We start from the raw sequence: 98,718 nt of genomic DNA, 5'->3' as shown, positions 1-98,718 counted from the left end.
GGCAAGGTTGGACAAGTCGAGCACGCAAACACTTGAAAAGAAGGCAGAAAAATGAACGTCTGGCGATCCCGGCAGGATTCGAACCTGCAACCTGCCCCTTAGGAGGGGGCTGCTCTATCCAGTTGAGCCACGGGACCGACGGCCTTCCAATAGCGCGCGTTCACCCGGTTGTCACCCGGCAAGCGGAAAATTCGCCGCGCCGCGGCTTTGGCTTGTATGGCGGGGCAGAAAGGCTAACATTCAGGTATTTAGTGCTTCGAAGGAGCCGCCCGTGGCCGACACCGATCCCCGCCCCCTCACCCTCAGAGACGTCTCCGAGGCCTCCGGCGTGTCCGAGATGACCGTGAGCCGGGTGTTGCGCAACCGGGGCGACGTGTCCGAGGCCACGCGGGCAAAGGTGCTCGAAGCGGCCAAGACGCTTGGCTACGTGCCCAACAAGATCGCCGGGGCGCTGGCGAGCCAGCGGGTGAACCTTGTCGCGGTGATCATTCCGTCGATGCGCAACATGGTCTTCCCCGAGGTCATGGCGGGCATTGCATCGGTGCTCGAGGAGACAGAGCTGCAGCCGGTGGTCGGCATCACCGACTACATGCCGGAAAAAGAAGAGCGGGTGCTCTACGAGATGCTCTCGTGGCGCCCCTCGGGTGTGATCATCGCCGGGCTCGAGCACACCGAAGCCGCAAAGGCGATGATGAAGGCCAGCGGCATTCCCGTGGTCGAAATCATGGACATCGACGGCACGCCGGTCGATTGCGCCGTCGGAATCTCGCACCGCCGCGCCGGACGCGAGATGGCCAAGGCGATCCTGCGCGCGGGCTACCAGAAGATCGGCTTCCTCGGCACCAAGATGCCGCTGGACCACCGCGCCCGGAAACGCTTCGAGGGCTTCACCGAGGCGCTGGCGAAAAGCGGTGTCGAGGTGGTGGATCAGGAGTTCTACTCCGGCGGTTCGGCCCTGAAGAAGGGCCGCGAGATGACGCAGGCCATCCTCGAGCGCGAGCCGGAGATCGACTTCCTCTATTACTCCAACGACATGATCGGCGCGGGCGGGCTGCTCTACCTGATGGAACAGGGCCGCGACATCCCCGGCGAGATCGGCCTTGCCGGCTTTAACGGAGTCGAATTGCTGCAAGGGCTGCCGCGGCAGCTGGCGACCATGGATGCGCACCGGGCCGAAATCGGTCGCAAGGCGGCCCAGATCATCGCGGCGCGGGTCGAGAATCCCGACGCGGATTACGAGCGCATCGTCGAACTGACCCCAAAGATCGCCTACGGCGACACGCTGCGCCGCTGATCCGGCGCGCCGCGCTCAGAGAAGCGGACGTACCGAGGGCTCGTCGGCGTCGGCCATGGCCAGTTCGGCCATGCCGTCAACATCGCTGACATGCAGTTCACCGTCCGCCCATTCCGCCAGGCCCCGCGCCCGCAACCGCGCCAACGTCTTGTTGGTGTGGACCAGCGACAGGCCGAGCGCATCCGCAAGGTCCTGCTGGCGGTAGGGCAACGGCACACGCGGTCCCTGCCCGATCCCCATCTCGGAGAGCCGCCGGAAGATCTTCAGCAGCGCCCAGGCCACGCGCTCCGCCGCGTCGCGCTGGCCGACGGTGGCCAGTGTCTCGCCGAGGAAATGCTCCTCCGAGGCGGCAATCCACGTCACATCATAGGCCAATGACGGCTGCTTGCGGTAGAGCGACCAGAGGTCCGAGCGGTTGAACACGCAAAGGCGCATGGCGCTGGTCGCCTGCACAGAGTGCTTCATCTCGCCCAGAAGCCCTGCCTGAAGCCCGGTCAGATCGCCGGGCAGCAGGAAGTTGATCACCTGCCGCCGCCCGTTCTCGAGTGTCTTGTAACGCAGGCCCATACCCTCCAGGACGGTGAAGATCTGCGGTGAATTCGCCCCCTCGATCAGCAGGTGCGTGCCGGGATCGACGCTCAGTTCTCCGACCTTGAAGCGATCCATGAAGGCCAATTCGTCCTCCTCGAATGGCCGGAACAGAGCCTTGCGGCGCAAAGGGCAGCTCTGGCAGGATATCTGACGCATCTCGACCTCCTATGTCACAGATTAATGCGTCCCTGCCGGTTTGGTTCCAGTCTGCGCGCAACGAGAGGAGACCGCGCATGATTCCCGATGACATGCCCGACGCTGGGCCGGGGTTTCTGGTGCTGTTGAATGATCCCTTCGTGGCCGAAGATGTTGCACGAAGCATTTCCGAGCACGACCCCACGGCGCGCGTTGTCTGCGCGCGCACCCCCGAGGCGGCGTTGCTGCTTGTCCAGTCCGAAGGACATGTGGGCGTGGCACTGCTGCAGATGGCCCCTGAAGAGGTCCCCAAGAGCGCGCTCGGCCAGTTGCTGAGCGCCGCCGGGACCCGCATCGCGCTTGCCGGGGATGCCGCCGAGCAGCAGGGACCCGCCTGCGCCTACGAGGTGCTTCAACGCCCGTTCAGCAGCGCCGAGCTCCTGTTGACTCTGAGCCGCGCACGGGCGGGCTGAATGGTACGGCTGCCGGGGCCGCGCCCCCTGCTGTCATCGCCGCGTTACCTGCGCGGTCTAAGACTCGGGGCGTTCTTTGCGAGTGCCGTGGTACCCCTGCGGATTACCCCGCGCCCCGGTCAAAATAGCAGTGATTTAATGAAGAAGGGGGTGGCGCTTGCGCCACCCCCGTTTTCCTTTGCAGGGCCGAGAGCGCTTACTTCAGCGCTTCGTCGGTGATCGCATGGGTCCAGGCGGCCTCGCCCGGGTCCTTTGTGATCACCGGGTCGGCGCCGGCGCTCAGCAGCACCTCGACGGTGCGGGTGAAATCGGCCGGGTCCAGCGCGCCATTCGATCCGGCGGTCAGCTTGGCGATCTCGCCCATCATGCGCTTCTGATGCTTTTCGGTCTGGGCGCCGGTCTCGTCGTTCTCGAGCACGATCTCGGCGGCCTCATCCGGGTTCTCCTCGGCATATTTCCAGCCCTTCATCGAGGCGCGCACGAAGCGCACCAACTTTTCGGTCATCTCGGGGTCGGCGAGGTTTTCCTCGGTGGTGTAAAGACCGTCCTCGAGCGTCGAGATGCCCTCGTCCTGGTACTTGAAGACCACCAGGTCCTCGGGGGTGAGTCCCGCGTCGATCACCTGCCAGTACTCGTTGTAGGTCATGGTGGTGGCGCATTCGACCTGCTTCTGCAGCAGCGGGTCGACGTTGAAGTTGATCTTCTGGATGGTCACCCCGCCCTCGGAGCCGTCGGTCGCGTAGCCGAGCTTGGACATCCACGAATAGAGCGGCAGCTCGTTGCCAAAGAACCAGGTGCCGAGCGTGTGGCCCGGGAAATCCTCGGGGCTCTCGATGCCGTGCTCCTTGAGGCAGGTCAGCATGAGACCCGAGGATTTGAAGGGCTGGGCGATGTTGACGATCGGCGCGCCGTTCTCTCGCGCGGCCAGCGCCGAGGGCAGCCAGTCGACCATCACGTCCGCGCCGCCGCCCAGCAGCACCTGCACCGGCGCGATGTCCGGCCCGCCCGGCTTGATCGTCACGTCGAGGTCCTCTTCCTCGTAAAAGCCCTTCTCGGCGGCCACGTAATAGCCGGCGAACTGGGCCTGGGTCACCCATTTGAGCTGCAGCGTCAGCTCGTCCGCGGCCTGTGCCCCGCCCGCAGCGAGCAGCATAGCCGACGCGATCCCCCATCCGGTAAACTTGGTCATCTGTCTCTCCTGTTGCATTGCGCGTTTCTTTGTCTTTTGCCGCAGTTTGCTTTTTCACCGACCCCGCTGCGACGGGTGCCAGAAGGTCGCGGCGCGTTCGATCAGCGCCACGCCGCCGTAGAAGGCCGAGCCCGCAAGCGCGGCCACCACGATCTCTGCCCACACGAGGTCGAGCTGCAAGAGCCCGACGCTGGTGGAAATACGAAAGCCCATTCCGGTGATCGGCGAGCCGAAGAACTCGGCAACGATGGCGCCAATCAGCGCGAGGGTGGAGGCGATCTTCAGCCCGTTGAAGATGAAGGGCAGCGCCGCCGGCAGGCGCAGCTTCCAAAGGCTGGTCCAATAGCCGGCGGCATAGGTGCGCATGAGATCGCGCTGCATGGCACTGGTGTCGGAAAGCCCCTGCACCGCGTTGACCAGCACCGGAAAGAACACCATGACCACCACGACCGCCGCCTTGGACTGCCAGTCGAAACCGAACCACATGACCAGAACGGGCGCGATGCCGATGATCGGCAGCGCCGCGACGAAGTTGCCCACCGGCAGAAGCCCGCGCCGCAGAAAGTCGAAGCGATCGACCACGACGGCCGTCAGCAGTGCCGCGCCGCAGCCCAGCACGTAGCCGGTGAGCGCCCCTTTAAGCACCGTCTGCACGAAGTCCTGCCAGAGCACGCTCGACGACTGCCCGAAGCGCGCCGCGATCACCGAGGGCGCGGGCAGCAGCACCGGCGAGATACCGAAGCCGCGCACCACTGCCTCCCAGACGAAGACCAGCACCAGCCCGAAGATCACCGGCACGGCCAGCGCCGCCACCCGGCCCCTCCGTTTCGAGAGCCGGACGTTGGCCCAGAGACCCAGCGCCCAGATGATCAGCCCTGCAACAATCCAGCTCATGCCATTCCCATCCGCTTGAGGGTGACACGCTGAATGAGCCCGATCAGCCCCACCAGCGCCGCTGCCAGAGCAGCCGCCATCAACAGCGCCGACCAGATCTGGATGGTCTGCCCGTAATAGCTTCCGGCCAGCAGCCGCGCGCCGAGCCCCGCCACCGCGCCGGTCGGCAGCTCGCCGACGATGGCCCCAACGAGGCTTGCCGCCATGGCGATCTTCATCGAGGCAAAGAGATAGGGCATCGAGGCCGGCAGCCGCAGCCGCCAGAACTCCTGAGCCCGGGTCGCGCTCCATGTGCGCATCTGGTCAAGCTGCATGGAGTCCGGGCTGCGCAGCCCCTTCACCATGCCCACCACCACCGGGAAGAACGACAGGTACATCGAGATCATCGCCTTGGGCAGCAACCCCGAGATGCCGATGGCGTTCAGCACCACGATGATCATCGGTGCGATGGCGAGGATGGGGATGGTTTGGCTGGCGATCACCCAAGGCATGACCGATTTGTCCATCACCCGGTTGTAGACGATGCCCACCGCCAGCGCGAAACCAAGCTGCGTGCCGAGCCCGAAGCCCAGCACCGTGGCGCTCATGGTCACCCAGGCGTGGTAGACGAGGCTGCGCTTCGAGGTGGGCTTCTTCATCGCCACCGTGTCCCAGAGCTCGGCCGCCACTTGGTGCGGCGCGGGCAGCTTGGGTTTCTCTTGTGCCCAGGTCTCGGCGATCAGCTCGGGCGTGGTCAGCACACGGTCCTGTCGCGCCGCCTGGTCGAGAACCCATTGCTTGTTGAGCATAACGGCGGCGCCGTACCAGATCACCAGGATTGCCAGAACGACGGTGAGGACCGGGATCACGTTTCTCATCGCACCCACTCCATCCGCAGCTCGGGCAGCTCGTGCGGCGGCTCCGGATCGACCGCCCCCGCGCCGACGAAGCCCTCGCGCCGGTAAAAGCGCTGCGCCGCCTCGTTGGCAACGTGGGTGTGCAGGAAGAGCCGATCGCGCCCCTCCTTCGCCTTGTCCATCAGCGCCTTGCCAAGCCCCGCGCCGCTGCGCGCACAGTAGAGAGCGCCGATTTTGCCCGCTTCGGGATCGACCGAGAGATAGCCCTCGACCGGATTGCCGATCACCCAGACCTCGCGCGCTGGGAAGGCGTCCCGCAGGAAGCCCTCGACCTCTTCGGCCGAATGCACGCGCGGGAACCACGGGGTGGCGTCGATCCAGCCGTTCAACACCGCCGCGCAGGTGCCAATGTCGGTGTCCACGGCGCGCCTGACAGACAGATCAGTCATAGGCATGCCCCGCCCGCAGCCCCTCGCGTACGCGGTGGGCGATCTCGAGGAATTCCGGCGTGTCGCGGATCTCGAGCGGGCGATCCTTCGGCAGCGGGCTCTCGATGATATCGGTGATCCGCCCCGGGCGCGGCGACATGACGACGATCCTGGTCGACAGGTACACCGCTTCGGGGATCGAGTGGGTGACGAAGCAGATGGTCTTTTCGGTGCGCGCCCAGAGCGCCAAAAGCTGCTCGTTGAGGTGATCGCGAACGATCTCGTCGAGCGCCCCGAAGGGCTCATCCATCAGCAGAATGTCGGCATCGAAAGCCAGCGCCCGGGCGATGGAGGCCCGCTGCTGCATGCCGCCCGAAAGCTGCCAGGGGTACTTCTTCTCGAAGCCCGCCAGCTCCACCAGGTCGAGCACGCGCTGCACCCGCTCGGCCTGCTCGGCTTTCGAATAGCCCATGATCTCCAGTGGTAGGCGGATGTTGCCACCGATGGTGCGCCACGGGTAGAGCCCCGCCGCCTGAAAGACATAACCATAGGCGCGCGCCTTGCGGGCGGCCTCGGGGGTCACGCCATTGACCAGCACCGTGCCCGAGGTCGGCGTCTCGAGGTCCGCCATCACCCGCAGGAAGGTGGTCTTGCCACAACCCGAGGGACCGATGAAGGAGACGAAGTCGCCCTTGCCGATTTTCAAGTCCACGTCTTTCAGCGCCTGAACCGGGCCGTCGTTCGTCTCGTAGACGAGGTTCAGCCCCTCGGCCGAGATCACCGTCGGAGCATGCAGGACCCTGGCCGCTGAAGCGACCGCTTGTTCTGTCATCATCTTCATTCCCTGTTTGGGGCGGGGGCGTCTTCTGGCCCCCTGCCCCGGTCGTCTTCAGTCTTCGTCAGTCCATGTTTTCGGCATCACACCCCGGATGCCGGGATGCCCGTACGCTCCACCTTGCGCGGGGCGGTCAGCTCCTTCCACGAGCTCAGCGCCTTGTTCACCGGCCCGGCGGGCGGGCGGGCGACGAACTGGCCGTGGCCCTCTTCGGAGCTCATCGCGCCTTCGGTGACCGAGACCTTGCCGCGGCTCAGCACGAATCGCGGCAGACCCTTGACCGTCATCCCCTCGAAGACGTTGTAGTCGATCGCCGATTGCTGGGTCTTGGCCGAGATCACCTTCTCGCGGTTGGGGTCGAGCACGACGATGTCGGCATCGGCCCCCACGAGGATCGCCCCCTTGCGCGGATAGATGTTGAGGATCTTGGCGATGTTGGTCGAGGTCACCGCCACGAACTCCTGCGGCGTCAGCCGGCCAGTGCCCACGCCCTGAGTCCAGAGCATCGGCAGCCGGTCCTCGAGCCCGCCGGTGCCATTCGGAATCTTGGTGAAATCACCGACCCCGTAGCGCTTCTGGTCGGTTGTGAAGGCGCAATGGTCCGTCGCCACGCAGGAGAGCGAGCCCGCGGCCAGCCCGGCCCAGAGGCTGTCTTGATGCGCCTTGTTGCGGAACGGCGGCGACATCACGCGGCGCGCGGCATGGTCCCAATCGGGGCTCGCATATTCGCTCTCGTCGAGCGTCAGGTGCTGGATCAGCGGCTCGCCCCAGACCCGCTTGCCCGCCTGCCGCGCGCGGCGGATCGCCTCGTGGCTTTCCTCGCAGCTGACATGCACCACGTAGAGCGGCACACCGGCCATGTCGGCGATCATGATGGCGCGGTTGGTGGCCTCGCCCTCGACCTGCGGCGGGCGCGAGTAGGCGTGCGCCTCGGGGCCGTTGTTGCCGGCGGCGAGCAGCTTGGCGGAGAGCTCGGCCACCACGTCGCCGTTCTCGGCATGCACCAGCGGGATCGCCCCCAGCTCGGCGCAGCGCTGGAACGAGGCGAAGAGCTCGTCGTCGTTCACCATCAGCGCGCCCTTATAGGCCATGAAGTGCTTGAAGGTGGTGATGCCGCGATCTACCACCTCCTTCATCTCGTTGAAGACTTGCTCGCTCCACCATGTGACCGCCATGTGGAACGAATAGTCGCAATGCGCGCGGGTCGATTTGTTGTCCCACATCTGCAGCGCGTCGAGCAGCCCCTGCCCCGGCGAGGGCAGCGCGAAGTCGACCACCATGGTGGTGCCACCGGCCAGCGCCGCGCGGGTGCCGCTGTCGAAGTCGTCGGCCGAATAGGTCCCCATGAAGGGCATCTCGAGGTGGGTGTGCGGGTCGATCCCGCCGGGCATCACGTAGCAGCCCGAGGCGTCCAGCACCTCGTCGCCCTTGAGGTTCTGGCCGATCTCGACAATGCGGCCGCCTTCGACCAGCACGTCTGCGTCATAGCTCAGGTCGGCGGTGACGATGGTGCCGCCCTTGATCACTGTGGACATGTTTCCCTCCCTTGGAAGTCCGTGTCCGGGATGTCTTCTAGGCAAGAATATCCCGGGAGGCCCGCGGCCCGCGGGCCGCGGACGGGGCTGAGCCCCCTATCTTTCACCGGCCTCAGGCGACGATCTCCGCGGTCTCGAGCACCGCGTGAAACAGCACGTCTGTGCCCGCCGCCGCCCAGTCCTTCGAGATCTCCTCGGCCTCGTTGTGCGAGATGCCGTCGACGCAGGGGCACATGACCATGGTCGCGGGCGCCACCTTGGCGGCCCAGCAGGCATCGTGGCCCGCGCCCGAGATGAGGTTCATATGCGAGTAGCCCAGCCGCTCGGCGGCATTGCGGACGTTCTCGACCAGCTCGGGGGCGAAGGTCACCGGGTCGAAGTGGCCGACCGGGTCGACCGCGCAGCCGACGCCCAGCTCCGTGCAGATTTCCGCGGCGCGTTGCTCGATCTCGGCGCGCATGCCGTCGAGCTTGGCCTGGTCGGGCGAGCGAATGTCGACGGTGAAGACCACGCTGCCGGGCAGCACGTTCCGCGAATTGGGCGAGAAGGTCACCTGCCCCACCCCGCCGACGGCGCCGGGCTGCGCGGCCATTGCCACCTCCTGCACCATCTCGAAGATACGGCCCATGGCCAGACCCGCGTTCACCCGCATGTCCATCGGAGTCGAGCCGGTGTGCGCGGCCTTGCCGGTCAAAGTAAACTCGAGCCACCAGAGCCCTTGGCAATGGGTGACCACGCCGATGTCCTTGCCCTCGGCCTCGAGAATCGGCCCTTGCTCGATGTGCAGTTCGTAATAGGCGTGCATCTTGCGCGCGCCGACCTCTTCCTCGCCCAGCCAGCCGATGCGCTTAAGCTCGTCGCCGTAGGTCTTGCCCTCGAGATCCTTACGTCCGTAGGCGTAATCGAGGTCAAGCACCCCGGCGAAGACCCCCGAAGCCAGCATGGCGGGGGCAAAGCGCGCGCCTTCCTCGTTGGCCCAGTTGGTGACCACGATCGGGTGCTTGGTCTTGATGCCGAGATCGTTCATCGTGCGCACCGCCTCGAGCGCGCCGAGCACCCCAAGCACCCCGTCGTACTTGCCGCCGGTTGGCTGGGTATCGAGGTGCGAGCCGACGTAGACGGGCAGCGCGTCCGGGTCCTCACCGGGGCGGGTGGCGAACATGCTACCCATGGCGTCAACACCCATGGTCATGCCCGCGGCCTCGCACCAGTTCTGGAACAGCGCGCGCCCCTCGGCATCCTCGTCGGTGAGCGTCTGGCGGTTGTTGCCCCCCGCGATGCCGGGGCCGATCTTGGCCATCTCCATCAGGCTGTCCCAGAGTCGGTCGCCATCGATCCGGAGGTTCTCGCCCGGTGCCGCCATCTTTTTGTCCTCGCTGCCTTGCTTTGCATCTTGCATTGCGCGGTCGCGCTTGCGCGGGCCGCGCGTGTTTTTTACCATTTGGTAAAGCCACGATTGCAATGCGCCCCGAACCTGTCAAGAAATCCCTGCCTTGGCTCCCGGAACGGATGCGCATAGAGCGGGCAGCGCCGCCCGGAAAAGCAGCAGCCAAGGAATGCCATGCCCGCTCCCTCCGAAATCCGCCCCGAAAAGAAGCCTAGCCGAATCCAGATCCGCAACCGCCGCAAGATCATGGACGCAGCACTTGATATCTTCTCGCAGCACGGCTTCCGCGGCGCGACGCTCGACCAGATCGCCGAGGCGGCAGGCATGTCCAAGCCCAACCTCATCTATTATTTCGACGGCAAGGAGGCGATCCACGTCGCCCTGCTGAACGCGCTGATGACCGAATGGCTCGACCCGCTGCGCGAGCTTGATGCGCAAGGCGACCCGCTCGAGGAGATCCTCGGCTACGTGCGCCGCAAGATGGAGATGAGCCGCCAGTTCCCGCGCGAGAGCCGGCTCTTCGCGATCGAGATCATCCAGGGCGCGCCGCGCATGCTGCCGCACCTCGAAAGCGATCTGAAGCCGCTCTTCGACGAGAAATGCGCGCTGATCGCGGGATGGATGGCGGCGGGCAAGCTGGCGCCGCAGGATCCGCAGCAGCTCATCATGTCGATCTGGGCGCTGACCCAGCATTTCGCCGACTTCGACACGCAGGTGCGGGTGCTGGTGCCCGACGAGGTGGCGGGCTGGACGGCCGCCAATGCCCATGTGGAAACGATCTTCCGGGCGATCCTGACGCCTGAGGGGTAAGGCAGGGCCAATAGGCCCCGCCCCTTTGATCACTCCGCCGCGCGGGCCATCGGGTTGTTGGGATGGGTGGTCCAATCGTCGAACTCGGCGGGCACCACCTTGCCGGTGCGCGGGTCCGTCGCGCCCACGTCCATCCGCTCCATGCTGATGCAGCCCTCGACCGGGCAGACGTTGACGCAGAGGTTGCAAGCCACGCATTCATCGTCCTTGACCGTGAACACCCGATCTTCGGACATGGCGATGGCCTGATGCGAGGTGTCCTCGCAGGCCGCATAGCAGCGCCCGCAGGAGATGCAGAGGTCCTGGTCGATCTTCGCCTTGGAGATGGCGTTGAGGTTCAGGTTCTGCCAGTCCGACACGTTCGGCACCGCGCGGCCTACCAGATCGGACAGCTCGACGCCCTTTTCGTCGAGATACTGCGACAGCCCCGAGATCATCTCCTGCACGACCTTGAAGCCATAGGTCATCGCCGCCGTGCAGACCTGCACGTTGCCCGCCCCCAGCGCCATGAACTCCGCCGCGTCGCGCCACGTCGTCACCCCGCCAATGCCCGAGATCGGCATCCCGCGCGTTTCCGGCGAGCGGGCGATCTCGGCCACCATGTTGAGCGCGATGGGCTTCACCGCCGGGCCGCAATAACCGCCGTGCGCGCCCTTGCCGTCGATGGTCGGCTCGGGAGCGAAGAGGTCGAGATCGACCGAGGTGATCGAGTTGATCGTGTTGATCAGGCTGACCGCATCCGCGCCCCCGCGCTTGGCCGCCTCGGCGGGCTTGCGGACGTCGGTGATGTTGGGCGTCAATTTGACGATGCAGGGCATGCGCGAGTTCTGCTTCACCCAGCGGGTCACCATCTCGATGTACTCGGGCACCTGCCCCACCGCCGAGCCCATGCCGCGCTCGCTCATGCCGTGCGGGCAGCCGAAGTTCAACTCGACGCCATCCGCGCCGGTCTCCTCGACCAGCGGCAGGATCGCCTTCCACGCCGCCTCTTCGCAAGGAACCATGAGCGAGACCACGAGCGCGCGGTCGGGATAGTCGCGCTTGACCGCCTTGATCTCGCGCAGGTTCACCTCGAGCGGGCGGTCGGTGATCAGCTCGATGTTGTTGAGCCCCAGAAGCCGCCGGTCCGCCCCCCAGATCGCGCCGTAGCGCGGGCCGTTGACGTTGACCACCGGCGGGCCTTCCTCGCCGAGGGTCTTCCAGACCACCCCGCCCCAGCCCGCCTCGTAGGCGCGGCGGACGTTGTACTCCTTGTCGGTCGGCGGCGCGGAGGCCAGCCAGAACGGGTTGGGCGATTTGATGCCCACGAAGTCACTCGTCAGATTTGCCATGTCGGTCCCTCCTCAGCGCATCAACGTGGCGTGGATGTCTTCGGCCGCGTCGCGGCCCTCGGCGACGGCGGTGACGGTCAGGTCATCCCCCCCGGCGGCGCAGTCGCCCCCGGCCCAGACCCCGGGCACGGAGGTGCGCCCCGGTCCCTCGACCGCGATCTTGCGGCCATCGAGCTCTGGCAAGCCCTCGGCAACCAGGCTCTGGCCGATGGCCCGGAAGACCTGATCGGCGGGCAGGCGGAAGCTCTCGCCCGTGGGCGTCAGATCATCGTCGGTGAACTCGAACTCGATCTCGCGCACCGCGCCGTTGCCGTGTACCGCCTTCGGCGTGGCATTGCAGATGATCCGCACGCCCTTGGCCTGCGCCAGTTCCTGCTCGAATGCGCTCGCCGCCATGCGCTCCTGCGAGCGGCGGTAGACGATGGTCACGTTGAGCGCGCCCAGCAACTTCGACTGCACGGCGGCATCGACTGCGGTCATGCCACCGCCAATCACCACCACGTCGCGGCCCACCGGCAGCGCGGCGAGATCACCCGCCTGCCGCAGATCGGCAATGAAATCGACCGCGTTCGTGACGCCCTCGCGATCGTCGCCGCCGATCCCCAGCGCATTGACCCCGCCAAGGCCCAGTCCGAGGAACACCGCGTCATAATCCGAGCTCAGCTCTGCCAACGTAATGTCACGCCCGAGCATCCGGCCCGTCTCGATGGCGATGCCACCGATTCCCAGCAGCCAGTCCACCTCGCGCGCGGCGAAATCGTCTGTGCTCTTGTAGGCGGCGATGCCGAACTCGTTGAGCCCGCCGGGCTTGGCGCGCGCATCGAGGATCACGACGTCATGACCCTTCATCGCCAGACGGTGCGCGCAGGACAGGCCCGCAGGCCCCGCCCCAACCACCGCAACGCGCTTTCCCGTCGGCGCGGCGCGCTCGAATGGGTGGGTGTTGCGCGCCATGATGCGGTCTGTGGCGTAGCGCTGCAGCCGACCGATCTCGACCGGCTTGCCCTCGGCCACCTCGCGCACGCAGACCTCCTCGCAGAGCGTCTCGGTGGGGCAGACCCGGGCGCACATGCCGCCGAGGATGTTCTGCGACAGGATCGTCTTGGCCGCCGCCTCGGGCGTGCCGGTGGCGATCTGCCGGATGAAGAGCGGAATGTCGATCGAGGTCGGGCATGCCGTCGCGCAGGGCGCGTCGTGGCAGAAATAGCAGCGATCCGCCGCCACCAGGGCCTCGTGATCATCGTAAGGTGGGTGCAGGTCCGAGAACCCCTCTTCCAGCGCCTGCGGCTCAAGCCGTCCCGCGCGGATCCCTCCTGCCAGTTGTCTTGCGTCCATCGGTCGCCTCCCCGCTGCCTTGCGCAATGGAGAAACGCTCTCACAGGTCAAATTTTTTATCAATCGGTAAAATAATTGCATCGCCCGACGCGGGGGAAATTGCTCAAAACCCGGGCAGAAACGCAGAAAGGCCGCGCATCGCTGCGCGGCCTTCCAAGGATCGTACGAACAGAAGGATCAGTTCTGCGCGTAGTATTCGATGACGAGGTTCGGTTCCATCTGAACCGCGTAGGGCACGTCGGCGAGGCCGGGGGTGCGCACGAAGGTCGCGGTCATCTTGGAGTGGTCGGCCTCGATGTAGTCGGGAACGTCACGCTCTGCGAGCTGGACGGCCTCGAGCAGAACAACCATCTGCTTCGACTTCTCGCGGACCTCGATCACGTCGCCTTCCTTCACGCGGTAGGAGGGGATGTTCACGCGCTTGCCGTTCACCATCACGTGGCCGTGGTTCACGAACTGACGGGCCGCGAAGACGGTCGGCACGAACTTGGCGCGGTAGACGACGGCGTCCAGGCGGCGCTCGAGCAGGCCGATGAGCAGCTCACCGGTGTCACCCTTGAGGCGTTCCGCGTCGCCGAAGATGCGACGGAACTGCTTCTCGGTCAGGTCACCGTAGTAGCCCTTGAGTTTCTGCTTGGCGCGGAGCTGCAGACCGAAGTCCGACATCTTGCCCTTGCGGCGCTGGCCGTGCTGGCCGGGGCCGTATTCGCGCTTGTTCACCGGGGACTTGGCACGGCCCCAGATGTTCTCGCCCATGCGGCGGTCAATTTTGTACTTGGCAGACGTGCGTTTGGTCACGGCTGATCTCCTTCATAAGTTGTGAAGGGCGTTGTCCTTCTGCCCGGAGGCCGACAGGCATCCCCTTGCGGGGGCCACCAACACCAATGAGCGGGCGCTTATATGGGGATCGCGGTGGGAGTCAACTGCTGTTTGCAGGCGCACCCTGTCTTCCCTGGCCCTGCGGCGCTTGATCCAATGCCAAACCTCGTGCCTGCAACCTGACGGGGCGCTCGGCCCGCGCGACACCGACACCACGAAGCGTGCGCGTCGCGGTCCATCACCAGCAGGTGTTGCCGGTCTTCCAGCCGGCCTGCAGGCGGGCGGGGGAAGCGCCGTGCGCGCCACCTTGCGATGCACGATTTCGGCGGGCGATGACCGCGCTTCGGCCGTATACGCGCTTCAGCTTCGACATCCTCGAGATCGGCAGACAGGTGATCCGCGGCATCGACCGGGCCCCGGACGAAGCGGTGCTGCTGCGCGTCACCGCGGCCGAATCGATTGAGACGCGGACCAAGTCAGAGCTCGCCACGACCGCCGAGGACACCTGCCTGGATCGGTACGACCAAGCCGCGCCGATCGTGCTCAAAGGGACGCTGGGCTAGGCGCCAAACGTCTCCTCTCCCTAAATTCTTGCAAAATCGGCGCAACTCCCCCTGCGGACGATTTTCTCCCGCCTGACTTCACAGCCTGCGACGAATTGCGCAAACAGGTGAGAATCGACGCCGCCGCCTCTGTGCAGTTGCGGATCCCCGCGTTATCAAAAGAACCAAGGCCAGATGCGGAGCCACTGCCCCCGCCAAGAGGGCGAGGGGACGCGGTCCGATCGCATGTTTGCTTGGAGGGAGAATTTCATGACCAATGTCGTAATCGCGTCCGCGGCACGTACCGCCGTGGGCAGCTTCAGCGGCGCCTTCGCCAATACCCCCGCCCATGACCTCGGCGCGGCCATGCTCGACGCGCTGGTCGCCCGCGCCGGCATCGACAAGGGCGAGGTGTCCGAGACCATCCTCGGCCAGGTGCTCACCGCGGCCCAGGGTCAGAACCCGGCGCGCCAGGCGCATATCAATGCCGGTCTGCCCAAGGAAAGCTCGGCCTGGTCGATCAACCAAGTCTGCGGCTCGGGCCTGCGCACCGTGATGCTGGGCGCACAGCACATCCTGCTTGGCGACGCCGACATCGTCTGCGCCGGCGGTCAGGAGAACATGACCCTTGCGCCCCATGCCGCGCATCTGCGCGCCGGCCACAAGATGGGCGATGTGAGCTACATCGACACGATGATCCGCGACGGCCTCTGGGATGCCTTCAACGGGTACCACATGGGCCAGACCGCCGAAAACGTCGCGCAGCAGTGGCAGATCAGCCGCGAGCAGCAGGACGAATTCGCGCTGGCCTCGCAGAACAAAGCCGAGGCGGCACAGAAGGCCGGCAAGTTCGACGACGAGGTGATCCCCTTCACCGTCAAGACCCGCAAGGGCGAGATCATCGTCGACAAGGACGAGTACATCCGCCACGGCGCCACCATAGAGGCGATGCAGAAGCTGCGCCCGGCCTTCGCCAAGGACGGCTCGGTCACCGCGGCCAACGCCTCGGGCATCAACGACGGCGCCGCAGGTGTGCTGCTGATGAGCGCCGACAATGCCGAAAAGCGCGGCATCGAGCCGCTCGCCCGCATCGTCTCTTACGCCACCGCGGGTCTCGACCCGTCGATCATGGGCGTCGGACCGATCCACGCCTCGCGAAAGGCGCTGGAGAAAGCCGGCTGGAAGCCCGAGGACCTCGATCTCGTCGAGGCCAACGAGGCCTTCGCCGCGCAGGCCTGCGCGGTGAACAAGGACATGGGCTGGGATCCGGCGATCGTGAACGTGAACGGCGGCGCCATCGCCATCGGCCACCCGATCGGTGCCTCGGGCGCCCGCATTCTGAACACGCTGCTCTTCGAGATGAAGCGGCGCGACGCCAAGAAGGGCCTCGCGACGCTCTGCATCGGGGGCGGTATGGGCGTCGCCCTGTGTGTCGAACGAGACTGACGACGTGAAGAGGGGCGCCCCGGCGCCCCTTTTTCTTAGCGCGGATTGCCGCACGTGGAAAACCTCTGCGCAATAATATTGCTGTAAAGTTTTAAACAGAGTAAGAACATTACCGGACTACGAAGGTTCCGAATTGGAGGGAAGAATGACGAAAGTTGCATTGGTCACCGGCGGCAGCCGCGGGATCGGGGAGGCGATCTCGAAGGCACTCAAGGCCGAAGGTTACGAAGTCGCAGCGACATACGCCGGCAACGACGAGAAGGCCCAGGCCTTCACCGCGGAAACGGGCATCAAGACCTACAAGTGGAACGTCGCGGATTACGAGGCATCCAAGGCTGGCATCGCGCAGGTCGAGGCGGATCTCGGCCCGATCGACGTGGTGGTGGCCAATGCCGGCATCACCCGCGACGCGCCCTTCCACAAGATGACCCCCGAGCAATGGAAAGAGGTCATCGACACCAACCTCACCGGCGTGTTCAACACCGTGCACCCGCTCTGGCCGGGCATGCGCGAGCGCAAGTTCGGGCGGGTCATCGTCATCTCGTCGATCAATGGCCAGAAGGGCCAGTTCGCGCAAGTGAACTACGCCGCAACCAAGGCGGGTGATCTAGGCATCATCAAGTCTCTGGCGCAGGAAGGCGCACGCTATGGCATCACCGCCAATGCCATCTGCCCCGGGTACATCGCCACCGAGATGGTCATGGCCGTGCCCGAGAAGGTGCGCGAGCAGATCATCGCGCAGATCCCCGCCGGCCGCCTTGGCGAGCCCGAGGAGATCGCCCGCTGCGTGGTCTTCCTCGCCGACGAGAAGGCTGGCTTCGTGAACGGCTCGACAATCTCGGCCAACGGCGGTCAGTTCTTCGTCTGACGCCCGCGCAGACATGATCAATGACAGGCCCCGGGCGCCCGCTCCGGGGCCTTTTGGTATAACAGGTCGGCACCTTTCCGTCGGCTGTGCACTGATGCAGCCCTTTCGCGCGGCCATATTCGTTTTCAGAAAACCCGCTAGCGCCTATATGGGGATCAATTCTTCATCAGGAGAGAGACCATGCTTACACAGATCAAGGGCCTGCATCACGTGACCGCGCTGGCCAGCAGTGCGTCTCGGAACAACACCTTCTTCACCCACACGCTTGGCCTGCGGCGGGTCAAAAAGACCGTCAACTTCGACGCCCCCGACGTCTATCACCTTTACTACGGTGACGAACTGGGCACTCCCGGCAGCGTCATGACCTACTTCCCCTTCCCCCATGCCACCCGCGGCCGCCGGGGCACCGGCGAGGTCGCGACCACCGCCTTCGCCGTCCCCGAGGGGTCGCTCGACGCCTGGGAGGCGCGACTGACCGAGGCCGGCGTCACCGGGATCGACCGGCTCAACCGCTACGGCGAGCACCGCCTCGCCTTCGAGGGACCGGACGGCGAAGGGCTGGCACTGGTCGAGGCCGAAGACAGCCGTCTTCCCTGGACCGGTGGCAGTGTCGGTGAGGACATTGCGATCCGCGGCTTCCACTCGGTGCAGATGCGCCTGCGCGACGCGGGGCCGACCGCCGAGCTGATGGGCGCCATGGGCTACAAGGAAGAGTGCCGCCAGGCCAACGTGATGCGCCTGGTGTTGCCGGAGCATAATGGTGCGGGCACCATCGACATTGAAACCGTCGACGCCCCCCAAGGAACCCAGAGCGCCGGCAGCGTCCATCACATCGCCTTCGCGGTGGAGGATCGCGCGGCACAGCTCGAAGTGCGCAAGGCGCTCACCGAGCAGGGCTACCAGATCACGCCGCAGATCGACCGGGATTACTTCTATGCGATCTACTTCCGAAGCCCCGGCGGCGTTCTCTTCGAAGTGGCGACCAACGAACCCGGCTTCGACCGTGACGAGGATCGCGCGCACCTCGGCGAGGCGCTGAAGCTGCCGAGTCAGCACGCGCATCTGCGCGAGCAGCTCGAGAAGACCCTCGAGCCCATCGACTGATGTCTTCCGGGACCAATTTATCGCAGATTGGAATCCCTCCTCTCAAGGCAGCGCCCCCGGAGTTTGGGTCTCCGGGGGCGCTTTCTTTGACAGGGCGCGGCACGCACGACCTTCCGAATGCGCGGACCAATCGGGCCGCGGCCATCCTTGCAAGGGTGAAAAGGGATGCGTGTTGAAAGGCGTGCTCTGAAATGCCGCATCGTCGCGCGCCGGTTGGCGCCTTGCCCTGCTGCCCGGGCCCGGAGATTCGGGCCCGGAACCTCTGCGATCCTGAGGCGCGGCGGCCACTTGGATCGGTGTCTCACGTCCACTCTCGAGGCAGGTAGGTGGCTGTCCCTCGCGGGTGCTGCCTGCCCGTGCCTAGTTAGGTGGCCTCTGCCGAGAGCCGGCTAATCTCTTCCTTGATCCGGAGTTTCTGCTTCTTCAGGGCTGCAACATGCAGGTCGTCCACGCCCGGACTACGCTGCATTTCTTCCACCGTGGTGGCGAGGTTCTGGTGCTTCTTCTTCAGTTCCTGCAGGTGAGAAGTTAAGCTCATTATATCCTCCTTCTTGCTTTGGGCACATACAGTGCAGCATAACTTTTACATTCTGTCACGCCGCACCCGCAGCATTGCTTAGCGCAGGCTCAAGGCGATGCTCGGACTTTCGCTCACCCACCAAAGATGATCGATTTTCCGTCACGCAAGGCTGCTTTAACGACATTTGTATAATCTTCGCCGTCTTCAAGGTGGCACGCGCCAGCGTGAAGCACGAGCGGCGGGCAAAGGCGGAAAGCTGCCCGCCCTCCTTTGCGTCCGCGCGCGAGAATCAGCCGGGGCGCGCGGCCCTCGCGCGGGGCAAGCGGCAGCACCTCGACAGAGCCCAGATGCGCATTCAGCGCGGCCAGCAGTTCCGGCAACCGCTCCACCCGTTGCACGAAGGTCGCGGTACCGCGTGGCTTGAGACGCTTCGCGGCCAGCGCCACCCAATCCCCCAGCGGAAGCGCGCCGGCCTGCGCCAGCTCGATCCCCGCATCCGGCGAGACGCTGCGCTTGCCCGGCTCGAAATACGGCGGGTTGGCGAAAACGTGATCGAAGCAGCGCGCCTTCAGCGCGGCGGGCGGCCGCGCGAGGTCCGCTTCGAGGATCTCCCCCTCGAGACCGTTCTCGGCAATGTTACGCCGCGCGAGCGCGGCATAGCCGGGCTGAAGCTCCACGCCGGCCACCCGCAGCCCGCCAACACGCACGCCAAGACAGACCAGCGCCGGGGCTGCGCCGCAGCCGAGCTCCAGCACCTCCTGCCCGGGCCGCGCCTCGACACTCGCCGCCAGCAGTACGGGATCCACCCCGGCGCGATATCCAAGACCTTGTTTCGGCTGCCATATCTTTGCACGCCCGCCGAGGAAGTCGTCGCAGCGCAGCGCCTCCTCGGCAAAGATGTCGCGTCTCACGCGCCGGACTCGAACGAAATGCCGAAGTCGCGCAGCACCCGCCGTGCCGCCTCGAGCTCGCCGCTGCGGACCATCAGCCTGCGCGGAAGTATACCCAAGGAGCCCTCGAGGACGCTCATATTTACGTCCAACTCAAAGCTGTCTATACCCTGCCCATCAAGGAGGGTCTTCGCCAGCGGTATCAGGGTGATGTCGGTTGTGCGCAGAAGTTCTTCCATACTGGGGATGTAAGGACAGGGCCCCGGCCTTGTCGAGCCTGTGACGGGGGTCTGATGGGCTTGGATACGGCAAAAGCGAAACCGCACGATCGCCTGGCGTCGATGCTGTCCGACGAGATGGGTGCGGTGAACACCCTGATCCGCGAGCGGATGGCCTCGAAACATGCGCCGCGCATCCCGGAGGTGACCGCGCATCTGGTCGAGGCGGGCGGCAAGCGCCTGCGTCCGATGCTGACGCTGGCCGCGGCGAATATCTGTGGCTACGACGGCCCCTACCACGTGCATCTCGCCGCGACGGTGGAGTTCATCCATACCGCGACCCTGCTGCATGACGACGTGGTCGACGAAAGCGCGCAGCGGCGCGGCCGGCCCACCGCCAACCTGCTGTGGGACAACAAGTCCTCGGTGCTGGTCGGCGACTATCTCTTTGCCCGCAGCTTCCAGCTGATGACCGAGACCGGCAACTTGCGCGTGCTGGAAATCCTGTCGAACGCCTCTGCAACCATCGCCGAGGGCGAGGTGCTGCAACTCACCGCTGCGCAGGATCTCGGCACCACCGAGGACATCTACCTGCAGGTCGTGCGCGGCAAGACCGCCGCGCTCTTCTCGGCCGCGACCGAGGTGGGCGGAGTCATTTCCGGGGCCGACCCGGCGCAGGTGCAGGCGCTCTTCGATTATGGCGACGCGCTTGGCATCGCCTTCCAGATCGCCGATGACCTGCTCGATTACATGGGTGAAAGCGCGGCCACCGGCAAGAACGTCGGCGACGACTTCCGCGAACGAAAGTTGACCCTGCCCGTAATCAAGGCCGTGGCCGCCGCCGACTCCGAGGAGCGCGCCTTCTGGCAGCGCACCATCGAGAAGGGCAAGCAGGAAGAGGGCGATCTCGACTACGCGCTCGAGCTGCTGCACAAGCACGGGGCGCTGGACGCCACGCGCGAGGATGCGCTCGGCTGGTCGGAAAAGGCCAAGGCCGCGATGGCGCAGCTGCCGCAGTCCGAACTCCGCGACGTGATGATCGAGTTGGCAGATTTCGTGGTGGCGCGGCTCTACTGAGCCCGCGCCCGTCGCGGTAAGGCCAAGATCAGCCCCGGCGCGGCATCGCCCGCGCCTGCTGATCCCCCAAGAGCCCCTCGGCGATCCACCACTCCGGGCGGGCCGCGCGCAGGGCCTCTGCCCCCGCCCCTGCCTCTGCCATCGTGGCGAAGAGCCCGAAGCAGGTGGCCCCCGATCCCGACATGCGCGCCAGCCGGCAGCCCGGCAGAGCGGCCAGTTCCGCCAGCAGGGTGCCGATCACCGGCTCCAGCGCGATGGCCGCGGGCTCCATGTCGTTGCGCATGCCCGCCAGCCAGTTGATCAGCGGCTCGGGTTCGGTGAACTCCGGCAGATGCTCGGGCATCGGGGGATTGTCGCGCGCGGTGAGGCTACGGAAAATCTGCGGTGTCGAGACCGGCACCCGCGGGTTGACGAGCACAGCGGGCAGCGGGGGCAGGCTGACGTGCGTCAGACCTTCGCCGATCCCGCGAACCCGTACCGGGCGCGAAGCAAGACACATGGGCACGTCCGCCCCGAGCGCCAGAAGCGCCGCTTCCGCCCGCGCCAGACCATCGGCATCCAACGCCCCGGCCTCGGCCAGCACGGCGCGGGCCGCCGCCGCAGCGTCCGCCGAGCCGCCGCCGATGCCCGAGGCCACCGGCAGGACCTTTTCCAGCACGATCGCGGCGCCCTGACCCTCCCCCACCATGGCGGCGGCGCGCAGGGCGAGATTGTCGCCATTGGCGGGCAGCCCCTCGGCCTCCGGCCCTTCGAGGCGAAGGGTCAGCTCCTCGGCTGGCGCGACGCGAAGCGTGTCGCCCACCGGCGCGAAGGCGACCAGCGAGTCGAGCAGGTGATAGCCGTCGTCGCGCTGGCCGGTAATGTGCAGGGTCAGATTGACCTTCGCCGGGGCGAAGACGTCACTCCACGTCATGCGCCACCTTCAGCGGCGGCCGGCCCTCTTCGGCAAGCACGGTATCGAGCCCAACTGCCAGCTTCCGGCGGATACGCTCTGGCTCGACATCGTCCGAGGCGTCTTCCCAGCCGACGAAGGAGAGCGCGCGCTGCCACTGGAAGCGCGCCTCGGTCTTGCGGCCGACGGCCCAGTAGACGTCGCCGAGGTGGTCGTTGACCACCGGGTCGACCGCCATCAGCTCGGCAGCGCGCTCCATGTGGCCCACCGCCTCGTCGTAGCGCCCCAGCCGGTAGAGCGCCCAGCCGAGGCTGTCGACGATATAGCCGCTCTGCGGCTCTGCCTCGACGGCGCGCTCGATCATCTCCAGCGCCTCGTCGAGGTTCACGTGGTGCTCGACCATGGAATACCCGAGGTAGTTCAGCACCTGCGGCTGGTTCGGCACGAACTCCAGCGCGGCGCGGAAGTCCTTTTCGGCGGCCTCCCAGTTCCCGTCCCGCTCCTTGCAGATCCCGCGGGCGTAATAGAGGAACCATTGCGCCGGATCGGGCTCGGCGAAGGTGGCCAGCGCCCGGTCATAGGCGGTGATCGCCTCCCCGTAGCGCTCGAGCTGCCGCATCAGATCCCCAAGCGCCGATTGCACCGCCGGCAGGTTGCCATGCGTGTCGGCCAGCTGTTCCAGCACCTCGACCGCGGCATCGAGCTTGCCCTCGGCGCGCAGCGCGTCGGACCGGCCCAGCTCTGCCACGTGGTATGCGGCATCTTCGCGTGGCACGCGGCGATAGGTAGCGGCGGCGAGCTCGTACTGGCCCATCTTCTCCAGCAGTTCACCCGCCATCAGCAGCGCGCCGACGTGATCGGGGCGCAGGTACTCGGCCACGCGCACGTGCAGCAGCGTGTAATCCTCGGCGGATTCATTGGCCAGCGCACCGGCAATGGTGAAGAAGACCTCGGCAATGCCGTCGCGGGCCGAGGTGACGATGTCGAATGGCAGCGTCTCGCCCGCCTCGAGCTTGGCACGCAGATCCTCCATGCCGGGGTCGAGCTGCTGCCCGAAGGCCTCGTCGATCAGCGACACGGCATCGGACTGGCGGTTGATCTGCGACAAGATCTGGATCCGCGCCAGCACCGCGCTGCGGGTCATCTGCATGCCGCCGCCCGCAGGATCGGCAAAAATCGCCTCGGCCCCCTCGAAGTCGCCGACGGATGCCAGCGCCATGGCCTTGTGATAGGCGGCGAAACCGGCGAGTCCACGCTCTTCGGCCACGGCATCGAAGGAGGCCAGTGCCGCGCTCACGTCGCCGCGGCCCAGCTCGGCCCAGGCCTTCAGCAGCCCGTCGACCAGCGCCCCCGCCGAGCGGCCTTCTTCGATCCGCTTCAGCAGCTCGGCGTAGTTCTCTTCGTGGGCCAGCACGGCAATCTCGGCAAGCTGGCCGATCTGACTGCTGTGGCCCAGTGCCGTGAGACGTTCGGCCAGCGCCTCGGCCCGGACGAAATCGCCGAGGCCGATGTTCGCCAGCGCGGCGCGCTCGAGCAGGTCTGCGTTCTCGGGGTCGTGCTTGACCGCCTCGCCGTAGTAGCGGGCCGCCGCCTTGAAGTCCCCGGCGAAGCTGGCCTGCCGTGCGGCAAGGTAGTCGCCCGACAGGCTGTCGGCGGAAACCGCCCCGGCCCCTGCCACCATCAGTGCAAGCGCGAGAACCGTGCCGCGAAGTGTCCCGAATGCCTTGCCCGACATGCCGCCTCCTGTTGATTGGTTGGCGCGAAGACTAGACCGCGCCGCTCCCCGGCGCAATCCGCGCCCCGTTCACGGGGCGGCGAGCGCGAGGCCCCGCCGGCACACACGCCGAGCGTTGCAACCATTTGCCGCTCTCCCGGCATCAGTGTTTGATTTGTATTCCAAATCATTTTGACATACATGCTTTTCATGACACAGACTCCCTCCCCCCGCGACCGCTTCGGCTTTGCCTTCATCACCCTTGCCCGGCAATGGCACCGGGTGGTCGACACGCGCCTTGCAGAAGCCGGCCTCAGCGACGCCACTTGGCGTCCGCTCGTCCACCTCGCCGAAGGCGGAGACGGCATAAGCCAGCGCGATCTCGCGGCGCGGATCAGCCTCGACACCTCGACGTTGGTGCGGCTCCTCGACATGTTGGAGACCCGCGGCCTCGTCGAGCGGCGGGTCGATTCCTCGGACCGCCGCGCGCGCCGCATCCATCTGACCGCGGAGGGGCGGACCGAGCTCGCGCGCATCCGCGCCATGCTGTTGCAGGCCGAACGTGAACTCCTCGCCGAGATCACCGAAGACGAGACAGGCGCCATGCTGGACGCCTTCACCCGCATCGCCGCCCGCGCCGAGGCCATGCTGACCGAGGAGGCGGAGGCGTGAGCGCCGCGCTGGAAAGCCTTGGCTTCAACAAGGCCCGGCTGACCTTTGCCCTGCGCACCGCCTTTGCCGCCTGCCTGGCGCTGGTGGCGGCCTGGCTGCTCGGTCTGGAGCACCCTCAATGGGCGGGGATGACCGTCTGGGCGGCCTCGCAGCCAGTCCGGGGGCAATTGCTGGAAAAGGGCCTTTTCCGCTTCGCCGGCACGGTGATCGGCACGGTCGCCGGCGTCGGGCTGATCCTGGCCATGCAGGTCCACCCGGCCCTGCTGGTCATCGGGCTGGCACTCTGGGTCGGGCTCTGCACCGGGCTCGCCAACCTCCTGCGCGGCTTTTTCGCCTATGGCACGGTGCTGGCGGGCTATACCGCCGCGATGGTCGCCCTGCTCGACGTCGGCCACCCCGAGACCGTCTGGGCGCTCGGCGCAGACCGGATGGCGACGGTGCTGGTGGGCGTGCTCGCCGCGCTGGTGGTGGGTTGGCTTTTTGCGCCCGCCGCCGACGGCGACGCGTTGCGCTCGCGCGTCCGTGGCATACTGGCCGACCTCTGCGACCAGCTTTCGAGGCATGGCTCCGACCCCGAAGCGGCGCGGCGCCTGATCTCGGACATGGCAGACATTGAGGAGGCGCTCGACCCGCATGCCGCTGGCTCGCTTCGCTCGCGCCGCGAGACTCGCGCCAGCCGCGCGCTGCTGTCGACCGCGCTGTCGGTGCTGCTCTGGCACCGCGGGCAAAAGGCAAACACCCTGCCCGACGCCGCGTGCTTGGCCCTGAATGAGGCCGCCGAGGCCCTGCGCGGGGGCGACAGCGCTGCAGCGCACGCCGCGCTCGGGCGCGCCGCGGCCGATCCCGACGCTGCGGAGACACTGCAACCCCTGGTCCAGGCCCTCGCCCGCTGGCGCGCGCCCGAAAACCGCTCGGCCCCGGGGGCCGAGCACCTTTTGCCCGTGGTGCTGCACCGCGATTGGATCGGCGCCCGCGAGGCGGCGATCCGCGCCACCGGCGCACTGCTGCTCTTCGGCCTGATCTGGCAGATCACCGGCTTCGCGGCCGGCGCCTTCCTGCTGCTCGGGATGTCGATCATGATCTCTATCTTCACCACCTTCGAGAACCCGATCGCCCTGCTGCCCTACGTGTTCCTTGGCCAGCTCATGGGCGCGGGCATGGCACTGGCGATCCGCTGGCTGATCTGGCCGCAGGCGGGGGCGGATTGGCAGCTTGTGGCGATGGTGCTGCCGTTCATCTTGCTTGGCGGCCTGCTCGGCGGGCACGACCGGGGCATGAGGGTCAGCTTCGATGTCAACATGGTGATGCTGCTCCTGCTGCACCCGGCGCTGCCGCTCACCGGCGATTTTGGCACTTCTGTGCTTATGGCTCTTGCCGTTGTAGCCGCGCCGCTCACCGCACTGGTGGCCTATCGCACGGTCTATCCGCCGACCCTGCGCCGCAAGCAGGTCACGCTGGCGAAGATGATGCTGCACGATGTGGCGGCGTTGGCCGGTGATGGCGAAGCGCTGCGCCACCGCGCGGCCTGGCGCGCCCGGTTCTATCACCGAATGCTGCGGCTCTTCCGGCTGACCGGGCGCTCGGCAAGGGCGCAGCGCAGCGCACTAGACAGCGGGCTGGCGCTGCTTGATCTTGGCCATGCGACCCTGCGGGCGCATGAGATCCTCGCAAACCCCGCCACGCCTCCCGCCAAACGCCGCGCACTCAAGGCGGCGCTGGCCCGGCTCGAACGCATCCGCGAAACTCCGGCTCGCGCCGAAGGCGCCCTCAGCCGTCTTGCGCGGCGTGAAATCGGGGCGGATGCCGAGATCTTCCGCCATGCGGCGCGCAGCGCGGCATTGCTGGCGCGCTAAAAGGGCGCCTTAGAGACGCCGCAGCCAGCGGTGCGCCAGCGCCATCTTCTCGCGCACCGGCTGGGTCAGCACGAAGGGATAGAGATCGGGCAGGTCGAGCGCCCGGTTCACGTGGTTCACCGCGATCGACAGGTTTACGGCGCGGGTGATCAGCGCCTCGGTGTCGGTTTCTAGGTAGGGATCGTAGCCCTCCGCCGGGAAATCCGGCAGCCGCAAACCGCTGGCCAGACCGCTGTCGAGCATCGAGACAAGATGCTGCAGATGCGCGAGGGTTTCGGCCCAGTCCTCGTGCGGGTGGGCGGTGGCATAGGTCGTGATGTACTCCGAGCCGGGCTCTTTCGGAGCCTTGTAATGCTGATCCAGGGCCTCCGCGTAATCCGCGCGCTCGTCCCCGAAGCGCGCCCGGAAATCTTCGAGAAAGGCCGGATCCTCGGCCAGCCGCAGGAAGAGGAAATGCGCCATCTCGTGCCGCATGTGCCCGAGCATCGTGCGGTAGAGTTCTTCGAACTGCTCCTGCCGGCGCGCGAGGACTGCCTCGCTCGCCTCGGTGACGTTAATGGTGATGACCCCGTTCGCATGTCCCATGACCACGTCCGCCTCGCCATGAAGCGTCTCCTCCGAGAGCATGCGAAAGACCGGGCGCGGGCCGATGTCGGCGGGCGTGAACCAGCCCCAGCGCGCCAGCTCGGCGAGCATCTGGCGCTTGACCAGCTCGCTGTCGGCCCAGAGCGGAAGGTTCTGCTCGGCGCGCAGGTCGGGCACCGTCTCGGTCATTGCGCAGGACCGGCAGAGATCGCCCTCTTCTGCCACCCAGTTGCAGGCGATGTCATCGCGATTGGCGCAATGCCGGGCGCCCGCGAGCATGGCCTGCGCGTCGGGATCGAAGCTGACCTCCTGCCCGCAGCTGCAGGCGAGGTTGTGGAAGTAGACCCTGCTCGAGCAGGCGGGGCAGCGGAAGATTTGCATCTGGGATTCTCATGTGCGGGGTACGAGTCGGTAACTTCTCGGGGCGACCATGCGTTCCCATGCATCAATCAAGCCCATCAGAGGGCGCATGGAAAGGGGATTGCGTGAGGGGTGGAGACGGTGGCGCGCGTTCTCGGCGGCAAAGCGCGCGCAGCCACAGCCGCCCTTGGGTGAATCACCCTTGCGAAATCCGCAGCAGACACGTATATGCCCCTTCAACAGCGGCGCGTCGGTCCTGGCACCGAAGCTCCACCGGGAAACACCGACGGGCCGCGCGCCCGTATTTTTGTTTCCGAAGGAGTCGGAGAAACATGACCGACCTCATCGCCAAATCATCGCTCGACAAGCGCCTCGCCGAGATCGTCGGCCCCGTCATCGAAGACATGGGGTTCGAACTTGTGCGCATCCGTCTCATGGGGGGCAAGACCGCCACCCTGCAGATCATGGCCGAACGCCCCGAGGGCGGCATCGAAGTCGATGAATGCGCCGACATCTCCACCGCGGTCTCCGCCGTGCTCGACGTCGAGGACCCGATCATCGACGCGTATACGCTCGAGGTTTCCTCGCCCGGGATCGACCGCCCCCTCACCCGCCTCAAGGACTTCGAGACCTTCGAGGGCTACGAGGTGAAGATCGAAACCGCCGAGATGATCGACGGCCGCAAGCGCTGGCGCGGCGTGGTCGCCGGGGTCGAGGGCGGCGAAGTGCTGCTCAACATCGAGGAGGGCGGCGAAGACCAAACCATTGGCCTGCAATTCGACTGGCTGTCGGACGCCAAGCTGGTGCTCACCGACGATCTGATCCGAGACATGCTTCGTGCCCGCAAGGCGCAGGAAGTGGACGAAACCAAATTCGACGACATCGAGGCCGACGACGCGGCCGCTCAGGAGGACTAAGACCATGGCCATCACCTCTGCCAACCAGCTCGAGCTTCTGCAGACCGCAGAAGCCGTCGCTCGCGAGAAGATGATCGACCCCTCGCTGGTGATCGAAGCGATGGAAGAGAGCCTCGCCCGCGCCGCCAAGAGCCGCTACGGCTCGGAGATGGACATCCGCGTGAAGATCGACCGCAAGACCGGTCGCGCCAGCTTCACCCGCGTGCGCACCGTGGTCGAGGATGACCTTCTCGAGAACTACCAGGCCGAGATGACCGTCCAGCAGGCCAAGCAGTACATGGCCGAGCCCAAGGTCGGCGACACCTATGTCGAGGAAGTCCCGCCGGTCGACCTCGGCCGTATCGCCGCGCAGAGCGCCAAGCAGGTGATCCTGCAGAAGGTGCGCGAAGCCGAGCGTGACCGCCAGTACGAGGAATTCAAGGACCGTCAGGGCACGATCATCAACGGCCAGGTCAAGCGCGAGGAATACGGCAACGTCATCGTCGACGTGGGCCGTGGCGAAGCCATCCTGCGCCGCAACGAGAAGATCGGCCGCGAGAGTTACCGCCCCGGCGACCGCATCCGCTGCTACGTCAAGGACGTGCGCCGCGAAGCGCGCGGCCCGCAGATCTTCCTGTCGCGCACCGCGCCGGAATTCATGGCCGAGCTGTTCAAGATGGAAGTGCCGGAAATCTACGACGGCATCATCGAGATCAAGGCCGTGGCCCGTGACCCGGGCTCGCGCGCCAAGATCGGCGTCGTGTCCTACGATGGCTCGATCGACCCGGTCGGCGCTTGCGTGGGTATGCGCGGCAGCCGCGTGCAGGCCGTTGTGAACGAACTGCAGGGCGAGAAGATCGACATCATCCCGTGGAACGAGGACATGCCGACCTTCCTCGTGAACGCGCTGCAGCCGGCCGAAGTGTCGAAGGTGGTTCTCGACGAGGACGCCGAGCGCATCGAAGTCGTCGTGCCCGATGAACAGCTGTCGCTGGCCATCGGCCGCCGCGGCCAGAACGTGCGCCTCGCCTCGCAGCTGACCGGCCTCGACATCGATATCATGACCGAGGAAGAAGAATCGAAGCGCCGCCAGGCCGAGTTCGAAGAGCGCACCAAGCTCTTCATGGACACGCTGGACGTCGACGAGTTCTTCGCGCAGCTGCTGGTGGCCGAGGGCTTCACCAACCTCGAGGAAGTGGCCTACGTCGAGCTCGACGAGCTGCTGGTGATTGACGGCGTCGACGAAGGCACCGCCGAAGAGCTGCAGACCCGTGCCCGCGAGTTCATCGAAGAGCAGGCCCGCAAGGCGCTCGAGAAGGCGCGCGAGCTGGGCGTTGAGGAGAGCCTCATTGAATTCGAGGGCCTCACTCCCCAGATGGTAGAGGCACTGGCGCAGGACGACATCAAGTCGCTCGAAGACTTCGCCACCTGCGCAGACTGGGAACTTGCCGGTGGCTGGACCACGGTCGACGGCCAGCGCCAGAAGGACGACGGTCTGCTCGAGAAATTCGGCGTGGACCTCGAAGAGGCGCAGAATATGATCATGACCGCCCGCGTGATGCTGGGCTGGGTCGACCCCGAGGAACTCGTGTCCGGCGCGGCAGAGAGCGATGAGCTCGACGGCGAGCCCGACGAGGCGGAGGCCTGAGTCCCAGATGAGCCGCGGAGGTCAGGATAAGGACGGGGCAGACGGGCCCGAACGGCGCTGCATCGCCACTGGCGACGTGGAGCCCAAGGGCGGTCTGATCCGTTTCGTGGTCGGGCCCGAGGGTCAGGTCGTTCCTGACCTCGCGGGCAAGCTGCCCGGTCGGGGCATCTGGGTCTCGGCCGATCGCAAGGCATTGGAAAAGGCGGCGGGCAAGGGTCTCTTTGCCCGCGCGGCCAAGGGGCCGGTAACGGTTCCCGAAGGGCTGCCAGACCTCATCGAGGGCATGCTTGCCCGACGGGTGGTCGAGCTGATCAGTCTCGCCCGCAAGGGCGGCGGCGCGGTCTCGGGTTATGAAAAGGTGAAGGACTGGCTTTCGAAAGAGGAAGCCCGCGTCCTGATCCAGGCCGAGGACGGATCGGCCCGCGGGAAGACGAAATTGAGTACTCCCTACGGGGGGAACTACATCGGCTGGCTCACTGCGGACGAGCTGGGGCTGGCCTTCGGACGCGAAAAGGTGATACATGCAGCGCTTGGCGCTGGTGGACTCACCAAACGTGTTGTAGAGGAGGCCCAACGTTTGAAGGGCCTGCGCGTCGCATCGGCAGACGCGAAAACGGCAGCAGGGGCTGCCGCGGGCGGCAAGGGCCGCCGGAAAGGATAAGAGAATCTTAATGAGCGATAACGACGGCAAGAAGACTTTGGGTTTGCGCGGCGGCTCCCACTCGGGGAACGTGAAGCAGAGCTTCAGCCACGGCCGCACAAAGAACGTCGTGGTAGAAACCAAGCGCAAACGCGTCGTGGTCCCGAAAGCGGGCGCCGCAGGCGGTGCAAAGGGTTCGGGCGGCGGATCGCATGGCGGATCGGGCAAGCGCCCGGCGGGCATCACCGACTCGGAGATGGAACGCCGGCTGCGCGCGCTGCAGGCCGCTAAGGCGCGCGAAGCCGAAGAGACTGCTCAGCGCGAGGCCGTGGAAAAGGCCCGCGCCGAGGAGCGTGAGCGCATGCGCGCCGAAAAGGAACAGAAAGAGCGCGAGCAGCGCGAGGCCGAAGAGCGTGCCAAGGCGAAAGCCGAGGAAGAACAGCGCAAGGCCCGCGAAGCTGCCGAGGCCGCGGAAGCGGCCAAGAAGGCAGAAGCCGCGCCCAAGAAAGCCGCTGCTGCGGCCAAGGACGACAGCGCTGCAGGGGCTCCGGCCCGCGCAGGCGGTGCGCCCGGGGCCAAGCCGGCGGCTCAGCCGCAGCGCAAGGCCGAACGCGAGCGCGAAGAGCGTGGCCGCTCGGCGCGTGCCCGCGACGATGGCAACCGCCGCTCCGGCAAACTGACGCTGAACCAGGCTCTGGGCGGCGAAGGTGGCCGGCAGAAATCCATGGCCGCGATGAAGCGCAAGCAGGAGCGCGCGCGTCAGAAGGCCATGGGCGGTGCGCAGTCGCGCGAGAAGGTCGTGCGCGACGTTCAGCTGCCCGAGGCGATCACGGTGGCGGAACTCGCCAACCGTATGGCCGAGCGCGTGGCTGACGTGGTGAAGTCGCTCATGCAGAGCGGCATCATGGCGACGCAAAACCAGAGCATTGACGCCGACACGGCGGAACTGATCATCGAGGAGTTCGGCCACCGCGTGACCCGCGTGTCCGATGCTGACGTCGAGGACGTGATCAAAACCGTGGACGACAAGCCGGAAGACCTCCTGCCGCGTCCGCCGGTCATCACGATCATGGGCCACGTCGACCACGGCAAGACCTCGCTGCTCGACGCGATCCGCAACACCAGTGTGACCTCCGGCGAAGCCGGCGGCATCACCCAGCACATCGGCGCCTACCAGGTGACGACGAAGAACGGCGACGTGCTGTCCTTCCTCGACACCCCGGGTCACGCCGCCTTCACCTCGATGCGCTCGCGTGGCGCGCAGGTGACGGACATCGTCGTGCTGGTGGTTGCCGCGGATGACGCCGTGATGCCGCAGACGGTCGAGGCGATCAGCCACGCGAAAGCGGCCAAGGTGCCGATGATCGTGGCGATCAACAAGGTCGACAAGCCGTCCGCGAACACGACCAAGGTGCGCACCGACCTGTTGCAGCACGAAGTCGTCGTCGAGGAAATGTCGGGTGACGTGCAGGACGTCGAGGTTTCGGCCAAGACCGGCCAGGGTCTCGACACGCTGCTCGAAGCCATCGCGCTGCAGGCGGAAATCCTTGAGCTCAAGGCCAACCCGAACCGCGCCGCACAGGGGGCTGTCATCGAAGCGCAGCTCGACGTGGGCCGTGGTCCGGTGGCGACGGTGCTCGTGCAGAACGGCACGCTCAAGCAGGGCGACATCTTCGTCGTGGGCGAGCAGTACGGCAAAGTCCGTGCGCTGATCAACGACAAGGGTGAGCGCGTTCAGGAAGCGGGACCGTCGGTGCCTGTCGAGGTGCTGGGTCTCAACGGCACGCCCGAGGCCGGCGACGTTCTCAACGTCACCGAGACCGAGGCGCAGGCACGCGAGATCGCCGAGTACCGCGCACATGTGACCAAGGACAAGCGCGCCGCAGCCGGTGCCGCGACGACCTTGGAACAGCTGATGCAGAAGGCCAAGGACGACGAGAACGTCTCGGAACTGCCCGTCATCGTGAAAGCGGACGTGCAGGGCTCGACCGAAGCGATCGTCCAGGCGCTCGAGAAGGTCGGCAACGACGAGGTCCGCGTGCGCGTCATCCACTCCGGTGTGGGCGCGATCACCGAGACCGACATCGGCCTCGCCGAAGCCTCGGGCTGCCCGGTCATCGGCTTCAACGTCCGTGCCAACGCTCCGGCCCGCAACGCGGCCAACCAGAAGGGCGTGGAGATCCGCTACTACTCGGTGATCTACGACCTCGTGGACGATGTGAGAGCGGCGGCCTCGGGCCTGCTGTCGAACGAAATCCGCGAGAACTTCATCGGCTACGCGGCGATCAAGGAAGTCTTCAAGGTGTCCAACGTCGGCAAAGTCGCCGGCTGCCTGGTCACCGAGGGCATCGCCCGCCGCTCCGCAGGTGTTCGCCTGCTGCGCGACAACGTGGTGATCCACGAAGGCACGCTGAAGACCCTCAAGCGCTTCAAGGACGAGGTTGCCGAGGTGCAATCCGGCCAGGAATGCGGCATGGCCTTCGAGAACTACGATGATATCCGCCCCGGCGATGTCATCGAGATCTTCGAGCGCGAGGAAGTCGAGCGGTCGCTCTGATCGCCCTGCCCTCCTGCGGCAGCTGAATTTGAAAAGGCCGGCGATCACCTCGCCGGCCTTTTTGCTTGAGCCTTTGGCTTGCCCTTGGAGCGTTCATCTTCCCTGCACCGTGGACCGTGCGATCTTTGCCGACGTCAGCTTGGGGCAAAAAAATACGAGCCGCCTTTTCAGGCGACTCGCATGTCGTTGACTTCTACGGGGCGTACAATCAGACCGGGCGCCCGGTGAAAACCTGCTGGCCGACGCGGACGACGAGACGCCCATCGGGAAGGGTCTTCTCAAGAAAGCCCTGGACCGAGATGCAGCTCCCCATGATGATGGTGCGCAACATGTTGTGTCCTAAACTAAAACTCTGTGCGAACCATTATTACCCCAGTGGGCGATCCGAAACTACACAATTCTTGCACAAAACTGTTTCAATAATGAGCAAAACTGCCTGTTTTTGCGCTGATTTTCTGATCATACGCCCCAAAGCATCAAGAAATCCTTGATCAGAGCAAATCCCTGAGAATCGGTATCAGTGGCACGTCGGCAGGCGGCATCGGGTAGTCGGTGAGTTCGCGCGCCCGCGCCCATTTCAGCACCTGCCCCTCGCGCGCCTGGGGCACGCCCTGCCATTTGCGACAGGCAAAAAGCGGCATCAGCAGGTGGAAATCGTCATAGGCATGCGAGGCAAAGGTCAGCGGCGCAAGGCAGCTGTCCCAGGTCTCGATCCCAAGCTCCTCGTGCAGTTCCCGGATGAGCGCCGCCTCCGGGGTCTCGCCCGGCTCGACCTTGCCCCCCGGAAATTCCCAGAGCCCGGCCATGGACTTGCCCTCGGGCCGCTGCGCTAAGAGCACGCGCCCCTCGACGTCGATGAGGGCAACGGCAGAGACGAGAACGATGTTTTTCATGGCGAGGGGCTTTCCGTAGATGCAGAAACGCGAGGGGCGGAGCCCCTCGCGCTCTCCGGGATATGTGCCCCCACAAAGAGGGGCAAGGCTGTTACGACCGGTAATCGGCGTTGATCGAGATGTAGCCGTGGGTCAGATCACAGGTCCAGACGGTGGCCATGCCCTGCCCCAGACCAAGATCGACCGAGACGGTGATCTCGGGCGCCTTCATCAGCCGGGCACCGTCTTCTTCGCGGTAGTCCGGCGAGCGCCAGCCCTTTTCCGCCACCAGCACGTCGCCAAAGCGGATCGTCAGAAGGTCACGATCCGCCGCCGCGCCGGACTTGCCGATCGCCATGACGATGCGGCCCCAGTTCGGGTCCTCGCCGGCGATGGCGGTCTTGACCAGCGGTGAGTTGGCGATGGCCATGGCGTGGGTGCGCGCGTCGGCGTCACTGGCGGCGCCGGTCACTTCGACGGTGACGAACTTGGTCGCCCCCTCGCCGTCCTTGACCACCTGGTGCGCGAGATCGAGGAAGACGGTCTCGAGCGCCTCGGCGAAGGCCGTGTCCGCTTCGGTCACCTCGATGCCCGAGGCGCCGGTGGCGCCCATGAGCAGCGTGTCGGAAGTGGAGGTGTCGCTGTCGACGGTGATGCAGTTGAAGCTGCGGTCGTTGATCTGGCTGACCAGTTTCTGCAGCAGGGTCTGCGGCACCTTCGCGTCGGTGAAGATGTAGACAAGCATGGTCGCCATGTCGGGCGCGATCATGCCCGAGCCCTTGGCGATGCCGGCGATCTTCACCGGCCCGCCCGGCAAGTCGACCGTGACGGTCGAGCCCTTGGGGAAGGTGTCGGTGGTCATGATCGCCTTGGCCGCGCCGGCGATGCCGGTGGCATCAAGCGCATTCACCAGCTCGTCCACTTTGGCGGTGATGCGCTCATGCGGCAGCGGCTCGCCGATCACCCCGGTCGAGGAGGAGAAGACGCGCGCCTCGGGCAGGCCCGTCGCCGCCGCCACCGCCGAGGTCACCGCGCGGGTGGACTCGATGCCATTGCGGCCGGTGAAGGCATTGGAGTTGCCCGAGTTCACGATGATCGCCGCGCCCTCGTCAGAGGTGGCGCCGATCTTGGCCTGGCAGTCGAGCACGGGGGCCGAGCGCGTGGCCGAGCGGGTGAAGACCCCCGCCATGGTGCTGCCTGCGTCGAGCAGGGCCAGCATGACGTCGGTGCGCCCCGCGTAGCGCACCCCCGCCGCGACAGAGGCAAAACGCACCCCGTCGATCACCGGCAGGTCGGGAAAGGCCGCAGGGGCCAGCGGGGAAACGGCGAGGGTCTTGGCCACTCAGTCCTCCAGCAGCTGCAGGTTGGACAGGATGGAGGGATCGATATCCCCCGAGGACTTGCGGGTGATCTCGGCGCCAGCCTCGGCGTCGTCCATATAGGCTGCGACGGCTTGCTGCTGCACCTGCTGGGCGAGCTGATCCCGCACCTCGTCGAGCTTCGGCGCTTCCTTGGCGCGAGTCTCGTTGAGCTTGATCACATGCCAGCCGAACTGGGTCTGCACCGGCGCTTCGGAGATCGCGCCCGGCTCCATGTCCGCGACCGCGGTCTCGAAGGGCTCGACCATCATGCCCTTGCTGAACCAGCCGAGTTCTCCGCCATTGGGGCCGGACGGGCCGGTGGATTTCTTCTTGGCCACGGTGGCGAAATCGGCGCCGCCGTTCAGCTCCTCGATGATCGCCTTGGCTTCGTCCTCGCTCTCCACGAGGATGTGCGAGGCGTTGTATTCCTGGCCCTGGTCGGCATCGGCGAACTGCGCGTCATAGGCGGCCTGCAGCGCCTCGTCGGTCACCGCGGCGTCGGCCACGGCCGACACGGTCTCGGCGGCGAGCAGCGTGCGGCGCTCGGTCTTCAGCGACAGGTCCACGCGCTTGGTCTCGACCGCCTTCTCGTCCTGTGCGAGCACTTCCTGCTGAACCAGCTGGTCGAGGATGCCGTCCCAGAGCACGTCATCGCCAAGCTGCTGGTACTGCTCGGGCAGGCTGGCGCGCACGACCAGCATCTCGCCGAGGGTGATGTCCGTGCCATTCACCGTCGCCACGACGGTGTCGGCGCTCAGCGCCTCGGTCTGCTCCGCAGCCTGATCCTGGGCGTGAAGGGGCAGCGCGAGGGTCAGGGCGAGCGCGGCCGCCCCCAGTGTGGTGAGGGTTTTGGGCATCTAGGCGTCCTTCCAGTTGGCCGCCCGCCACCGGGCGGCGTTGACACTTACCAACCTGCCGCTTACATCGCCACAAGGCTCTGCAAGGCCGGTCGTTCCCCTGTGTCATATGGGTTGAGTGCGAGGCGGGCAAGCGGATGCCTCACGCGGAACACGACTTTGTCAGACAGGACAGGCAGGCCACATGCTCGGAATGGGAAAACTCGCGCGGAAGGTGTTCGGCACCCCGAACGACCGCAAGATCAAGGCCACCCGACCTCTGATCTCTCAAATCAACGCGCTGGAACCCGAGTACGAGGCGCTGGACGATGCCGCGCTGATCGCCAAGACCGAGGAGTTCCGCAAGCGCTTTGCCGAGGGCGAAAGCCTCGACGCGCTGCTGCCCGAGGCCTTTGCCAACTGCCGCGAGGCGGCCAAGCGCGCGCTCGGCCTGCGCGCCTTTGATGTGCAGCTGATGGGCGGGATCTTCCTTCACCAGGGTAACATCTCCGAGATGAAGACCGGCGAGGGCAAAACGCTGGTCGCCACCTTCCCGTCGTACCTCAACGCCCTTTCGGGAAAGAGCGTGCACGTGGTGACGGTGAACGACTACCTGGCCCGCCGTGACGCCGAGTGGATGTCCAAGGTGTTCGCCGCGCTCGGCATGACCACCGGCGTGGTCTACCCGCAGCAGCCCGAGGACGAGAAGAAGCAGGCCTATGCCTGCGACATCACCTATGCCACCAACAACGAGCTGGGCTTCGACTACCTGCGCGACAACATGAAGTCCGAACTGGACCAGATGATGCAGCGCGGCCATGGCTTCGCCGTGGTTGACGAGGTGGACTCGATCCTCATCGACGAGGCCCGCACCCCGCTGATCATCTCCGGCCCCAGCCAGGACCGCTCGGACCTCTATGTCGCCATCGACCGGCTGATCCCCGAACTGCCCGAGGACGGCTACACGCTCGATGAAAAGAGCCGCAACGTCACCTTCACCGACGAGGGCAACGAGGCGCTCGAGGACATGCTCCACCGCCGCGGCATCCTCCCCGAAGGCCAGACGCTCTACGACCCGGAGAGCACCACCGTGGTGCACCACGTCAACCAGGGCCTGCGCGCACATAAGCTCTACACCCGTGACAAGGACTACATCGTCCGAGACGGGCAGGTCGTGCTGATCGACGAATTCACCGGCCGGATGATGGCCGGCCGCCGTCTGTCGGATGGCCTGCACCAGGCGATCGAGGCGAAGGAAGGCTGCCAGATCCAGCCCGAGAACGTCACCCTCGCCAGCGTGACCTTCCAGAACTACTTCCGCCTTTACGACAAGCTGTCGGGCATGACCGGCACCGCGCTGACCGAGGCCGAGGAATTTGCCGAGATCTACAAGCTGGGCGTGGTCGAAGTGCCGACCAACCGGCCGATCGCGCGGATCGACGACGACGACAAGGTCTACCGCACCACCGCCGAGAAGTACGCGGCGATCACCGAAGAGATCAAGAACGCGCATGCGAAGGGACAACCGGTTCTCGTCGGCACCACCTCGATCGAGAAATCCGAACTGCTCTCGCAGCTGCTGAGCAAGGCCGGGCTGACGCACAACGTGCTCAACGCCCGCCAGCACGAGCAGGAAGCGCAGATCGTCGCTGACGCCGGCAAGCTGGGCGCGGTCACCATCGCGACGAACATGGCTGGCCGCGGCACCGACATCAAGCTGGGCGGCAACTTCGAATTCCTCGTGATGGAGGCCATCGCCGCCGATCCCGAGGCCGACCCTGAAGAAATCCGCGCCCGCATCGAGACCGAGCACGCCAAGGCCGAGGCCGAGGTGAAGGAGGCCGGCGGTCTCTTCGTGCTGGCCACCGAGCGCCACGAGAGCCGCCGCATCGACAACCAGTTGCGCGGCCGTTCGGGCCGCCAGGGTGACCCGGGCCGCAGCTCCTTCTACCTGTCGCTCGAAGATGACCTGATGCGCATCTTCGGCTCTGAGCGGCTCGACAAGGTGTTGACCAAGCTCGGCATGAAGGAAGGCGAGGCAATCATCCACCCTTGGGTGAACAAGTCGCTGGAGCGCGCGCAGGCCAAGGTCGAAGGCCGCAACTTCGACATCCGCAAGCAGCTGCTGAAATTCGACGACGTGATGAACGACCAGCGCAAGGTGATCTTCGCGCAGCGTCTGGAGATCATGGAAGCCAAGGATCTCTCGGAGATCGCAGAGGACATGCGCCACGAGGTGATCGACGAGCTGGTGGAAACCTATGTGCCCGCGAAGGCTTATGCCGACCAGTGGGACATGCAGGGTCTCTACGCCGCCTGCATCGAGAAGCTGGGCATCGACCTGCCGGTCATCGCCTGGGGCGACGAAGAGGGCGTCGACGCGGAAACCATCCGCGAGCGCATCGAAGAGGCCACCGACAAGCAGATGGCCGAGAAGGCCGAGGCCTTCGGTCCCGAGACCATGCGCCAGATCGAGAAGCAGGTGCTGCTGCAGACCATCGACACCAAGTGGCGCGAGCACCTTCTGACGCTCGAGCACCTGCGGTCGGTCGTGGGCTTCCGTGGCTATGCGCAGCGTGACCCGCTCAACGAGTATAAAAACGAAGCCTTCCAGCTCTTCGAGTCGATGCTGGAATCCCTGCGCGAGCGCGTGACCGAGCAGCTTGGCCGGGTGCGCCCGATGACCCAGGAAGAGCAGCAGAAGATGCTGCAGCAGATGGCCGAACAACAGGCGCAGCAGCAGAAGCTCGCCGAACAGGCGCATGCGGTCGGCCCGAGCGAGAACGCGGCTGTGCCGGAATCGCACGAGCCGCTGGTCGACGGCTTCGACGAGAACGAGCCGGCAACCTGGGGCAATCCGAGCCGCAACGATCCCTGCCCCTGCGGCTCGGGCAAGAAGTTCAAGCATTGCCATGGTAGCCTCGCCTGATCAGGCGCCGCTGACATCGCAGACCGACATTCCGGGGCGGGCCCGGGGCGCAAATGCCCCGGGCCCGCCCCGATGACTCCTCCGCACTGCCGCAACCATGCCTCTTTTCCGGCTTAGATTGTTTCCGGTACGAGTTCAGTTGTCGGGGACGATCATGGGACGGATCAAGAGCTACAGACTTGCAATTATGACCCTCAGCGCGGCCGTCATCATCGGCTTCGCGATGCAGCAGCTCGACGCCCGCGGCCAACGCGCCGGGGCCATGCAGATCGCCCAGATCGAGGACACCTCCTCGGTCCGGCTTCCGGAGCTTCCCGCTGATCGTGCCGCCGAGGCCAGCCTGCCTGCGCCACAGAAAATCCGCACCGCCGCCCTCTCCGAGGCAGGGACACGCCCGGCGGTCCTTCCCGAGGAGACCGAGATCACGGCCGCAGATTGTTCGGTCACCATGTCCGCGCGCTCCGGAGCCGGGGCGATGGTCGCGCTCGACATCGTGGCCCCCTGCTTCGCTTCCGAGCGCGTGACGATCCACCACAACGGACTGATGTTCACCGAGGTCACTCAGCCCGACGGCACACTCCGTGTCGAGGTGCCCGCGCTGGCGGAGAAGGCGCTCTTCATCGCCTCCTTCGCCACTGGCGCGGGGGCGACCGCCATGGCCGACGTCCCGGCCCTGCCCTTCTACGACAGGGTCGTGCTGCAATGGCGTGGCGAGAGCGGGCTTGCACTTCACGCAAATGAATTCGGCGCGACCGGAGACGAGGCGGGCCACGTCTGGGCCGCCGCCGCCGGAGATTTGACCCGGACCGCGCGCGGCGAGGGCGGGTTCATGACCCGCCTTGGCGATGCCACCAGCTCCGAGGCGCGCATGGCCGAGGTCTACACCTTCCCCGCCGCCGCGGCAAAGACCGCCGGCGCGGTCGCGCTCACCATCGAGGCAGAGATCACCAAGGCCAATTGCGGCCGGGGGATCGAGGCGCAGACGCTGGAGTTCCGCCTGGGCGGCAGCCTGCGTGCCCGCGACCTCACGCTTTCCATGCCAGATTGCAGCGCCACCGGCGACTTTCTGGTGTTGAAAAACCTGCTCGAAGACCTGAAGATCGCCGCCAACTAGAACGAGCGGTCAAGAGGCCCCGATGCGACAGGTCCGTGCGGCGATCATCGCCGCACTTTTCATTCCGGGCGCCCTTTCAGGCCTCCTCTTGCCGACACGCGCCGAAGCTCAGGATGTGACTCTGCGCTCGCGCGACGGCGGTATCGAGCTGAGCGGGACCATGCTTGGCTTCGACGGCGAGTTCTACCGTATCGACAGCCGCTACGGCGAGTTGACCGTCGACAGCTCGGGCGTGCTCTGCGAGGGCGTCGGTTGCCCCTCGCTGACCGATTTCGTCGCCGAGCTGCGCATTTCCGGAGCCACCTCCCTGGGCGCGCTGCTGATGCCTGCGCTGATCGAGAGCTTCGCGCAGCGCAATGGCTACGGCGCCGAGCCGGGCACGCTGGCCGGGGGCGGCACACGCTACGCGCTGACCGACGGCGAGCGCGAGATCGGCCATTTTGACATCACCCCGTCCAGCACCGACGAGGGCTTTGCCGACCTGCTCGCCGACGAGGCCGATATCGTCGTCGCCCTGCGCGAGGTCCGTCCCGCCGAGCAGGAGCTTGCGCGGCAGGCGGGGCTTGGCGATCTGACGCAGCCCAACCGCAGCCGGGTGCTGGCGCTCGACGCGCTGGTACCGGTGGTGGCCCCCGCCAATCCGGTCACCAAGGTCTCGCTGCCCAACCTGGCGGCGGTGCTCTCTGGCGAGATCGACAACTGGCAGGACCTGGGTGGCCCGGATGCGCCAATCGTGCTGCACCTCCCGCGCGAGGGGTCGGGGCTGGTGCAGGCGCTCGAGGACCATCTCCTTCAGCCCCCCACCCTGACCCTGCGCACCTCAGAAACCGTCCGCCATGACAGCGCCTCGGCGCTCGCCGCGGCGGTCTCCGAAGATGCCCTGGGGCTCGGCTTTGTCAGCGCGGCAGAGGTTGGCAACAGCCGCCCCGTCGTGCTCACCGGCAGCTGCGGCTTCCACCTGCGTGGCACGCGGCAGGCGATCAAGACCGAGGACTACCCGCTCACCATGCCGGTCTTCGTCTACATGCCCGCCCGCCGCCTGCCCAAGCTGGCGCGCGAGTTCCTCGAGTTCACCCGCTCCGCCCCCGCGCAGATCGTCATCCGACGCGCCGGCTTCGTCGACCAGAGCCCCGAAGAGCTACCGCTCGACGCGCAAGGAGACCGGCTGGCCAACGCCATTGCCATTGCCGAGGGCGACGCGGGCCTGAGCGAACTGAAACGGCTCGTGGCCGCGCTCGCGCCGATGCGTCGCCTGACCACCTCCTTCCGCTTCGAAGCGGGCTCGGCAGGGCTCGACACGCAGTCCCGCTCGAACGTTCAGCAGCTCGCCCGGGCGCTGGAGCTGGGCGAGTACGATGGGCGCACGCTGGTCTTCGTCGGCTTCTCGGACGGAGAGGGGCCGAGCGAGGGCAACCTGCAAATCGCCGCCGAGCGCGCCGCCTCGGTCCGCGACGCGGTGATCGCGGCTGCCGAGGCCAATGACCTTGCAGGCATTACCCTGCAAACCGACGCCTTCGGCGAGGCCATGCCCATGGCCTGCGACGACACGGTCTGGGGTCGGCAGGTAAACCGCCGCGTCGAGGTCTGGCTGCGCTAGGGCTCAGAGCAGCCCCTCGGCCCGGAAGCTCAATTCGCGCGAGCGGCCGATCACCAGATGGTCGTGCAAGGTGATGCCCAGAGCCTCTGCCGCCAGCCGGATCTGCTCGGTCATCTCGATGTCGGCATCGCTGGGCGTGGGATCGCCCGACGGATGGTTGTGCACTAGAATGAGCGCGCTGGCGTTCAGCTCCAGCGCCCGTTTGACCACCTCGCGCGGGTAGACCGGGACATGGTCCACCGTGCCACGCGCCTGCGGCTCGTCGGCAATGAGCACGTTCTTGCGGTCGAGGAAGAGCACGCGGAACTGCTCTGTGTCGCGGTGCGCCATGGCGGTCTGGCAATAGTCCAGCAACGCCTCCCAAGAGCTGACCACCTGCCGCTGCAGCACCCGGCTGCGTGCCAAACGATGCGCCGCCGCCTCGACGATCTTCAGCTCGGTCACCACGGCCTCCCCCACCCCGTCAACGTCGCGCAGCCGGGCGGGCGGGGCCGAGACAACGGCGTTGAAATCGCCGAAATGCTCGAGCAGGCGGCGGGCGAGCGGCTTCATGTCCTGCCGGGGGATGGCACGAAACAGCAGCAGCTCCAGCAGCTCGTAGTCGGGCACGGCATCGGCCCCCCCGGTGAGAAAGCGATCGCGCAGCCGCCTCCGGTGATCGCGGATGTAGGACGGGAGCGGCCGCCCGCCGGGCGCAGGGCGAACCGGTGCCTCGTCGCCGGCAAAGAGCGAGGGCTGAATGTCGGAGAAATGGCGGGGGGGGCTCATCGCGTCAGGGTGACGGAATCACGGTTAGAAAAGCGTTAAGCCAAGCGCGAGACATAGCGCAGGCCGAAACGCACCCGTGGCCGCAGTGCCGCAAAAGAAAACGGCGCGGACCATCCCGCGCCGTGTCCGATCCTTGTGAAAGGGCCGATCAGCCCTTCATCGAATCCCAGAACCCCTTCACCGAAGAGAAGAAGCTCTTCGATTCCGGGTTGTTATCCTCGGACTGATCCTCGAACTCGCGCAGAAGTTCTTTCTGGCGCGAGGTGAGGTTTACCGGGGTCTCGACCGCCAGCTCGATGAACATATCCCCGGCCGGGCCGCCGCGCAGGGCGGGCATGCCCTTGCCACGCAGGCGCATCTGGCGACCGGACTGGCTGCCAGAGGGGATTTTCACCCGGCTGCGGCCGCCGTCGATGGTCGGCACCTCGATGTCGCCGCCAAGTGCGGCGGTGGTCATCGACACCGGCACGCGGCAATGCAGCTCGGTGCCATCGCGCTCGAAGATGCCGTGCTTCTTCACCTCGATGAAGATGTAGAGATCGCCCGGAGGACCGCCGCGCATCCCCGCCTCGCCTTCACCGGCCAGACGGATGCGGGTACCGGTCTCGACCCCCGCAGGAATGTTGACCGACAGCGAACGCTCTTTCTGCACACGCCCTTGGCCGCCACAGGAGGAACAGGGGTTCTTGATGATCTGGCCGAGACCCGAACAGGTCGGACAGGTGCGCTCGACCGTGAAGAAGCCCTGCGTTGCGCGGACCTTGCCCATGCCCGAACAGGTCGGGCAGGTCACCGGCTCGGCGCCGCCCTCGGCACCCGAGCCATGGCACTCGCCGCATTGCACCGAGGTCGGCACGTTGATGGTCTTCTGCAGGCCGCCGTAGGCGTCCTCCAGCGTCACGCGCAGATTGTAGCGCAGGTCCGCGCCGCGCGCCGCGCGCTGGCGTCCGCCGCCACCGCGGCCGCCGCCCATGAAGTCGCCGAAGAGATCGTCGAAGACGTCGGAGAAAGCCGAGGCGAAATCACCCTGCTGGCCGAAGCCGCCGCCGGGACGTCCCCCGCCGCCCATGCCGCCTTCGAAGGCCGCGTGGCCGTAGCGGTCATAGGCCGCCTTCTTGTCGGCGTCCTTGAGAACCTCGTAGGCCTCATTGATTTCCTTGAACTGGGCTTCCGCCTCAGGGTTGTCCGCGTTCCGGTCGGGGTGAAGTTCCTTCGCTTTCTTGCGATAGCCCTTCTTGATCTCGTCCGCGGAGGCCCCTTTGGCGACGCCGAGCAGCTCGTAATAGTCACGCTTGGACATACATGCCCTCCTTGGCCCGGAACAGAAAAGGGCCGGTCCGGCATCCGGACCGGCCCCCGTCTGGTTCCGCTATGGCTTAGCTGCGCTTGCGGTCGTCGAGGTCTTCGAAGTCCGCGTCCACGATGTTGTCGTCATCCGACGGGCCCGACTTGTCGCCGGAGTCGCCGGCGTCGGCTTCGGGAGCGCTGTCGCCCGCCTCGGCCTGCGCCTTGTAGATCGCCTCGCCCAGACGCATGGCCACTTCGGTCACGTTCTGGATGCCGGACTTCAGCTTCTCGCCGGTGACATCGTCCTTCTCGAGGTCATCCTTGAGCGCGGCAATCGCCAGCTCGATGGCTTCGATGGTCGAGGGATCGACCTTGTCGCCATGCTCCTCGATCGACTTTTCGGTCGAGTGGATGAGGCTCTCGGCCTGGTTGCGGGCCTCGACGAGCTCCTTGCGCTTGCCGTCCGCCTCGGCGTTCTCCTCGGCGTCCTTGACCATGCGCTCGATGTCCGCGTCGGTGAGGCCACCCGATGCCTGGATGGTGATCTTCTGTTCCTTGCCGGTGCCCTTGTCCTTGGCCGACACGGAAACGATGCCGTTGGCGTCGATGTCGAAGGTCACCTCGATCTGCGGCATGCCGCGCGGCGCCGGCGGGATGTTCTCGAGGTTGAACTGGCCGAGCAGCTTGTTGTCGGCCGCCATCTCGCGCTCACCCTGGAAGACACGGATCGTCACGGCGCCTTGGTTGTCCTCGGCGGTCGAGAAGATCTGCGACTTCTTGGTCGGGATCGTGGTGTTGCGGTCGATCAGGCGGGTGAACACGCCACCCAGCGTCTCGATGCCCAGCGACAGCGGGGTCACGTCGAGCAGGACCACGTCCTTCACGTCACCCTGCAGAACACCGGCCTGGATCGCGGCGCCCATGGCAACCACTTCGTCCGGGTTCACGCCCTTGTGCGGCTCCTTGCCGAAGAACTTGGTCACCTCTTCGATGACCTTCGGCATACGGGTCTGACCGCCGACCAGAACGACCTCGTCGATCTCTTCCTTCGAAATGCCGGCATCCTTCAGCGCGGCGGCGCAGGGCTTCAGCGAGGCCTTGATCAGGTCGCCCACGAGGCTTTCCAGCTTGGCACGGGTCAGCTTCATGACCATGTGCAGCGGCTGGCCGTTCGAGCCCATCGAGATGAACGGCTGGTTGATCTCGGTCTGGCTCGAGCTGGACAGCTCGATCTTGGCCTTCTCGGCAGCTTCCTTGAGACGCTGCAGGGCCATCTTGTCCTTGGTCAGGTCGACCGAATGCTCTTTCTTGAACTCGTCCGCCAGGTAGTTGACGATCCGCATGTCGAAGTCTTCACCGCCGAGGAACGTGTCGCCGTTGGTGGACTTCACCTCGAAGAGGCCATCGTCGATCTCGAGGATGGTCACGTCGAAGGTGCCGCCGCCGAGGTCATAGACCGCGATGGTCTTCGATTCTTTCTTGTCGAGGCCGTAGGCGAGCGCAGCCGCGGTCGGCTCGTTGATGATCCGCAGCACTTCGAGGCCAGCGATCTTGCCGGCGTCCTTGGTGGCCTGACGCTGGGCGTCGTTGAAGTAGGCCGGGACCGTGATGACGGCCTGGGTCACTTCCTCGCCGAGGTAGCTCTCGGCGGTTTCCTTCATCTTGCCGAGGATGAAGGCAGAGATTTGCGACGGGGAGTATTTCTCACCCTTGGCTTCAACCCAGGCATCGCCATTGCCGCCGTCCACGATCTTGTAGGGGACGATGTTCTGGTCCTTGGTCACTTCCGCATCGGTGGTGCGGCGACCGATCAGACGCTTAACGGCGAAGATGGTGGCTTCCGGGTTGGTCACGGCCTGCCGCTTGGCGGGCTGGCCGACGAGGCGTTCGTCGTCGGTGAAGGCGACGATCGACGGGGTGGTACGTGCGCCTTCGGCGTTTTCGATCACGCGAGCCTGGCTGCCGTCCATAATGGCGACGCAGGAGTTCGTGGTGCCGAGGTCGATACCGATCACTTTGCCCATGATTCGATCCCTTTTCCAATTCAAGGCGATGACGCGAGGCATACGGACCCGTTACGGCATCCAGCCCCGCTTGTTGAAGAAGCCGTCCGGCGGGGGCCTCGCGGCGTTCGGAGGGTATATAAGGAGGGGGTTTGAGCCCTGCAAGCGGCCTTGGCGGGGCTTTGCCTGCATTTCCGGCGATTTTCTTTGCGCGTCGCCACGGAATGCCCGACAAGAAGGCCATGACGGCCCCTCTCGACATCCGTGGCTTCCAGCTCTTCCAGGGTTTCCTCGACCGCCCGGCGCAGGAGTCGCTTGTCGACGCGCTGCGCAATCTGCTGCGCGTTGCGCCGCTCTATCAGCCGGTCACCCCGCGCGGTCAGAAGATGTCGGTACGGATGAGCGCGGCCGGCCGCTTCGGCTGGGTCACCGACCGCCGTGGCTACCGCTACGAGCCGCGCCACCCCGGCGGCATGGACTGGCCGCCGATCCCGGAAGAAGTGCTGTCGATCTGGCGCGCGCTCTCGGGCGTGGCGCGCGATCCCGAATGCTGCCTGATCAACTGGTACGGCGAAGGCGCCCGCATGGGGCTGCACCAGGACAAGGACGAGGCGGATTTCTCCTGCCCGGTGCTTTCGGTCTCGCTGGGCGACGAGGGTCTGTTTCGCATGGGCAACGAGGCGCGGGGCGGCAAGACCGAGTCGGTCTGGCTGAAGTCCGGGGATGTGGTGGTGATGGGCGGCGCGGCGCGTCTGAAACACCACGGCGTTGACCGCATCCGCTTCGGCTCGTCGACGCTGCTGCCGCAGGGCGGGCGGATCAACCTCACCCTGCGCGTGGTCACCTGAGGCTCAGCGCATCAACTCGCAGCACCCCGACAGCGTGCGGTTGACCCGGCCGGTCAGCACCAGCACCGCCGAGAGCCCGTAGAGTTGGTCGGACATGCCGTCGCTGCACTGTGCGTCCGGGCTGGTGACCAGCACCGCCTGCAGTTGGTCCGCTCCAGCCACCGAGCTGAACGGCCAGCGCTGACCGCTGGCAGCCTCGAAAGTGCCGGCCAGCAGAACCTCCTCGGGGTCCTCGGGCGTTGTCCAGGTCGCCGTCTCGCCCTGCCGGACCTCGTAGCTCCAGAAGGGCTCGGTGCCGAAGCAGCGCAGCCCCTCGACCTGTGGCAGGCTGCCGTTTTCCTCTGGAGCGAGGAACTCCATCGAGACCCAGCCCACGCCCTCTCCCGATGTGATCCGCCCCCAGGTGCCCGCTTCGTTCAGCGCGCCGACCTGCACCGCCACCGCGGTGGGTGCGAGGGTTCCGAGCACCGCCGCCGTGGGATCGGGCGCCGCGCGGATGTTCAGCACGTCATCCAGCGCAACACCGGTGACCGCGTAGAAGGCGGGCAACTCCTGGGCCGCGGCAGATGTCGTGAGCAAAAGGGCGGTCAGCGTGATGACATGGCGCATGAAAGGCTCCTTCCCGGGGTCCGTCACCCCACATCATGCGCAGACGGTCGCGCTGCGTCCAGCACCGCCTGGGAACGCCGCCTATCGCCGCGCCGACCAGGAGGCCGAGGCGTGCTTGCGGGTGTAGAATTCGCCCATCAAGCCGATCATCAACAGCACGATCGACACCCAAAGCGCATATTCCCAGCTCGAGTTGCGCGGGAAATAGTTGGCGAAGGCATAGCCGCGCGACTGGTCGATGGTGTGGAAGAGCGGGTTCCAGTCGAAGATCGCGAGCATCCCCGGCGTCAGCGAATTGGCCACGAACATCTTGCCCGAAGCGATCATGTTTGCACGCTGATAGACCGTGGTGACGATCGACACCGGCGTCGGGAACCAGGGCTTTGCCGCAAGCAGGACCATGCCGATCGCCGCGCCGGAGAACCAGGACAGTAGCAGCATCCCCAACGCGCCGATGGGATCGTGAATCTCGCTCATGACGAAGGGATTGAACGCCACGTCGTAGACGAAGAGGATCGCGAAAAGCGACAGCACCTGGATGTAGAGCGTCGAGAGCATGGCCGAGGCGATGGCGATCGCCGTGTTCATCGGCGCGTGCTGCATCATCGGGCTCGCCGGTCCCTCGGAGCCCGCGACTGCCCCCAAGGTCTTGGAATGGGTCATGTAGAGAAAGACGCCGGTCATGATGTAAATCATGAAGTCGCCGCGGATCGCCGAGCCGCGCATCCCCAGAACATGGAACATGAAGTAGAAGGCGAGCACGAAGATGACCGTCTGAAGCATGTTCATGAAAATCGCGATGAACGCATTTCCATGGCTCTTGCGCACGGCGCGCACCGAATTGTGGTAGATCAGCTCGCAAATGTAGATGGCGGACCCGAGCCGGGAGCGCGGCTTTGTGGACTGAAACATGGCAACTCGGCTCCGGTACGGGCTCAAACAGACGGGTCTGCTTGCCCATCTTCACGCTGCGCAGCATAAGAGTCGCAGGCCTTCAAATCAATAAATCCGCGCTGCGGAAAGGAGTAGCTCTTTGAATTATGAAAATCTTGTTGCCGTGATCCGTCGTCTCGCGCTCGAAGCGGGGGACAAGATCATGGAAATTTACAACTCCGACGATTTTGAAGTGAAGTCCAAGTCCGACTCCAGCCCGGTGACCGAAGCCGATGAAGCCGCCGACGCGCTGATCTCGGCCGGCCTGCGTGAGGCGTTCCCCGACATGCCTCTGGTCACCGAGGAACAGGCCGACAGCCACGACGTGCAGGCGATGACCTTCCTCATTGTCGATCCGCTCGACGGCACCAAGGAATTTGTCAACCGCCGCGGCGATTTCACCGTGAACATCGCGCTGGTTCAGGACGGCGTGCCGACCTTCGGCGTGGTCTACGCCCCGGCCAAGGAGCGCATGTTCTACACCGACAGCGTCGGCAATTCGGTCGAGGAACTGGGCCCCTTCGACAAGGAGACCCCCGGCGAGACCAAGCCGATCAGGGTCTCGACCCCCGACAATTCGGCGCTGCTGGTCGTCGCCTCGAAATCCCACCGCGATCAGGCGACCGACGATTACATCAACAAGTACAGCACCGCCGACATGAAGAGCGCCGGCTCGTCGCTGAAATTCTGCCTCGTGGCCACCGGCGAGGCGGACATCTACCCGCGTCTCGGGCGGACAATGGAATGGGACACCGCCGCCGGCCAGGCCGTGCTGCAAGGCGCGGGCGGGCGCGTGGTGCGTTTCGACGATCACACCCCGCTGGCCTACGGCAAGCCCGGCTTCGCCAACCCGTTCTTCATCGCCTACTCGCCCGACGTCGCACTGAAAGAGGGCTGAGGCGGGCATGACCGCCCTGCCGGTCAGCGTGGTTGTCGTGAGCCGCGGACGCCCCGCGGCGCTCGATCTCTGCCTGACCGGCGTCTCGCAGCTCGACCACCCCGCCTTCGAGGTGGTGGTGGTCGCATGCCCCGCCGGGGCCGCTGTCGTCGCGGCCCGGGCCGACCGGCCGCACATCAAGCTCGTGCAGTTCGACGAGGGCAACATCTCAGCGGCCCGCAATCTCGGCATCACGCAGGCGGCGGGCGAGATCGTCGCCTTCCTCGATGACGACGCGGTGCCCGAGCCGCTCTGGCTGCATCACCTCTGCGCCCCCTTCACCGATCCGCGGGTCGCCGCCTGTGGCGGCTTCGTGCGCGGGCGCAACGGCATCTCTTTCCAGTGGCGCGCCCGTTCGGTGACGCGCGATCTGCGCGAGCGCGACCTTGGGCTGGACGCCCCCGGCCCGCACCTGCTCGAACTTCCGCCCGGCGAGACGGTGAAGCTGCAGGGCACCAACATGGCGCACCGGCGCGCGCCGCTCGCCGCGTTGGGGGGCTTCGATTCGGCCTTCCGCTTCTACCTCGATGAAACCGACCTCGACCTGCGCCACGCCGCGGCGGGCCATCTTGTCGCCGTCGCTCCGCTGGCCGAAGTGCATCACGGCTACGCCGCAAGCCCGCGCCGGGGCGCGGACCGCACGCCGCGCGACCTGACCGAGATCGGCGCCTCGATTCGCTGCTTTCTCGAGCGGCATTGCCCGCAAGCCGAACGCAGGGCCGCCTGGGCGCGACTCCGCGAAGCGCAGCGCGCGCGTCTGCTGCGGTGCATGCAGCGCGGCCCGCTCGGCGCGGACGACGTGGCGCGGCTGCTGCGGGGACTGGACCGTGGTTGGCAGGACGGCGCCCAGCGTCCCGCAGGCAGCGGAATGACGCCACTCTCTGCCCCGGTTGCGCCATTTCTGCCCTACCCCGGGCGTCACGCTGCAAAGCGCATTGCCCTCGCGGGCCGCGCAGCGCAGCGCCGGGCGCTGCGAATGCAGGCGAAACAATACGCCGAAGAGCAGCACATTGTCACAGTCTACCGTTTCTCGCGGACGGCGATTTTCCACCAACTGCGCTTCCATCCCGGCGGATTCTGGGAACAGGCCGGCGGGCTGTTCGGGCGCAGCGAAAGGACAGGAAAAATTCTTCGTTTCCAGAGTTTCGAATCCCGCACGAGCAAAGAAATCTCTCGCACCGAGAAAGTCCGTGGCTCAATCGGGTCTTTGCTCTTCCATAGACGCTAGATTTACTTTTACGCTATCGCAGCAATATGCTGTTGATTAATTGATTCACTCTCGGGCCCGAGGCCCAGAGAAAGTACCAGGAGCACCTCCCATGTCCCGCAAGGTTACCAAAGCAATTTTCCCCGTCGCCGGTCTCGGCACCCGTTTTCTTCCGGCAACCAAGTCGGTGCCCAAGGAAATTATGACCCTGGTCGACCGCCCGCTCGTTCAATACGCCATCGACGAGGCGCGCGCCGCCGGCATCAAGGAATTCATCTTCGTCACCTCGCGCGGCAAGGGCGCGCTCGAGGACTATTTCGACCACGCCCCGCAGCTCGAGCGCGAGCTTGAAGCCAAGGGCAAGGATAAGCTGCTGAAAATCCTGCAGGACACCAACATGGATTCGGGCGAGATCGCCTACATCCGCCAGCATAAGGCGCTCGGCCTCGGCCACGCGATCTGGTGCGCGCGCCGGCTGATCGGCGACGAGCCCTTCGCGGTGATGCTGCCCGATGACGTGATCGCCGCCGACAAACCCTGCCTGCAGCAGATGGTCGAGGCCTACGAGGAAGTGGGCGGCAACATGGTCGCCGCGATGGAAGTGCCCGCCGACAAGGCCTCGTCCTACGGCGTCCTCGACGTGCAGGAAGACATGGGCTCGCTGGTCTCGGTCAAAGGCATGGTCGAAAAGCCCGCGCCCGGCACGGCGCCGTCGAACCTGGCGGTGATCGGCCGCTACATCCTGTCGCCGCAGGTCCTGCAGAACCTCGAGGACAAGCAGGTCGGCGCCGGCGGCGAGATTCAGCTGACCGATGCCATCGCCAAGCAGATCGGCACCGACGAGGGCGTCTACGGCTTCCGCTTCAACGGCCAGCGCTTCGACTGCGGCTCCAAGGCCGGCTTCCTGCAGGCCACCGTCTCCTTCGGCCTCAGCCGCGACGAACTGCGCGACGATCTCGAAGGCTACCTGCACGAGGTCATGTCCGCGCGAAAAGCCGCGCAATAAGGCACGCCTGAGCATTCCATGACAAACGTTCTGGTTACCGGCGGCGCGGGCTACATCGGCTCGCACGCCTGCAAGGCACTCAAGGCGGCGGGCTACACGCCCGTTGCTTACGACAATCTTGTCACCGGCTGGCAGCAGGCGGTGAAATTCGGCCCCTTCGAAAAGGGCAGCCTTTCGGATCGCACGCGGCTCGACGAGGTCTTTGCAAAGTACCAGCCGGTCGCGGTGATGCATTTCGCCGCGCTCAGCCAGGTCGGCGAGGCGATGTCCCAGCCCGGCCTCTACTGGCGCAACAACGTCGAGGGCTCGCTGACGCTGATCGAGGCCGCCTGCGCCGCTGGCTGCAAGAGTTTCGTCTTCTCCTCGACCTGCGCCACCTACGGCGAGCATGACAACGTGGTGCTCGACGAAGAGACGCCGCAGATCCCGCTCAACGCCTATGGCGCCTCGAAGCGCGCGGTGGAAAATATCCTGCGCGACTTCGCCGCTTCTGACGGGCTGAACCACGTGATCTTTCGCTACTTCAACGTCGCGGGCGCCGATCCCGAGGGCGAGGTGGGCGAGCACCACCGTCCCGAAACGCACCTGATTCCGGTCATGCTCGAGGCCATCGACGGAAAGCGCCCGGCGCTGACCATCCACGGCACGGACTACGACACGCCCGACGGCACCTGTATCCGCGACTACGTGCATGTGATGGACCTCGTCGACGCGCATGTGCTGGGCCTGAAATGGCTTGAACAGGGCAAGCCGTCCTCGGTCTTCAACCTCGGCACGGGCAAGGGCTTCTCGGTGCGCGAAGTGATTGACGCGTCGCGCGCGGTGACCAACCGCGAGGTGCCGCACTCCGAAGGGCCGCGCCGCGCGGGGGATGCGACCAAGCTGGTCTCGGGCTCGACGCGGGCGCTGGCCGAGCTCGGCTGGGAGCCGTCGCGCTCGACCATGCCGCAGATGATCGCCGATGCTTGGAACTGGCATCTCAATGGGCACTACGATCACTGAGACCAACCCCCCCGCCCGGCTGCTCGACCTGACCCGACTGGTCAGCCGCGCGGGCCGGGTTAGGACCGGGGTGGACCGTGTGGAATACGCCTACCTGGGCCGGCTCCTGCAGGAGCCGGTTCCGCTTTTTGGCCTGGTGAGAACCTCGCTGGGCTACCTGCTGCTCGACGGTGCGGGGTGCCGCGCGCTGAAGCGGCGGCTGGATGCGGGGGACTGGCCTGAACCAGACGTGCTGGGCCGACTTGCCCGGCGCAGAGACCCTCGCCGCGCCGGGGCTGAGACCGCGCTCCGAGCCAGCGCCCTTGCGCGCGCCATTCCCGCAACGCTGGGACGCATGCTCCGGCGCCACCTGCCCGCGGGAGCGGTCTATCTCAATACCGGGCACTCCAACTTCTCGGAACAGGTCGTCGCGGCGCTGCACCGCGTCGAGGACAGCCGCATCGCGGTGCTGCTGCACGACACCATTCCGCTCGACTGGCCGCAGTTCCAGCGCGCGGGCAGCGCCCAGCGCTTCGCCAGTTTCCTGCAACGTGTCGCTGAAAATGCCGATTTGGTGATCTGCAATTCCGAGGTGACCCGCGCCGACATGACCCGGCACCTTGGCCCACCCCTTCTGCCCAAGACTGTCGTCGCGCATCTGGGCGTCCAGCCGCACGCCATCGGCATTCCGCCCGAGGGGCCATGGGCCAATGCGCCCTACTTCGTCGTCCTCGGCACCATCGAGCCGCGCAAGAACCACGCTCTGCTTCTGGATATCTGGCGCGAGTTGACCCCGCCCGCGCATCTACTCATCTGCGGCGCACGCGGCTGGAACAATACCGAGGTCTTCGCCGCCCTCGACGCCGGCATCGCGAATGTGCACGAGCTCCCGGGCCTCAACGACGCCGAGATCGCAGGTCTGCTCGCCCGGAGCGCCGGGCTGCTGTTCCCCAGCCATGCCGAAGGCTACGGCCTGCCCCCGGTCGAAGCCGCCGCGCTCGGCGTGCCCGTGCTCGCTGCGCCACTTCCGGTCCTGCGCGAAGTACTTGGCGATATACCCATTTACGCAGACGAATCGGACCGATATCTTTGGGCCGCAAGAATAAGGCAAATGGCCAAGGGGTATCGGGCGCAACCGGACGAGGCGGATGCCACGCAGGCAGGGTATCTCCCGCCGACGTGGGACTCCCATTTCAAAGCCGTGTTAACCCTGATCTGATAGCCGGTGCCCGAGCCGATGCCGGGGGGCCGGCTCCGGGGCCCTGCCCCGAACGAGGGAAGTGTTGTGGGTGCATGGCAGTCATACAGGCTTCGGCTGCAGCGCAAGCGGTGGCTGATCCGGGCGTTGCGCAAGCGGCGCGAGCTGCGCTGCGTCTCCGACCGCACCGACCGCATCCGTCCTTCTGACCTTATTGTCTTCTGCACTGCCCGGAACGAGGGTGTGCGCCTCCCGTGGTTCCTCGAGTACTATCGCGACATGGGCGTGAACCATTTCGTCATGGTCGACAACGACAGCACCGATGGCTCGCTCGACTATCTCGCCCGGCAAGAGGACGTGTCGGTCTGGCACACGCGGGCCAGCTACAAGCGCGCGCGCTTCGGCATGGACTGGATCAATTGGCTGCTGCGCACCTATGGTGACGGGCACTGGGTGCTGGTGGTCGATCCCGACGAGCTCTTCCTCTACCCGTTCTGTGACACCCGCCCGCTGCGTGCCCTGACCGACTGGCTCGACGCCTCGTCGATCAAGAGCTTCTCGGCCATGCTGCTCGACATGTATCCCAAGGGGCGGCTCGACGCGCAGCCCTACACCGCTGGGCAGGATCCGCTGGAGATCGCGTCGTGGTTCGACTCGGGCAACTACTCGGTGAAGCGCAACAAGCGCTTCGGAAACCTCTGGATCCAGGGCGGGCCGAGGGCGCGGGTGTTCTTTCCGGACCAGCCCGAGCGCGCCCCGGCGCTGAACAAGGTGCCGCTTGTGAAATGGGACCGGCGCTACACCTACGTCAGCTCTACACACATGCTGCTGCCGCGCGGATTGAACCTCGTCTATGACGAATGGGGAGGAGAGAAGGCCTCGGGCCTGCTGCTGCACACCAAGTTCCTCGACACGTTCAATGCCAAGGCCGAGGAAGAGCTGAGCCGCAAACAGCACTACGCGGGCTCGACCGAGTACATCGCCTACGCGGACGGCATCCGCGACAACCCGGATCTCTGGTGCAAGTGGTCCGAGAAGTACATCAACTGGCGCCAGCTCGAGATCCTCGGCCTCATGTCCAAGGGCAACTGGGCATGAGCGTCGGGATCGTCATGCTGGTGCACACCGCCTTCGACCGCGCCGAGCAGGTGGCGCGGCACTGGGCGAAGGCGGGCTGCCCCGTGGTGATCCATGTCGACGAGAAGGTGGCAAGGAAAACCTATTCCGCCTTCACCACGGCGCTGTCGGACCTGCCGCAGACACTGTTCTCGCGCCGCCATCGCTGCGACTGGGGCACCTGGGGGCTTGTCGCCGCCAGCCAGGACGCCGCCGAGCTGATGCTCGAGCGCTTCGAGGGCGTGCGCCATGTCTATCTAACCTCGGGTTCCTGCCTGCCGCTTCGCCCGGTGGAGGAGCTGATCGACTACCTCGACGCGCGCCCGCAGACCGATTTCATCGAAAGCGCCACCACCGCCGATGTGCCCTGGACCGTGGGCGGGCTCGACCATGAGCGCTTCACCCTCTTCTTCCCCTTCTCCTGGCGCCGGAACCGCTATCTCTTCGACCGGCTGGTAGAGGTGCAGCGTGTGCTCCGCGTGAGCCGCCGTATCCCCAGGGGCGTGGTGCCGCACATGGGCAGCCAATGGTGGTGTCTGACCCGGCACACACTGTCGGCGATCCTCTCCTCGCCGGAGCGACGCCGGCACGAGCGCTATTTCCGCCGCGTCTGGATCCCAGACGAGAGCTACTTCCAGTCCCTCGCCCGCCTGCATTCGCGCAATATCGAAAGCCGGTCGCTGACGCTGTCGAAGTTCGACTTCCAGGGCAAGCCGCACACCTTCTACGACGACCACTTGCAGCTCCTGCGCCGCTCCGACTGTTTCGTTGCGCGCAAGATCTGGCCGTATGCGAGGCGTCTCTATGACGCCTTCCTCAACCACCCCGAAAGCCTCGCCAACCGGCAAGAGCCGAAGCCCGGCAAGATCGACCGCGTCTTTGCCAAGGCGGTGGACCGGCGGACCCGGGGCCGCGCCGGGCTTTACATGCAGTCGCGCTTCCCCAACTTCGGTTGGGAAAACGGGATGACCGCCGGGCCGTATTCGGTCTTCCAGGGGTTTTCCGAGCTCTTCGAGGAATTCGAGCCTTGGCTCGCCCGCGCAACCGGTGCGCAGGTGCATGGCCACCTCTTCGCCCCCGAGCGGGCGGGGTTCGCCGAAGGGCAGCGCGTTCTGAGCGGCGCGCTTTCGGACAGCGCCGCGCTGCGCGACTGGAACCACCGGGCCTTCCTGACCAACCTCATCTGGAACACCCGTGGCACCCGCCAGTGCTTCCAGTTCGGCCCACACGATGCTCCCGAGATCATGTGGGACCTCGCACGCGATCCCAATGCGCAGATCAGCGTCATCTCGGGCGCCTGGGCCGTGCCGCTGTTCCGCGCGGGCGGGGATTTCTCCACCCTCCGCGCCGAGGCGGCCGCGCTGCAGAGGGCCGAGCACCTGCTGCTCGACGAGCTGCGCTCGCCCGAGGCCAAGGCGCGCATCCGCATCTGGACAATGGCCGAGTTCATCGAGGCGCCGATGGAGCCGCTGCAGCTGATCCTCGATGAGATCGGCCAGAAGGAACCGCGCCGGCTTGCCGAAGCACCGGTGCTGCGGGACCTCGACGGCTTCGGGCGCTTCCTGCAAAACCTCAAGAACCAAGGGATGCACCCCTACCTCATGGGCGACTTCCCGGTCGAGCCGGCCCCACGCCCCACCGCCGCACCCACCCGCAAGCCCTACCTCGTGAAGAACTGAGTTTTCATGTCCGATCGTTTCGACAGTTTCGTCGTCTTTGCCGAGATGCGCACCGGCTCGAATTTCCTCGAGGCCAACCTCAACGCGCTGGACGGCGTCACCTGCCACGGCGAGGCCTTCAATCCGCATTTCATCGGCTATCCCAACGCGAGCGATATCCTCGGGATCAGCCAGCCCGAGCGCGAAGCCGATCCGGTCCGTCTCCTGCAAGCGATCCGGCAGGAGACGCCCGGGATGGGCGGCTTCCGTTTCTTCCACGACCATGACCCTCGGGTGTTGCAGCCTTTGCTGGACGACGAGCGCGTCGCCAAGATCGTGCTGACCCGCAACCCGGTGGAAAGCTACGTCAGCTGGAAGATCGCCCAGACCACCGGCCAGTGGAAGCTGACCAACGTCAGCAAGCGCAAGGACGCGCAGGCCACCTTCGACGGCGCGGAGTTCGAAACGCATCTGGCGCGTCTGCAGGACTTCCAGCTCCGGCTGATGACCGCGCTGCAGGTGAGCGGGCAGACGGCCTTTTACGTGGGCTACGAGGACCTGCAGAGCCTCGAGGTGATGAACGGGCTGGCCAAATGGCTCGGCACACCGTCGCGGCTCGAGTCGCTTGACGGCAAGCTCAAGCGGCAGAACCCCGAGCCGGTAATCGAGAAAGTCGCCAATGCTGGCGAGATGGAGCGCGCGTTGACCCGGCTCGACCGGTTTAACCTGTCCCGCACCCCCAATTTCGAGCCGAGGCGCGGGCCAGTGGTGCCGGGCTATGTCGCCGCTGCCGAGACGCCGCTGCTCTACATGCCGATCCACTCCGGCCCGACCGGCACCGTGCGCCGCTGGCTCTGCGCCCTCGACTTGGTCGAGGACGAGGCCCTCACCGGCGACTTCAGCCAAAAGTCCCTGCGCCAATGGAAACGCGCGCGGCCCGGGCACCGCAGCTTCACGGTGATCCGCCATCCCCTTGCCCGCGCCCATGAGGCCTTCTGCAGCCGTATCCTGTCGACCGGTCCCGGCAGCTTCGGGCGCATCCGCAAGACCCTGCGCCGCGCCCATGGCCTGCCCCTGCCCGAGGGTGCGCCCGGTGCCGGCTACAGCCTCGCCCAGCACCGCGACGCCTTTGCCGCCTTCCTGGTCTTCCTCAAGGCCAACCTCGCCGGGCAGACCGCGGTGCGGGTCGACGGCCATTGGGCCTCGCAGGCGCAATGCCTGCAGGGAATGGCCGAATTCACCCTGCCCGACATGATCGTCCGCGAGGAGGAGATGGCCATCTACCTGCCGGCTCTTGCGATGCAGGTTGGCCACGCCGCGCCCCCTGAACCGGAGGCCGAGCCGCAGCAGGATGCCGCACCCTACGCGCTGGCGGACATCTACGACGCCTCTCTGGAATCGCTCGCCCGCGAGGCCTACCAGCGCGATTACCTGATGTTCGGCTTTGGCGATCTGGGTTGAACCGGTCTCCCCCGAGCCGGACACGGAAAAGACAAGGAGCGGACCTCTCGGCCCGCTCCTCTGGAATGTCCTGTCTGTCCAGCTCAGGCCGCCTGCGACGAGCGGTCCTCGGTCAGCACAGCGTAGAGCGTCGACGGATCGGGGTTCGCCCGCAGCTTGGTGCAGAGCGCCGCGTCGCGCAGCGAACGCGACACCAGCGCCAGCGCCTTCAGGTGCTCCACGCCGGCATCTTCCGGCGCGAAAAGGGCAAAGACGATGTCCACCGGTTGCCGGTCCACCGCCTCGAATTCGACGGGTTTCTCCAACAGGATGAACACGCCGTGCACCCGGTCGATACCGGTGATACGGGCATGCGGCAGCGCCACGCCGTGGCCCACACCAGTGGGTCCGAGGCTTTCGCGCTCCATCAGAGCCTCCACGGCCGAGGCCGCGTGAATGCCATAGGCGGATTCGGCCAGCTCAGCGATGTCATGCATCAGCCGCTTCTTGCTGCTTGCCGCCCCGACGACCTTCACGGCCTGCGGTTTCAGGAGTTCAAGAAAGGTCATTGACCGCCCTTTACTGTCTGCTCGAAGGCGCCGATCCACCGACTGCCCCATCCCTTACGGATCGATCCAGCCGATATTGCCGTCTTCACGCCGATAAACGACGTTCACGCCATCCTTCTTATCATTGCGGAAGACCAGGACGGGAGCTCCGGCCAGTTCCATCTGCATAACGGCTTCGCCGACGGTCAGAGAGGGAATCTTGGTTTCCATCTCAGCCACGATGATCGGCTGCAGCGTGTCGGGCTCGTCGTAGTCCTGAGAGTCCTCTTCGCGGGCGAGGATATACGAGGCCGCGTTGTGGAGTTCAACGGGCTCCGCGCGATCCTTGTGATGGTCCTTCAGCCGCCGCTTGTAGCGCCGCAGCTGCTTGTCGATCTTTTCGCCGCAGCCGTCGAAGGCTGAGTAGATCTCGGTCGCCTTGTCCTTGGCCGAGGTGGTCAGCCCTGTAGAGAGGTGAACCGTGACCTCGCAGACATATTCATGCGCACTCTTGGAAAAGGTGATAGTCGCATCGGTCGGACGCCCGGAGTACTTGCCAAATACCGTGCCAAGCTCTTGTTTGACATGGGTTTGAAGTGCGTCGCCGATATCGATCTGCTTTCCTGTGATCTGATAGCGCATCTTTGTTCCTTCTCTCTTTGGATCCGTTCGCATCCAGCCCTAGGGCTGCCTCAGATGTGGTGCGGATCAGGGGTGACGCAAGCCCGCTGCAGAATGGATCCGGGAGTCCCTCTCCTCAGGGGACGCGAGTTCCGGAGCTGCAGAATAACGGTGCGTCATACACTCATTTGAGGTCAGCAGCCCCCGATTTGTCAATGATCTGTCGCGAACGGGTGAGCCCATCATAGGCGGATTCGCTCGGAGAATCGCGTCAGCTGATGCGGAAATTCTCACCTAGGTAAACGCGGCGCACGTTTTCGTTTTGCACCACCTCGGCCGGCGTGCCCGACATGAGCACATGCCCGTCGTGCAGGATATAGGCCCGGTCGACGATCTCGAGCGTCTCGCGAACGTTATGGTCGGTGATCAGCACGCCAATGCCGCGCTTCTTCAGATCGGCCACGAGATGCCGGATGTCGCCGACGCTGATCGGGTCGACACCGGCGAAGGGTTCGTCGAGCAGCAGGTACTTGGGGTTGGCTGCGAGGCAGCGGGCAATCTCGACCCGGCGCCGCTCGCCGCCCGACAGCGCCAGCGACGGCGCGCGGCGCAGATGCTCGATCGAGAAACTGCCGAGCAACTCCTCGAGCCGCTCGCGGCGGCGGTGGCGATCGCTCTCGGCGATATCGAGCACCGCGGCGATGTTGTCCTCGACCGAGAGGCCGCGGAAGATCGACTTCTCCTGCGGCAGGTAGCCAATGCCGAGCCGCGCGCGGCGGTACATCGGCAGGTAGGTCACGTCGCGCCCGTCGATGGTGACCTGACCGCCCTCGGGGTTCACAAGGCCGGCGATGGAATAAAAGGTCGTGGTCTTGCCGGAGCCGTTTGGCCCGAGCAGCGCGACGACCTCGCCGCGGTCGAGCTTGAGCGAAACGTCGCGGATGACCGTGCGCTTGCGGTAGCTCTTGCGCAGGTGATCGATCCGCAGGCCGTGGCTGCCTTCGGTGACGGTGAGCGTCGGACGCGCCATCAGTTCTGTCCCTGCCCGCTGCCGTCCTGATTGATCACCGTCTTCACCCGCCCGGCCATCTGCGCCGTGCCGTTTGTCAGGTTCACCACCATGCGCTCGGAAGTCAGCGCGTTGCCCCCCTGTGTCAGCAGGACATTGCCGGACATCACCACGGTGCCGCCATCGATGTCGTAATCGGCACGTTCGGCCTCGGCGGCTTCCTCGCCGCTGACCAGCGTGACGCCGCCGCTGGCCTCCATGCGCTGGATCCGACCCTGGCCGCCGTCCTGCCCTTCGGCATAGACCACCAGCACCCGCGGCGCGGCGAGGCGCATCTCGCCCTGCCCGATGACAACATTGCCAGTATAGAGCGCGGTCCCGTCGGTCTGGTTGACCTCGAGCTGATCGGCGGTGACCTCGACCGGCGCGCTGGTGTCCTGCGTCATGCCGCCAAAGGCCACCTGCGTGCCCTGGGCAGCGGCAAGCCCGCTCCAGGCGAAGAGGGCAATCATCAGGGCGACACTGCGGACCATCGGGATCTCACTTCTTTTTCGGATCGTATATCAGCTTCACGCCATCGGTGAAAAGCAGTTGCACGTCATCGGTTTCGCCGGAAGAGGTGATTTTGAGCCGACCCGCAGTGAAACGGCCGGCCGGCCCTTCTCCGCTGACCGGAGCCAGCGTCTCCGCCTCGATCCGGTCGAGCGCGGTGCGCATCTTCTCGGTGACCATCTCGTAGCCCGCGGAACTGGTGATGCGGACGCTCTTCTGCAGCAGTGCGCCCTTCTCCTCCTCGCGGATCGTGGCGAGGTCGGCGTCGAGCGTCAGATGGCTGCCGTCGGTCATGTCCATGGTGGCGGAAAAGCCATCCGCCTCCAGTTCGCCCTCGCGTTTGCCCGTTGGGCGGAGGCGCTGTGCGGTCATGGTGATGGCATCGCCGCGCGCCGTGGTCCCGGCGTATTGCGGCGCCATCACCACTTCCGAATCCGGCACGCTGCCCTCGGCGAAGGGCAGATCCTGCGAAGTCTGCGAGCCGCGCGACAGCAGGAACAGCGTCGAAAGCGACGCCAACGCCACCAGCGGAAGGAGCAGCTTCAGCCAGGCGATCAGCCGTGAGTATGTGTCCCCGCGCTGCACCATCGGTCAGACATGGGCAAAGATGTCAGTGTCCGGCCAGCCGGCGAGGTCGAGCTTCGCTCGGGTCGGCAGGAACTCGAAACAGGCCTGGGCGATCTCGCGGCGCCCCTCGCGCTCCAGCATCGCGTCCAGAACCGCGCGCAGGCGGTGCAGGTGCAGCACGTCCGAGGCGGCATAGTCGAGTTGCGCGGGCTTGAGCTCGGCGGCACCCCAGTCGCTCGACTGCTGCTGCTTCGAGATGTCGACGCCGAGCAATTCGTGCGTGAGGTTCTTCAGCCCGTGGCGGTCTGTATAGGTGCGCACCAGCCGGCTGGCGATCTTGGTGCAATAGACCGGTGCGGCCAGAGCGCCGAAGGCATGGTACATGGCGGCGATGTCGAAGCGGCCGAAGTGGAAGAGCTTCAGCACCTGTGGATCCTCGAGCAGGCGGCAGAGGTTCGGCGCCTCGGTCTGTCCACGGGCGATCTGCACGAGATGGGCCTCGCCGTCGCCGCCAGAGAGCTGCACCACGCAGAGCCGGTCCCGTTGCGGGTTGAGCCCCATGGTCTCGCAGTCGATGGCCACGGCCGGACCAAGATCAAGCCCGTCCGGCAGATCCCCCTGATAAAGATGGTTCGCCATGACGGCCCTTTCGCTTGCAACTCACCCGCACGCCCGCACATAGGCCCGAGCCCGGCGCCATGCAACTGCGCGTGGCAAGGCAGGACCGCCATACTCCCCGTCCGCATCCATCAAATTATGACATCAATTGCGCTTTCTGAGGCAGATTTTCGGCGAACCCGCGGTGTGATTCGGACCTAAACCTCTCGTAAAGCATACGCTTGTAACATTTCGTGAGCGACTCCACTCACCCCCTGCGTGTCGCCCAGATCCACCCAGTCCACAGGCCGCTCAATAGCTCACCCCGTGTGACACTGCGGAACACGGCGTGACACGCCATGCGGAACTGTTTCGGCTTTAGAACCGCGCCGCGACGGGACAGCGGCCGGAACTTGCGAAGTTGTTGCAACAGTCCGTCTTGAAGACGCAGATTGTCCAGTGCCTGTGCGCACACCGGCATATGCGGGAGCGAAAACTGTTTCCGACTGCAGGATGATAAACCGGTCACTACGCCGCCGCTCCAGGCTCGCCCAGCGCGTCTTGCGGGCGTCTCCCGCCTTGCCCGGCGCAGCCCTCCCCATCCGCGCCCGGACCCTACCCATTCGTCCCCGAGTTGCACTCCAAAGGTTGCGTTGACGCGTACGGCAGGCGGATGCATAACCGGTCCTGTCGGTCGAACGCCTTATTTCGGCCACATGTCGGCACTGGGGGTTGGTGCTTCCACTTTTGGGAGTGTTTGCGAGTTTGCTGAAGGTCTTTCGGAACTAACACTCGGACATGATCGGGAACCTGCGTCTCGTATTGCCGCCTGGCAATGCGCCGGGTCCGTGCATGCCGAGCCTCTGCCGGAGAGCCCCACCGCCTTGCAGCGCTTCCGTCGATGACCCTCGAGGAGGTCGAATTGACGACGCATGTTTCTTTGCCGCGCAGTGCGGTGCTCGAACTCGAGACACTGATCGACGAAACGCTGTCGGGCGCGCCGCGTCACATCGCCTACCGCTCCCTGTTCAAGCGCCTGCTCGACGTGACCCTCGTTCTGCTGCTCGCGCTTCCTGCGCTCCTCGTTGTGCTGATCTGCGCCGCCCTCATCGCGCGGGACGGTCACTCACCGATTTACCTGCAGAAGCGCGTGGGGCGGAATGGCAGCGTCTTCCACATGTGGAAACTGCGCTCGATGGTCCCCGATGCCGACCGGCTTCTCGAAGCGCATCTGCGCTCCCACCCACAGGCGCGCATGGAATGGGAGTTCGCCCAGAAGCTGCGCAACGACCCCCGGATCACCCCGATCGGGCGGATCATCCGCAAGAGCTCGATCGATGAGCTGCCGCAGCTGTGGAACGGGCTGCGCGGTGACATGTCGCTTGTCGGTCCGCGTCCGATGATGGTCGAGCAACGGGCGATCTACCCCGGCACTGCCTATTACGCGCTGCGCCCCGGCATCACCGGCTTCTGGCAGACGTCTGTGCGCAACGAGGCCAGCTTCACCGAACGTGCCCGTTTCGACACCGACTACCTGCGCGACGTGTCGCTGGTCACCGACCTCAAGCTGCTGCTGCGGACGGCGAAGGTGGTCTGGGTCGGCACCGGCTGCTGACCCTCTGCCCGATGACAGCAAAAAAGGGCGCTCCGGTCTCCCGGAGCACCCTTCTCGATTGCACGCTGTGCTGCGCGGATCAGCCGTTCGGCAGGATGACGATCTCGACGCGGCGGTTCTGCTGCTTGCCTTCCGGCGTCAGGTTCGACGCGATCGGCTGGTCTTCACCGCGACCGATAGCCTGCACGCGGTACGACGGAACACCCTGCTGCATCAGCAGTGCGGCCACCGAAGACGCACGGCGCTGCGACAGCGACTGGTTGTAGGCGGCTGCGCCGTCGCTGTCAGTGTGGCCGATCACCTGCACGGTGGTGTTCGGGTACTCGAGCAGGCTCCGGCCGACGGTGGCGATATCGCCCTGCAGGTCGGGGCGCAGCGAGGCGCTGTCGGTGGCGAACAGGATGTCCTGCGGCATGGTCACGATCAGGCGGTCACCGGTGTTGGTGATGCCGACGTTGTTGCCCAGCTGCTGGCGCAGAGCCGCTTCCTGCTTGTCGAGATTGTTGCCAATGAGGCCGCCGGCGATGGCGCCCGCAGCCGCACCGGCCAGAGCGTTCTTCACCGCGTCGTCGTTGTTGCCGCCAATGGCGCGGCCGGCGACGGCGCCGCCGAGCGCGCCGATCATCACGCCGTTCTTCGCCTGGCGGTTGGGGTCGTTGACGTCAGTACAGGCGGTCAGCGCCATGGCTGCTGCAAGCGTCAGGAAAACTGTGGTCTTTGCCCGGAACATGTAATGCCTCGTGTCATTTGCCCAAACTGGGTGTGCCCCAGTTATAGTGCGCCGCGCCGTTTCGCCAATGGCCGTCCACGCACAATGTTGGCAAGTCTCCGCCCATGGCTGCAACATCTCCTGCTCAGAGCGCGCGCTCTTCCGCCTCGAGCCGCGCCGACTCCCAGGCGAGTATCGCCCGCTTGACCGGCAGGCCCCAATGATAGCCCCCCAGCCCACCCGACTTGCGCAGCGCCCGGTGGCAGGGGATCAGCCACGAGACCGGGTTGCGCCCCACTGCCGTGCCCACGGCACGCACCGCGCGCGGGCTGCCGATGGCCTCGGCGATCTCCGAATAGCTGGTGACATGGCCCGAGGGGATGCGCATCAGCGCCTCCCAGACCTTGATCTGGAAGGGCGCGCCGATGAGATAGATCGGGACCTCGCCCTGCTGCTGCACCCCGAAGGCAGCTAGCACCCAAGGTCGCAAGAACATCGGGTCCTCGATGAACTCGGCTTTGGGCCAGCGGGCGAGCAGGTCGCGGAAGGTTTCTTCCTCTCCTGCCTCGGCGGCAAACCCCATGCCGCAGATGCCCTTCTCGGTGCCCATGGCCAGCGCCGGGCCGAACGGGCTCTCGAACCAGCCCCAGAAGATCGTCAGCCCTTGCCCTCCCCGGGCGAACTCGCCGGGGCTCATCGCCTCCCAGCGCAGGAAGAGGTCATGCAGCCGCCCGCCGCCCGAGAGCCCCGCCGCATGCGCGGTCTCCAGCGTCGAAAAGCGTTCCGACAGCAGCGCCTTTGCATGGCCGAGCGCGAGATACTGTTGGAACCGCTTGGGCGAGACTCCCGCCCACCGCGAAAAGAGGCGCTGGAAATGCGCCGGGCTCATGTCCATCTCGTCGGCCAGCCGCTCGAGCGTCATTTGCGGGCCGCCCGCGTCGATCAATTCGATCGCCCGGCGCATGACGTGGAAGTGGTAGCCCTGCTGTGCAAGCTCGCCCATCGCGGCCTCCTATGCTCTCACCTCTGGAATAGCGGGAAACGGGCGTATCGCGCGACCCGAATGTTGCGCAAGCGGCGCGGGCACCGCAGGCGTATTTGTCAAAGAGAAGACGCCGGACTTGCGGCACGGAGCCCGTCGTTGCATAGCTCAAACATGGCCAAGCAGCTCGATTATCACACGATCCGCGAGATCTTCACCCGCTTTCACGCCTCCGAACCGGAGCCGAAGGGGGAGCTCGATCACGTCAACGCCTACACGCTGGTTGTGGCGGTGGCGCTCTCTGCGCAAGCGACGGACGCTGGTGTGAACCGTGCCACGCACGCGCTGTTCAAGATCGCCGACACGCCCGAGAAGATGCTCGCCTTGGGCGAAGAGGCCCTGACCCAGCACATCAAGACCATCGGGCTTTACCGCAACAAGGCCAAGAACGTCATGAAGCTGTCGAAGATCCTCGTCGAGGACTACGGCGGCGAGGTGCCCTGCTCGCGCGCCGCGCTGGAGAGCCTGCCGGGCGTCGGGCGCAAGACCGCCAACGTCGTGCTCAACATGTGGTGGCACTACCCGGCGCAGGCGGTGGACACGCATATCTTCCGCTTCGGCAATCGCTCGGGCGTCTGTCCGGGCAAGGACGTGGTCGCTGTCGAGCGCGCCATCGAAGACAATATCCCCGTGGATTTCCAGCAGCATGCGCATCACTGGATGATTCTGCACGGGCGCTACACCTGCGTCGCTCGCAAGCCCAAATGCGGGGCCTGCCTGATCCGCGACCTCTGCCAGTTCGAGGAAAAGACCCTATGAAGAAGTACCAGGTTGTCGGAATCGGCAACGCCATCGTCGATGTGCTGACGCGGGCCGATGACTCGTTTCTCGAGCACATGGGCATCACCAAGGGCATCATGCAGCTGATCGAGCGCGAGCGCGCCGAACTGCTTTACGGCGCCATGGACGGGCGCGTGCAGGCCCCCGGCGGCTCGGTCGCGAACACGCTCGCAGGCCTCGGCAATCTCGGGCTGCGCACCGCCTTCATCGGCCGCGTGCATGACGATGCTCTGGGGCGCTTCTACGCCGAGGCGATGGAGAAGGACGGCACCGCCTTCGTCAACCCGCCGGTGCCCGGCGGCGAGCTGCCGACCTCGCGCTCGATGATCTTCGTGTCCCCGGACGGCGAGCGGTCGATGAACACCTACCTCGGCATCTCGGCCGAGCTGGGGCCGGAAGATGTGGATGAGGCGGTCGCCGCCGAAGCCGAGATCGTCTTCCTCGAGGGCTATCTTTTCGACAAGGACAAGGGCAAGGAGGCCTTCATCCGCCTCGCCCGCGCCTGCCGCGCGGCGGGGGGCAAGGCCGGCATCGCCATCTCGGATCCGTTCTGCGTCGAACGCCACCGCGAGGACTTCCTGCAGCTCATCGAGCACGAGATGGACTACGTGATCGGCAACGAGGCCGAGATCCGCTCGCTCTATCAGGACAACTCGCTGGAGGCAGACCTGCAACGAGTCGCGGCGATCTGCCCGCTGGTGATCTGCACCCGCTCTGGCGACGGGGTGACCATCGTCAAGGATGGCGTGCGCACCGATGTGCCCGTGACCAAGATCGTTCCTGTCGACGCAACCGGCGCGGGTGATCAGTTCGCCGCGGGCTTCCTCTATGGCCTCGCGACGGGCACCGACATGCTGACCGCGGGCCGCATGGGCACCGTGGCCGCGACCGAGGTGATCACCCACATGGGACCGCGCCCCGAGGCCAGCCTGCCCGAGCTGTTCAAACAGGCCGGGCTGCTCTGAGCCCCCTGCCCCAGAAGCTGCCGCTGAAACCAGAAACGGCGTCCCCGCGGGGACGCCGTTTTTCTTTGCCGCGATGACCGGGGCTCAGTGCGCCTCGGCCCAGTTCTTGCCCTGCCCGGCGTCCACCACCAAGGGCACGTCGAGCTTCACCACCGGCTCGGCGGCACCTTCCATGACCTCGCGCGCGGTGGCGATCAGCTTGTCGACCCCCTCCTCGGCAACCTCGAAGATCAGTTCGTCGTGGACCTGCAGCAGCATCTTGGCGGGCTGGCCCTCGATCGCTGCAGGCATGCGGATCATCGCCCGCCGGATGATATCCGCCGCCGTGCCCTGGATCGGCGCGTTGATCGCCGCGCGGCGGGCAAACCCGGCATGCGGTCCCTTGGCGTTGATCTCGGGCGTGTGGATCACCCGGCCGAAGAGCGTCTCGACCCGGTCGTGTTCCTTGGCGAAGGCGATGGTGTCGTCCATGTAGGTCTTGATGCCCGGGAACCGCTCGAAATAGCGATCGATGAAGGCCTGCGCTTCGCCACGCGGGATCCGCAGGTTGCGGGCAAGACCAAAGCCCGAGATGCCGTAGATGACGCCGAAGTTGATTGCCTTGGCGCGGCGGCGCACCTCAGAGGTCATCTCCTCCATCGGCACGCCGAACATCTCGGACGCAGTCATGGCGTGGATGTCCTGCCCGTCGCGAAACGCCTGCTTCAGCGCGTCGATATCGGCCATATGTGCGAGGATGCGCAGCTCGATCTGGCTGTAGTCGAGCGAGACGATGACCTTGCCCTCGGGCGCGACGAACGCCTCGCGGATGCGCCGCCCCTCTTCCGAGCGGACCGGGATGTTCTGCAGGTTCGGCTCGGTCGAGGCGAGACGGCCAGTATTGGCCCCGGCGATGGAATAGGAGGTGTGCACACGACCGGTCTCGGGGTTGATGTGCTCCTGCAGCGCGTCGGTATAGGTCGACTTCAGCTTCTGCAGCTGGCGGTAGTCCAGCACGCGGGCGGCGAAGTCATGCTCGGTCGCCAGATCCTCCAGCACCTCGGCGGGTGTCGACCAGGCGCCGGTCTTGGTCTTCTTGCCGCCCTCGAGCCCCATCTCGGCAAAGAGGATCTCGCCCACCTGCGCCGGGGAGTTGACGTTGAACGAATGCCCCGCCAGCTCGTGCAGCTCGGCCTCCAGCCCTGCCATCTTCTGGGCAAAGGCGGTGGACATGCGCGATAGCGTGTTCCGATCCACCTGCACGCCGGCAAGCTCCATCTCGGCCAGCACCGGCACCAGCGGGCGCTCGGTGCCCTCGTAGACGCGGGTGACACGGGACTGGTGCAGCCTCGGCTTCAGCAGCTTCCACAGGCGCAGGGTGATGTCGGCGTCTTCGGCGGCGTATTTCACCGCGTCCTCGATCGGCACCCGGTCGAAGGTGATCATCTTCTTGCCCGAGCCGAGCAGGTCCTTGATCGGGATCGGCACGTGGCCGAGGTAGCGCTCGGACAGTGCATCCATGCCGTGATTGTGCAGCCCGGCGTTCAGCGCATAGGAGATCAGCATGGTGTCGTCGATTGGCGCGACGCCGATGCCGTAGCGCGACAGCACCTTGGCATCGTATTTCATGTTCTGGCCGATCTTCATCACCGCCGGGTCTTCCAGCAGCGGCTTGAGCAGGTCGAGCGCCTCGTTCATCGGCATCTGCCCCTCGGCGAGATCGTCCGAACCGAAGAGATCCGCCTCGCCCCCCGCCGCGCGGTGCGCCAGCGGGATATAGCAGGCCTGCCCCGGCTCGATGGCCAGCGAGATACCGACCAGCTCGCAGGTCATCTCGTTGAGGCCCGTGGTCTCGGTGTCCACCGCCACCCAGCCGCGCTGGCGCGCCTGCGCGATCCACGGCGCGAGGTCGGCGGCGCTTTTGACCCAAGTATAGTTGGCGGGGTCGATGGGCGGCATCTCGGGCGCATCCGCGGCTGCGGGCGCATTGGCCGCCGGGGCCTTGGCCTCGGTGATCACCGGCGCCTCGGCCCCGAGGGTGTTTGCGATGCGCTTGGTGAGGGTCGAGAATTCCATTGCGGCGAGGAAGGCGAGCAGCTTCTCGGGATCGGGATCCTGTACCTCGAGATCGTCCAGCGTGAAATCGAGCGGCGTGTCGCAGTCGAGTTGTACCAGCTTCTTCGACAGCTCGATCTGCGCGCGGTTCTCGACCAGCGTCTGGCGGCGCTTGGGCTGCTTGATCTCCTCGGCGCGATCGAGAAGCTCCTCGAGCGATCCGTATTCGTTGATTAGCAGCGCGGCGGTCTTGATGCCGATGCCCGGCGCGCCCGGCACGTTGTCGACAGAGTCCCCGGCCAGCGCCTGCACGTCGACCACCCGCTCCGGCCCAACGCCGAACTTCTCGATCACGCCGTCGCGGTCGATGCGGCGGTTTTTCATCGCATCCAGCATTTCGACGCCGTCGCCGACCAGCTGCATGAGGTCCTTGTCCGAGGAGATGATCGTCACGCGCCCGCCCGCCTCGCGCGCCTGGCACGACAGCGTGGCGATGATGTCATCGGCCTCGTAGCCCTCGAGTTCCTTGCAGGCGATGTTGAAGGCGATCGTGGCCTCGCGGGTTAGCGGGATCTGCGGGCGCAGGTCCTCGGGCATCGCCTCGCGATTGGCCTTGTACTGGTCGTAGAGGTCGTTGCGGAAGGTATGGCTGCCCTTGTCGAAGATCACCGCCACATGGGTCGGCGCATCGGGGCCGGAGCTGTCCTCCACGTATTTCTGCAGCATGTTGCAAAAGCCCGAGACAGCGCCGATGGGCAGCCCGTCGGATTTGCGCGTGAGCGGCGGCAGCGCGTGGTAGGCCCGGAAGATGAAGGCCGAACCGTCGATCAGATGCAGGTGGCAGCCTTTGCCGAACTGGGTCATGGTGGCGTCTCCTTGGCCTCGCGCTTTTGCAAGGGTTTGCCACGGGCGGGCGCGGGGTGCCAGAGGGGATCACCAGACGGGCCCACGAGCGCCCCCGCCACGACCGCAAACCGGGCAGAAGAGGGCGCCACCCGAGCCGGGCAGACGCTGGGCTCAACCGCTGCCGATCAGCACACCCGCGGCCAACACCAGCGCGCCGCCGAGGACCACCTGCAGCGCGGCGCGCAGGAAGGGCGTCTCCATGTAGCGCTTCTGGATCCAGGCGATGGCCCAAAGCTCGAAGAAGACGACGATCCAGGCGATGATCGTCGCGGTCCAGAAATGCGGGATGAGATAGGGAAGCGCGTGGCCGAGGCCTCCCACCGCGGTCATCACCCCCGAGGCCAAACCGCGCTTCAGCGGCGAACCGCGGCCCGAAAGCTCGCCGTCGTCCGAGGCGGCCTCAGTGAACCCCATGGAGATGCCGGCGCCAACCGAGGCGGCGAGGCCGACGAGGAATGTGGTCCAGGTGTCCTGCGTGGCGAAGGCGGTGGCGAAGATCGGCGCGAGGGTGGAGACCGAGCCATCCATCAGCCCCGCGAGCCCCGGCTGCACCCAGGTGAGCACGAACTGCCGGTGCGCCATGCGATCCTCGCTGTCGCGCGCCGCGCCGTCGAGATGTTTCTCGATCAATTCTCCGGCGCGCTCCTCGTGACCGGCCTCGGCGGCAGCGAGATCGCCCAGCAGCTTGCGCGTGGCGGCGTCGCTGCTGCGCTTGGCGGCCTCGTGGTAGAAGCGCTCGGCCTCGCGCTCCATCGCCTCGGCCTCATCGCGGATGCGCTCGAGCGGCAGGTTCTGCACCAGCCAGACCGGTCGGCGCGCGTAGAAGCCGGCCACGTGCTCGCGCCGGATCAGCGGGATCACCTCGCCAAAGCGCATCCGGTGCAGGTTGATCAGCGCGCGGCGGTGGCCGTCCTCCTCTTCGGCCATGCCGTCGAAGATCGCCGCGGAGTCGGGGTATTCGGCGCGCAGCCGCTCGCCATAGGAGCGGTAGATCCGCGCGTCGTCCTCCTCCGAGGAAATCGCCAAGGCAAGCACCTCCTGTTCGCTCAGATCGCGGAAATGACGGCGCTGGGTGAAGAATCGCATGGGAAGCTCCGGCCTGTAATCACTTTAGAATGATTCCAATCTAAAGCGGTTTACGCCATGCGCAAGCGGCAGAATCTTCTTGGCCCGCGGCATGTTGCTTGCCTGAACTGAACTGCCCGGTTTAAACTCATCCGGACAAAGGAGCTGCCTGATGGAGACCGAGACCGCTGGTGTGCGCCGCGGGCGCAAGTTCGAGCAGGTGCTGGAAGGTGCGCGCAGCATCTTCCTGCGCGACGGGTTCGAAGGGGCCAATGTGGATGACATCGCCCGCGCGGCGGGGGTCTCCAAGGCAACGCTTTACAGCTATTTCCCCGACAAGCGGCTGCTCTTCATGGAGATGGCCAGCCGGCAATGCGCGCTGCAGGCCGACGAGGCGATGCTGAAGATCGACCCCAGCCGCCCGCCCGCCGAGGTGCTGCCGCTGGTGGCGCGCAGCTTCCTGAAGTTCGTGCTCTCGGAGATGGGCCAGCGCATCTTTCGAATCTGCATCGCCGAGGCGGACCGCTTTCCCGACCTCGGGCGGCAGTTCTACCAGAGCGGGCCGATGACCATGCGCGGCAAGCTGGTCAGCTACCTTGCCACCGCGCGCGACCGCGGCGAGGTCGCCATCGACGACCTCGAACTCGCCGCCGACCAGTTCACCGAGCTCTGCAAGGCCAGCCTCTGGACCCGCTGCGTCTTCGGCGTGGCCAAGGCGCCCTGCGAGGCCGAGATCGCCCGCACCGTCGATGGCGCAGTCGCGACCTTCCTCGCGCGCTACGGCGCTTGAGTGCCGGTCAGTCGAGCCGCCGCACCAGCATCTGGTTGCCCGGCCCACGCTTGGTCTCGAAGACCTTGAGCTCGTCCACCAGATCCGAGAGCTTGCGCTTGCCGTAGCTGCGGGTGTCGAAATCGGGGTTGGCCGCGGTGATGAACTGGCCAAGCTGGCCGAGCGTGTACCAGTCGTCTTCCTGCTCGATCGCATCCATGGCGGTGAAGAAGAGATTGCGCGCATCCTCGAGGCTGCCGCTCTTCTGCGGCTTGATGCCCGCCGCCTTTTCCGGGGCGCTGTCGAGGTTCTCGAGAAAGATGAACCGCTTGCAGGCCTTGCGGAAGGCGTCTGGCGTTTTCTGCATGCCCATGCCGAAGACGTCGAGCCCCTGCTCGCGGATGCGGCTGGCGAGGCGGGTGAAATCGCTGTCCGAGCTGACCAGCACGAAGCCGTCGAAGCGGCCCGAGTGCATCAGGTCCATGGCATCGATCACCAGAGCGATGTCACTGGCGTTCTTGCCCACGGTATTGGCCGGCTGGTGATGCGGCACCAGGCCGAACTCGGCGGCGATCTTCGACCAGCCCGCCATTTGCTGACTGGAAAAATCGCCGTAGCAGCGGCGCACGCTGGCCTCGCCGAGGCTGGCCAGTTCGTCGAAGATTGCCTTGGCATATTTGGGGGACGTGTTGTCCGCGTCGATCAGGACCGCAAGCAGGCGGGTGTCGTCTCGCATGGGATACTCCTCAGCGGGCTCAGCTTCAGCTGCCCGCAAGTGTCTTGTAAAGGACCAGCGCGTCAACGTCGCCCTGTGTCGGGTGATGGAAGGCGCCGGGAAGGCGACCGACGATCTCGAAGCCGGCGCGCAGCCAGGTGTCGATCGCGCGGGTGTTGGTCGAAACCACAAAGTTGAATTGCATGGCGCGGAACCCGAGGCTCGGTGCGATCTCCAGCGAATGCGCCAGCATCCGCCGCGCCACGCCGCGCCCGCGGGCCTCGGCCGCAGTGATATAGCCGCAGTTGCAGACGTGCGAGCCCCCGCCCTTCTGGTTGCGGACGATGTAATAGGTGCCGAGCAGGCGCGCGCCGTCACTCATGACGAAGACGCGGCGTTCCGGGCCCGTCCAATAGGCGATCGCCGCCTCGCGCGAGATGTCGGCGTCGATGGCGTAGGTGTCGCCGGCGCGGAACACCGGCTCCAGCATCTGCCAGACCGCCTCGGCGTCGGCGGGGGCATAGGCGCGCAGCTCCAGCGTCTCGCTCATCAACTCTGTCCCTCGGTCTCGATGCGGATGATTTCGCCGCAGTGTTTGCAATGTATGGCGTCGGCGTCATGCAGGCGAAGCCCGCAGGTGTCGCAGGTCTTCTTCACCTTGATCGGCCGGAACAGCACCTGAGCAAGGCGCAGGAAAAGGGTCACGCCGCAGATCATCACCAGCACCGAGATGATACGCCCCCAGGACCCGTCGAGCGTGATGTCGCCATAGCCGGTGGTGGTGAGCGTGGTGACAGTGAAATAGAGCGCGTCCGCGTAGTTGTCGATGTCCGGGTTGGTCCGGTACTGCGTGGCGTAGACAAGCCCTGTCATCACGAAGAGGAAGACCATCAGGTTCACCACCGCGATGAGCACATCCTCGTTCTGGCGGAAGAACCGGAAGTCTTCGCGCAGGCGCTTGCTGAGCTGGTAGGTGTGCAAGAGCCGCAGCGTCCGCAGCACCCGCAGGAAGCCCAGCCCCTCGCCCGCGAGCGGCGCAAGAAAGGAGATCATCGAGACCAGGTCGGCCACGGTGGTCGGACTGAGCAGGAAGCCGGTTTTCTTGGGCGCGATCCAGAGCCGGGCGAGGAAATCCGCGAGGATCACCAAGCCGAAGGCGACGTCGATGATCTCAACCACGCGGCCATGCGAGGTGAAGGAGGTGGCGATGACGAAGAGAACGGTGAATATGTCGAAGCCGAGCAGCGCGTAGCGGAAGCGATGCGCCTCATCGCCGTCGCCCTCGTAGAGTTCCCTCAGCTTGTCGCGCAGGCCCATGTCCGCCGTCCCCTTCCGGTTCCTCGAAGCTATAGGGTGGCGCGGGACTCCCGGCAAGCCAAGCGCCCGCCGAGAGAAATTTCGTGCCGGTTGCCCGGATGGATCAGAACTCCACCACCGCGCGGATCGACTTGCCCTCGTGCATAAGATCGAAGCCGTGGTTGATCTCGTCGAGGGTCAGCTTGTGGGTGATCATCGGGTCGATCTCGATCTTGCCGTCCATGTACCAATCGACGAACTTCGGCACGTCGGTGCGGCCCTTGGCGCCGCCGAAGGCGGTGCCCTTCCACACCCGGCCCGTCACCAGCTGGAACGGCCGGGTCGAGATCTCGGCCCCCGCCGGCGCCACGCCGATGATCACCGACACGCCCCAGCCGCGGTGCGAGCATTCCAGCGCATCGCGCATCACCTTGACGTTGCCGGTGGCGTCGAAGGAGTAGTCCACGCCGCCGATCTGGTCGGCGCCGCGCTTGGTGAGGTTGACGATCTCCTGGGTGACCGAGCCCTCGATCTTCGACGGGTTGACGAAATGCGTCATGCCGAACTTCTTGGCCATCTCGGCCTTGGAGTCGTTGAGATCGACGCCGATGATCATGTCGGCCCCGGCCATGCGCAGGCCCTGGATCACGTTGAGCCCGATGCCGCCCAGCCCGAAGACCGCCGCGGTCGAACCGATCTCGACCCCCGCGGTATTGATCACCGCGCCGATGCCGGTGGTGACGCCGCAGCCGATGTAGCAGATCTTGTCGAAGGGCGCGTCGTCGCGCACTTTGGCGAGCGCGATCTCGGGCATCACCGTGTGGTTGGCGAAGGTCGAGCAGCCCATGTAGTGGTAGATCGGCGTGCCATCGAGCATCTTGAAGCGCGTGGTGCCGTCGGGCATCAGCCCCTGGCCTTGGGTGTTCCGGATCGCGGTGCAGAGGTTGGTCTTGCCCGACAGGCACGACGGGCACTCGCGGCACTCGGGCGTGTAGAGCGGGATGACGTGATCGCCGGGCTTCAGCGTGGTGACCCCCTCGCCCACCTCGAGCACGACGCCCGCGCCCTCGTGGCCGAGGATCGAGGGAAACAGCCCCTCCGGATCGGCGCCCGAGCGGGTGAACTCGTCGGTGTGGCAAAGGCCGGTGGCCTTGATCTCGACAAGCACCTCGCCGGCCTTTGGCCCGTCGAGTTCCACGTCCATGATTTCGAGTGGTTTTCCGGCCTCGAGAGCCACGGCTGCACGGGTTCGCATGTCGATGTTCCTTCTGGAGTGTCCAAGGGATCGGTGCGCGGCCGCCCTGTACGGAGGGACCGCATCCGGGGATATGAAAAACAGCGAGAACGGCGATGCGCTCGGGGGCGCCTCACCTTTCCGATGCGACAGAAGTCCTATATCTCCCGCCCCGGAGCAATCCGGATGTTCGGACTTTTCCGGACAACTCACCCCCAGATCGCGCAAACCACCGGTGTCACGAACGGAGCCCCGCATGCCTGACCGCTGCCCCAGCGCACCGGAAACCGCGATCATCACGTCGCGCAAGGTGCACATCGTAATCTACCCCGGCTTCAAATGCATGGAGGCGGTCGGGCCGGTGAACGTTTTCACTGCCGCCAACCGATATCTCGCGACAGCCGCGCACCCGGCGCGCTACGACGTCGAACTGGTCGCTCCGACCTCGGGTCCGGTGCAGTCCGAGAGTTTCCTGACGCTGACCGCGCAGCGCGCACTCGAGGGCTGCATCCCGGAGGACACCGTGATGATCGCCGGGGCGCTGGAGATCGAGGAGGCGCTGCGCGGCAACCCGCAAATCGTCGACTGGTGCCGCCGCAATGCCGCGCGCGCCACGCGCTTCGCCTCGCTCTGCACTGGCACTTTCTTTCTTGCAGAGGCCGGGCTTCTGGACGGGCGCCGCGCCACAACGCACTGGAGCGTCGCCGCAAGGCTGCAGCAGGACTACCCCGACGTGCGGGTCGAGGCCGACGCGATCTTCCTGCGCGAGGACAACCTCTATACCTCGGCGGGCGTTACCGCCGCCATCGACCTCGCGCTGGCCTTCGTCGAACAGGATTTCGGCCGCGATCTCGCGCTGTCGGTGGCGCGCGACATGGTGATCTATCTCAAGCGCCCCGGCGGCCAGTCGCAGTTTAGCGCGGTGCTGACCGGCCAGACCCAGGTCCGCTCGGGCATCGCCGACATCAGGACCTGGATCCACGCCAACCTCGAGCGCAAGCTGCAGACCGGCGATCTGGCGCGTCGCGCGGGGATGAGCGAGCGCAACTTCGTGCGCCAGTTCACCAAGGACGTCGGGCAGAACCCCTCGGATTACGTGATGAACGCCCGCTGCGAGCGCGCCACGACCCTGCTGCTCGAGACGGGACTGCCGGTGAAGACCATCGCGCACCGGGTCGGCTTTTCCTCGGATGACCAGATGCGCAAGGTGTTCAACCGCAAGTTCTCTCTGACCCCGCGCGAGTACCGGGAGCGGTTCTCGACCGCCGCCTAGATCGGGGTGCCGATTGCGCAGCGCGGGCCGTATAAGGGCAGCGTCATGAGCCGCGCGCGCTAAGTACGCAGGTCGGCGCCGCACTCGGCCACCAGCTTCAGGGCCAACGAAGGGCCGAGGCCATGGATCGGCCTCAGGGCGGGTCCCAACACGTAGTGGAGGGCCGCTCGGACATCGAAGGCCGCTGCGTTGAGCTGCCGGCCTCCGATAGCGGGCTTCGGCAGCGGGTTCCAGCCTGCAGTCGCACCCCTCGATCTTGCCTTTGTAGAAGTCTCGAGGGGCTGCGCCAGGGCGAAGACGTGCTCCGCCCGGTCATTGCCGATGAGCGCGGCACGGATCGGCTCCGGCGAGGACTTGCATCGCACGTCTCGGTCGCCGGCCGGGCGATCGGGGTCACGTTCTCCCGAGACAATCGCACGGATGATCTTCATGCCTGTCGCGCGGTGATGTCGGAGACGACGTGATGCAGTTGCAGGTTCATCAGCGCCTTCTGCATATGTTGGATATGGGCCATTGCATACTCTGTCAGCCGCTCCCGCTGCCGCATGTCGGCGCGCAGCGTCGGGACCTCCGCATCAGGGCGGACGCTGCCTCGTAGCAGTCCGTAGGACTGAAGCTGGCGCAGCCAGCTCGCATCGCCTGCGTGCGACTTCCGGCCCGGCACGTTCTTGGCATAGCGGGCGTTCACCTGGCTCCCCTTGAAGCCTCGGGCCTTGAGGAATTCGAACGCCGAGATCCAGCAGACGCCTGTCGCCCCCATCGCCACGCCGGTTGTACCTCGGTCCGCAAACCATTCGGCCAAGGCCTGCAGGTTCTGGGTGAATGTGCCGAAGGCGCGCACCGGCGGGTTGCGACCCGGGACGTTTGTTAGGATGTCACGTATCGTGCCATCGTCGGTCCTGATGTCATCAACCACAAGACCAGCCGGGACCAAACCTCTTAAATCCTAACGCCGCATCCTGCACATCCTTCTGATATTACGTCAGAAGAAGTAGGTGCCTCCGTGATCGGCGCGCATCAAAAGTGAGCCAGAGCCAATTTTGCATGCCGGTTCACAACCAGCGTCCCGGCAGAGCGTAGCGATCGGCCCGTCCGAGCCTAGTTGCAGCGCCAATTTCTCGCGGCGCGCGTTTGCAGCGAAGCCGCTGCCGCAAAGAAGTAGAAATTTACGGGGCGCCGCAGCCAAGACCTCGCACATTCATGCTGGGCACAGCGACAATCGAAGCTTCAAGGACCGGACCGCGGACAGTCCGGCCGCTCGCCACTCCGCGATCTGCGGTCCGGCCAGCAAGAGCCTCAACGGCTGCATCCGTTGGCCCGAGTTGCGACTTGCGGAGATGCGACCCACCGAGCTTGTCCGCGCCTCGTACCTTGGGCGGCGCGCAGGAGACCGACTTCGAGCCCGAACTTGTCGTCGCCGCGAGCGCTGTCCTCCGATGATTTATTGTGGCGAGGGAACTAGGCCTTTCGGCACAGCCAAATGATAACCGGGGCCGCGGCAGGGCGGTTGCCCTGACCGCCGCGGCCCGGATGTGACGCTACTGCAATTCCACGGTCACCTGCTTGATCGTGCCGGTGAACGCAAAGGGCGCCTCCTCCCGATAGTTCGGAGTGACCGTCGATCCGAGGTCCATTCCGATGTCCAGCGTCTCGGTTGCGGAATAGCGGGCCGGAACGGTCTTCTCGACATCTCCGCTTGCGACCTCGGCACCATCCACAAGCAGCGTCGCAGTGCCGCCCGTGACCTCCTTCCCGGCCTCGAAAGGAAGCTGTTCGTAGACCATCGTCACGGTGTGTTCGCCCGGCTCCAGCGCTGCCTCTCCTGCGACCCGGTAGACCTCCTTGCCGAAAAAGTTGAACTCGTAGACCGGCACCCCGTCCTCGAGATACAGCGTGTATCCCGCCGACGACCCACCGTTCGCGATCATCACGCCACTTGCGCCTTCCTCGGGCACCTCGATCTCGGCGGTGATCGTATGAGAGCGCTGATAGGTCGGAGCCGCGCTGCCTTCGGGTATGCGAACCGTGCCCGGCGCATAGGTGAAGACGTCGCGACCACGGGTCACGGACGGGCGTTCGGGGTTCCTGGCACGCTCGGCGAAGCGGTCGTCAAGCGGGTAGACCTGGAACTTTTGGGCTTCTTCGTCGAACATCGCCTGAAGCTCGGCGAGCTTCTCGGGGTTCTCTGCGGCGACGTCATGTGCCTGCGAGAAGTCTTCCTCGATGTTGTAGAGCTCCCAGGTGCTGTCGTCGAAACCCACCGAGCCGGTCAGCACCCAAGGCGCGCCGTGAAAAGACGCCGCAACCCAGCCGTCATGGTAGAGCGCGCGATGCCCTCCGGTCTCGAAATACTGCGTGTGCCGTGTCCCAGCAGCTTCGGCATCGGCAAAGCTGTACTCCATGCTCACGCCTGCCATGGGGATCTGTTCGACCCCATTAACCACCTTAGGTTCCGGAATGCCCACCGCTTCGAGGATCGTCGGGGCGATGTCCACGACGTGATGGAACTGCGTCCGGATGCCACCGGTGTCGGTGATCTGCGCGGGCCAGCTGACGACCATGCCGTTGCGGGTTCCGCCAAAATGCGACGGCACGCGCTTCATCCACTGGAACGGCGAAGAGCCGGCCCAGGCCCAACCGACAGGGTAGTGGTTTTCATGCAGCGGCCCGCCGATCTCGTCTATCACGGGCAGCTGCGCCTCGACCGTGTCGGGAACGCCGTTCTGGGTCATCATGTTGTTCAGCGTCCCGGTGACGCTGCCCTCGGCGCTTGGCCCATTGTCGCCTGCCACAAGGATGATCAGCGTATTATCGGCCTCGGGCAAGGCGTGGACCTTATCGATCAGGCGGCCGATTTCATGGTCTGTCTGCGCCAGGAACCCGGCAAACACCTCTTGGTGTCTGCTGAAGAGCCGCTGGGCATCGGCGTCGAGAGAGTCCCAGGCCTCGATTTCCTCCGGCCGCGGCGTGAGGTCGGTGTTTTCGGGGACAACGCCGATGTCTTTCTGCCGGGCGAGCGTCTCTTCGCGGACCTTGTCCCAGCCCTGATCGAACTGGCCCGAGAACTTGTCGATCCATTCTTCGCTGACGTGCAGCGGGGCATGCACCGCGCCCGGAGCGAAATAGATGAAATAGGGCTTGTCAGGCGCGACGGATTGCTGGCGATCGAGCCAAGCGACCGCATCGTCCACCAGGTCGACGTTGAGGTTGTAGCCTTCCTCCGGGGTGGTCTCCGGCTCCACCGGGATCGTGTTCCGGAAGAGCTGAGGGTCCCATTGGCTCGTCTCGCCGCCCTGGAAGCCTTACCAGTATTCAAATCCGAGCCCGGTCGGCCAGTGATCGAACGGCCCCAACGGAGAGGTTTCCCAATCCGGCGTGTTGTGCCATTTGCCGAAGGCGGCGGTCGAGTAGCCATGATCCTTGAGGATCTCTGCGATGGTCGCTGTCGAGCGCGGCCAGATGCTGTCGTAGCCGGGATAGCCGGTGGACAGCTCGGTGATCGTGCCAAAGCCGCTTTGATGGTGGTTGCGCCCGGTCAGCAGGGCCGCCCGTGTCGGCGAACAGATCGCGGTGGTGTGGAACCGCGTGAAACGCAGGCCGTCTTCTGCGAGGGCATCCATCGCCGGGGTCGGAACCGGCCCCCCGAATGTGCCGGGCTGGCCAAACCCGAGGTCGTCGATGAGAACGACAACGACGTTGGGCGCGCCTTCGGGCGGCGTTACAGGTTGGGGATAGTCCTGGGTCGAGCCCTCGAAGGTTTCCGTGATGACCCCTTCGAAAGGGGCCGGCGGCAGCGGCAGGACCGAGCCGTCCCGCGGCGCGTCTTGCGCGCTGGCCGTTGAGGCCGACGTGATGAACAGGAGGACAGCGCCTCCTCGAAGCGCACGCTTGACGTGAAATAGCCGGGTCATCGACTTCCCTCTACAATCATTGAATCAATTTGACGCTAGGTTAACACACAATTCATGCGTGCGAAGGTGCGACTTGCATCCGCGCCTTTTGGAGCAGAGCTGCGCTCGCCGAACCTGGTGCAATTGTCGGAGGAGGCTCTAAAAGGCCAGGTAAACGGGCTCAATTCTGCGCCCCTCCCACGGTGTGACGCAGGGGCAATGAACGGCAGGAAGGTCGAGATTTTTTGGAATAAGGCGGCTTGCTTGGCGGGCTGTGGGCAACCTCACTTCCTGCATGTCCAGGAGGGCCCGTTCGATGATGGGCAAGAGATCGGCGGCGCGGGGCGACCTGTTCCACAATCTCTCGCTTGAGACCCACATCCCAGCTGATCACCTATTGCGCTCCATCGACCGGATCGTCTCGCTCGACGATATTCGGCAGTAGCTGGCCCCGGTCTACAGTTCCAGTGCCCGACCTTCGATCGACCCGGAGCTAATGATCCGCATGCTGCTGGTCGGCTATTGCTTCGGGAGATGCGTCCTCAAGCAGCGCTGCACCGTCTTGTCGCCATCCAGCGTCGGCCGCTTGATCGGCGCCGTTCGCCGGTAGCCAGGTGGCACCGAGACGTCCAAGGTTGTGTCGACCGTATCACGAGAGATGTTGAAACGGGCTGCTGCCGCCCCCTCATTGTCCGAAATCAGCTCTCGCGCCAAGCTGGTCTCCATCGCAGAGACCAGCTCGAACTGCGCGCGCGCCGCAATGTGTCTGCCTTTCTTCAACACGATCTAGCGGATCGAAGGTGCTCTCGCGCCCTCAGCCAAAGGCCAGCTTTTCATCGCAGGGCCACCAGCGCCGAAACCGACGCCGCTCAGGCTGGCGGATGCAGTCCGAAGGCGCGTTCTAGCACTTCGCCGGCTTCCAGACACAGGTCTTCGCGCCAGGGCGGTGCAACCAGTTGCACACCCGAGGGCACGCCTGTCTCAAGTCCGGAGCAAACCGACAGCGCCGGGAGGCCGAGCAGCGGGATTCCGATCTGAGGCACCTGAGCTTCCCAGAGGCGCGCAATGGCCTCAGGACCATTGAGGTCTTCGTCTTGGGCAAAGGGCAGTTCGGCCGAGACCGGCATCAGCACCAAGGGGTAATCGACAAGGAAGGCTCGCCACGCACGGATCAGCCGCGCGCGGCGGCTGAACAGCGCGCTGAACTTCGCGAGATCGATCCCCTGCGCCCGCTCCTCGTAGAAGCTCAGCAGCGCGATGGCACCCGGATCACCCTCGAGCTTCGCCGCCGCCAGCTTTTCGGAGTGCGCGTCCGAGAGCCAAAGGTCGATTTGCAGCTCGACCGCTTCGCGGATGTCGGGCACCTGCGTCGGCTCCTCGACGTGCCAGCCCGCCTTGCGCAGGATCTCAGCGGCGCGATCGAGGTCGGCAAGGATGCGCGGGTCGGTGTCGATGCCGCCCGGGCGCTTCATCAGCGCGACACGCGACGCGACGGCAGGGCCGGTGAGCGGCACCGGCGCGCTCCAGGGATCGTCGGGCGCATAGCCCGACATGCCCTCGAGCCCCAGCCGCAGGTCGTCGACCCGGCGCGCCAGCGGGCCGGCCACCGCCATGAGCTGCGGGCCGATGGCGCGGTCCGGCCCGGAGTGGTTGAAAGCCGGCACCCTTCCCGGCGTCGGGCGCAGACCCTGCACGCCGCAAGCATAGGCCGGGTAGCGGATCGAGCCGGCGATGTCGGTGCCATGGGCGATATGCCCCAGCCCCGCCGCCGTCGCCGCCCCTGCTCCGCCCGACGAGCCGCCGGGGGTCAGAGCGGAGTTGTGCGGGTTGCTGGTGGTGCCGTGCAACTTGTTGGAGCTGAACCAGCGGTAGGAGAAGGCCGGGCAATTTGTCCGCCCGACGACGATGGCCCCCTGCGCGCGCATGTTGCGCAGGAAGGGGCTGTCCTCGGTGGCAATGAGATCCTTGGCGAGCGTCGTGCCGTTGGTCGTGGCATAGCCCTTCTGGTCGGCGATCACCTTGACCGTCACCGGCACGCCGGCCAGCGCGCCGCCGTCCTCGCCCGCCGCGATGCGGGCATCAAGCGCCTCGGCGTCGCGCATTGCCTCCTCGCCGGTGTCCTGCACGATGGCATTGATCGCGGGGTTCAGCCGCGCCACCCGGTCGAGCGTGGCGCGGGTCACCTCTGCGGCCTTGAGCGAACCGGCACGAACGCGGGCGGCCAGCGCGCGGGCGGTGAGATCGTTGAGGTCTGTCATGATGCGGGGTCCGAAGTCAGAGAGAGGACAGTCGTTCGCGGATCGCCCGCACGACGAAGCGGCGTTCGGGGATGCTGGCGACATGCGGGGTGACGAGCACCTTCGGATGCGTCCAGAGCGGGTGGCCCTGCGGCAGCGGCTCGGTGTCGAAGACATCCATCGAGGCCCCCGACAGGTGCCCCCTGTCGAGCTGGGCAATCAGGTCGTCCTCCACGACCTGCCCGCCGCGCCCCATCTGCACCAGCGCCGCGCCCTGCGGCAGCTTCGACAGGAAGCCCGCGTCGATCAGCCCGCGCGTGGCATCGGTGAGGGGCAGCACGTTCACCAAGATGTCGCTCCGGGCAAGAAACGCGTCGAGCCCCTCTCCGTGAAAGTGCTCCACGCCCGGCTCTGCCGGTTCAGGCGCGCGGCGCGAATAACCCGCCACCGGATACCCGAGCCCAACCAAGCCCTTGGCGATCGCGCGGCCCATGTGACCGAACCCCAGAACCCCCACGCGGCGGTAGGCCGGCGAGAGCCCGATGACCCTGCGCGCCCACGCGCCGCGCGCCTGCTGGGCGACGTAGCGGCCCATGTCGCGGTGATGCCAGAGCACGTGGAAGGCCGCAAAACCCGCCATCTGCAGCGCCTGGTCCGCATCCTCGACGCGGTAGACCGGCACATGCGCGGGACGCGACGGGCAGGCCATGATCGCATCGGTCCCGGCGCCTGCCGAGAAGATCGCCTTGAGCCCCGTCATTCCCTCGAAGAGATCGTCGGGCGGGATGAAGGTGAAGACGAAATCCACCTGTGCCGGATCTGAGACATCCTCGCGCTGCAAGACGGTCAGCTCGGGCGCATCCTCGGCGAAGACCCCGCTGAAGTGCGGCCAGAGATCGACACCGCCGGTCGTCGTGATGACGCCCCTCATGCGGCGCCTGCCTTTGCCCAATCTGCGCCCGGAACGGCGGCCAGGAGCTGCCGCGTGTAGTCCTGTTGCGGGTTCAGGAAAATGTCGTGCACGGTTCCGATCTCCACGAGTTTACCCTTCTGCATCACGGCGATCCTGTCGCAGAGCTGCGCCGCCACCCGCAGATCGTGGGTGATGAAGAGGATCGACAACTCGAAACGCTCGCGCAGATCGCGCAGAAGGTCCAGAACCTGCGCCTGAATGGAGACGTCCAACGCCGAAACCGCTTCGTCCGCGATGATCAGCTCGGGATCCATGGCGAGCGCGCGGGCGATGCCGATACGTTGGCGCTGGCCGCCGGAGAATTCATGTGGGAAGCGGCTGGCGGCATCGGCGCCGAGACCGACAATCTCTAGAAGTTCCCGCGCGCGGGCCCGCGCTTGCGCTTTCGGCACGCCCTTGGTGATCGGCCCGTCGGTGAGTGCGCCCATGATGCGCTGGCGCGGGTTGAGCGAGGCATAGGGGTCCTGGAACACCATCTGCACCTTGTGGCGCTGCTTGCGCAGCTCTTCCTCGGAGAGCGCCGCCAGATCGGTGCCGCCGACCAGAACCTGCCCGCCGTCGGGCGTCACCAACCGCACCGCGGTGCGGCCCAGCGTCGACTTGCCCGAGCCGCTCTCGCCCACCAGTCCCAGCACCTCGCCGCGCCCGACGGTGAGCGAGACGTCATCCACCGCGCGCACCTCGCGCACCGGGCGGAACATGCCGCCGCCAGTACGGTAGACCTTGCGCAGCCCCTTGATCTCCAGCGCCGGCACCTCGCGTGGCGCACGGGCGGGCGGCAGCTTCCCGGTGGGGATCGCATCGAGCAGGCGGCGGGTGTACTCGTGCTGCGGGTCGGTGAGCACCGAGGCCGCGCTGCCGCGCTCAACCACCCTGCCCTCGCGCATGACGATCACCTGATCGGCGATCTCTGCCACCACGCCGAAGTCGTGGGTGATGAACATCACCGCCATTCCGCGCTTGTCGCGCAGGTCGAGGATCAGCTTCAGGATCTGCGCCTGCGTCGTCACGTCGAGCGCCGTCGTCGGCTCGTCGGCAATCAGCAGCTTCGGCTCCAGCGCCAGCGCCATGGCGATCATTGCCCGCTGACGCTGCCCGCCGGAGAGCTGGAAGGGATAGGCGCGGATGATCTTCTCGGGATCCGGCAGGCCAACCTCGCGAATGAGGTTCAGCGCCTTCTCGCGCCGCTCCTGCTGGGAAAAGCGGTCATGGGCGGCGAAGACCTCGGCGATCTGCTCGCCGATGCGCATCAGCGGATTGAGCGCGGTCATCGGCTCCTGAAAGATCATCGCGATGCGCGCCCCGCGCAGCGCCTGCTTCTCGGGCTCGGGCAGGCGCAGGATGTCGCGCGCTTCGAACATGGCGCGGCCGGCTTTCACGCTCACGCCCGGCGGCAGCAGCCCCATCAGCGCATTCGCGGTCATCGACTTTCCCGAGCCACTTTCGCCGACCACGCAATGGATCTCGCCTTTCTCGATGCTCATCGACATGTCCTCGACAGCGAAGGCGCGATCGGCCCCCTGCGGCAATCCGATGCTGAGATGCTCGATGGACAGAGTGCTCATGCCTTGCCCTTCCGGCTGAGATGGGGGTTTAGGGCGTCGTTCAGCCCCTCGCCGATGAGGTTCAGCGCCAGCACCGTGATCACGATGGCGATGCCCGGGAAGAAGCTCAGCCACCAGGCGCTGCGGATCACCGTGCGCGCCGCGCCGATCATGTAGCCCCAGCTCATCGCGTTGGGATCGCCAAGGCCGAGGAACGACAGCGAGCTTTCCAGCAGGATCGCCGTGGCGACCATTAGCGAGGCCATGACGATGATCGGCGAGACGGTGTTGGGCAGCACCTGCGTCAGCAGGATGCGCGGCCGCGACAGGCCCGCAAGCCGTGCGGCATCGACGAACTCGCGCTTGCGCACCGACATGACCTCGGCCCGTACCAGCCGCGCCACCGGCGGCCAAGAGACGATGGCGATGGCGATGGTGATCGAGGCCAGCGTCGGCTCGAAGATCGCCACCAGCACGATGGCCAGCGCGAAGTTGGGGATGGTCTGGAAGAACTCGGTGAAGCGCATCGCCCCTTCGTCCACCCAGTTGCCGTAAAACCCCGCGAGCGCCCCCAGCGGCACGCCGATCAGCAGCGCCACCAAAGTCGAGACGAGCCCGACCAACAGCGACACCCGCGCGCCGTAGGCCAGCTGCGAGGCGACGTCACGGCCGAGCGTGTCGGTGCCCAGCGGCAGCCCGTCCATGGTAAAGGGCGTCAGGAACGGACGCTGCACCATCTGCCACGGCGTGTGCGCAAAGATCAGCGGCGCGAAGATGGCGATCCCGATCACCGCCAGCAGCAGCACCACGCCGACCATTGCCCCGATATTGGAGGAAAAGCGTTTCCACATGGCTCAGACCCTCCTCATGCCTTCGCGCCGATGCGCGGATCGACCAGCCGGTAGACGATGTCGGTGACGATATTGAACAGGATCACCATGGCCGCCGAGACGAGGAAGACCCCGAGGATGGTGTTGTAGTCGCGCGCCGCGAGGCTCTCGAACATCAGCCGCCCGATGCCGGGCCAGGCAAAGACCGTCTCGGTCAGCACCGCGCCGCCCACCAGTTGCCCCGCCTGCAGGCCCGCAAGCGTGACCACCGGCAGGATCGCGTTGCGCAGAATGTGGCGGCGGCGGATGGCGGGGCCCGACAGGCCCTTGGCCTTGGCTGTCTTGACGAAGTCGAGCTGGCTCACCTCCAGCATCGAAGCGCGGGTCATCCGCATGTAGACCGCCATGAAGAAGAGCCCGAGAGTCAGCGCCGGCAGCACGAGGTGCTTGGCGATGTCGAAGGCACGCGCCAATCCGGTGTAGCCTGCGCCCACCGTCTCGTAGCCGAAACCGGGCAGCCAGCCGAGCCAGACCGAGAACACCAGCACCGCCATCAGCGCGGCCCAGTAGAGCGGCGTGGCGTAGAACAGCAGCGCCAGCGTGGTCAGCAGGCTGTCCGAGGCTTTGCCCACCCGCGCCGAGGCGGCGACGCCAAAGGCGATGCCCAGCACCAGCGAGATCACGAAGGCGGTCAACGTCAGCAGCAGTGTCGCGGGGAGCCGCTCGGCGATGAGCTGCGCGACGGGCGCGCCCTGCCGGAAGGAATAGCCGAGATCCAGCGTCAGCACGCTGCCGACGTATTTGCCCAGCTGCACGTAGAACGGCTGGTCGAGACCGAAGCGCTCGCGCAACTGTTCGATCATCTGCTCGTCGGCGGCCCCCGCCTCGCCCGCCAGCACCACCGCCGGGTCGCCCGGCGCCGCATGCAGCAGGCAGAAGTTCAGGACCGCGATGGCCAAGAGTGTCAGGAACGCCTTGAACGCCCGTGACAGGATTACGGTGAGTATGGTCATAGGCCCCCGGACGTCCCGTTGGTTCCTGTCCTCCGCCGGAGGACGGCTCAGGGGCGGGCCGGCACCGGCCCGCCCCGTGGCTGTGACTTATTCTTCGACCCAGGCGTCGCGCAGACCGTCGTTCACCCCGATGGCGGTGGTCACCAGGTCGTTGACGTTGCACCGATAGATGGTCGGGAACTCCAGTTCCTGAAGCCAGGCCACGGGCACGTCGTCGACGATCTCCTTCTGGATCTCGGCATAGGCGGCAGCACGGTCCTCGGTGTTCACCATTCCCGCGGCTGCGGACCACTTGGCGTCGAGCTCGGGGTTCTCGTAGCCCTCGACGTTGTTCCAGGGGCTGCCCTTGCTGATCTGGCTCGCCACGTAGTTGCGCGACACACCCAGCGCCGGGTCGCCATATTGGTAGAGGTAGGTGAAGGCGAGATCGTAGTCCCACTGCGAGGTCTTCTCGTTCCAGCCCGCGACGTCGCTGCTGTCGATTTCGGCGTTGATGCCGACCTCCGAGAGGTTCTGCCGCACCGCCTCAGCCCAGCGTTGCCAGGTCTCGCCGTAGGGCAGCGGCAGGATGCGTACGGCCTCGCCGTCATAGCCCATCTCGGCCAGCAGTTCCTTGGCCTTGTCGGGATTGTAGTCGTAGTGGGTGACATCATCGCTGTAGAAATTGGTCGAAGAGGCGACCGGTCCGGTCGCGACCTTGCCGAAGCCGTTCCACACCACGTCTTTTACGAAGTCGCGGTCCATGGCGTACATGACCGCCTGGCGGAAGCGCACGTCGGCGGTGGGCCCCTGACGGTTGTTCAGCCACATCCACGAGAGCGGCGCGAAGAATTCCCAGCCTGCGCCGGTGGAACAGACGCCCTCCATCTCGGTCAACCGCGGCACATCCCAGTTCTCGACCGAGCCGCCGGGCAGCACGTCCACCTCGCCGGTCTCGAAGGCCACGGCACGGGCGGCAGCATCGGGGATCACGCGGTAATAGACCTCGTCGAGGTAGGGCTTGCCGTCGAGGTAGTAGTCCTCATTCTTCACCAGGTGGATGTAGCTGCCCTTCTCCCATTTCTCGAACTTGAACGGGCCGGTGCCGATGGGCGTCGCGTTCATCTCGTTGGTCGCGTAGTCGGTGCCCTCGTAGATGTGCTTGGGAACGATCGGCATGGTGCCTGCCTCGAAGGCGTTGATGAACGGGCCAAAGGGCTCCTTGAGCTGGAACACCACCGTCGTGTCGTCGGGCGCGGTGATGCTCTCGACATAGGCCAGCGAGGCTCGCAGGCGGGCGTGTGTCTCGCGCAGGAAGACGTCGGCCGAGAAGACCACGTCATCGGCGGTGAAGGGCTCACCGTCGTGCCAGGTCACCCCGTCCTGAAGTTGGAAGGTGTAGGTCAACCCATCGTCCGAGATCTCCCAGCTCTTGGCGAGGCTGGGTTGCGGCTCGAGGTCGGCGTTGTAGCGCAGCAGGCTCTCGTAGATGTCGCCCGCCACCAACTGGGTGGGGCCATTCTGCACGAGGCCCATCATCAGCCCCGGCGGTTCGGGCTGCACGACGATGTCGAGGCGGCCACCCTCCTGCTGCGCGGCAAGCGGCGCGGCAAGGGTGGCGGCGATCAGGAAAGTGGTCGCTCTAAGTGTTTTCATGGGGTCCCTGTTGGTTCTGTTTGACTGCTTTTCTTCGAAAGTCAGGCCCCGGAAACTGACCGGGGCGGGCAGAGGCTCAGCCCCGGTAATCAGGGGCGTGAGCGTCGAGCCGGCGCAGATGCGCGGCCCATTCGGGGTCGGGTTTGCCGCGAAGCTCGACCGAGTCATAGGCGTGCTGGTATTGCCGCGCCGTGTGCTCGGCGACCGCCTCGGGCAGCACGTCGGCGGTCAGCCCCATACCGAGCGCTGCCACCTGCGCCTTGCACGATCGCTCGAGGTTGAGCGCCAGTTTCACCGCCTCGGAGACCGAGCGGCCCAGCAGCAGGGTGCCATGATTGCGCAACAGCATGACCTGCCTGTCGCCGAGGTCCGCAACGATGCGCTCGCGCTCCGCAAGATCGAGCGCAATGCCCTCGTAGGCGTGGTAGGCGATGCGCCCGTGGAACTGCGCCGACCATTGGTTGAGGCTGAGCAGCCCCTCCTTCACCGACGACACGGCCACCCCCGCGACGGTGTGGGTGTGCAGCACGCACAGCGCGTCATGCCGCGCCATATGCACGGCCGAGTGGATGGTGAACCCCGCGGCATTGACGCCCGCGCCAAAGGGATCGTCGATCACCGCGCCGGTCTCGTCCACCGTCACGAGGTTTGCCGCCGTCACCTCGTCGAACCGCAGGCCGAAAGGGTTCAACAGGAATCGCTTTTCGCCTTCTGGGCCGTCGGGCAGGCGCGCCGAGATATGGGTGTAGATGCCGTCATCCATCCCTTCGAGGGCGATCAGCCGGTACGCGGCGGCAAGGTCGCGGCGGAGGGTCTGGACTGTGGACGTCGGCGCGCCATCTGGCATTCGGCTCTCCTCTGGTAGGCTCGCCGCGGGGCGAGCACCGTGCACATTCTTACCTCATGGTAAGGGCAGCCCCCCTGCCCCGGTCAAGGGAATTGTCGACAATCGTCAAAACCGCATTTACCCTTGGGGGAAATTCAGGCGCATGACGGCATGGCGAGACCCCCACAGCAGACCGGCTTCCAACCCCTTGACCGCGAGGGGCTCGTGCAGCGCGTTGCCACGCTGCTGAGCAAGGCCATCGTCACTGGCCAGCTCGCCCCCGGTGCGCGGCTCTCGGAATCGGTGGTCGCGCGCGAACTGGGCGTGAGCCGCGCCCCGGTGCGCGAGGCGGCGCGGCTGCTCGAGAACTCGGGGCTGGTGACCTACCACGCCAATCGCGGCTTTTTCGTGCGCGAGACCTCGGCCGAGGCGTTGAACGACCTTTACGAGCTGCGCATGGTGATCGAGATCGCCGCCGCGCAGCGGGTGCTTCGGAACGGGCTGACCGACACGATCGACCGGCTCGCCGCGCAGATCGACACGCTGCACGAGGTTGCCGCTGCCGGCGCCGACATGCTTACCCAAGTCGAGGCGGACATGGAGTTCCATCGCCTGCTCTGCGCCGGCAGCGGCAACCCCAAGTTCCTGCATGTCTTCGATCAGATCGCCGCCGAAACCGAGTTCTCGATCATGGTGATCGGCCGGCTCTACGACGATCCGCACAAGATCGCAGAAACCCACGAGCCGATCGTCACTGCCCTGCGCCGCGGTGACGAGGTCGCGACGCGCGAGGCCATAAGGTATCACATCGGCGTCGCACAAGACCTGGTGACGCGCCAGTTCCGAGACATCGAGGCCGGAACCACGGAGGGCTGAACGCCCGTCCGGCCCAAGACCCCGTGAGGGCCTACGGCAAGGCAAATCCGGCGCGACTGGCTGACACGGGTCGACCGAGCACTGTCCGGAAAAGCCGCGATGTCGGCTTTGAGCCGGCTCTGCCGTCATTCGAGGGACAGAGATGCTGCGTGATGCGCGAATGGCCGCCATGATGAAACCGTAGGACAACGCTTGACCCTTGGGCGAAGGCCCGCAATAGGCCGCCCTCGCCAGATGGCCGCCTCGCCTGGGTGATGGGGGCGCCGTGCTGCCGCAAGCCCGCTCCGAGCCCTTATCAACTTGCGCGTGGAGCGAAAAGGATCACTGCGGCGCCAATCAGGCACAGGCTGGCACCAGCGATGTCCCATAGGTCTGGCCGCTGTCCTTCAGCGCTCCACATCCAGAACAGCGACGCGGCGATGTAGACGCCTCCGTAGGCTGCAAAGGCTCTGCCGGCAAAACCTGCCTCGACCGGTGCCAGCAACCAGCCGAACGCTGCAAGGCTCGCAATCCCTGGCAGCAGCCAGAAGATCGACGCGCCCCGCCACCAGACCCAGATTGCAAAGCAGCCGGCGACCTCGGCCAGGGCCGCGAGCGGATAGATCAACACGTTCGGCATCAGCAGCCGGGCCGGTCGTGATCAGAGAGGCACTCTTCGTGGTCGCGTAGCACCTCAAGGATGCGGCAGTTCGCAACCCGATCGGCCCTGCACTCGCCGATCATCCGTTGCAGTTCGACCCGGAGCGCCTCAAGCCGAGCGATGCGTGCCTCAACCTCATGGAGCTGTTTCTGAGCAACCGCATCGACCTGCGCACAGGACCTTTCCGGGCTGTCCGAGAGGTCCAGGAGTTCCCGTATCGCCTCCAGCGAAAAGCCGAGTTGTCGAGAGTGCCGGATGAATGCGAGCCGGTCGAGTTCCAGCGGCCCGTATCGGCGCTGCCCCCCCTCGCTGCGCCCGGGCTCGGGCATCAAACCGATCTGTTCGTAATAGCGGATCGTCTGCACCTTGGTGCCCGTCCGCTTTGCCAGTGTTCCAATGGCCAGCATGAGCGTCTCCTTCCCTCGTTAGCGCGTCGTGTCCCCCGCGGCCAAAGATACGGAAAACCTTCCTCGCGAGGCTTGAACCTACAGTGGCTGTAGCCCGTATAGCTAAGTTCAACCGAGAATCACAACGGAGGTTCGGTATGGCCGATGGCAGCACACGACAACGCGAATGGCGCGTTACAGGCATGGATTGCGGGTCATGCGCCGCCAAGGTGCGCGGCGCAGTCGAGCGCCTGCCTGGCGTCGAGCGTGTTGATGTCGCCCTGATGGCCGAGCGGTTGCGACTGACGCTCGATGAGACACAGACACCGCCAGAGCACATCGAGAAGGCAGTGCGCGGAGTCGGCTTCGGGATCGCGCCAAAGGGCGCGCGGCCAGAGAAGCCCAAGGGTGGCTTTGTCCTGCCGGATGGCGCCTTTGCGGATGCGGCGGAGGCCGTGGAAATCGACAGCGCGCCGGAGGTGATCACTGGGCCCACCGATGACGCGCCGACCTCTTGGTGGATGACGTCCAAGGGTCGCCTCGTGCTCGGAACCGGCGCACTGCTCTCGGCAGCTTGGGCGTCAACGTTTGTCCTGCCGGCTGAGATCGCGCATTGGGCGTTCGTGCTGGCGACACTGGTTGGGATTTTGCCCGTGGCGCAGCGCGCCTTGGCCATGACGCGGGCCGGCATGCCCTTCACCATCGAGATGCTGATGACCATCGCCGCTGGTGGCGCGCTGATCATCGGTGAGCCGGAAGAGGCGGCGCTCGTCGTTTTCCTCTTCGCCGTGGGCGAACTCCTGGAAGGAGTCTCTGCGAGCAAGGCGCGCGACAGTATTCGCGCCCTCTCGAAGCTCGTGCCGAAGACGGCACGGCTCGAAGTGGGAGGCAAGACACGAGAGGTCGCGGCCGAGAAGCTCCAGTTAGGTCAGGTCGTGCAAGTCCGGCCCGGTGACCGCGTGCCCTGCGACGGCGAGGTGATCGAGGGCACGTCGGGTGTCGACGAGAGCCCAGTGACCGGCGAGAGCGTCCCGAGCCTCAAGGAGCCGGGCGCGGAGGTCTTCGCGGGGTCGATCAACACCGAAGCTCTGCTGCGCGTGCGGGTGCTGAGGTCGGCCGAGGACAACACCATCTCCCGCATCGTCCGCCTCGTGGAAGAGGCCGAGAGCGCCCGCGCACCCACCGAGCGCTTCATCGACAGGTTCAGCCGGGTCTACATGCCCGCTGTGGTCGGGATCGCTGTTCTCGTCGCTATCGTTCCGCCGCTGGCCTTTGGGCTGGCTTGGGGTGACTGGATCTACCGGGCGCTTGCGCTGCTGCTGATCGGCTGCCCCTGTGCGCTGGTGATCTCGGTGCCAGCCTCGATTGCCTCGGCCCTGTCCACGGGAGCGCGCAATGGCCTGCTGATGAAGGGCGGCTCGGTGATCGAGGCGGTGGCCCGCACGACCCATGTCGCCTTCGACAAGACCGGGACGCTCACACATGGCAGGCCCCGCGTGACAGATGTCTCTGTGTTGAGTGGAAGCGGCGACGACCTCATGGCGCTTGCCGCCGGGGTCGAGAGCGGCGCGAGCCACCCGCTCGGACAGGCGATCTGCGCCGAAGCCGACCGGCGAGGCGTGGGCGCGGCGACGGCCACCGGCGGCCGCGCGCTTCCCGGCAAGGGGGCGGAAGCCTCCATCGACGGCGTGACCGTCAGCGTGGGCTCCCCGCGGCTGGCGAACGAGCGCGGTGCCCTCACGGACGACCTGCGGACCCGCGTGGCGGCGCTGGAAGCCGAGGGCAAGACGGTGGTCATCGTGTTGCGCGAAGACGTGCCTCAGGGCCTCATCGCGCTCAGGGACGAGCCGCGGGACGACGCGGCGGACGCTATCGCGCAACTGCGCGGGCTCGGCATATCTTCGGTCATGCTGACGGGGGACAACCCGCGCACGGCCCAAGCCATCGCTGAAGAGCTCGGGATCGAACATCGTTCGGAACTGATGCCGGAGGACAAGGTGACGGCGATCCGCGACCTGAGGGCGGAGGCCCGCGTGATGATGATCGGCGACGGGATCAACGATGCGCCGGCGCTCGCCGCCGCGCATGTTGGCGTTGCCATGGGCTCGGGCACCGACGTGGCGCTCGAGACGGCCGACGCGGCGATCCTGCGCAACCGCGTGACCGATGTGCCGGGCAAGATCCGCCTCTCCCGTGCGACCATGTCGAACATCCGCCAGAACATCGCGATTGCGCTCGGCCTCAAGGCGATATTCCTCGTGACTACCGTGCTCGGGATCACCGGCCTTTGGATCGCAATCCTCGCGGATACCGGTGCCACCGTGCTGGTGACGATGAACGCCCTGCGGCTGCTGTTCTTCCGTCCCACCCGCACGCCTGAACCTGCGGGGCACGTCGGTCTGACCGCTGAGACACGCCCCGATCACGCAACCGCAACGACCTGAAAGGGAGACACCGATGATCCTCACCCGCCGCGCCATGATGGCTTCCGCCGCGTGCTTCGCCGCGACAGGGCCGACCGCCGGTCTGTCCCAAAGCTCTCCGGCAATCCACGTCCTGAAAGATCCCAATTGCGGCTGCTGCACCGCTTGGATCGAGCTCCTGAAGGAGGACGGCTTCACCGTCACCACCGAGCGCAGCTACGGCACGCTCCTGATCCGGTACAAGCTCGAGAACGGCATCCCCCAGAAGATGACCTCCTGTCACACCGGCGAGGTCGAGGGCTACATGATCGAGGGGCATGTGCCGACGGCCGACATCCGAAGGCTCCTCTCCGAGCGCCCCGATGCCGTCGGTCTCGCCGTGCCCGGCATGCCTTATGGATCACCGGGCATGGGGCCAGAGCATGAGCGGGAAGCCTACGACGTGTTCCTGATCCTCGGAGATGGCGGGACGAAGGTCTTCTCCAGCTACGAGGCTGCCTGACGGCACCGATCTCAGGATCGCCGTGAGGCTACTGCACAAATCTCACACCGCGCGGTCGCAGCGAAAGTCAGGTAGGTCCCGCACTTCCGACCTTCATCCTCCGATAATGCTGCGCGATAGACGAATGGCCGGTCTGGTGAAGCTGCACCGCGGCGATCGGCAAGGGACTGAACGGCAGGTCAGGGCCGAGACTGCGGTTGACCCGGCGGGAACGCTGACCGGGTCATACATCCCCCTGGCCCCTACCTTGGACGCGCTATGTCGCGGCTTGGTTGTTTTCAGCCTCCATATCTGCTTCCCAAGGTTTACCGGACGGGGTAGGCAGCCCGAACCTTGGAAGGGTTGCGAAGATCATGGCGCAAAATGCCACCATTTACAAAATCGAACTGTCGATCTCGGACATGGATCGCCACTATTACGAGACCCATAAACTGACCGTTGCCAAGCATCCCTCGGAGACCGATGAGCGGCTGATGGTACGCATCGTCGCCTTCGCCCTAAATGCGCACGAGCACTTGGAACTGACCAAAGGACTGTCGACGGACAATGAGCCTGACATCTGGCAGAAGAGTTTAAGCGGCGAGATCGATTTGTGGGTGGCACTCGGGCTTCCGAGCGAGAAGGTCATACGGCAGTCCTGCAGCAAAGCCGCGAAGGTGATTATCTACCCCTATGGCGGCCGGACTGCCGAAGTGTGGTGGGACAAGGTTAAGAACGGCACCAGCCGTTTCGACAATCTGCGAGTGATCAATTTCTCGGACGCCGACACTGCCGCACTGGCCAAGCTGGCCAGCCGCGCGATGAAGCTCCAGGTCAATATCCAAGACGGCGACGTGATGGTCAGCGTCGATGAGAGCGTCGTCTACGTTGCGCCAGGCACATGGAAGGGCGCAGCCTAGATTGCCCTAGCCTGCTGCCACACCAAGGCGCCCGAGATGCGTCAGTCCACTCCGGCAAGCAAATGTCTGAAGTAGGCTGCGCTGCAGCGCTGATCACTGTGATATACGGCGGCTTTGGGCCGTGAGTGACGACCGATGTGGCGGTTCCGTTGTTCGGCTCGCCACAGTGCAGCAAGTCTGGTTCGAGCCCATTTTTGTTGAAAAACTCGGGTGGCTCCAATACAGCACGAAACTCCAGAACGCCCGTTCTAACTTGGGGCTAAAATTCCGCGTCGGAGAGGGAGATCTGACTTTCACCAGAACGAAATTTTGGTCGGAGCCCGGTGATTGCCCGGTGAGGGAGTTTTTCAACACAATCAGCCCAAAGTAGCCCCGGGTCCAGGCTTCCCTTTGGCGCTTGGATTAGCTCTCCCTTAGGGGAGCACTTCATCTGATAGTCACATGCCATGCTTTCTGAAGGTAACGTCACCAGTATCTCCAGACCGCTTGCGAAAAAGGCGGTCTGGCGGCGGCATCATTTGCACGCCTTCCTTGCCTGACCTCGTTTGGAGACGGTTTCCGATGCTGTGGAGATCCCTGCTTGCCCTGATCGTGGCGGCCCATGTTGCTTTGCCGACGCGTGCCCACGCCGCCGAAGTCACCCTGTCCAGCATGATCAGTGCGATCCAGCTCGCGCTGCTCGATGCACAAGTCGCGTTGGATGATAACCAGATGCTGCCGCTCTCGACGGTCGAGGTGGAGCTTAACGTGGTCAACCGGCTGGAGGTCGACGGGCGGGTGGGCTTCTGGATAGTCAAGCTCGGCGCGGTGCGCGAAAACTCGGTCACGTCGAATGTGCGCATGGTGCTGACCCCGCCGAGTGCCGATGCCGCCGAAAGCACCTCTGCCGCCGACGAACTGATCCGCTCCGTTCTGGCCAGCGCGATCTTCGAAGGCGCGGCGGCGCGCTGCTTCGCCATGGGCGGCCAGCCGCCGCTGGAGGCGACGGCCTTCGTCATCATGCTGGAATTCGCCCTGGTGGAAAGCGCCAACGGCGAGGTCAGCGTTGCGGTGCCTCCGATCGATACCGGGGCGGGCGGCACTGTGTCCGGGTCGGAATTGCAGCGGATTACCCTGATATTCGGCGCATGATGGCCAGGGCGAAGTGGATCGTAGGCCCCGGCCTTGCGCTCGGTCTCGCCGCTTTCTGGCCCGCCCAGGCGCAGGAGGCGGACCTCTGCAAGACGCCGCTCGACTATTACGACACGGTCTTGCAGGTGCCCGAGGGCGATAATCGCACCGTCGCGAAAGTCTATGTGCATGGCCAGCGCAGCGTGGAAAGCTATCGCGGCAATGCGGTGGTGATCGACGGCGCGCTCGGCCTCCTTCTGACGCCGCGCCATGTGGCGGTTGAGGCTGTGCAACGGTCTGGCACCCTCTCCGCGCTCGGCGCCCGGATCGACCTCGTGTTCCGGGGTTTCGAGGCCGATTACGACGAGGAGACCACGGCGACGATCGTTGCGCTCCTGGGCGAGGCCGGATTGGACAATACCGTGCCCACCGAAAATCAGGCGCGTGATCTCGCCCTGATCCAGGTGGACGACACCGATCTGTGGCAGATGATGCGCGAGCGGAGATTGGCCATCGGGCCGCGTCAAAGATCATACCGGCGCGCGTTGGTCGAAAGCTTCTTTGCCAATTCCTTCGCGCTCATCACCGACTGGGGGGACTTCATGCCGAGCACCTTTGCTGACAATTCGCAGGAGATGCTCTGCACCTATCAGTTCACCTATGACACCCGCGGGGGCGATAGTGGCGCGCCGCTTGAGCTGACCCCATCGAGTGGTCCGGGTTAAATGCTAATGCTTTGTCGGTCTTCGATCTACCGGGATGAAGACCTCGGGCGCCGGCCCCCGATATCCGAGGGCACTATGCGGCCGGTCCATGTTGTAGTGTTTTCGCCATCTTTCGATGAGGATTTGCGCCTCCCTCAACGAGTAGAAGACCTCGCCATTTAATAGCTCATCCCGGAAGCGCGCATTGAAGCTCTCGCAATAACCGTTCTCCCAAGGTGACCCCGGCTCGATGTAGGCGGTCTTCGCCCCCACCAGCTCGATCCAGTCGCGGACCTTCTGCGCGATGAACTCCGGGCCGTTGTCGGACCGGATGAACCGAGGCGGGCCGCGCTGGATGAAGAGATCGGTCAGGGCGTCCAGGACATCGGTGGAGTTCAGTCGCCTGTCGACACGGATCATTAACGCCGCCCGCGTATATTCATCGAGGATGTTGAGCGTCCGGTAGGCCCGGCCATCACTGGTCCGGTCATGAACGAAGTCGTAGGACCAGACGTGGTTGGGATGTTCAGGCTTCAGCCGCACGCAGGAGCCGTCGTTCAGCCAGAGGCGGCCGCGTTTCTTCTGCTTGTGTGGGACCTTGAGCCCTTCGCGCCGCCAGATGCGTGCCACCCGCTTGCGGTTCACCTGCCAGCCCGCCCGGCGCAGCAGCACGGCGACCCGGCGGTAGCCGTAGCGGCCATACTCCCGGGCCAGTTCGATGACGTCGGCGGTCAGCCGCGCCTCGTCTTCCCGGCCCTGGGGCGGCTTGCGCTGCGCGGAGCGGTGCTGGCCGAGCACCCGGCAGGCCCGGCGTTCGGAGATGCCGAGTGTCTGGCGCACATGCTCCACGCATTCGCGACGGCGCGAAGGGCTTAGAAGTTTCCCCGTGCAGCCTCAGTCAGGATCAGCTTCTCGAGCGTCAGGTCAGATACCGCCCGCCGCAGCCTCAGGTTCTCCTTCTCGAGGTCCTTCAGCCGCGACAACTGTGCCCGGTTCATACCGCCATACTGCTTACGCCACCGGTAGAACGTGTGCTGCGATATACCTATCTGTCGCACCGCATCGGCCATCGACAGGCCCTGGCCGTGCAACACCTCGACCTGGCGCAGCTTGGTGACAATGTCTTCCGGCTTCTCACGCTCTCCAGCCATTCTGTAGTCCTCCTGTTCGCCGAAATCCTATCGGATTTCAGGCTTCGTGGGTGGACCACTTCAATGGGGCTGGCTCATTTGCGAGTGGACTGGGCGCGAGGCGAAATCCGAATTCGTCCCAGCTCGCCAGGATGGGCGGCGTTTTCCTTGTGCCGCCACATGAAGCCGATCTCGAGGCTCGTGCCGAGCGCCTGCGCCGCGGTCACAACGGCCCGGCACGCGCCGTTTGCATCCTGTCCCTGCACGGAAACATCGATCTCTGGCAGGTGACCGTAGCCTTCGTCTTCCTTGCGGCCCTTGACCATGTTGACCGGGCAGATCCGCTGAAGCTCATCGAAGCTGCCGACGCGCTGCATTGCGCGCCGCAGCATTTCGTCGAGCAGCGAGTTCCAGTTCGGCTTTGTCAGCGGCTCCCCGTCGATTGTCGCGTCGAGCAACTTGGTGTGGGTCAGGCGGGGCAGAGCCCGCGTGTCGATCTCCCGTTCAGGCGATCCGCCGACGCTTGCGTGTGGTGTCGCTCGTCCCGTTTGCTGTTCCAGGGCGTCGAGCGCCCGCAGGATCACCGATTCCGGCGTATCGATAAGCGGCTGTGCGTGGCTCTGGAGGCGCTCGAACGCGCTCCGGCTAAGGACAATATCAGGCATCGCCCCTCCTATAGCAAAATACGGAAATATGAGAATACAAAAGAATATGGCGTTGTCAAGTTTGACTGGCAGGTTGAGCGCGCCTCCTTGCGCCGTTAGCTTCGGGCGACATATCTGTCGTGAACGAAACCGGCTGAAGCGGTCTAACTTAGGGGGCCTTCCATCCCTCGCGCGGATCAGGTGGTGAGGCATAACTGCCTCGTGCCGATCACGCCGGTCATCCCGCATGCACCAAGGGAGATCATGACGGGTCAGCGGAGATTAACTCTGAAAACGTCGACGTCTGCCGTGCAAAGTTCAGTACAGTCAGCCGCGCGGCTGGCCAAAGCTCACGGCAACGGAAAAGGCAACAGCAGCGGCCGGGTGAGTGCCTGGTAGCCCCGACCGCGACGGGATGCGACGCATCCTGCTGCGTGTGCGAAGGCGGCTCACCGCGCGGCGGTGAGACAGGGCTATTGGCCGAACTGCGGCAGCGCGGCGTGATGTCCTAATTCGCCCTCCGTTGAATGGCGGTTTCGACCCCGACGCAGGAACGGTTCGTAGCTACGGCGGACTTCCGGTCTCCGTCCTTGCGGCACCGTTTTACCCATTCCAGCCTCGGACTGATTCCAATCATAGGCCATGGACCTCATTGTGTCTGGAATGCGCCCCTGCAGATGGACATTCTCAGGCGGCGGCTTGACCATGGCGCGGGCGTGGCGATCTTCGAACTGTGCCGGGCTGAGATAGCCCAAGGCTGAATGCAGGCGGCGGTTGTTGTAGGCCTCGATGAACCGGGGCAGGCCGGTGGCGACGGCGTCGAACGACTCATACTCCATAAGGTAAGCTTCCTCCACCTTCAGTGTCTTCATGAAGCTCTCGGCCTTTGCGTTGTCGTACGGGTTGCCGAGGCGGCTCATAGATCCGAAGAAGCCCTGTTCGGCAAGAATGCCTCGATGCAGCTCCGACGCGTATTGGGATCCGCGGTCCGTGTGGAACACGCAGCCGGGCAAGGGACGCCGCTCCGCGATCGCGCTGCGGAGCGCCCTCGCCGCCAGGCGGGCGTCGATGCTGCGGCCGATGGC

At 65.6% G+C, this 98,718-nt stretch carries 91 protein-coding genes, 1 tRNA gene and 2 pseudogenes; 38 read left to right on the top strand and 56 right to left on the bottom strand.

Annotation, left to right across the window (positions count from 1 at the left end):
• Positions 1-60 precede the first annotated feature (60 nt).
• Positions 61-137: transfer RNA gene (locus G0D83_RS14180), tRNA-Arg, on the bottom strand.
• 134 nt (positions 138-271) lie between these two features.
• Here G0D83_RS14180 and G0D83_RS14175 point away from each other — a divergent pair.
• Positions 272-1,294, top strand: a complete 1,023-nt coding sequence (locus G0D83_RS14175; RefSeq protein WP_108964574.1) for a LacI family DNA-binding transcriptional regulator — start codon at positions 272-274, stop codon at positions 1,292-1,294.
• A 15-nt stretch (positions 1,295-1,309) separates the two neighbouring features.
• Here G0D83_RS14175 and G0D83_RS14170 read toward each other — a convergent pair whose 3' ends face one another.
• Entirely contained in the window at positions 1,310-2,041 is a 732-nt protein-coding gene (locus G0D83_RS14170) for a Crp/Fnr family transcriptional regulator (protein WP_108964573.1), read from the bottom strand.
• 77 nt (positions 2,042-2,118) lie between these two features.
• Between G0D83_RS14170 and G0D83_RS14165 the strand changes: the two genes are divergently transcribed.
• Positions 2,119-2,493: a hypothetical protein gene (locus G0D83_RS14165; protein ID WP_164195112.1), complete on the top strand. Its 375-nt coding sequence runs from the start codon at positions 2,119-2,121 to the stop codon at positions 2,491-2,493.
• 196 nt (positions 2,494-2,689) lie between these two features.
• On the opposite strand, the gene G0D83_RS14160 is transcribed toward G0D83_RS14165, so the two are convergent.
• From G0D83_RS14160 to G0D83_RS14130, 7 genes are all read right to left on the bottom strand, one after another.
• Complete coding sequence (locus tag G0D83_RS14160) at positions 2,690-3,682, bottom strand: ABC transporter substrate-binding protein (RefSeq protein WP_164195109.1); 993 nt, start codon at positions 3,680-3,682, stop codon at positions 2,690-2,692.
• A 54-nt stretch (positions 3,683-3,736) separates the two neighbouring features.
• Positions 3,737-4,576 carry an ABC transporter permease gene (locus G0D83_RS14155; protein WP_164195107.1) on the bottom strand — a complete coding sequence of 280 codons (840 nt, stop codon included), beginning with the start codon at positions 4,574-4,576 and terminating at the stop codon, positions 3,737-3,739.
• Positions 4,573-5,433: an ABC transporter permease gene (locus G0D83_RS14150; RefSeq protein WP_164195105.1), complete on the bottom strand. Its 861-nt coding sequence runs from the start codon at positions 5,431-5,433 to the stop codon at positions 4,573-4,575. Before G0D83_RS14150 ends, G0D83_RS14155 begins: the two co-directional genes overlap by 4 nt.
• Positions 5,430-5,861 (bottom strand): GNAT family N-acetyltransferase, encoded by a 432-nt coding sequence (locus G0D83_RS14145; protein WP_164195103.1) that lies wholly within the window; start codon positions 5,859-5,861, stop codon positions 5,430-5,432. Before G0D83_RS14145 ends, G0D83_RS14150 begins: the two co-directional genes overlap by 4 nt.
• A complete protein-coding gene (locus tag G0D83_RS14140; protein ID WP_203595017.1) occupies positions 5,854-6,672 on the bottom strand; it encodes an ABC transporter ATP-binding protein in 819 nt (272 codons plus the stop codon). Before G0D83_RS14140 ends, G0D83_RS14145 begins: the two co-directional genes overlap by 8 nt.
• An 86-nt stretch (positions 6,673-6,758) precedes the next feature.
• Entirely contained in the window at positions 6,759-8,210 is a 1,452-nt protein-coding gene (gene hydA, locus G0D83_RS14135) for a dihydropyrimidinase (protein WP_164195100.1), read from the bottom strand.
• A 112-nt stretch (positions 8,211-8,322) separates the two neighbouring features.
• Positions 8,323-9,573 carry a Zn-dependent hydrolase gene (locus G0D83_RS14130; protein WP_164195098.1) on the bottom strand — a complete coding sequence of 417 codons (1,251 nt, stop codon included), beginning with the start codon at positions 9,571-9,573 and terminating at the stop codon, positions 8,323-8,325.
• A gap of 198 nt (positions 9,574-9,771) precedes the next feature.
• Here G0D83_RS14130 and G0D83_RS14125 point away from each other — a divergent pair, with 198 nt between their 5' ends.
• Complete coding sequence (locus tag G0D83_RS14125; protein ID WP_164195096.1) at positions 9,772-10,407, top strand: TetR family transcriptional regulator C-terminal domain-containing protein; 636 nt, start codon at positions 9,772-9,774, stop codon at positions 10,405-10,407.
• Positions 10,408-10,436: 29 nt separating this feature from the next.
• On the opposite strand, the gene preA is transcribed toward G0D83_RS14125, so the two are convergent.
• The 3 genes from preA to rpsD all read right to left on the bottom strand — a co-directional run bounded on the left by preA (position 10,437) and on the right by rpsD (position 13,871).
• Positions 10,437-11,738 (bottom strand): NAD-dependent dihydropyrimidine dehydrogenase subunit PreA, encoded by a 1,302-nt coding sequence (preA, locus tag G0D83_RS14120; protein WP_164195093.1) that lies wholly within the window; start codon positions 11,736-11,738, stop codon positions 10,437-10,439.
• A gap of 12 nt (positions 11,739-11,750) precedes the next feature.
• A complete protein-coding gene (locus tag G0D83_RS14115) occupies positions 11,751-13,073 on the bottom strand; it encodes an NAD(P)-dependent oxidoreductase (protein ID WP_164195091.1) in 1,323 nt (440 codons plus the stop codon).
• Between the two features lie 177 nt (positions 13,074-13,250).
• Positions 13,251-13,871 carry a 30S ribosomal protein S4 gene (gene rpsD, locus G0D83_RS14110; RefSeq protein ID WP_108964563.1) on the bottom strand — a complete coding sequence of 207 codons (621 nt, stop codon included), beginning with the start codon at positions 13,869-13,871 and terminating at the stop codon, positions 13,251-13,253.
• A 353-nt stretch (positions 13,872-14,224) separates the two neighbouring features.
• Between rpsD and G0D83_RS14105 the strand changes: the two genes are divergently transcribed.
• The 4 genes from G0D83_RS14105 (at position 14,225) to G0D83_RS14090 (ending at position 17,852) form a co-directional block, all read left to right on the top strand.
• Positions 14,225-14,455 carry a hypothetical protein gene (locus G0D83_RS14105; protein ID WP_164195089.1) on the top strand — a complete coding sequence of 77 codons (231 nt, stop codon included), beginning with the start codon at positions 14,225-14,227 and terminating at the stop codon, positions 14,453-14,455.
• A gap of 249 nt (positions 14,456-14,704) precedes the next feature.
• Positions 14,705-15,880, top strand: a complete 1,176-nt coding sequence (locus tag G0D83_RS14100; protein ID WP_108964561.1) for an acetyl-CoA C-acetyltransferase — start codon at positions 14,705-14,707, stop codon at positions 15,878-15,880.
• Positions 15,881-16,025: 145 nt separating this feature from the next.
• Positions 16,026-16,748, top strand: coding sequence for an acetoacetyl-CoA reductase (gene phbB / locus G0D83_RS14095; protein ID WP_108964560.1), 723 nt, complete (start codon positions 16,026-16,028; stop codon positions 16,746-16,748).
• A gap of 180 nt (positions 16,749-16,928) precedes the next feature.
• Positions 16,929-17,852 carry a VOC family protein gene (locus tag G0D83_RS14090; protein ID WP_164195087.1) on the top strand — a complete coding sequence of 308 codons (924 nt, stop codon included), beginning with the start codon at positions 16,929-16,931 and terminating at the stop codon, positions 17,850-17,852.
• Positions 17,853-18,216: 364 nt separating this feature from the next.
• On the opposite strand, the gene G0D83_RS14085 is transcribed toward G0D83_RS14090, so the two are convergent.
• The 3 genes from G0D83_RS14085 to G0D83_RS14075 form a co-directional block, all read right to left on the bottom strand.
• Positions 18,217-18,390: a YdcH family protein gene (locus tag G0D83_RS14085; RefSeq protein WP_095881329.1), complete on the bottom strand. Its 174-nt coding sequence runs from the start codon at positions 18,388-18,390 to the stop codon at positions 18,217-18,219.
• Positions 18,391-18,503: 113 nt separating this feature from the next.
• Positions 18,504-19,283, bottom strand: coding sequence for a methyltransferase domain-containing protein (locus G0D83_RS14080; RefSeq protein ID WP_164195085.1), 780 nt, complete (start codon positions 19,281-19,283; stop codon positions 18,504-18,506).
• Positions 19,280-19,501, bottom strand: a complete 222-nt coding sequence (locus G0D83_RS14075; RefSeq protein WP_108964557.1) for a DUF2007 domain-containing protein — start codon at positions 19,499-19,501, stop codon at positions 19,280-19,282. The genes G0D83_RS14080 and G0D83_RS14075 overlap by 4 nt, the downstream gene beginning before the upstream one ends.
• A gap of 54 nt (positions 19,502-19,555) precedes the next feature.
• Here G0D83_RS14075 and G0D83_RS14070 point away from each other — a divergent pair, with 54 nt between their 5' ends.
• A complete protein-coding gene (locus tag G0D83_RS14070; RefSeq protein ID WP_164195083.1) occupies positions 19,556-20,557 on the top strand; it encodes a polyprenyl synthetase family protein in 1,002 nt (333 codons plus the stop codon).
• Between the two features lie 28 nt (positions 20,558-20,585).
• Here the strand turns inward: G0D83_RS14070 and G0D83_RS14065 are convergent, their stop codons facing one another.
• Both G0D83_RS14065 and G0D83_RS14060 read right to left on the bottom strand, forming a co-directional pair.
• Positions 20,586-21,470, bottom strand: coding sequence for a 4-(cytidine 5'-diphospho)-2-C-methyl-D-erythritol kinase (locus G0D83_RS14065; protein ID WP_164195081.1), 885 nt, complete (start codon positions 21,468-21,470; stop codon positions 20,586-20,588).
• Entirely contained in the window at positions 21,457-23,184 is a 1,728-nt protein-coding gene (locus G0D83_RS14060; RefSeq protein WP_164195079.1) for a tetratricopeptide repeat protein, read from the bottom strand. The genes G0D83_RS14065 and G0D83_RS14060 overlap by 14 nt, the downstream gene beginning before the upstream one ends.
• A 189-nt stretch (positions 23,185-23,373) precedes the next feature.
• On the opposite strand from G0D83_RS14060, the gene G0D83_RS14055 reads away from it, so the two are divergent.
• Together G0D83_RS14055 and G0D83_RS14050 are read left to right on the top strand one after the other, a co-directional pair.
• Positions 23,374-23,835, top strand: a complete 462-nt coding sequence (locus tag G0D83_RS14055; protein ID WP_164195077.1) for a MarR family winged helix-turn-helix transcriptional regulator — start codon at positions 23,374-23,376, stop codon at positions 23,833-23,835.
• The gene (locus G0D83_RS14050) at positions 23,832-25,688 is read left to right on the top strand and encodes an FUSC family protein (RefSeq protein WP_164195074.1); all 1,857 of its coding nucleotides are present in this window, start codon (positions 23,832-23,834) and stop codon (positions 25,686-25,688) included. The genes G0D83_RS14055 and G0D83_RS14050 overlap by 4 nt, the downstream gene beginning before the upstream one ends.
• A gap of 9 nt (positions 25,689-25,697) precedes the next feature.
• On the opposite strand, the gene G0D83_RS14045 is transcribed toward G0D83_RS14050, so the two are convergent.
• Positions 25,698-26,654: a putative zinc-binding metallopeptidase gene (locus tag G0D83_RS14045; RefSeq protein WP_164195072.1), complete on the bottom strand. Its 957-nt coding sequence runs from the start codon at positions 26,652-26,654 to the stop codon at positions 25,698-25,700.
• A gap of 311 nt (positions 26,655-26,965) precedes the next feature.
• On the opposite strand from G0D83_RS14045, the gene rimP reads away from it, so the two are divergent.
• Genes rimP through infB form a run of 4 tightly spaced genes read left to right on the top strand, consistent with a single transcriptional unit; the run spans position 26,966 to position 32,374 of the window.
• Entirely contained in the window at positions 26,966-27,550 is a 585-nt protein-coding gene (rimP, locus tag G0D83_RS14040) for a ribosome maturation factor RimP (protein WP_108964551.1), read from the top strand.
• A gap of 4 nt (positions 27,551-27,554) precedes the next feature.
• A complete protein-coding gene (gene nusA, locus G0D83_RS14035) occupies positions 27,555-29,177 on the top strand; it encodes a transcription termination factor NusA (RefSeq protein ID WP_108964550.1) in 1,623 nt (540 codons plus the stop codon).
• A gap of 7 nt (positions 29,178-29,184) precedes the next feature.
• Complete coding sequence (locus G0D83_RS14030) at positions 29,185-29,838, top strand: RNA-binding protein (protein WP_108964549.1); 654 nt, start codon at positions 29,185-29,187, stop codon at positions 29,836-29,838.
• Between the two features lie 10 nt (positions 29,839-29,848).
• Positions 29,849-32,374 carry a translation initiation factor IF-2 gene (gene infB / locus G0D83_RS14025; RefSeq protein WP_108964548.1) on the top strand — a complete coding sequence of 842 codons (2,526 nt, stop codon included), beginning with the start codon at positions 29,849-29,851 and terminating at the stop codon, positions 32,372-32,374.
• A 208-nt stretch (positions 32,375-32,582) separates the two neighbouring features.
• Here infB and G0D83_RS32515 read toward each other — a convergent pair whose 3' ends face one another.
• From G0D83_RS32515 to G0D83_RS14010, 4 genes are all read right to left on the bottom strand, one after another.
• Positions 32,583-32,705 carry a hypothetical protein gene (locus tag G0D83_RS32515; protein ID WP_095882083.1) on the bottom strand — a complete coding sequence of 41 codons (123 nt, stop codon included), beginning with the start codon at positions 32,703-32,705 and terminating at the stop codon, positions 32,583-32,585.
• Between the two features lie 160 nt (positions 32,706-32,865).
• Entirely contained in the window at positions 32,866-33,267 is a 402-nt protein-coding gene (gene mutT, locus G0D83_RS14020; RefSeq protein ID WP_164195070.1) for an 8-oxo-dGTP diphosphatase MutT, read from the bottom strand.
• Between the two features lie 91 nt (positions 33,268-33,358).
• Positions 33,359-34,588 (bottom strand): bifunctional glutamate N-acetyltransferase/amino-acid acetyltransferase ArgJ, encoded by a 1,230-nt coding sequence (gene argJ, locus G0D83_RS14015; RefSeq protein ID WP_164195068.1) that lies wholly within the window; start codon positions 34,586-34,588, stop codon positions 33,359-33,361.
• Positions 34,589-35,464: a peptidylprolyl isomerase gene (locus G0D83_RS14010; RefSeq protein WP_164195066.1), complete on the bottom strand. Its 876-nt coding sequence runs from the start codon at positions 35,462-35,464 to the stop codon at positions 34,589-34,591.
• Between the two features lie 184 nt (positions 35,465-35,648).
• Here G0D83_RS14010 and secA point away from each other — a divergent pair, with 184 nt between their 5' ends.
• The 3 genes from secA (at position 35,649) to G0D83_RS13995 (ending at position 41,083) form a co-directional block, all read left to right on the top strand.
• Positions 35,649-38,372 (top strand): preprotein translocase subunit SecA, encoded by a 2,724-nt coding sequence (gene secA / locus G0D83_RS14005; protein WP_164195064.1) that lies wholly within the window; start codon positions 35,649-35,651, stop codon positions 38,370-38,372.
• 154 nt (positions 38,373-38,526) lie between these two features.
• A complete protein-coding gene (locus G0D83_RS14000) occupies positions 38,527-39,486 on the top strand; it encodes a translocase (protein WP_164195062.1) in 960 nt (319 codons plus the stop codon).
• Between the two features lie 22 nt (positions 39,487-39,508).
• A complete protein-coding gene (locus tag G0D83_RS13995) occupies positions 39,509-41,083 on the top strand; it encodes a phosphate ABC transporter substrate-binding/OmpA family protein (protein ID WP_164195059.1) in 1,575 nt (524 codons plus the stop codon).
• 3 nt (positions 41,084-41,086) lie between these two features.
• Here G0D83_RS13995 and radC read toward each other — a convergent pair whose 3' ends face one another.
• The 3 genes from radC to dnaK all read right to left on the bottom strand — a co-directional run bounded on the left by radC (position 41,087) and on the right by dnaK (position 45,162).
• Positions 41,087-41,851, bottom strand: coding sequence for a DNA repair protein RadC (gene radC / locus G0D83_RS13990; RefSeq protein WP_164195057.1), 765 nt, complete (start codon positions 41,849-41,851; stop codon positions 41,087-41,089).
• A gap of 148 nt (positions 41,852-41,999) precedes the next feature.
• Positions 42,000-43,151 (bottom strand): molecular chaperone DnaJ, encoded by a 1,152-nt coding sequence (gene dnaJ, locus G0D83_RS13985; RefSeq protein ID WP_164195055.1) that lies wholly within the window; start codon positions 43,149-43,151, stop codon positions 42,000-42,002.
• A 76-nt stretch (positions 43,152-43,227) separates the two neighbouring features.
• The gene (gene dnaK, locus G0D83_RS13980) at positions 43,228-45,162 is read right to left on the bottom strand and encodes a molecular chaperone DnaK (protein ID WP_164195052.1); all 1,935 of its coding nucleotides are present in this window, start codon (positions 45,160-45,162) and stop codon (positions 43,228-43,230) included.
• A 221-nt stretch (positions 45,163-45,383) separates the two neighbouring features.
• On the opposite strand from dnaK, the gene G0D83_RS13975 reads away from it, so the two are divergent.
• On the top strand, positions 45,384-45,989 hold the full coding sequence (locus G0D83_RS13975; RefSeq protein WP_164195050.1) for an alpha-ketoglutarate-dependent dioxygenase AlkB: 606 nt from the start codon (positions 45,384-45,386) through the stop codon (positions 45,987-45,989).
• A gap of 3 nt (positions 45,990-45,992) precedes the next feature.
• Here G0D83_RS13975 and G0D83_RS13970 read toward each other — a convergent pair whose 3' ends face one another.
• Both G0D83_RS13970 and G0D83_RS13965 read right to left on the bottom strand, forming a co-directional pair.
• Positions 45,993-46,598 carry a COG3650 family protein gene (locus G0D83_RS13970; protein WP_164195048.1) on the bottom strand — a complete coding sequence of 202 codons (606 nt, stop codon included), beginning with the start codon at positions 46,596-46,598 and terminating at the stop codon, positions 45,993-45,995.
• Positions 46,599-46,679: 81 nt separating this feature from the next.
• On the bottom strand, positions 46,680-47,510 hold the full coding sequence (locus G0D83_RS13965) for an ABC transporter permease (protein ID WP_164195046.1): 831 nt from the start codon (positions 47,508-47,510) through the stop codon (positions 46,680-46,682).
• A 121-nt stretch (positions 47,511-47,631) separates the two neighbouring features.
• Between G0D83_RS13965 and cysQ the strand changes: the two genes are divergently transcribed.
• From cysQ to G0D83_RS13925, 8 genes are all read left to right on the top strand, one after another.
• Positions 47,632-48,429, top strand: coding sequence for a 3'(2'),5'-bisphosphate nucleotidase CysQ (gene cysQ / locus G0D83_RS13960; protein WP_108964535.1), 798 nt, complete (start codon positions 47,632-47,634; stop codon positions 48,427-48,429).
• Between the two features lie 7 nt (positions 48,430-48,436).
• Complete coding sequence (locus G0D83_RS13955; RefSeq protein ID WP_164195044.1) at positions 48,437-49,696, top strand: glycosyltransferase family 2 protein; 1,260 nt, start codon at positions 48,437-48,439, stop codon at positions 49,694-49,696.
• A gap of 91 nt (positions 49,697-49,787) precedes the next feature.
• Positions 49,788-50,681 (top strand): UTP--glucose-1-phosphate uridylyltransferase GalU, encoded by an 894-nt coding sequence (galU, locus tag G0D83_RS13950; protein WP_164195041.1) that lies wholly within the window; start codon positions 49,788-49,790, stop codon positions 50,679-50,681.
• Positions 50,682-50,699: 18 nt separating this feature from the next.
• Positions 50,700-51,683 (top strand): UDP-glucose 4-epimerase GalE, encoded by a 984-nt coding sequence (galE, locus tag G0D83_RS13945; protein WP_108964532.1) that lies wholly within the window; start codon positions 50,700-50,702, stop codon positions 51,681-51,683.
• The gene (locus tag G0D83_RS13940) at positions 51,664-52,881 is read left to right on the top strand and encodes a glycosyltransferase family 1 protein (RefSeq protein ID WP_164195039.1); all 1,218 of its coding nucleotides are present in this window, start codon (positions 51,664-51,666) and stop codon (positions 52,879-52,881) included. The genes galE and G0D83_RS13940 overlap by 20 nt, the downstream gene beginning before the upstream one ends.
• Positions 52,882-52,947: 66 nt before the next feature.
• Positions 52,948-53,958: a glycosyltransferase family 2 protein gene (locus tag G0D83_RS13935; RefSeq protein WP_164195037.1), complete on the top strand. Its 1,011-nt coding sequence runs from the start codon at positions 52,948-52,950 to the stop codon at positions 53,956-53,958.
• Entirely contained in the window at positions 53,955-55,655 is a 1,701-nt protein-coding gene (locus G0D83_RS13930) for a beta-1,6-N-acetylglucosaminyltransferase (RefSeq protein ID WP_164195034.1), read from the top strand. Before G0D83_RS13935 ends, G0D83_RS13930 begins: the two co-directional genes overlap by 4 nt.
• A 6-nt stretch (positions 55,656-55,661) precedes the next feature.
• Complete coding sequence (locus G0D83_RS13925; protein ID WP_164195032.1) at positions 55,662-57,095, top strand: nodulation protein NodH; 1,434 nt, start codon at positions 55,662-55,664, stop codon at positions 57,093-57,095.
• Between the two features lie 83 nt (positions 57,096-57,178).
• Here G0D83_RS13925 and G0D83_RS13920 read toward each other — a convergent pair whose 3' ends face one another.
• From G0D83_RS13920 to G0D83_RS13895, 6 genes are all read right to left on the bottom strand, one after another.
• Entirely contained in the window at positions 57,179-57,643 is a 465-nt protein-coding gene (locus G0D83_RS13920) for a PTS sugar transporter subunit IIA (protein ID WP_164195030.1), read from the bottom strand.
• 54 nt (positions 57,644-57,697) lie between these two features.
• Positions 57,698-58,264 (bottom strand): ribosome hibernation-promoting factor, HPF/YfiA family, encoded by a 567-nt coding sequence (gene hpf, locus G0D83_RS13915; protein WP_108964526.1) that lies wholly within the window; start codon positions 58,262-58,264, stop codon positions 57,698-57,700.
• A 250-nt stretch (positions 58,265-58,514) separates the two neighbouring features.
• Positions 58,515-59,273: an LPS export ABC transporter ATP-binding protein gene (gene lptB, locus G0D83_RS13910; RefSeq protein ID WP_108964525.1), complete on the bottom strand. Its 759-nt coding sequence runs from the start codon at positions 59,271-59,273 to the stop codon at positions 58,515-58,517.
• Positions 59,273-59,785 (bottom strand): LptA/OstA family protein, encoded by a 513-nt coding sequence (locus G0D83_RS13905; RefSeq protein WP_108964524.1) that lies wholly within the window; start codon positions 59,783-59,785, stop codon positions 59,273-59,275. The genes lptB and G0D83_RS13905 overlap by 1 nt, the downstream gene beginning before the upstream one ends.
• Before the next feature lie 7 nt (positions 59,786-59,792).
• Positions 59,793-60,392, bottom strand: a complete 600-nt coding sequence (gene lptC / locus G0D83_RS13900) for an LPS export ABC transporter periplasmic protein LptC (RefSeq protein ID WP_108964523.1) — start codon at positions 60,390-60,392, stop codon at positions 59,793-59,795.
• A gap of 3 nt (positions 60,393-60,395) precedes the next feature.
• Complete coding sequence (locus tag G0D83_RS13895) at positions 60,396-61,010, bottom strand: ribonuclease D (protein WP_108964522.1); 615 nt, start codon at positions 61,008-61,010, stop codon at positions 60,396-60,398.
• 880 nt (positions 61,011-61,890) lie between these two features.
• On the opposite strand from G0D83_RS13895, the gene G0D83_RS13890 reads away from it, so the two are divergent.
• On the top strand, positions 61,891-62,583 hold the full coding sequence (locus tag G0D83_RS13890) for a sugar transferase (protein WP_235958084.1): 693 nt from the start codon (positions 61,891-61,893) through the stop codon (positions 62,581-62,583).
• A 79-nt stretch (positions 62,584-62,662) separates the two neighbouring features.
• Here the strand turns inward: G0D83_RS13890 and G0D83_RS13885 are convergent, their stop codons facing one another.
• Both G0D83_RS13885 and G0D83_RS13880 read right to left on the bottom strand, forming a co-directional pair.
• Positions 62,663-63,313: an OmpA family protein gene (locus G0D83_RS13885; protein ID WP_164195025.1), complete on the bottom strand. Its 651-nt coding sequence runs from the start codon at positions 63,311-63,313 to the stop codon at positions 62,663-62,665.
• 124 nt (positions 63,314-63,437) lie between these two features.
• Complete coding sequence (locus G0D83_RS13880) at positions 63,438-64,295, bottom strand: bifunctional helix-turn-helix domain-containing protein/methylated-DNA--[protein]-cysteine S-methyltransferase (protein WP_164195023.1); 858 nt, start codon at positions 64,293-64,295, stop codon at positions 63,438-63,440.
• Positions 64,296-64,448: 153 nt separating this feature from the next.
• Between G0D83_RS13880 and nth the strand changes: the two genes are divergently transcribed.
• Both nth and G0D83_RS13870 read left to right on the top strand, forming a co-directional pair.
• On the top strand, positions 64,449-65,093 hold the full coding sequence (gene nth, locus G0D83_RS13875) for an endonuclease III (protein WP_108964518.1): 645 nt from the start codon (positions 64,449-64,451) through the stop codon (positions 65,091-65,093).
• Positions 65,090-66,079 carry an adenosine kinase gene (locus tag G0D83_RS13870; protein WP_164195021.1) on the top strand — a complete coding sequence of 330 codons (990 nt, stop codon included), beginning with the start codon at positions 65,090-65,092 and terminating at the stop codon, positions 66,077-66,079. The genes nth and G0D83_RS13870 overlap by 4 nt, the downstream gene beginning before the upstream one ends.
• An 84-nt stretch (positions 66,080-66,163) precedes the next feature.
• Here the strand turns inward: G0D83_RS13870 and polA are convergent, their stop codons facing one another.
• Positions 66,164-68,977 carry a DNA polymerase I gene (gene polA / locus G0D83_RS13865; protein WP_164195018.1) on the bottom strand — a complete coding sequence of 938 codons (2,814 nt, stop codon included), beginning with the start codon at positions 68,975-68,977 and terminating at the stop codon, positions 66,164-66,166.
• Between the two features lie 153 nt (positions 68,978-69,130).
• Positions 69,131-70,105, bottom strand: a complete 975-nt coding sequence (mbfA, locus tag G0D83_RS13860) for an iron exporter MbfA (protein ID WP_164195016.1) — start codon at positions 70,103-70,105, stop codon at positions 69,131-69,133.
• A gap of 151 nt (positions 70,106-70,256) precedes the next feature.
• Here mbfA and G0D83_RS13855 point away from each other — a divergent pair, with 151 nt between their 5' ends.
• Positions 70,257-70,874, top strand: coding sequence for a TetR/AcrR family transcriptional regulator (locus G0D83_RS13855; RefSeq protein ID WP_164195014.1), 618 nt, complete (start codon positions 70,257-70,259; stop codon positions 70,872-70,874).
• A gap of 7 nt (positions 70,875-70,881) precedes the next feature.
• Here the strand turns inward: G0D83_RS13855 and G0D83_RS13850 are convergent, their stop codons facing one another.
• From G0D83_RS13850 to G0D83_RS13835, 4 genes are all read right to left on the bottom strand, one after another.
• Positions 70,882-71,589 carry an NYN domain-containing protein gene (locus G0D83_RS13850; protein WP_108964513.1) on the bottom strand — a complete coding sequence of 236 codons (708 nt, stop codon included), beginning with the start codon at positions 71,587-71,589 and terminating at the stop codon, positions 70,882-70,884.
• Positions 71,590-71,614: 25 nt separating this feature from the next.
• Entirely contained in the window at positions 71,615-72,118 is a 504-nt protein-coding gene (locus tag G0D83_RS13845; RefSeq protein WP_235940116.1) for a GNAT family N-acetyltransferase, read from the bottom strand.
• Positions 72,118-72,885 (bottom strand): potassium channel family protein, encoded by a 768-nt coding sequence (locus G0D83_RS13840; protein WP_164195011.1) that lies wholly within the window; start codon positions 72,883-72,885, stop codon positions 72,118-72,120. Before G0D83_RS13840 ends, G0D83_RS13845 begins: the two co-directional genes overlap by 1 nt.
• Before the next feature lie 103 nt (positions 72,886-72,988).
• Complete coding sequence (locus G0D83_RS13835) at positions 72,989-74,119, bottom strand: S-(hydroxymethyl)glutathione dehydrogenase/class III alcohol dehydrogenase (RefSeq protein WP_164195009.1); 1,131 nt, start codon at positions 74,117-74,119, stop codon at positions 72,989-72,991.
• Positions 74,120-74,354: 235 nt separating this feature from the next.
• Here G0D83_RS13835 and G0D83_RS13830 point away from each other — a divergent pair, with 235 nt between their 5' ends.
• Positions 74,355-75,371, top strand: a complete 1,017-nt coding sequence (locus G0D83_RS13830; protein ID WP_164195007.1) for a GlxA family transcriptional regulator — start codon at positions 74,355-74,357, stop codon at positions 75,369-75,371.
• 59 nt (positions 75,372-75,430) lie between these two features.
• Here G0D83_RS13830 and G0D83_RS32225 read toward each other — a convergent pair whose 3' ends face one another.
• The 3 genes and pseudogenes from G0D83_RS32225 to G0D83_RS13820 all read right to left on the bottom strand — a co-directional run bounded on the left by G0D83_RS32225 (position 75,431) and on the right by G0D83_RS13820 (position 79,282).
• Entirely contained in the window at positions 75,431-75,802 is a 372-nt protein-coding gene (locus G0D83_RS32225; RefSeq protein WP_235958082.1) for a hypothetical protein, read from the bottom strand.
• Entirely contained in the window at positions 75,799-76,287 is a 489-nt protein-coding gene (locus tag G0D83_RS32220) for a transposase (RefSeq protein ID WP_370457238.1), read from the bottom strand. The genes G0D83_RS32225 and G0D83_RS32220 overlap by 4 nt, the downstream gene beginning before the upstream one ends.
• A gap of 622 nt (positions 76,288-76,909) precedes the next feature.
• Positions 76,910-79,282 (bottom strand): annotated as a pseudogene (locus G0D83_RS13820) (arylsulfatase).
• Between the two features lie 295 nt (positions 79,283-79,577).
• Here G0D83_RS13820 and G0D83_RS32215 point away from each other — a divergent pair.
• Positions 79,578-79,793, top strand: a pseudogene (locus G0D83_RS32215) (IS5/IS1182 family transposase); the annotation flags it as partial.
• A gap of 337 nt (positions 79,794-80,130) precedes the next feature.
• On the opposite strand, the gene G0D83_RS13810 reads toward G0D83_RS32215, so the two are convergent.
• The 7 genes from G0D83_RS13810 to G0D83_RS13780 form a co-directional block, all read right to left on the bottom strand.
• Entirely contained in the window at positions 80,131-81,519 is a 1,389-nt protein-coding gene (locus G0D83_RS13810; RefSeq protein ID WP_203595085.1) for an amidase family protein, read from the bottom strand.
• 16 nt (positions 81,520-81,535) lie between these two features.
• A complete protein-coding gene (locus G0D83_RS13805) occupies positions 81,536-82,429 on the bottom strand; it encodes a glyoxylate/hydroxypyruvate reductase A (RefSeq protein ID WP_164195004.1) in 894 nt (297 codons plus the stop codon).
• On the bottom strand, positions 82,426-84,036 hold the full coding sequence (locus tag G0D83_RS13800) for an ABC transporter ATP-binding protein (RefSeq protein WP_164195002.1): 1,611 nt from the start codon (positions 84,034-84,036) through the stop codon (positions 82,426-82,428). Before G0D83_RS13800 ends, G0D83_RS13805 begins: the two co-directional genes overlap by 4 nt.
• A complete protein-coding gene (locus tag G0D83_RS13795) occupies positions 84,033-84,866 on the bottom strand; it encodes an ABC transporter permease (RefSeq protein WP_164195000.1) in 834 nt (277 codons plus the stop codon). Before G0D83_RS13795 ends, G0D83_RS13800 begins: the two co-directional genes overlap by 4 nt.
• 14 nt (positions 84,867-84,880) lie before the next feature.
• On the bottom strand, positions 84,881-85,858 hold the full coding sequence (locus G0D83_RS13790; RefSeq protein WP_164194997.1) for an ABC transporter permease: 978 nt from the start codon (positions 85,856-85,858) through the stop codon (positions 84,881-84,883).
• A gap of 87 nt (positions 85,859-85,945) precedes the next feature.
• Positions 85,946-87,493, bottom strand: a complete 1,548-nt coding sequence (locus G0D83_RS13785) for an ABC transporter substrate-binding protein (protein ID WP_164194995.1) — start codon at positions 87,491-87,493, stop codon at positions 85,946-85,948.
• 76 nt (positions 87,494-87,569) lie between these two features.
• Complete coding sequence (locus G0D83_RS13780) at positions 87,570-88,340, bottom strand: class II aldolase/adducin family protein (protein ID WP_164194993.1); 771 nt, start codon at positions 88,338-88,340, stop codon at positions 87,570-87,572.
• A gap of 150 nt (positions 88,341-88,490) precedes the next feature.
• Between G0D83_RS13780 and G0D83_RS13775 the strand changes: the two genes are divergently transcribed.
• Complete coding sequence (locus G0D83_RS13775; protein ID WP_164194991.1) at positions 88,491-89,195, top strand: GntR family transcriptional regulator; 705 nt, start codon at positions 88,491-88,493, stop codon at positions 89,193-89,195.
• 295 nt (positions 89,196-89,490) lie between these two features.
• Here G0D83_RS13775 and G0D83_RS13770 read toward each other — a convergent pair whose 3' ends face one another.
• Positions 89,491-89,814, bottom strand: coding sequence for a YnfA family protein (locus G0D83_RS13770; RefSeq protein ID WP_164194989.1), 324 nt, complete (start codon positions 89,812-89,814; stop codon positions 89,491-89,493).
• Positions 89,814-90,242 carry a helix-turn-helix domain-containing protein gene (locus G0D83_RS13765; RefSeq protein WP_164194987.1) on the bottom strand — a complete coding sequence of 143 codons (429 nt, stop codon included), beginning with the start codon at positions 90,240-90,242 and terminating at the stop codon, positions 89,814-89,816. Before G0D83_RS13765 ends, G0D83_RS13770 begins: the two co-directional genes overlap by 1 nt.
• Positions 90,243-90,379: 137 nt before the next feature.
• On the opposite strand from G0D83_RS13765, the gene G0D83_RS13760 reads away from it, so the two are divergent.
• The 5 genes from G0D83_RS13760 (at position 90,380) to G0D83_RS13740 (ending at position 95,880) form a co-directional block, all read left to right on the top strand.
• A complete protein-coding gene (locus G0D83_RS13760) occupies positions 90,380-92,665 on the top strand; it encodes a heavy metal translocating P-type ATPase (protein WP_164194985.1) in 2,286 nt (761 codons plus the stop codon).
• Positions 92,666-92,678: 13 nt separating this feature from the next.
• Positions 92,679-93,146: a DUF411 domain-containing protein gene (locus tag G0D83_RS13755; protein WP_116599949.1), complete on the top strand. Its 468-nt coding sequence runs from the start codon at positions 92,679-92,681 to the stop codon at positions 93,144-93,146.
• A 353-nt stretch (positions 93,147-93,499) separates the two neighbouring features.
• Complete coding sequence (locus G0D83_RS13750; RefSeq protein WP_164194982.1) at positions 93,500-94,045, top strand: YaeQ family protein; 546 nt, start codon at positions 93,500-93,502, stop codon at positions 94,043-94,045.
• Positions 94,046-94,606: 561 nt separating this feature from the next.
• Entirely contained in the window at positions 94,607-95,176 is a 570-nt protein-coding gene (locus G0D83_RS13745) for a trypco2 family protein (RefSeq protein ID WP_164194980.1), read from the top strand.
• On the top strand, positions 95,173-95,880 hold the full coding sequence (locus G0D83_RS13740) for a hypothetical protein (protein ID WP_164194978.1): 708 nt from the start codon (positions 95,173-95,175) through the stop codon (positions 95,878-95,880). Before G0D83_RS13745 ends, G0D83_RS13740 begins: the two co-directional genes overlap by 4 nt.
• Before the next feature lie 3 nt (positions 95,881-95,883).
• On the opposite strand, the gene G0D83_RS13735 is transcribed toward G0D83_RS13740, so the two are convergent.
• The 3 genes from G0D83_RS13735 to G0D83_RS13725 all read right to left on the bottom strand — a co-directional run.
• Positions 95,884-97,010 (bottom strand): IS3 family transposase gene (locus tag G0D83_RS13735; RefSeq protein WP_164194976.1). Its coding sequence is split into 2 segments (ribosomal slippage): positions 95,884-96,746 and positions 96,746-97,010, totalling 1,128 coding nucleotides; the frame shifts between segments, so codons are not numbered across the junction.
• Positions 97,011-97,084: 74 nt separating this feature from the next.
• A complete protein-coding gene (locus G0D83_RS13730) occupies positions 97,085-97,654 on the bottom strand; it encodes a T4SS efffector SepA family protein (RefSeq protein ID WP_164194974.1) in 570 nt (189 codons plus the stop codon).
• 452 nt (positions 97,655-98,106) lie between these two features.
• On the bottom strand, positions 98,107-98,718 hold a 612-nt coding region (locus G0D83_RS13725; protein ID WP_164194972.1), incomplete at its 5' end, for an integrase core domain-containing protein.

The organism is Salipiger sp. PrR003 (genome assembly GCF_010500785.1).
Lineage (GTDB): Bacteria > Pseudomonadota > Alphaproteobacteria > Rhodobacterales > Rhodobacteraceae > Salipiger > Salipiger pacificus_A.
The sequence above is the reverse complement of the archived record's forward strand: the minus strand, read 5'-3'. Positions and strand labels throughout refer to the sequence as shown.

Bases quoted from the DNA above. Each gene is read 5' to 3' on its own strand.
- G0D83_RS14170 (WP_108964573.1), bottom strand. From the start codon at position 2,041: ATGCGTCAGATATCCTGCCAGAGCTGCCCTTTGCGCCGCAAGGCTCTG.
- G0D83_RS14165 (WP_164195112.1), top strand. From the start codon at position 2,119: ATGATTCCCGATGACATGCCCGACGCTGGGCCGGGGTTTCTGGTGCTG.
- G0D83_RS14160 (WP_164195109.1), bottom strand. From the start codon at position 3,682: ATGACCAAGTTTACCGGATGGGGGATCGCGTCGGCTATGCTGCTCGCT.
- G0D83_RS14155 (WP_164195107.1), bottom strand. From the start codon at position 4,576: ATGAGCTGGATTGTTGCAGGGCTGATCATCTGGGCGCTGGGTCTCTGG.
- G0D83_RS14150 (WP_164195105.1), bottom strand. From the start codon at position 5,433: ATGAGAAACGTGATCCCGGTCCTCACCGTCGTTCTGGCAATCCTGGTG.
- G0D83_RS14145 (WP_164195103.1), bottom strand. From the start codon at position 5,861: ATGACTGATCTGTCTGTCAGGCGCGCCGTGGACACCGACATTGGCACC.
- G0D83_RS14140 (WP_203595017.1), bottom strand. From the start codon at position 6,672: ATGACAGAACAAGCGGTCGCTTCAGCGGCCAGGGTCCTGCATGCTCCG.
- hydA (WP_164195100.1), bottom strand. From the start codon at position 8,210: ATGTCCACAGTGATCAAGGGCGGCACCATCGTCACCGCCGACCTGAGC.
- G0D83_RS14130 (WP_164195098.1), bottom strand. From the start codon at position 9,573: ATGGCGGCACCGGGCGAGAACCTCCGGATCGATGGCGACCGACTCTGG.
- G0D83_RS14125 (WP_164195096.1), top strand. From the start codon at position 9,772: ATGCCCGCTCCCTCCGAAATCCGCCCCGAAAAGAAGCCTAGCCGAATC.
- preA (WP_164195093.1), bottom strand. From the start codon at position 11,738: ATGGCAAATCTGACGAGTGACTTCGTGGGCATCAAATCGCCCAACCCG.
- G0D83_RS14115 (WP_164195091.1), bottom strand. From the start codon at position 13,073: ATGGACGCAAGACAACTGGCAGGAGGGATCCGCGCGGGACGGCTTGAG.
- G0D83_RS14105 (WP_164195089.1), top strand. From the start codon at position 14,225: ATGACCGCGCTTCGGCCGTATACGCGCTTCAGCTTCGACATCCTCGAG.
- G0D83_RS14100 (WP_108964561.1), top strand. From the start codon at position 14,705: ATGACCAATGTCGTAATCGCGTCCGCGGCACGTACCGCCGTGGGCAGC.
- phbB (WP_108964560.1), top strand. From the start codon at position 16,026: ATGACGAAAGTTGCATTGGTCACCGGCGGCAGCCGCGGGATCGGGGAG.
- G0D83_RS14090 (WP_164195087.1), top strand. From the start codon at position 16,929: ATGCTTACACAGATCAAGGGCCTGCATCACGTGACCGCGCTGGCCAGC.
- G0D83_RS14085 (WP_095881329.1), bottom strand. From the start codon at position 18,390: ATGAGCTTAACTTCTCACCTGCAGGAACTGAAGAAGAAGCACCAGAAC.
- G0D83_RS14075 (WP_108964557.1), bottom strand. From the start codon at position 19,501: ATGGAAGAACTTCTGCGCACAACCGACATCACCCTGATACCGCTGGCG.
- G0D83_RS14070 (WP_164195083.1), top strand. From the start codon at position 19,556: ATGGGCTTGGATACGGCAAAAGCGAAACCGCACGATCGCCTGGCGTCG.
- G0D83_RS14065 (WP_164195081.1), bottom strand. From the start codon at position 21,470: ATGACGTGGAGTGACGTCTTCGCCCCGGCGAAGGTCAATCTGACCCTG.
- G0D83_RS14060 (WP_164195079.1), bottom strand. From the start codon at position 23,184: ATGTCGGGCAAGGCATTCGGGACACTTCGCGGCACGGTTCTCGCGCTT.
- G0D83_RS14055 (WP_164195077.1), top strand. From the start codon at position 23,374: ATGACACAGACTCCCTCCCCCCGCGACCGCTTCGGCTTTGCCTTCATC.
- G0D83_RS14045 (WP_164195072.1), bottom strand. From the start codon at position 26,654: ATGCAAATCTTCCGCTGCCCCGCCTGCTCGAGCAGGGTCTACTTCCAC.
- rimP (WP_108964551.1), top strand. From the start codon at position 26,966: ATGACCGACCTCATCGCCAAATCATCGCTCGACAAGCGCCTCGCCGAG.
- nusA (WP_108964550.1), top strand. From the start codon at position 27,555: ATGGCCATCACCTCTGCCAACCAGCTCGAGCTTCTGCAGACCGCAGAA.
- G0D83_RS14030 (WP_108964549.1), top strand. From the start codon at position 29,185: ATGAGCCGCGGAGGTCAGGATAAGGACGGGGCAGACGGGCCCGAACGG.
- infB (WP_108964548.1), top strand. From the start codon at position 29,849: ATGAGCGATAACGACGGCAAGAAGACTTTGGGTTTGCGCGGCGGCTCC.
- G0D83_RS32515 (WP_095882083.1), bottom strand. From the start codon at position 32,705: ATGTTGCGCACCATCATCATGGGGAGCTGCATCTCGGTCCAGGGCTTT.
- mutT (WP_164195070.1), bottom strand. From the start codon at position 33,267: ATGAAAAACATCGTTCTCGTCTCTGCCGTTGCCCTCATCGACGTCGAG.
- G0D83_RS14010 (WP_164195066.1), bottom strand. From the start codon at position 35,464: ATGCCCAAAACCCTCACCACACTGGGGGCGGCCGCGCTCGCCCTGACC.
- secA (WP_164195064.1), top strand. From the start codon at position 35,649: ATGCTCGGAATGGGAAAACTCGCGCGGAAGGTGTTCGGCACCCCGAAC.
- G0D83_RS14000 (WP_164195062.1), top strand. From the start codon at position 38,527: ATGGGACGGATCAAGAGCTACAGACTTGCAATTATGACCCTCAGCGCG.
- G0D83_RS13995 (WP_164195059.1), top strand. From the start codon at position 39,509: ATGCGACAGGTCCGTGCGGCGATCATCGCCGCACTTTTCATTCCGGGC.
- radC (WP_164195057.1), bottom strand. From the start codon at position 41,851: ATGAGCCCCCCCCGCCATTTCTCCGACATTCAGCCCTCGCTCTTTGCC.
- dnaJ (WP_164195055.1), bottom strand. From the start codon at position 43,151: ATGTCCAAGCGTGACTATTACGAGCTGCTCGGCGTCGCCAAAGGGGCC.
- dnaK (WP_164195052.1), bottom strand. From the start codon at position 45,162: ATGGGCAAAGTGATCGGTATCGACCTCGGCACCACGAACTCCTGCGTC.
- G0D83_RS13975 (WP_164195050.1), top strand. From the start codon at position 45,384: ATGACGGCCCCTCTCGACATCCGTGGCTTCCAGCTCTTCCAGGGTTTC.
- G0D83_RS13970 (WP_164195048.1), bottom strand. From the start codon at position 46,598: ATGCGCCATGTCATCACGCTGACCGCCCTTTTGCTCACGACATCTGCC.
- G0D83_RS13965 (WP_164195046.1), bottom strand. From the start codon at position 47,510: ATGTTTCAGTCCACAAAGCCGCGCTCCCGGCTCGGGTCCGCCATCTAC.
- G0D83_RS13955 (WP_164195044.1), top strand. From the start codon at position 48,437: ATGACCGCCCTGCCGGTCAGCGTGGTTGTCGTGAGCCGCGGACGCCCC.
- galU (WP_164195041.1), top strand. From the start codon at position 49,788: ATGTCCCGCAAGGTTACCAAAGCAATTTTCCCCGTCGCCGGTCTCGGC.
- galE (WP_108964532.1), top strand. From the start codon at position 50,700: ATGACAAACGTTCTGGTTACCGGCGGCGCGGGCTACATCGGCTCGCAC.
- G0D83_RS13940 (WP_164195039.1), top strand. From the start codon at position 51,664: ATGGGCACTACGATCACTGAGACCAACCCCCCCGCCCGGCTGCTCGAC.
- G0D83_RS13930 (WP_164195034.1), top strand. From the start codon at position 53,955: ATGAGCGTCGGGATCGTCATGCTGGTGCACACCGCCTTCGACCGCGCC.
- G0D83_RS13925 (WP_164195032.1), top strand. From the start codon at position 55,662: ATGTCCGATCGTTTCGACAGTTTCGTCGTCTTTGCCGAGATGCGCACC.
- G0D83_RS13920 (WP_164195030.1), bottom strand. From the start codon at position 57,643: ATGACCTTTCTTGAACTCCTGAAACCGCAGGCCGTGAAGGTCGTCGGG.
- hpf (WP_108964526.1), bottom strand. From the start codon at position 58,264: ATGCGCTATCAGATCACAGGAAAGCAGATCGATATCGGCGACGCACTT.
- lptB (WP_108964525.1), bottom strand. From the start codon at position 59,273: ATGGCGCGTCCGACGCTCACCGTCACCGAAGGCAGCCACGGCCTGCGG.
- G0D83_RS13905 (WP_108964524.1), bottom strand. From the start codon at position 59,785: ATGGTCCGCAGTGTCGCCCTGATGATTGCCCTCTTCGCCTGGAGCGGG.
- lptC (WP_108964523.1), bottom strand. From the start codon at position 60,392: ATGGTGCAGCGCGGGGACACATACTCACGGCTGATCGCCTGGCTGAAG.
- G0D83_RS13895 (WP_108964522.1), bottom strand. From the start codon at position 61,010: ATGGCGAACCATCTTTATCAGGGGGATCTGCCGGACGGGCTTGATCTT.
- G0D83_RS13885 (WP_164195025.1), bottom strand. From the start codon at position 63,313: ATGTTCCGGGCAAAGACCACAGTTTTCCTGACGCTTGCAGCAGCCATG.
- G0D83_RS13880 (WP_164195023.1), bottom strand. From the start codon at position 64,295: ATGGGCGAGCTTGCACAGCAGGGCTACCACTTCCACGTCATGCGCCGG.
- nth (WP_108964518.1), top strand. From the start codon at position 64,449: ATGGCCAAGCAGCTCGATTATCACACGATCCGCGAGATCTTCACCCGC.
- G0D83_RS13870 (WP_164195021.1), top strand. From the start codon at position 65,090: ATGAAGAAGTACCAGGTTGTCGGAATCGGCAACGCCATCGTCGATGTG.
- polA (WP_164195018.1), bottom strand. From the start codon at position 68,977: ATGACCCAGTTCGGCAAAGGCTGCCACCTGCATCTGATCGACGGTTCG.
- mbfA (WP_164195016.1), bottom strand. From the start codon at position 70,105: ATGCGATTCTTCACCCAGCGCCGTCATTTCCGCGATCTGAGCGAACAG.
- G0D83_RS13855 (WP_164195014.1), top strand. From the start codon at position 70,257: ATGGAGACCGAGACCGCTGGTGTGCGCCGCGGGCGCAAGTTCGAGCAG.
- G0D83_RS13850 (WP_108964513.1), bottom strand. From the start codon at position 71,589: ATGCGAGACGACACCCGCCTGCTTGCGGTCCTGATCGACGCGGACAAC.
- G0D83_RS13845 (WP_235940116.1), bottom strand. From the start codon at position 72,118: ATGAGCGAGACGCTGGAGCTGCGCGCCTATGCCCCCGCCGACGCCGAG.
- G0D83_RS13840 (WP_164195011.1), bottom strand. From the start codon at position 72,885: ATGGGCCTGCGCGACAAGCTGAGGGAACTCTACGAGGGCGACGGCGAT.
- G0D83_RS13835 (WP_164195009.1), bottom strand. From the start codon at position 74,119: ATGCGAACCCGTGCAGCCGTGGCTCTCGAGGCCGGAAAACCACTCGAA.
- G0D83_RS13830 (WP_164195007.1), top strand. From the start codon at position 74,355: ATGCCTGACCGCTGCCCCAGCGCACCGGAAACCGCGATCATCACGTCG.
- G0D83_RS32225 (WP_235958082.1), bottom strand. From the start codon at position 75,802: ATGAAGATCATCCGTGCGATTGTCTCGGGAGAACGTGACCCCGATCGC.
- G0D83_RS13810 (WP_203595085.1), bottom strand. From the start codon at position 81,519: ATGACAGACCTCAACGATCTCACCGCCCGCGCGCTGGCCGCCCGCGTT.
- G0D83_RS13805 (WP_164195004.1), bottom strand. From the start codon at position 82,429: ATGAGGGGCGTCATCACGACGACCGGCGGTGTCGATCTCTGGCCGCAC.
- G0D83_RS13800 (WP_164195002.1), bottom strand. From the start codon at position 84,036: ATGAGCACTCTGTCCATCGAGCATCTCAGCATCGGATTGCCGCAGGGG.
- G0D83_RS13795 (WP_164195000.1), bottom strand. From the start codon at position 84,866: ATGTGGAAACGCTTTTCCTCCAATATCGGGGCAATGGTCGGCGTGGTG.
- G0D83_RS13790 (WP_164194997.1), bottom strand. From the start codon at position 85,858: ATGACCATACTCACCGTAATCCTGTCACGGGCGTTCAAGGCGTTCCTG.
- G0D83_RS13785 (WP_164194995.1), bottom strand. From the start codon at position 87,493: ATGAAAACACTTAGAGCGACCACTTTCCTGATCGCCGCCACCCTTGCC.
- G0D83_RS13780 (WP_164194993.1), bottom strand. From the start codon at position 88,340: ATGCCAGATGGCGCGCCGACGTCCACAGTCCAGACCCTCCGCCGCGAC.
- G0D83_RS13775 (WP_164194991.1), top strand. From the start codon at position 88,491: ATGGCGAGACCCCCACAGCAGACCGGCTTCCAACCCCTTGACCGCGAG.
- G0D83_RS13770 (WP_164194989.1), bottom strand. From the start codon at position 89,814: ATGCCGAACGTGTTGATCTATCCGCTCGCGGCCCTGGCCGAGGTCGCC.
- G0D83_RS13765 (WP_164194987.1), bottom strand. From the start codon at position 90,242: ATGCTGGCCATTGGAACACTGGCAAAGCGGACGGGCACCAAGGTGCAG.
- G0D83_RS13760 (WP_164194985.1), top strand. From the start codon at position 90,380: ATGGCCGATGGCAGCACACGACAACGCGAATGGCGCGTTACAGGCATG.
- G0D83_RS13755 (WP_116599949.1), top strand. From the start codon at position 92,679: ATGATCCTCACCCGCCGCGCCATGATGGCTTCCGCCGCGTGCTTCGCC.
- G0D83_RS13750 (WP_164194982.1), top strand. From the start codon at position 93,500: ATGGCGCAAAATGCCACCATTTACAAAATCGAACTGTCGATCTCGGAC.
- G0D83_RS13745 (WP_164194980.1), top strand. From the start codon at position 94,607: ATGCTGTGGAGATCCCTGCTTGCCCTGATCGTGGCGGCCCATGTTGCT.
- G0D83_RS13740 (WP_164194978.1), top strand. From the start codon at position 95,173: ATGATGGCCAGGGCGAAGTGGATCGTAGGCCCCGGCCTTGCGCTCGGT.
- G0D83_RS13730 (WP_164194974.1), bottom strand. From the start codon at position 97,654: ATGCCTGATATTGTCCTTAGCCGGAGCGCGTTCGAGCGCCTCCAGAGC.